102 protein-coding genes and 5 pseudogenes (2 of these 107 cut by a window edge) are annotated in these 112605 nt (G+C 66.2%); 54 read left to right on the top strand and 53 right to left on the bottom strand.

Annotation, left to right across the window (positions count from 1 at the left end; translation table 11 throughout):
* From ACWKWX_RS17145 to ACWKWX_RS17125, 5 genes are all read left to right on the top strand, one after another.
* Positions 1–264 carry the final stretch of a TonB-dependent receptor plug domain-containing protein gene (locus ACWKWX_RS17145; protein ID WP_483828402.1) on the top strand. 2172 nt of this gene lie to the left of the window's left edge, so only the last 264 of its 2436 coding nucleotides appear in the window; its start codon lies off the left edge, out of view; it ends in the stop codon at positions 262–264.
* Between the two features lie 65 nt (positions 265–329).
* Positions 330–1952 (top strand): ABC transporter substrate-binding protein, encoded by a 1623-nt coding sequence (locus ACWKWX_RS17140; protein ID WP_473006427.1) that lies wholly within the window; start codon positions 330–332, stop codon positions 1950–1952.
* Positions 1949–2905: an ABC transporter permease gene (locus tag ACWKWX_RS17135; protein ID WP_416423931.1), complete on the top strand. Its 957-nt coding sequence runs from the start codon at positions 1949–1951 to the stop codon at positions 2903–2905. The genes ACWKWX_RS17140 and ACWKWX_RS17135 overlap by 4 nt, the downstream gene beginning before the upstream one ends.
* 3 nt (positions 2906–2908) lie before the next feature.
* Positions 2909–3802, top strand: a complete 894-nt coding sequence (locus ACWKWX_RS17130; protein ID WP_483828401.1) for an ABC transporter permease — start codon at positions 2909–2911, stop codon at positions 3800–3802.
* Positions 3799–5421 (top strand): dipeptide ABC transporter ATP-binding protein, encoded by a 1623-nt coding sequence (locus ACWKWX_RS17125; protein WP_483828400.1) that lies wholly within the window; start codon positions 3799–3801, stop codon positions 5419–5421. Before ACWKWX_RS17130 ends, ACWKWX_RS17125 begins: the two co-directional genes overlap by 4 nt.
* 67 nt (positions 5422–5488) lie before the next feature.
* Here ACWKWX_RS17125 and xth read toward each other — a convergent pair whose 3' ends face one another.
* A complete protein-coding gene (gene xth / locus ACWKWX_RS17120; RefSeq protein WP_476299534.1) occupies positions 5489–6283 on the bottom strand; it encodes an exodeoxyribonuclease III in 795 nt (264 codons plus the stop codon).
* Positions 6284–6432: 149 nt separating this feature from the next.
* Here xth and ACWKWX_RS17115 point away from each other — a divergent pair, with 149 nt between their 5' ends.
* The 3 genes from ACWKWX_RS17115 (at position 6433) to ACWKWX_RS17105 (ending at position 10536) form a co-directional block, all read left to right on the top strand.
* Positions 6433–6996 carry a hypothetical protein gene (locus ACWKWX_RS17115; RefSeq protein WP_483828399.1) on the top strand — a complete coding sequence of 188 codons (564 nt, stop codon included), beginning with the start codon at positions 6433–6435 and terminating at the stop codon, positions 6994–6996.
* 133 nt (positions 6997–7129) lie between these two features.
* The gene (gene ligD / locus ACWKWX_RS17110) at positions 7130–9610 is read left to right on the top strand and encodes a DNA ligase D (protein WP_483828398.1); all 2481 of its coding nucleotides are present in this window, start codon (positions 7130–7132) and stop codon (positions 9608–9610) included.
* Positions 9610–10536, top strand: coding sequence for a DUF72 domain-containing protein (locus ACWKWX_RS17105; protein WP_483828397.1), 927 nt, complete (start codon positions 9610–9612; stop codon positions 10534–10536). Before ligD ends, ACWKWX_RS17105 begins: the two co-directional genes overlap by 1 nt.
* Positions 10537–10554: 18 nt before the next feature.
* Here ACWKWX_RS17105 and ku read toward each other — a convergent pair whose 3' ends face one another.
* The gene (gene ku, locus ACWKWX_RS17100; RefSeq protein ID WP_416423924.1) at positions 10555–11382 is read right to left on the bottom strand and encodes a non-homologous end joining protein Ku; all 828 of its coding nucleotides are present in this window, start codon (positions 11380–11382) and stop codon (positions 10555–10557) included.
* A 411-nt stretch (positions 11383–11793) separates the two neighbouring features.
* Here ku and ACWKWX_RS17095 point away from each other — a divergent pair, with 411 nt between their 5' ends.
* Together ACWKWX_RS17095 and ACWKWX_RS17090 are read left to right on the top strand one after the other, a co-directional pair.
* Positions 11794–13314 carry an NCS1 family nucleobase:cation symporter-1 gene (locus ACWKWX_RS17095; RefSeq protein WP_483828396.1) on the top strand — a complete coding sequence of 507 codons (1521 nt, stop codon included), beginning with the start codon at positions 11794–11796 and terminating at the stop codon, positions 13312–13314.
* 21 nt (positions 13315–13335) lie between these two features.
* Positions 13336–14061 carry an aspartate/glutamate racemase family protein gene (locus ACWKWX_RS17090; RefSeq protein WP_483828395.1) on the top strand — a complete coding sequence of 242 codons (726 nt, stop codon included), beginning with the start codon at positions 13336–13338 and terminating at the stop codon, positions 14059–14061.
* A gap of 100 nt (positions 14062–14161) precedes the next feature.
* Here the strand turns inward: ACWKWX_RS17090 and ACWKWX_RS17085 are convergent, their stop codons facing one another.
* Positions 14162–15073: a LysR substrate-binding domain-containing protein gene (locus tag ACWKWX_RS17085; RefSeq protein WP_483828394.1), complete on the bottom strand. Its 912-nt coding sequence runs from the start codon at positions 15071–15073 to the stop codon at positions 14162–14164.
* Positions 15074–15203: 130 nt separating this feature from the next.
* Here ACWKWX_RS17085 and ACWKWX_RS17080 point away from each other — a divergent pair, with 130 nt between their 5' ends.
* Entirely contained in the window at positions 15204–16742 is a 1539-nt protein-coding gene (locus ACWKWX_RS17080) for an HAL/PAL/TAL family ammonia-lyase (RefSeq protein WP_483828393.1), read from the top strand.
* Positions 16743–16787: 45 nt separating this feature from the next.
* Here ACWKWX_RS17080 and ACWKWX_RS17075 read toward each other — a convergent pair whose 3' ends face one another.
* The 6 genes from ACWKWX_RS17075 to ACWKWX_RS17050 form a co-directional block, all read right to left on the bottom strand.
* The gene (locus tag ACWKWX_RS17075; protein ID WP_416423919.1) at positions 16788–17561 is read right to left on the bottom strand and encodes a ParA family protein; all 774 of its coding nucleotides are present in this window, start codon (positions 17559–17561) and stop codon (positions 16788–16790) included.
* Between the two features lie 170 nt (positions 17562–17731).
* Positions 17732–18313 (bottom strand): Tli1a family immunity protein, encoded by a 582-nt coding sequence (tli1a, locus tag ACWKWX_RS17070; RefSeq protein ID WP_483828392.1) that lies wholly within the window; start codon positions 18311–18313, stop codon positions 17732–17734.
* Positions 18300–20324 (bottom strand): T6SS phospholipase effector Tle1-like catalytic domain-containing protein, encoded by a 2025-nt coding sequence (locus ACWKWX_RS17065; RefSeq protein ID WP_483828391.1) that lies wholly within the window; start codon positions 20322–20324, stop codon positions 18300–18302. The genes tli1a (ACWKWX_RS17070) and ACWKWX_RS17065 overlap by 14 nt, the downstream gene beginning before the upstream one ends.
* A 157-nt stretch (positions 20325–20481) precedes the next feature.
* Complete coding sequence (gene tli1a / locus ACWKWX_RS17060) at positions 20482–20997, bottom strand: Tli1a family immunity protein (protein WP_483828390.1); 516 nt, start codon at positions 20995–20997, stop codon at positions 20482–20484.
* 543 nt (positions 20998–21540) lie between these two features.
* Positions 21541–23583, bottom strand: a complete 2043-nt coding sequence (locus ACWKWX_RS17055; RefSeq protein WP_483828389.1) for an oxidoreductase — start codon at positions 23581–23583, stop codon at positions 21541–21543.
* Positions 23584–23610: 27 nt separating this feature from the next.
* Positions 23611–24513 (bottom strand): glycine betaine ABC transporter substrate-binding protein, encoded by a 903-nt coding sequence (locus ACWKWX_RS17050; protein WP_483828388.1) that lies wholly within the window; start codon positions 24511–24513, stop codon positions 23611–23613.
* A 132-nt stretch (positions 24514–24645) separates the two neighbouring features.
* Here ACWKWX_RS17050 and ACWKWX_RS17045 point away from each other — a divergent pair, with 132 nt between their 5' ends.
* Complete coding sequence (locus ACWKWX_RS17045; RefSeq protein ID WP_416423913.1) at positions 24646–25557, top strand: LysR substrate-binding domain-containing protein; 912 nt, start codon at positions 24646–24648, stop codon at positions 25555–25557.
* A gap of 396 nt (positions 25558–25953) precedes the next feature.
* Here the strand turns inward: ACWKWX_RS17045 and ACWKWX_RS17040 are convergent, their stop codons facing one another.
* Entirely contained in the window at positions 25954–26820 is an 867-nt protein-coding gene (locus ACWKWX_RS17040) for a LysR family transcriptional regulator (protein ID WP_483828387.1), read from the bottom strand.
* 95 nt (positions 26821–26915) lie between these two features.
* Between ACWKWX_RS17040 and ACWKWX_RS17035 the strand changes: the two genes are divergently transcribed.
* The 5 genes from ACWKWX_RS17035 (at position 26916) to ACWKWX_RS17015 (ending at position 31014) form a co-directional block, all read left to right on the top strand.
* Complete coding sequence (locus ACWKWX_RS17035) at positions 26916–28295, top strand: MFS transporter (protein ID WP_483828386.1); 1380 nt, start codon at positions 26916–26918, stop codon at positions 28293–28295.
* A gap of 357 nt (positions 28296–28652) precedes the next feature.
* On the top strand, positions 28653–28934 hold the full coding sequence (locus tag ACWKWX_RS17030; protein WP_483828385.1) for a DUF3077 domain-containing protein: 282 nt from the start codon (positions 28653–28655) through the stop codon (positions 28932–28934).
* 176 nt (positions 28935–29110) lie between these two features.
* Positions 29111–29644: an HD domain-containing protein gene (locus tag ACWKWX_RS17025; protein WP_483828384.1), complete on the top strand. Its 534-nt coding sequence runs from the start codon at positions 29111–29113 to the stop codon at positions 29642–29644.
* Between the two features lie 141 nt (positions 29645–29785).
* The gene (locus ACWKWX_RS17020) at positions 29786–30589 is read left to right on the top strand and encodes a PhzF family phenazine biosynthesis protein (RefSeq protein WP_416423910.1); all 804 of its coding nucleotides are present in this window, start codon (positions 29786–29788) and stop codon (positions 30587–30589) included.
* Entirely contained in the window at positions 30586–31014 is a 429-nt protein-coding gene (locus ACWKWX_RS17015; RefSeq protein WP_416423909.1) for a GNAT family N-acetyltransferase, read from the top strand. The genes ACWKWX_RS17020 and ACWKWX_RS17015 overlap by 4 nt, the downstream gene beginning before the upstream one ends.
* A 107-nt stretch (positions 31015–31121) precedes the next feature.
* Here the strand turns inward: ACWKWX_RS17015 and ACWKWX_RS17010 are convergent, their stop codons facing one another.
* From ACWKWX_RS17010 to ydiJ, 4 genes are all read right to left on the bottom strand, one after another.
* On the bottom strand, positions 31122–31481 hold the full coding sequence (locus tag ACWKWX_RS17010) for a YciI family protein (RefSeq protein ID WP_483828383.1): 360 nt from the start codon (positions 31479–31481) through the stop codon (positions 31122–31124).
* 64 nt (positions 31482–31545) lie between these two features.
* Positions 31546–32727, bottom strand: coding sequence for an MFS transporter (locus ACWKWX_RS17005; RefSeq protein ID WP_483828382.1), 1182 nt, complete (start codon positions 32725–32727; stop codon positions 31546–31548).
* A gap of 159 nt (positions 32728–32886) precedes the next feature.
* Positions 32887–34275 (bottom strand): amino acid permease, encoded by a 1389-nt coding sequence (locus tag ACWKWX_RS17000; RefSeq protein WP_483828381.1) that lies wholly within the window; start codon positions 34273–34275, stop codon positions 32887–32889.
* Positions 34276–34682: 407 nt separating this feature from the next.
* Complete coding sequence (gene ydiJ / locus ACWKWX_RS16995) at positions 34683–37700, bottom strand: D-2-hydroxyglutarate dehydrogenase YdiJ (protein ID WP_483828380.1); 3018 nt, start codon at positions 37698–37700, stop codon at positions 34683–34685.
* A gap of 33 nt (positions 37701–37733) precedes the next feature.
* Here ydiJ and ACWKWX_RS16990 point away from each other — a divergent pair, with 33 nt between their 5' ends.
* Complete coding sequence (locus ACWKWX_RS16990; RefSeq protein ID WP_483828379.1) at positions 37734–37856, top strand: hypothetical protein; 123 nt, start codon at positions 37734–37736, stop codon at positions 37854–37856.
* Positions 37853–38761 carry a LysR substrate-binding domain-containing protein gene (locus ACWKWX_RS16985; protein ID WP_483828378.1) on the top strand — a complete coding sequence of 303 codons (909 nt, stop codon included), beginning with the start codon at positions 37853–37855 and terminating at the stop codon, positions 38759–38761. The genes ACWKWX_RS16990 and ACWKWX_RS16985 overlap by 4 nt, the downstream gene beginning before the upstream one ends.
* A 4-nt stretch (positions 38762–38765) precedes the next feature.
* Here ACWKWX_RS16985 and ACWKWX_RS16980 read toward each other — a convergent pair whose 3' ends face one another.
* Positions 38766–39719, bottom strand: a complete 954-nt coding sequence (locus ACWKWX_RS16980; protein WP_483828377.1) for a LysR family transcriptional regulator — start codon at positions 39717–39719, stop codon at positions 38766–38768.
* Between the two features lie 107 nt (positions 39720–39826).
* Here ACWKWX_RS16980 and ACWKWX_RS16975 point away from each other — a divergent pair, with 107 nt between their 5' ends.
* Positions 39827–41047 carry an MFS transporter gene (locus ACWKWX_RS16975; RefSeq protein WP_483828376.1) on the top strand — a complete coding sequence of 407 codons (1221 nt, stop codon included), beginning with the start codon at positions 39827–39829 and terminating at the stop codon, positions 41045–41047.
* A gap of 10 nt (positions 41048–41057) precedes the next feature.
* Here the strand turns inward: ACWKWX_RS16975 and ACWKWX_RS16970 are convergent, their stop codons facing one another.
* From ACWKWX_RS16970 to ACWKWX_RS16955, 4 genes and pseudogenes are all read right to left on the bottom strand, one after another.
* Complete coding sequence (locus ACWKWX_RS16970; protein ID WP_476300042.1) at positions 41058–42266, bottom strand: DUF2252 domain-containing protein; 1209 nt, start codon at positions 42264–42266, stop codon at positions 41058–41060.
* Between the two features lie 114 nt (positions 42267–42380).
* Positions 42381–42758 (bottom strand): annotated as a pseudogene (locus tag ACWKWX_RS16965) (glyoxalase superfamily protein); the annotation flags it as partial.
* Positions 42759–42885: 127 nt separating this feature from the next.
* Entirely contained in the window at positions 42886–43317 is a 432-nt protein-coding gene (locus ACWKWX_RS16960) for a GFA family protein (protein WP_416423897.1), read from the bottom strand.
* Positions 43318–43368: 51 nt separating this feature from the next.
* The gene (locus ACWKWX_RS16955; protein WP_483828375.1) at positions 43369–44160 is read right to left on the bottom strand and encodes a helix-turn-helix domain-containing protein; all 792 of its coding nucleotides are present in this window, start codon (positions 44158–44160) and stop codon (positions 43369–43371) included.
* 269 nt (positions 44161–44429) lie between these two features.
* On the opposite strand from ACWKWX_RS16955, the gene ACWKWX_RS16950 reads away from it, so the two are divergent.
* From ACWKWX_RS16950 to ACWKWX_RS16925, 6 genes are all read left to right on the top strand, one after another.
* Positions 44430–46064: an APC family permease gene (locus ACWKWX_RS16950; protein ID WP_416423895.1), complete on the top strand. Its 1635-nt coding sequence runs from the start codon at positions 44430–44432 to the stop codon at positions 46062–46064.
* An 18-nt stretch (positions 46065–46082) separates the two neighbouring features.
* Positions 46083–47009, top strand: coding sequence for a 4-hydroxyproline epimerase (locus tag ACWKWX_RS16945; protein WP_483828374.1), 927 nt, complete (start codon positions 46083–46085; stop codon positions 47007–47009).
* 41 nt (positions 47010–47050) lie between these two features.
* Positions 47051–47998 (top strand): dihydrodipicolinate synthase family protein, encoded by a 948-nt coding sequence (locus ACWKWX_RS16940; protein WP_473006392.1) that lies wholly within the window; start codon positions 47051–47053, stop codon positions 47996–47998.
* A gap of 56 nt (positions 47999–48054) precedes the next feature.
* On the top strand, positions 48055–49632 hold the full coding sequence (locus tag ACWKWX_RS16935) for an aldehyde dehydrogenase (NADP(+)) (RefSeq protein ID WP_483828373.1): 1578 nt from the start codon (positions 48055–48057) through the stop codon (positions 49630–49632).
* Positions 49633–49635: 3 nt separating this feature from the next.
* Positions 49636–50892 carry an NAD(P)/FAD-dependent oxidoreductase gene (locus ACWKWX_RS16930; RefSeq protein WP_483828372.1) on the top strand — a complete coding sequence of 419 codons (1257 nt, stop codon included), beginning with the start codon at positions 49636–49638 and terminating at the stop codon, positions 50890–50892.
* A gap of 222 nt (positions 50893–51114) precedes the next feature.
* Positions 51115–51399, top strand: coding sequence for a DUF6555 family protein (locus tag ACWKWX_RS16925; protein ID WP_416423890.1), 285 nt, complete (start codon positions 51115–51117; stop codon positions 51397–51399).
* Positions 51400–51442: 43 nt separating this feature from the next.
* Here ACWKWX_RS16925 and ACWKWX_RS16920 read toward each other — a convergent pair whose 3' ends face one another.
* Positions 51443–52546, bottom strand: a complete 1104-nt coding sequence (locus ACWKWX_RS16920) for a catalase family protein (RefSeq protein WP_483828371.1) — start codon at positions 52544–52546, stop codon at positions 51443–51445.
* A 200-nt stretch (positions 52547–52746) separates the two neighbouring features.
* Between ACWKWX_RS16920 and ACWKWX_RS16915 the strand changes: the two are divergent.
* From ACWKWX_RS16915 to ACWKWX_RS16900, 4 genes and pseudogenes are all read left to right on the top strand, one after another.
* Positions 52747–52927 (top strand): annotated as a pseudogene (locus ACWKWX_RS16915) (Rieske 2Fe-2S domain-containing protein); the annotation flags it as partial.
* A gap of 148 nt (positions 52928–53075) precedes the next feature.
* Positions 53076–53633 carry a type 1 glutamine amidotransferase domain-containing protein gene (locus tag ACWKWX_RS16910; protein WP_483828370.1) on the top strand — a complete coding sequence of 186 codons (558 nt, stop codon included), beginning with the start codon at positions 53076–53078 and terminating at the stop codon, positions 53631–53633.
* An 85-nt stretch (positions 53634–53718) separates the two neighbouring features.
* On the top strand, positions 53719–54111 hold the full coding sequence (locus ACWKWX_RS16905) for a DUF4440 domain-containing protein (protein ID WP_483828369.1): 393 nt from the start codon (positions 53719–53721) through the stop codon (positions 54109–54111).
* Between the two features lie 84 nt (positions 54112–54195).
* On the top strand, positions 54196–54411 hold the full coding sequence (locus tag ACWKWX_RS16900; protein WP_416423886.1) for a hypothetical protein: 216 nt from the start codon (positions 54196–54198) through the stop codon (positions 54409–54411).
* 140 nt (positions 54412–54551) lie between these two features.
* Here ACWKWX_RS16900 and ACWKWX_RS16895 read toward each other — a convergent pair.
* Positions 54552–54749 (bottom strand): annotated as a pseudogene (locus ACWKWX_RS16895) (microcin ABC transporter ATP-binding protein); the annotation flags it as partial.
* Positions 54750–54768: 19 nt separating this feature from the next.
* Complete coding sequence (locus tag ACWKWX_RS16890; protein WP_483828368.1) at positions 54769–56097, bottom strand: LLM class flavin-dependent oxidoreductase; 1329 nt, start codon at positions 56095–56097, stop codon at positions 54769–54771.
* Positions 56098–56350: 253 nt separating this feature from the next.
* Between ACWKWX_RS16890 and ACWKWX_RS16885 the strand changes: the two genes are divergently transcribed.
* The gene (locus tag ACWKWX_RS16885) at positions 56351–57565 is read left to right on the top strand and encodes a DUF1835 domain-containing protein (protein WP_483828367.1); all 1215 of its coding nucleotides are present in this window, start codon (positions 56351–56353) and stop codon (positions 57563–57565) included.
* Between the two features lie 191 nt (positions 57566–57756).
* On the opposite strand, the gene ACWKWX_RS16880 is transcribed toward ACWKWX_RS16885, so the two are convergent.
* The 5 genes from ACWKWX_RS16880 to ACWKWX_RS16860 all read right to left on the bottom strand — a co-directional run bounded on the left by ACWKWX_RS16880 (position 57757) and on the right by ACWKWX_RS16860 (position 63625).
* Positions 57757–58059, bottom strand: a complete 303-nt coding sequence (locus tag ACWKWX_RS16880; protein ID WP_416423883.1) for a DUF3077 domain-containing protein — start codon at positions 58057–58059, stop codon at positions 57757–57759.
* A gap of 456 nt (positions 58060–58515) precedes the next feature.
* Positions 58516–58983 (bottom strand): RcnB family protein, encoded by a 468-nt coding sequence (locus ACWKWX_RS16875; RefSeq protein ID WP_416423882.1) that lies wholly within the window; start codon positions 58981–58983, stop codon positions 58516–58518.
* A gap of 96 nt (positions 58984–59079) precedes the next feature.
* A complete protein-coding gene (locus tag ACWKWX_RS16870) occupies positions 59080–60681 on the bottom strand; it encodes a PqiB family protein (protein WP_473006383.1) in 1602 nt (533 codons plus the stop codon).
* 135 nt (positions 60682–60816) lie between these two features.
* Entirely contained in the window at positions 60817–62514 is a 1698-nt protein-coding gene (locus ACWKWX_RS16865) for an NAD-dependent malic enzyme (RefSeq protein WP_473006382.1), read from the bottom strand.
* Positions 62515–62719: 205 nt separating this feature from the next.
* Positions 62720–63625, bottom strand: coding sequence for a LysR family transcriptional regulator (locus ACWKWX_RS16860; RefSeq protein WP_483828366.1), 906 nt, complete (start codon positions 63623–63625; stop codon positions 62720–62722).
* Positions 63626–63712: 87 nt separating this feature from the next.
* On the opposite strand from ACWKWX_RS16860, the gene ACWKWX_RS16855 reads away from it, so the two are divergent.
* The 3 genes from ACWKWX_RS16855 (at position 63713) to ACWKWX_RS16845 (ending at position 66594) form a co-directional block, all read left to right on the top strand.
* A complete protein-coding gene (locus ACWKWX_RS16855) occupies positions 63713–64501 on the top strand; it encodes an NAD(P)H-dependent oxidoreductase (RefSeq protein WP_483828365.1) in 789 nt (262 codons plus the stop codon).
* A 153-nt stretch (positions 64502–64654) separates the two neighbouring features.
* Positions 64655–65638, top strand: coding sequence for an aldo/keto reductase (locus ACWKWX_RS16850; protein ID WP_483828364.1), 984 nt, complete (start codon positions 64655–64657; stop codon positions 65636–65638).
* 53 nt (positions 65639–65691) lie between these two features.
* Entirely contained in the window at positions 65692–66594 is a 903-nt protein-coding gene (locus tag ACWKWX_RS16845; protein WP_483828363.1) for a LysR family transcriptional regulator, read from the top strand.
* 177 nt (positions 66595–66771) lie between these two features.
* On the opposite strand, the gene ACWKWX_RS16840 is transcribed toward ACWKWX_RS16845, so the two are convergent.
* Entirely contained in the window at positions 66772–67275 is a 504-nt protein-coding gene (locus ACWKWX_RS16840; protein WP_416423875.1) for a GNAT family N-acetyltransferase, read from the bottom strand.
* A gap of 162 nt (positions 67276–67437) precedes the next feature.
* The gene (locus ACWKWX_RS16835) at positions 67438–67848 is read right to left on the bottom strand and encodes a RidA family protein (protein ID WP_416423874.1); all 411 of its coding nucleotides are present in this window, start codon (positions 67846–67848) and stop codon (positions 67438–67440) included.
* Between the two features lie 142 nt (positions 67849–67990).
* Here ACWKWX_RS16835 and ACWKWX_RS16830 point away from each other — a divergent pair, with 142 nt between their 5' ends.
* From ACWKWX_RS16830 to ACWKWX_RS16820, 3 genes are all read left to right on the top strand, one after another.
* On the top strand, positions 67991–70543 hold the full coding sequence (locus tag ACWKWX_RS16830) for a sensor domain-containing protein (protein ID WP_483828362.1): 2553 nt from the start codon (positions 67991–67993) through the stop codon (positions 70541–70543).
* A gap of 242 nt (positions 70544–70785) precedes the next feature.
* Positions 70786–71481: a 3-oxoacid CoA-transferase subunit A gene (locus tag ACWKWX_RS16825; RefSeq protein WP_416423872.1), complete on the top strand. Its 696-nt coding sequence runs from the start codon at positions 70786–70788 to the stop codon at positions 71479–71481.
* 8 nt (positions 71482–71489) lie between these two features.
* Positions 71490–72128: a 3-oxoacid CoA-transferase subunit B gene (locus ACWKWX_RS16820; protein WP_416423871.1), complete on the top strand. Its 639-nt coding sequence runs from the start codon at positions 71490–71492 to the stop codon at positions 72126–72128.
* Positions 72129–72164: 36 nt separating this feature from the next.
* Here ACWKWX_RS16820 and ACWKWX_RS16815 read toward each other — a convergent pair whose 3' ends face one another.
* From ACWKWX_RS16815 to ACWKWX_RS16805, 3 genes are all read right to left on the bottom strand, one after another.
* Positions 72165–72566, bottom strand: a complete 402-nt coding sequence (locus ACWKWX_RS16815) for a DUF1801 domain-containing protein (protein ID WP_473006375.1) — start codon at positions 72564–72566, stop codon at positions 72165–72167.
* Between the two features lie 113 nt (positions 72567–72679).
* Positions 72680–72922, bottom strand: coding sequence for a type II toxin-antitoxin system MqsA family antitoxin (locus ACWKWX_RS16810; protein WP_416423869.1), 243 nt, complete (start codon positions 72920–72922; stop codon positions 72680–72682).
* Positions 72923–73039: 117 nt separating this feature from the next.
* Positions 73040–73684: a TetR/AcrR family transcriptional regulator gene (locus ACWKWX_RS16805; RefSeq protein ID WP_473006374.1), complete on the bottom strand. Its 645-nt coding sequence runs from the start codon at positions 73682–73684 to the stop codon at positions 73040–73042.
* A gap of 91 nt (positions 73685–73775) precedes the next feature.
* Between ACWKWX_RS16805 and ACWKWX_RS16800 the strand changes: the two genes are divergently transcribed.
* A complete protein-coding gene (locus ACWKWX_RS16800; protein ID WP_483828361.1) occupies positions 73776–74429 on the top strand; it encodes an O-methyltransferase in 654 nt (217 codons plus the stop codon).
* A gap of 400 nt (positions 74430–74829) precedes the next feature.
* Here the strand turns inward: ACWKWX_RS16800 and ACWKWX_RS16795 are convergent, their stop codons facing one another.
* The 3 genes from ACWKWX_RS16795 to ACWKWX_RS16785 form a co-directional block, all read right to left on the bottom strand.
* On the bottom strand, positions 74830–75708 hold the full coding sequence (locus ACWKWX_RS16795; protein ID WP_483828360.1) for a pirin family protein: 879 nt from the start codon (positions 75706–75708) through the stop codon (positions 74830–74832).
* Positions 75709–75808: 100 nt separating this feature from the next.
* Positions 75809–78232 (bottom strand): glucose/quinate/shikimate family membrane-bound PQQ-dependent dehydrogenase, encoded by a 2424-nt coding sequence (locus tag ACWKWX_RS16790; protein WP_483828359.1) that lies wholly within the window; start codon positions 78230–78232, stop codon positions 75809–75811.
* Between the two features lie 388 nt (positions 78233–78620).
* Positions 78621–79658, bottom strand: coding sequence for a LacI family DNA-binding transcriptional regulator (locus ACWKWX_RS16785; protein WP_483828358.1), 1038 nt, complete (start codon positions 79656–79658; stop codon positions 78621–78623).
* Between the two features lie 120 nt (positions 79659–79778).
* On the opposite strand from ACWKWX_RS16785, the gene ACWKWX_RS16780 reads away from it, so the two are divergent.
* On the top strand, positions 79779–80681 hold the full coding sequence (locus ACWKWX_RS16780; RefSeq protein WP_483828357.1) for a sugar phosphate isomerase/epimerase family protein: 903 nt from the start codon (positions 79779–79781) through the stop codon (positions 80679–80681).
* An 89-nt stretch (positions 80682–80770) separates the two neighbouring features.
* Here ACWKWX_RS16780 and ACWKWX_RS16775 read toward each other — a convergent pair.
* The 3 genes and pseudogenes from ACWKWX_RS16775 to ACWKWX_RS16765 form a co-directional block, all read right to left on the bottom strand.
* Positions 80771–81202: pseudogene (locus ACWKWX_RS16775) on the bottom strand (methyl-accepting chemotaxis protein); the annotation flags it as partial.
* Between the two features lie 105 nt (positions 81203–81307).
* Positions 81308–81994: pseudogene (locus ACWKWX_RS16770) on the bottom strand (PAS domain-containing protein); the annotation flags it as partial.
* Between the two features lie 182 nt (positions 81995–82176).
* A complete protein-coding gene (locus ACWKWX_RS16765; protein ID WP_483828356.1) occupies positions 82177–82686 on the bottom strand; it encodes a thioredoxin family protein in 510 nt (169 codons plus the stop codon).
* 94 nt (positions 82687–82780) lie between these two features.
* Here ACWKWX_RS16765 and ACWKWX_RS16760 point away from each other — a divergent pair, with 94 nt between their 5' ends.
* The 4 genes from ACWKWX_RS16760 (at position 82781) to ACWKWX_RS16745 (ending at position 86965) form a co-directional block, all read left to right on the top strand.
* A complete protein-coding gene (locus tag ACWKWX_RS16760) occupies positions 82781–83620 on the top strand; it encodes a LysR family transcriptional regulator (RefSeq protein WP_483828355.1) in 840 nt (279 codons plus the stop codon).
* 230 nt (positions 83621–83850) lie between these two features.
* Positions 83851–85050, top strand: a complete 1200-nt coding sequence (locus ACWKWX_RS16755) for an MFS transporter (protein ID WP_483828354.1) — start codon at positions 83851–83853, stop codon at positions 85048–85050.
* Positions 85051–85142: 92 nt separating this feature from the next.
* Positions 85143–85769 carry a hypothetical protein gene (locus ACWKWX_RS16750; RefSeq protein WP_483828353.1) on the top strand — a complete coding sequence of 209 codons (627 nt, stop codon included), beginning with the start codon at positions 85143–85145 and terminating at the stop codon, positions 85767–85769.
* Entirely contained in the window at positions 85769–86965 is a 1197-nt protein-coding gene (locus ACWKWX_RS16745) for a hypothetical protein (RefSeq protein ID WP_483828352.1), read from the top strand. The genes ACWKWX_RS16750 and ACWKWX_RS16745 overlap by 1 nt, the downstream gene beginning before the upstream one ends.
* Before the next feature lie 33 nt (positions 86966–86998).
* Here ACWKWX_RS16745 and ACWKWX_RS16740 read toward each other — a convergent pair whose 3' ends face one another.
* Positions 86999–87889, bottom strand: coding sequence for a LysR family transcriptional regulator (locus ACWKWX_RS16740; protein WP_416423857.1), 891 nt, complete (start codon positions 87887–87889; stop codon positions 86999–87001).
* A 104-nt stretch (positions 87890–87993) separates the two neighbouring features.
* Here ACWKWX_RS16740 and ACWKWX_RS16735 point away from each other — a divergent pair, with 104 nt between their 5' ends.
* Complete coding sequence (locus tag ACWKWX_RS16735; protein ID WP_483828351.1) at positions 87994–89316, top strand: MFS transporter; 1323 nt, start codon at positions 87994–87996, stop codon at positions 89314–89316.
* Between the two features lie 31 nt (positions 89317–89347).
* Positions 89348–90622, top strand: coding sequence for a glucarate dehydratase family protein (locus tag ACWKWX_RS16730; protein WP_483828350.1), 1275 nt, complete (start codon positions 89348–89350; stop codon positions 90620–90622).
* Here ACWKWX_RS16730 and ACWKWX_RS16725 read toward each other — a convergent pair.
* The 4 genes from ACWKWX_RS16725 to ACWKWX_RS16710 all read right to left on the bottom strand — a co-directional run bounded on the left by ACWKWX_RS16725 (position 90619) and on the right by ACWKWX_RS16710 (position 94910).
* Positions 90619–91302: a GNAT family N-acetyltransferase gene (locus ACWKWX_RS16725; RefSeq protein WP_483828349.1), complete on the bottom strand. Its 684-nt coding sequence runs from the start codon at positions 91300–91302 to the stop codon at positions 90619–90621. The two genes, ACWKWX_RS16730 and ACWKWX_RS16725, sit on opposite strands and share 4 nt — an antisense overlap.
* 120 nt (positions 91303–91422) lie before the next feature.
* The gene (gene tli1a / locus ACWKWX_RS16720; protein ID WP_483828443.1) at positions 91423–91899 is read right to left on the bottom strand and encodes a Tli1a family immunity protein; all 477 of its coding nucleotides are present in this window, start codon (positions 91897–91899) and stop codon (positions 91423–91425) included.
* Positions 91900–92173: 274 nt separating this feature from the next.
* The gene (gene tli1a / locus ACWKWX_RS16715; protein WP_483828442.1) at positions 92174–92662 is read right to left on the bottom strand and encodes a Tli1a family immunity protein; all 489 of its coding nucleotides are present in this window, start codon (positions 92660–92662) and stop codon (positions 92174–92176) included.
* A gap of 64 nt (positions 92663–92726) precedes the next feature.
* Complete coding sequence (locus tag ACWKWX_RS16710) at positions 92727–94910, bottom strand: T6SS phospholipase effector Tle1-like catalytic domain-containing protein (RefSeq protein ID WP_483828348.1); 2184 nt, start codon at positions 94908–94910, stop codon at positions 92727–92729.
* Positions 94911–95325: 415 nt separating this feature from the next.
* Here ACWKWX_RS16710 and glsB point away from each other — a divergent pair, with 415 nt between their 5' ends.
* On the top strand, positions 95326–96234 hold the full coding sequence (gene glsB / locus ACWKWX_RS16705) for a glutaminase B (RefSeq protein ID WP_483828347.1): 909 nt from the start codon (positions 95326–95328) through the stop codon (positions 96232–96234).
* Between the two features lie 67 nt (positions 96235–96301).
* Here glsB and gloA read toward each other — a convergent pair whose 3' ends face one another.
* A complete protein-coding gene (gloA, locus tag ACWKWX_RS16700; protein ID WP_473006358.1) occupies positions 96302–96829 on the bottom strand; it encodes a lactoylglutathione lyase in 528 nt (175 codons plus the stop codon).
* A 172-nt stretch (positions 96830–97001) separates the two neighbouring features.
* Between gloA and ACWKWX_RS16695 the strand changes: the two genes are divergently transcribed.
* Together ACWKWX_RS16695 and ACWKWX_RS16690 are read left to right on the top strand one after the other, a co-directional pair.
* Entirely contained in the window at positions 97002–97562 is a 561-nt protein-coding gene (locus ACWKWX_RS16695) for a twin-arginine translocation signal domain-containing protein (protein ID WP_416423851.1), read from the top strand.
* A gap of 12 nt (positions 97563–97574) precedes the next feature.
* Positions 97575–99143: a GMC family oxidoreductase gene (locus tag ACWKWX_RS16690; protein ID WP_483828346.1), complete on the top strand. Its 1569-nt coding sequence runs from the start codon at positions 97575–97577 to the stop codon at positions 99141–99143.
* A 7-nt stretch (positions 99144–99150) separates the two neighbouring features.
* On the opposite strand, the gene ACWKWX_RS16685 is transcribed toward ACWKWX_RS16690, so the two are convergent.
* Both ACWKWX_RS16685 and ACWKWX_RS16680 read right to left on the bottom strand, forming a co-directional pair.
* The gene (locus ACWKWX_RS16685) at positions 99151–99771 is read right to left on the bottom strand and encodes a UbiX family flavin prenyltransferase (RefSeq protein WP_483828345.1); all 621 of its coding nucleotides are present in this window, start codon (positions 99769–99771) and stop codon (positions 99151–99153) included.
* Positions 99768–101258, bottom strand: coding sequence for a UbiD family decarboxylase (locus tag ACWKWX_RS16680; protein ID WP_483828344.1), 1491 nt, complete (start codon positions 101256–101258; stop codon positions 99768–99770). Before ACWKWX_RS16680 ends, ACWKWX_RS16685 begins: the two co-directional genes overlap by 4 nt.
* A gap of 116 nt (positions 101259–101374) precedes the next feature.
* On the opposite strand from ACWKWX_RS16680, the gene ACWKWX_RS16675 reads away from it, so the two are divergent.
* Entirely contained in the window at positions 101375–102256 is an 882-nt protein-coding gene (locus ACWKWX_RS16675; RefSeq protein WP_416423847.1) for a LysR substrate-binding domain-containing protein, read from the top strand.
* 40 nt (positions 102257–102296) lie between these two features.
* Here ACWKWX_RS16675 and ACWKWX_RS16670 read toward each other — a convergent pair whose 3' ends face one another.
* On the bottom strand, positions 102297–102758 hold the full coding sequence (locus ACWKWX_RS16670; RefSeq protein ID WP_416423846.1) for an Lrp/AsnC family transcriptional regulator: 462 nt from the start codon (positions 102756–102758) through the stop codon (positions 102297–102299).
* Positions 102759–102922: 164 nt separating this feature from the next.
* Between ACWKWX_RS16670 and ACWKWX_RS16665 the strand changes: the two genes are divergently transcribed.
* From ACWKWX_RS16665 to ACWKWX_RS16655, 3 genes are all read left to right on the top strand, one after another.
* Entirely contained in the window at positions 102923–103168 is a 246-nt protein-coding gene (locus tag ACWKWX_RS16665) for a hypothetical protein (protein ID WP_416423845.1), read from the top strand.
* Between the two features lie 130 nt (positions 103169–103298).
* The gene (pcsA, locus tag ACWKWX_RS16660; protein ID WP_476301558.1) at positions 103299–104027 is read left to right on the top strand and encodes a phosphatidylcholine synthase; all 729 of its coding nucleotides are present in this window, start codon (positions 103299–103301) and stop codon (positions 104025–104027) included.
* A gap of 79 nt (positions 104028–104106) precedes the next feature.
* Complete coding sequence (locus ACWKWX_RS16655; protein ID WP_475503701.1) at positions 104107–104472, top strand: hypothetical protein; 366 nt, start codon at positions 104107–104109, stop codon at positions 104470–104472.
* Between the two features lie 262 nt (positions 104473–104734).
* Here ACWKWX_RS16655 and ACWKWX_RS16650 read toward each other — a convergent pair whose 3' ends face one another.
* From ACWKWX_RS16650 to salA, 3 genes are all read right to left on the bottom strand, one after another.
* A complete protein-coding gene (locus ACWKWX_RS16650; protein ID WP_483828343.1) occupies positions 104735–105514 on the bottom strand; it encodes a MetQ/NlpA family ABC transporter substrate-binding protein in 780 nt (259 codons plus the stop codon).
* Positions 105511–106686, bottom strand: coding sequence for an N-methyl-L-tryptophan oxidase (gene solA / locus ACWKWX_RS16645; protein ID WP_483828342.1), 1176 nt, complete (start codon positions 106684–106686; stop codon positions 105511–105513). Before solA ends, ACWKWX_RS16650 begins: the two co-directional genes overlap by 4 nt.
* A gap of 105 nt (positions 106687–106791) precedes the next feature.
* A complete protein-coding gene (salA, locus tag ACWKWX_RS16640; protein WP_483828341.1) occupies positions 106792–108045 on the bottom strand; it encodes a salicylate 1-monooxygenase in 1254 nt (417 codons plus the stop codon).
* 114 nt (positions 108046–108159) lie between these two features.
* Between salA and ACWKWX_RS16635 the strand changes: the two genes are divergently transcribed.
* Both ACWKWX_RS16635 and ACWKWX_RS16630 read left to right on the top strand, forming a co-directional pair.
* Positions 108160–109059: a LysR family transcriptional regulator gene (locus ACWKWX_RS16635; protein WP_483828340.1), complete on the top strand. Its 900-nt coding sequence runs from the start codon at positions 108160–108162 to the stop codon at positions 109057–109059.
* Positions 109060–109101: 42 nt separating this feature from the next.
* Positions 109102–109653: a cysteine hydrolase family protein gene (locus tag ACWKWX_RS16630; protein ID WP_416423838.1), complete on the top strand. Its 552-nt coding sequence runs from the start codon at positions 109102–109104 to the stop codon at positions 109651–109653.
* 117 nt (positions 109654–109770) lie between these two features.
* Here ACWKWX_RS16630 and ACWKWX_RS16625 read toward each other — a convergent pair whose 3' ends face one another.
* The 3 genes from ACWKWX_RS16625 to ACWKWX_RS16615 form a co-directional block, all read right to left on the bottom strand.
* Positions 109771–110862, bottom strand: coding sequence for an extracellular solute-binding protein (locus tag ACWKWX_RS16625; RefSeq protein WP_483828339.1), 1092 nt, complete (start codon positions 110860–110862; stop codon positions 109771–109773).
* On the bottom strand, positions 110859–111971 hold the full coding sequence (gene aguA, locus ACWKWX_RS16620) for an agmatine deiminase (RefSeq protein WP_483828338.1): 1113 nt from the start codon (positions 111969–111971) through the stop codon (positions 110859–110861). The genes ACWKWX_RS16625 and aguA overlap by 4 nt, the downstream gene beginning before the upstream one ends.
* Before the next feature lie 94 nt (positions 111972–112065).
* Positions 112066–112605 carry the 3' portion of a LysR substrate-binding domain-containing protein gene (locus tag ACWKWX_RS16615; RefSeq protein WP_416423835.1) on the bottom strand. 348 nt of this gene lie beyond the right edge of the window, so only the last 540 of its 888 coding nucleotides appear in the window; the start codon falls outside the window, past its right edge; its stop codon occupies positions 112066–112068.

Genomic DNA, 112605 nt, shown 5'->3' with positions numbered 1-112605 from the left:
AGCACCACCCGCTACGGCTCGGTGTCGACCCTGGCAGTCAACGAAAGCGGCGACCGCAGCTTCGGCGCCAAGTGGATCACCGACCTGGACGTGAGCTACACCTTCTTCGACCACCTGACCCTGAGCCTGGGTGGCAGCAATATCTTCGACGTGCGCCCCGACAAGAACGCCGTGTACAGCAGCCTGGGCCTGGCGCCCTACGGCAACCCACCGTTCTACCCCGGTGGCGGCTCCTGGTACACCAAGCTCGCCTACGACTTCTGACCCCACTGCGGCTGCATCGCCCTCCCCCGGCGCTGCGGCCCTTTCCTGCTGACGAGGCACCGCCCATGAAGCTGCAACGAACCCTGGCCAGCGCGGCCATCCTCCTGGCCCTGGGCCTGGCCGGCTGCGGCCCGTCGCACCCCGACGCCCAGGCCGCCAGCACCCTGAAAATCGCCTTCTTCGGCGACAACACGCAACTGGTCAGCCTCGACCCCTTCCAGGTCTACTGGCTGGAACACCGGGTGGTGCTGCGCAACGTGGTGGAGTCGCTGACTGACCAGGACCCCAGCACCGGCGCCATCATCCCCTGGCTGGCCGACAGCTGGGACATCAGCCCTGACGCCCGCGAATACACCTTCCACCTGCGCAAGGGCGTGACCTTCAGCAACGGCGAGGCCTTCGACGCCCGGGCGGTGAAAACTGCCTTCGACAGCGACAAGGCCTTCGCCGCCGAGCTGCCCAGCGTGTTCGGCGCCACCTACCTGACCGGCTACGACCACGCCGACATCATCGACCCGCAGACCATCAAGCTGGTGCTGAGCACGCCCAACGCAGGTTTCCTGCAGGCCACCTCCACCACCAACCTGGCCATCCTGGCGCCCGAGTCGTACCGCAAGAGCGCCAAGGAGCGCTCGCTGGGCGCGATCATCGGCACCGGGCCGTTCGTGCTGCAGCACTACACCCCCGAGACCGGCCTGCGCCTGGAGCGCCGCAAGGGTTATGCCTGGGCCTCGGCCAACGTGCAGAACAAGGGCGAGTCGCACCTGGCGGCCATCGACGTCAGCTACATTCCCGAGGAAAGCGTGCGCAACGGCCAGTTCGTGCAGGGCAAGGTCGACATCCTGTGGCCGCGCAACCCATTCTCCGACGTCGACCTGAAGCTGTTCGAGAGCAAGCAGGCCACCATCCAGAGCCGCTCGCTGCCGGGCCCGGCGTGGAACCTGTACCCCAACACCCGCGGCGGGCGCATCCTCGCCGACGCCGACGTGCGCCTGGCCGTGCAGAAGGCCATCGACCGCAAGAGCTACGCCAGCACCGTCTACAGCCCGCAGTTCCCGGTGGTGGACGGCGTGTACGACGTGACCACGCCCTACTTCCGCAGCCAGGGCGACAAGCTGGCCTACGACCCGCAAGGCGCCGCGCAACTGCTGGACAAAGCCGGCTGGACGCTGGGCGCCGACGGCTACCGCACCAAGGATGGCAAGCGCCTGAGCCTGGTTTACAACATCCCGGCCAAGGAAACCGCCGGCGACGTGCTGATCCAGGACCAGCTGCGCAAGGCCGGCATCGAGTTGAAACTGAAAGTGCAGACCACCGCCGAGTGGTTCAACACCAACGCCTCGGGCAACTACGACCTGACGTTCTCGTACATGACCCGCGCCGACCCGATCGTGCTGCAGACCATCCTCGACCCGCGCAGCGCCAACGCCTCCACCCTGGCCACCAACGTCTACCCGCCGGCGGTGCTGCCCCAGGCCCAGCGCCTGTTCGACCAGGGCCTGACCGCCACCGCCAGCGACCAGCGTGCCCAGGCCTACGGCCAGCTGCAGGACCTGCTGATTGACCAGGGCTCGGCCATTCCAGTGTTCGAACGGGTGTGGCAAGCCGCCACCGCGCCACGGGTGCACAACTTCCGCTGGAGCGCCGAAGGCTTCGCCTTCCTCAATGACATCGAGGTGACCCCATGAGCACGAACCGCTACCTCGCCGGGCGCATCGGCCAGGCGCTGCTGGTGCTGTGGGGCGCCTACACCATCACCTACTTCATCCTCTATTTGCTGCCCGGCGACCCGCTGTCGATCATGCTCAGCGCCTCGGGCATGGAAGTGGACTCGCTGTCGCCGGCACAACTGGCCAAGGCCCGTGCCTATTACGGCCTGGACCAGGGCCTGGTGGAGCGCTACCTGCACCTGCTATGGGGCGTGCTGCACGGCGACCTGGGCCAGTCGCTGACCCTGAACCGACCGGTGACCGCAGTGTTGGCCGAGCGCCTGCCGCAGACCCTGGCGCTGGCCGGCAGCGCTATCGCCCTGTCGCTGCTGGGCGGCATCGGCCTGGCCTACCTGACCGCCTACGTGCGCTGGCAACCGCTGAAGACCGCGCTGGCGCGGCTGCCGGCGCTGGGCTTCTCGGTGCCGGTGTTCTGGATGGGCCTGCTGCTGATCCAGGTGTTCGCCTTCAGCCTGGGCTGGTTCCCTTCCACCGGCAGCGACGGCGTGCAAAGCCTGGTGCTGCCAGCCGTGACCCTGGCCATCCCCAGCGCCGCGGTGTACGCCCAGGTGCTGCAGCGCGGCTTCCTCGAGGTGTGGCGCGAGCCGTACATCCTCACCGCCTGGGCCAAGGGCCTGAGCCGTGGCCAGGTGCAGGCGCGCCACGGCCTGCGCAACGCCGCGCTGCCGCTGCTGACGCTGATCGGCCTGCAGGTGGGCAACACCGTCAGCGGTGCGGTGCTGGTGGAAACCATCTTCGCCCGCAACGGCGTCGGCCGGCTGGTGCAGGACGCCGTGCTGCGCCAGGACATCCCCGTGGTGCTGGCGGTGGTGACCGTGTCCGCCGCCGCCTTCGTGGTGGTGAACCTGCTGGTGGACCTGCTGTACCCGATTCTCGACCCGCGTATCAGCCATTCGCCCAAGGTGACCTGACCCATGACCACCCTCGAACGTGCCCTCGCCCCCGCCCTCACCGCTGCCGACCACTGGCAGCCGCGCGGCCGCCTGCGCCGCAGCCTCGACGTGGTGCTGCCGCTGCTGCGCCGCCCCGGCTTCGTGCTGGCCGCGCTGCTGGTGCTTTTCACCCTGCTGGCCGCCGCCGCGCCCTGGCTGTTCAGCAACCTCGACCCGTACGCCACGGCGCCGGCGGCCAAGCTGCTGCCGCCGGGCGCCGGCCACTGGCTGGGCACCGACGAACTGGGCCGCGACCTGTATACCCGGCTTCTTTACGGCTCGCGCCTGTCGGTGCTGGCGGCGCTGCTGGCGGTGGGCCTGGCGCTGGTGTGCGGGCTGGGCCTGGGCATTGTCGCCGGCTTCATTGGCGGCCGCAGCGATGCAGTGATCATGCGCCTGATCGACGTGATGCTGGCCCTGCCCGGCCTGTTGCTGGCGCTGGCGATCGTCACCGCCATCGGCTTCGGCACCCTGCCGGTGGCCATCGCCGTGGGCGTGGGCATCATCCCCGGTTTCGCCCGCACCACCCGCGCCGAGGTGCTGCGGGTCAAAACCCTGCCCTACGTGGAAGCTGCGCGCCTGGGCGGCGCCAGCTGGACCCGCACCCTGCTGCGCCACGTGCTGCCCAACGCCTGGGGGCCCGTGGCGGTGCTCGCCACCCTGGACTTTGGCGCCGCCATCCTGGCCACCGCCGGCCTCAGTTTCCTCGGCTTCGGCGCCCAGCCACCTGCGGCGGAATGGGGCACGCTGATCGCCAACGGCCGCCAGTTCCTGATGACTGCACCCTGGGTGTCGCTGCTGCCAGGGCTGGTGGTGGTGCTGGTGGTGTTCAGCCTCAACCATATCGCCCGCACCTTCGAGGAAAGCCAACGATGAGCGCGCTGATCGATGTACACAACCTGAGCGTCAGCTACCACAACGGCGGGCGGGTGAAAGAGGCCGTGCGCGGCTTGTCCTTCAGCCTGCAACCGGGCGAGACCCTGGCCATCGTCGGCGAGTCCGGCTCAGGCAAGACCACCCTGGCCAGCGCCCTGCTGGGCCTGCTGCCCGCCGGCGCCCGGGTGGTGGGGGGCAGCCTGCATGTGGGTGGCAACGACATCAGCCATGCCAGCGAGCGGGTCCGCCGCCAGCTGCGCGGGCGCTTCATAGGCCTGGTGCCGCAAGACCCCATGGTCAGCCTCAACCCTACCCTGAGCATCGGCAAGCAGATCGGCGAAAGCCTGATCCTGGCCCACGGCGGCCGCCGCTACCCGGCGCTGGACGCCGACGTGCTGGAGCTGCTGGGCCAGGTGGGCCTGGACAACCCTCAATTGCGCGCCCGCCAGTACCCCCATGAGCTGTCAGGCGGCATGCGCCAGCGCGTGCTGATTGCCATCGCCCTGGCCGGCAACCCCAGGGTGATCATCGCCGACGAACCCACCAGCGCCCTGGACGTGACCGTGCAGCGGCGCATCCTCGACCACCTGGAGCAGCTGGTGCAGGCCCGCGGCATCTCGCTGATCATCATCACCCACGACCTGGGCGTGGCCGCCGACCGCGCCGACCGGGTGCTGGTGATGAAGGACGGCGCGCTGGTGGAGCAAGGCCCGGCGCGGCAGGTGCTGTCGGCGCCCAGCCAGCCCTACACCCGCGACCTGCTGGCCGCCGCCCCGGCGTTCGGCCAGGGCCAGCAGCCGCTGCCGCTGCCGGCGCCCACCGCCGCGCCGCTGCTGAGCCTGCACGGCGTGGGCAAGCAGTACCGGCCCGGCGGGCAGGGCCAGCCGTTCCAGGCATTGAAGGGCCTGAGCCTGGACCTGTACCCGGGGCAGACCCTGGCCATCGTCGGCGAATCGGGGTCGGGCAAAAGCACCAGCCTACGCATCGCCCTGGGCCTGGAGCCGCCCAGCGAGGGCCGGGTGCGCTTCGCCGGCCAGGACGTGACCGACCTGACCTGGCAGCAGTTCCGGCCGCTGCGCCAGCGCATCCAGCTGGTGCAGCAGAACCCCTTCGCCTCGCTGAACCCGCGGTTCACGATCTACGAAAGCGTGGTGGAGCCGCTGCTGTCCTTCGGCGTGCGCGACAAGGCGGCGCTGCACCAGGCGGCGCGGCAGCTGATGGAGCAGGTGCAATTGCCCGCAAGCTTCCTCGACCGCCTGCCGCGCGAGCTGTCCGGCGGCCAGCGCCAGCGCGTGGCGATTGCCCGGGCGCTGGCACTGAAACCCGACCTGTTGCTGCTGGACGAGCCGGTGTCGGCGCTGGACGTATCGGTGCAGGCGCAGATCCTCGACCTGCTGCGCAGCCTGCAGGCCGAGCTGGGCGTGGCCTACGTGCTGGTGTCCCACGACCTGGCGGTGGTGCAGAGCCTGGCCCATGAGGTGGTGGTGCTGCGCCAGGGGCTGGTAGTGGAACAAGGGCCGGCGAGCCAGGTGCTGCACCAGCCGGCGCATGCCTATACCCGGGAGTTGCTGGAGGCGATTCCGGGACGCCCCCGTAGGAGCCGCGCTTGCGCGCGATGAGGCCGACCCTGGAAAACCGCGTCGCCTGCATCGCGACCAAGGTCGGCTCCTACGGGGACGTCCCGCCTCACCGCCGCTTGCGGGTGCCCAACTCGATCCACGTCGGCGCATGGTCGCTGGCGTGCTCCTCATTGCGCACCCAGGCATCCACCCCCGCATTCTTCAGGTAAGGCGCCATCGCCGGGTTCAGCAGCAGGTGATCAATGCGCAACCCGCAGTTGCGTGGCCAGTGTTGGCGGAAGTAATCCCAGAACGTATACACCCGCTCCTCCGGGTACAGGTGCCGCAGCGCATCGGTCCAGCCCTGGGCCAGCAGCCGCTCGAAGCAGGCGCGGCTCTCGGGCTGCAGCAAGGCATCCTTGAGCCACGACTTGGGGTTGTAGATGTCGAAATCGGTGGGCACCACGTTGTAATCCCCGGCCAGCACCACCGGGTGCTCGCTGCCCTGCAACTGCGCGGCGTGGGCGATCAGGCGTTCGAACCACGCCAGCTTGTAGGCAAACTTCGGCCCCGGCTGCGGGTTGCCGTTGGGCAGGTACAGGCAACCCACCAGCACCCCGTGCACCGCCGCCTCCAGGTAGCGGCTCTGGCTGTCGCTGGCGTCCCCCGGCAGCCCACGGCGTGACTCCAGCGGCTCGGCGTCGCGGGCCAGGATGGCCACGCCGTTCCACGACGGCTGGCCATGGTGCAGGCAGCCGTAGCCGATGGCTTCGAAGTCGGCGGCGGGGAACTGTGCATCCGTGGCTTTCAGCTCCTGCAGGCAGGCAATGTCCGGGCGCTCGCGTTCCAGCCAGTGCAGCAGGTTGGGCAGCCGCGCGCGCAGGCCGTTGATGTTGAAGGTGGCGATTTTCAGGGCTTTCATGGGGGGCTCCCAGGATAGGCAGTGTGCCCGGACGCAGCCTTCGGCAGCTGCTACAGGTTTTTGTAGCAGCGGCCGCCAGGCCGCGTCACGGGCGACCCAGGCATTTCGAGCACCACGCAGGTCAAACGTTCCTTTGAACGGCATTTGCCATGCACTTGAAGTTGAAAAAAACCAACCACGGCAACTGTCATTTCTGTCAGTTGTGGGGAAATTGCCACGGCGTGACCATGAACCAACTGAGCCCAACAAAGCTCGGCTTACAGCCAACCCATCGGATCATCAGGTGCCCCATGACAACTAAAACTACCGTAGCTTTTCCTATTTACGGCAACATCACCATTGACTATTCCCTTGCTGGTACATCCCGGCACCTCGACTTCACTTCCGCAAGATCTGCCGATTTCGATGTATTCAACTGGGTCAATGGCGAGACCTACCTGGGAGGGCCCGGAATTGATCCGGAATGGTCGATTTCATTCACGTTCCCCAAGGCCACAGGCCACTACGAAATAGCCCACGATGGATATACAGGCGGTAGTTTGCGCAACATCAAAACCGGCCTTGTACTCCCTTTCACCACTGGCACCATCGAGGTAACCCAGTACGTCGCAGATACAACTGTACGCGGGCGCCTGACCAACATTGGAAGCTCAAGCGATAGCACGTTCCTTATTTCCTCCGGCGTGTTCTCCTTCCCCGTTGCCAGCAAGTAATTCCCCCAGCAGAACGCCGCTCCTCCAAAAGGCAGGCAGCGGCAATCTGCTGCCCCCCGTCCCCCCCGTTGAACTCTCCCGCTCCCGCCCCCCTCCCACCTTGTAGACACCCGCACGTTCCGGAGCCCCTGCCATGGCCGCCAGACCGCTCGAACACTACCAGCAAAAGCGCAATTTCGACGCCACCCCCGAGCCCAGCGGCAAGGCCACCCGGCGCAGCAAGGGCCATGCGCTGCAGTTCTGCATCCAGAAGCACGACGCCAGCCACCTGCACTACGACTTCCGCCTGGAACTGGACGGCACCCTGAAAAGCTGGGCCCTGCCCAAGGGCCCGTCGCTGGACCCGAAGGTGCGGCGCCTGGCGGTGCATGTGGAAGACCACCCGCTGGACTACGCCAGTTTCGAAGGGCATATCCCCGAAGGGCACTACGGCGCCGGCGACGTGATCGTGTGGGACCGTGGCGTGTGGATTCCCGAGGGCGACCCGCAGCAAAGCTATGACAAGGGCAAACTGCGCTTCCGCTTGCAAGGCGAAAAGCTGTCGGGCATCTGGAACCTGTTTCGCACCCACCTGGCCGGCAAGAAAGAGCAGTGGCTGCTGATCAAGTCCGCCGACGCCGAGGCCCGCCCGGAAGCCGAATTCGACATCGTCCAGGCCGCCCCCGACAGCGTGCTCAGCGACCGCACGCTGATTCCCAAGGCGGCCAGGAAGCCAGCCAAGCCGGCAAAAAAACCCAAGGCTGCGCGGAGCCACGCGCCCAAGGCCGCGCTGCCCGCCACCTTCACCCCGCAGCTGGCGACGCTGGTCGAGTCACCGCCCAGCGGCGACTGGCTGTACGAGATCAAGTTCGACGGCTACCGGGTGATGGCGCGCATCGACGGCGCCAAGGTCACCCTGTTCACCCGCAACGGCAAGGACTGGACCGCGAAGATGCCCAGTCAGGCCAAGGCCCTGGCCGCCCTGGGCCTTGAGTCCGCCTGGCTGGACGGCGAGATGGTGGTGGCCAACGCCGAAGGCGTGTCCGACTTCCAGGCCCTGCAGAACGCCTTCGACGACGGCAGCGACGAGGCCATCGTCTATTACCTGTTCGACCTGCCCTACCTCAACGGCCACGACCTGCGCCAGTGCCCGCTGCAGGAGCGCCGCGCCGCCCTGGCCGCCGTGCTGGAGCACAACGATGCGTCGCAACTGCGCTACTCCGAGGGTTTCGACCAACCGGTCGATTCCCTGCTGGCCAGCGCCTGCCAGATGGACATGGAAGGCCTGATCGGCAAGCGCGTGGACAGCCTCTACAGCGGCAAGCGCAGCAGCGACTGGATCAAGCTCAAGTGCAAGCAGCGCCAGGAATTCGTGATCGTCGGCTACACCGACCCCAAGGGCAGCCGCAGCGGTTTCGGCGCGCTGCTGCTGGGCCTGCATGACGCCGACAGCGGCGCGCTGCGCTACGCCGGCAAGGTCGGCACCGGCTTCAACGCCGCCACCCTGGCCAGCATCCTCCAGCGCCTGAAACCGCTGGCCACCGGCAAGCCGCAGGTCAGCAACGCCCCCACCGGTGTCCAGGCCCGCGACGTGCACTGGCTCAAGCCGCAGCTGCTGGCCGAGGTCGCCTACGCGCAGATGACCCGCGACGGCGTGGTGCGCCACTCGGTGTTCCATGGCCTGCGCGACGACAAGCCGGCCAAGGCCATTGCCCAGGAGAAACCCGTGACAGCCGCCAAGGTTAACACCCGCACCGCCGCCAGCCGCGACACCCTGCGCCTGACCCACCCCGACCGCGTCATCGACGCCAGCAGCGGCGCCACCAAGCGTGACCTCGCCGAGTACTACGCCCAGGTGGCGCCGTGGATCGAGCCGCACCTCAAGGACCGTCCCGTGGCCCTGGTACGCGCCCCGGAAGGCCTGGCCGGCGAGCTGTTCTTCCAGAAGAACGCCGGGCACCTGGACATCCCCGGCCTGGTCAGCGATGAGGCGGCCGGGCAGTCGGTGATCATCATCAACCGCGCCGACGCGCTGCTGGGTGCGGTGCAGATGAACACCCTGGAGCTGCACACCTGGAACACCACACGCGCCAACTACGACAAGCCCGACCGCTTCATCCTCGACCTTGACCCGGACCCGGCGCTGCCGTGGAAAAGCATGCTCGAAGCCACCCAGCTGACCCTGACCCTGCTGGACGAACTGGGCCTGGCCGCCTTCCTCAAGACCAGTGGCGGCAAGGGCATGCACATCGTCGTGCCGCTGACTCGCCGTGCCGGCTGGGACGAGGTCAAGGACTTCAGCCACGCCATCGTCAAGCACCTGGCCGACCTGCTGCCCGACCGCCTCACCGCCGTGTCGGGGCCGAAGAACCGCGTGGGGCGGATTTTCATCGACTACCTGCGCAACACCCGCGGTGCCACCACCGCCTGCGCCTACTCGGTGCGCGCCCGCGAAGGCCTGCCGGTGTCGGTGCCGATCCATCGCGACGAGCTCACCGAGCTCAAGGGTGCCAACCAGTGGACCCTGTTCAACCTGGCCGAGCGCCTGGCCGACCTTGATGACCCCTGGGCCGACTACGCCAGCACCAAACAGTCGATCACCGCGGCCTTGCGCAAGCGCCTGGGCGTGCACTGATGGCCAGGGCTACGGTGCACATCGGCATCTCCGGCTGGCGCTACACCCCGTGGCGCGGCGACTTCTACCCCGAAGGCCTGAAGCAGAAGGACGAACTGCACTTCGCCTCCCGCGCCGTCAGCAGCATCGAGATCAACGGCACCTTCTACGCCCTGCAACGGCCCGAGCGTTTCGCCCAATGGGCCGCCGAGACGCCCGAGGGTTTCCTGTTCAGCGTCAAGGGCCCGCGCTATATCACCCACACCAAACGCCTGCACGACATTGACGAGGCCCTGGCCAACTTCTTCGCGTCCGGGCCGCTGTCGCTGGGCGACCGGCTGGGGCCGATGCTGTGGCAGTTCCCGCCCAACCTGCGTTTCGACGCCGGGCTGTTCGATGCCTTCATGGCGCAGCTGCCGCGCACCGGCAAACAGTTGCTCGACCAGGCCCGCCACTGCGCCGAACGCCTGCAACGCCCGGGGTACCTGGACGGTAACCCGCAACAACGCCTGCGCCACGCCATCGAGATTCGCCACGAGAGCTTCGTCGACCCCGCCTTCGTCGCCCTGCTGCGTAAACACGACGTGGCCTTGGTGGTGGCCGACGCGGCGCGTAAATGGCCGCGGGTGCAGGACGTGACCAGCGACTTCATTTACCTGCGCCTGCACGGTGACAAGAAGCTCTACGCCAGCGGTTATTCGGACGCGGCGCTGGAGCAGTGGCGCAAGCGCATCATGGCCTGGAAGCGCGGCGCGCAGCCGGGGGATGCCGAGCTGATCGACGCGCGCGTTGCGCCGCCCAAGGCCACCGCGCGCGAGGTGTTCTGCTACTTCGACAACGACATCAAGGTGCGCGCGCCCTACGACGCGCGGCGCTTGCTGGCGTTGCTGAAACTGGACAAGAACCTGCAAACCACCCCGGGCGAACTCCCCCCAGATCCGACGTAACGCCCCCCCGTTGTGGGGTCAGGAGGCTTTTTTGCTGGCGCGTTTGGGCGCCGGTTTTTTTCCGGCCAGGCTGCGCTTGAGCAGGTCGGTCAGGTCGAGGATGTCCGCGCCTTTCTGCTCGCCCTGCTCGTCCACCGAGGTCACGGTGGCGATCTTGCCCTTGCTGGCCTTCTCTTCCACCAGGTCCATGATGGTCTGCTTGAAGTCGTCCTGGTACTCCTCGGGCGTCCAACTGCCACTCATGTCCTCCACCAGGCGCTTGGCCATCTGCAGTTCACGCTTGTCGATCTTCGCCTCGGTGACACTGCTGTCCAGCTCCAGCCCTTCCAGCCCACGCACCTGGCTCGGCCAGCGCAGGGTGATCATCACCAGCGCGTCCTCCAGCGGGCGGATCAGCGCCAGGTGCTGCTGGGTGTGCAGCACCACCCGCGCCAGGGCCACCTTGCCGGTGCTGTCCAGGGTCTGGCGCAGCAGTGCGTAGACCTTGCCGCCGCGCTTGTCCGGAGCCAGGTAGTACGGGGTCTCGAAGGCCTGCAGGGGGATTTCGCCGGCGGTCACGAACGAGAAGATATCGATGGTCTGGGTGGCTTCCGGGCGCGCCTTGCGGATCTCCTCCTCGCTGATCACCACGTAGCGGCCTTTCTCGTATTCCACGCCCTTGACGATGTTGTCCTTGTCGATGTCCTTGCCGGTGACCTTGTTGATGCGCTTGTAGCCCACCGGGTCCATGCTGCGCTTGTCCAGCCAGTCGAAATCGATGCGCTCGCTGGACACGGCCGTGGTCAGCGCCACGGGGATGTGCACCAGGCCGAAGCTGATGGCGCCTTTCCAGATGGCTCGAGCCATGGTTGACCTCCTGCAGGGCCCGCGGGTGGGCCTATAGAAAGACTGACTACACGGTGCACGGAAGGTTTAGTCGGGGGGGGGCCAGGACGCGGCCTGCGGCCGCTGCTACAGGCCGGTGCGGTTACCAATCGCCCCAAAATGGGGAAGCGCCGCCCTGATCAGGGGCGCAGCGGTTGTGGACAGCCACCCTGTCACCATGGGCAACACGATTGTATACAATATTTTCCTGACCGTTTGGGCATGATTTCCTTGCCTGTTGTTCCCACCAAACCTCCATGTTTCCTTGCAAATCAACCCTCTGTGGCGCTACGAACAAGACCATCGAAAAAACAGTTCACACAACTGGCACAAAAATGGCTTACCTAAACCACCAACTTGTATACATAAATACAATAACGTGGAGCCCTACCGATGCAGCTGAACAGCCCTGCCGAGTCCTCCCTAGCCGATCCAGCCCCCGCACACCTGCGTGACCATGAGGTGCCGGCCCTCAGCCCGCGCCTGCACAACCGTGACCTGGCCCCCACCCGCCAGGAAGGCCGGCGCTGGGGCGGCTACAGCATCTTCTCGCTGTGGGCCAACGACGTGCACAACATCGCCAACTACTCCTTCGCCATGGGCCTGTACGCCATGGGCCTGGGCGGCTGGCAGATTCTGCTGTCGCTGCTGATCGGTGCGGCGCTGGTGTATGGCTTCATGAACCTGTCCGGCTACATGGGCCAGAAGACCGGGGTGCCGTTCCCGGTCATCAGCCGCATCAGCTTCGGCATTCATGGCGCGCAGCTGCCGGCGCTGGTGCGCGCGGTCATCGCCATCGCCTGGTTCGGCATCCAGACCTACCTGGCCTCGGTGGTGCTCAAGGTGCTGGCCACGGCCCTGGCACCGAGCCTGGCCGCCTACGACCACAACCTGCTGCTGGGCCTGTCGAGCCTGGGCTGGGGCTGCTTCATCAGCATCTGGCTGGTGCAGTTGGTGATCCTCGCCTATGGCATGGAAACCGTGCGCCGCTACGAAGCGTTCGCCGGGCCGGTGATCCTGCTGACCATGACCGCGCTGGCGGCGTGGATGTACAGCCGCGTGGGCGGCCACATCAGCTGGGCCATCCGCGAGCCGCTGCAGGGCGCCGCCATGTGGCGCAGCATCTTCGCCGGGGGCGCGTTGTGGCTGGCGATCTACGGCACGCTGATCCTCAATTTCTGCGACTTCGCCCGCTCGGCGCCGTCGCGGCGCTGCATCCGCGTGGGCAACTTCTGGGGCCTGCCAGTGAACATCCTCGCCTTCGCCGTGGTGACGGTGCTGCTCTGCGGCGCGCAGTTCTCCATCGACGGCCAGACCATCGAGAACCCCACGCAGATCATCCAGGCCATCCCCCACACCGCGTTTCTGGTGCTGGGCTGCCTGGCGCTGCTGATCGTCACCGTGGCGGTGAACATCATGGCCAACTTCGTCGCCCCGGCCTTCGTGCTCAGCAACCTGGCGCCACGCCTGCTGACCTTCCGCCGCGCCGGCATGATCAGCGCCGCGGTGGCGGTGCTGATCCTGCCGTGGAACCTGTACAACAGCCCGGTGGTGATCCAGTACTTCCTGGCCGGCCTGGGTGCCCTGCTGGGCCCGCTGTACGGCATCATCAGCGCCGACTACTGGCTGCTGCGCCGCGGCAAGGTCAACGTGCCGCAGCTGTACACCGAAGCCAGCGACGGCGCCTATCACTACCGCCGCGGCATCAACCCACGCGCCGTGGCCGCAGTACTGCCGGCCGCGATCATCGCCATCGTGCTGGCGCTGGTGCCGGCGTTCGCCACCGTGTCGGCGTTCTCCTGGCTGTTCGGCGCTGCCATTGCCGCGGCCGTCTATCTGCTGATCAGCGACCGTCACCAGGCGTTCGCCGACGTCAGCGGCGAGTGCATCGCCGTCGACAACGCCAGCCACTGATTCCTGCCAATGAGGTCCTCCATGCGTATCCTTGTCGTCAACGTCAACACCACTGAATCCATCACCGCCACCATCGCCGAGCAGGCGCGCAGCGTGGCCGCACCGGGCACCGAAATCGTCGGCCTGACGCCGCGCTTCGGCGCCGAGTCGGTGGAAGGCAACTTCGAAAGCTACATGGCCGCCATCGGCGTGATGGACGCGGTGATGCGCTACGACCAGCCGTTCGACGCCGTCATCCAGGCCGGCTACGGCGAGCACGGCCGCGAGGGCCTGCAGGAGCTGCTGAAGGTGCCGGTGGTGGACATCACCGAAGCCGCCGCCAGCCTGGCCATGCTGCTGGGCCACGCCTACTCGGTGGTCACCACCCTGGACCGCACCGTGCCGCTGATCCAGGACCGCCTGCGCCTGGCCGGCCTGTACCAGCGCTGCGCCTCGGTGCGCGCCAGCGGCCTGGCGGTGCTGGAGCTGGAAGAAGACCCGGCCCGCGCGGTGGCCGCCATCGTCGCCCAGGCCGAACAAGCGGTGCGTGACGACAAGGCCGAGGTGATCTGCCTGGGCTGCGGTGGCATGGCCGGGCTGGATGAGTTGATTCGCGAAGCCACCGGTGTGCCGGTGGTGGACGGCGTGACCGCCGCCGTGACCCTGGCCGAATCCTTGGTGCGGCTGGGGCTGAGCACCTCCAAGGTGCGCACCTATGCCACGCCGCGCAGCAAGCGCGTCGACGGCTGGCCGCTGGCGCGCAGCTGACAACGAATCCCATTGAAACACCGTGGGAGCTGGCTTGCCAGCGAGCTGTTGAGGCCCGAAAAGCTCGCTGGCAAGCCAGCTCCCACAAAAGCGGCCGCTGCTACGGGATGTGGGGTGCCTGTTGAGCCTTGCCCTTGGCCACCAGCCAGCGGTGGAAGCTGCGGCACTGGGGCTTGTTGAAGGCATCGCTGCTCCAGCGCAGCTGATACGCCGCTGCCAAGGGCAGCGCATGGGCGTAGGGCATCAGCAATTGCCCGGATGCCAGCAGCCCGCTGACCATGGCATAAGGCGCCAGCACCACCCCCTGCCCCAGCAGCGCCGCGTCGATGGCCAGGCTGGTGGAGGAATAGGTGCGTGGTTGCCGCAACGGCTGCTCGACGACCACGCCGGCGCTGGCGAACCAGCTCTCCCAGGACGGCGGCGAGTCGAACTTGGGCCGTGAGTCGACCCGGATCAACGGCAGCTGCACCAGCGCCGCCGGCGTCGCGCAGGGGCCGCACAGGCTGGCCGCGCACACCGGCACCACGCAGTCGTGGAACAGCACCGCGGCATGCTCGCCGGGCTGCGGGCTGTCGCCATAACCAATGCGAAAATCCACGCCGTCGGCCAGCAGGTCCTCGTTCAGGGTGCTGTCCAGGTACACGCTTACCCCTGGGTGCTGCTGCTCCCATTCCGGCATCAACGGCGCCAGCCACTTCGCCAGCAGCGACGGCAGCCCACTGATCGACAGGCTGTGCGGGTCGCGCGCGCGGTGGGCTTCGTCGACGCCCAGGCGCAGGGTCTCGAACGCCGCGCTGCAACGCGCATGAAAGCGCTGGCCGTTGGGGCTCAGTTGCAGGCGCTGCCCCACCTTCACCGTCAGGCTGATGCCCAGCGCCTGCTCCAGCAGCTTCATCTGCTGGCTGACCGCGCCGGTGGAAATCCCCAGGCGCCGCGCGGCCTGGGTAATGCCGCCGCAGTGGCCCACCGCTTCGAATATTTCCATGGCCCGCAAGGGTGGCAATGGCGTCATCGGCGCCTCCTTCAATGGTTTAGGTATTCTAAACAACAGCGCAGTTTTAGCCATCTTATCTTCACTGGTTACGCCCCGTAGGCTACTCCCATCCCCCACGACGGGGGCCAATTGCCAGGTGGAGTGACTGATGAACCGCTATCCCGACTCAATCCAGCACGTGGTGCTGGGCGACACCGACCTCAGCCTCGACGCCTTCGTCGCCGTGGCCCGCCATGGCGCCACGGTGGCGTTCAGCGATGCCTACAAGGCGCGCGTCAACGCCTCGTGCCAGCTGGTGCACCGCTTCCTTGAAGAGAACCGCCTGGTCTACGGCGTGACCACCGGCTTCGGCGACAACGTGCGCCACGTCATCGCCCCCGAGGACGCCCGCACCCTGCAGACCAACATCGTCCGCTCCCACGCCGTGGCCGTGGGCGAGCCGTTGAACCGCGAGCAGGTGCGCGCCGTGGCGCTGATGATGCTGGTCAGCCTGGGCAAGGGCTTTTCCGGCGTGCGCCTGGAACTGCTGGAGCTGATTGCCGGCGTGCTCAACCACGACGTGATGCCGTTCGCCCCCGGCGAAGGGTCGGTGGGCTACCTGGCCGTGGAAGGCCACATCGCCCTGGTGCTGCTGGGCGAAGGCCGCGCGCGGGTGGCCGACGGTGAATGGCTGGATGGCGGCGAGGCCCTGCGCCAGGTGGGCCTGCGGCCCACGCAGTTGCACACCAAGGAAGGCCTGGCGATGCTCAACGGCACCACCTCGGTCACCGCCCTGGGCCTGCTGGCGCTGTACAACGCCACCCAGGCCGCGCGTGTCGCCGACCTGGCCGCAGCGCTGTCGGTGGAAGCCCTGCGCGGCACCGTGCGCGCGTACGACCCGCGCTACCACTCGGTCAAGGCCCACCCGTTGCAGGCGCAGACCGCGCGCACCCTCTGCGCGCTGCTGGCCGACAGCCAACTGGCTGCCGACAACATCGACCACCGCCTGCAGGACTTCTACAGCCTGCGCGCCATCCCCCAGGTGCACGGCGCCGTGAAGCAGTTCATCGAGTTCGCCCGCCAGGCCCTGGAGGCCGAGCTGTGCTCCAGCGGCGACAACCCGGTGATCTACCCCACCGGCAACGGCGACGGCGTGGCCATTTCCGGCGCCAACTTCGACGGTTCCTACGTGGGCATGGCCACCGACACCCTGTGCGTGGCCATGACCAACCTGGCCAAATTCTCCGAGCGGCGCACCGACCGCATGGTCAACTCGCACTTCAGCGAAATGCCCGCCTTCCTGGTGCGCCAGCCGGGGCTCAACAGCGGCTACATGATCATCCAGTACACCGCCGCCGGCCTGCTGGGGGAAATGAAAGTGCTGTCGCACCCCGCGTCGGTGGACAGCGTGTCGACCTGCGGCAACCAGGAAGACCCGGTCAGCTTCACCTACAACGCGGCGATGAAGGCGTACAAGGTGTCGCAGAAACTGGAGTCGGTGCTGGCCATCGAGGTGTTGGTCGGCTGCCAGGCCCTGGACTTCCATGCCGTGGACAAGGCCGCCAGCGCCACCCGCGCGCTGTACGACCTGGTGCGCAGCGTGGTGCCGGTGGCCGAGCAGGACCGGGCGTTCTACGCCGACATCGTCAGCGTGACCGAGCAGCTGCGCAGCGGCGCGCTGCTCAAATGCGCGCCCATCACCCCGTAGCAGCTGCCGCCAGGCGGCGTCACTGAAGCCGCGGCCAGGCCAATGTCAGGCCGCACGCTCCAGCGTCGCCAACAACTCCTGGAACTGCACCGCCAGCTTGTGCCGGGGTGCCAGGTGAATCATCGGCACGCCGGCCTCGTGGGACTCGCGCATCTTCACCGTGCTGCTCAGGTACACCGGCAGCATCGGCAGGCCTTCCTGAATCAGCTCGTCCACCAGCGTCTGGTGCAGGCTGGTGCGGCTCTCGAACTGGTTCACCACCACGCCCTCCACCACCAGCGTCTCGTTGTGGTCGGCGCGCAGCTCGGCCACCTGGGCCACCACGTTGTACAGCGCCTGGCGCGAGAACAGGTCGCAGTCGAACGGAATCAACACCCGCTGCGCGGCGATCAGCGCGCTGAAGGTGTAGAAGTTCAGCGCCGGCGGCGTGTCGATGTAGATGCGCTCGTAGTCCTCGGACAAGTCCACCAGCAGCTTGCGCAGCTTGTTGATCTTGAACTTGGCCTCCAGCTTGGCCTGCAGGTCGGCCAGCTCGGGCGAAGCCGTGATCACGTCGAGGTTGTCATAGCGCGTCGGCGTGATCGCCACCTTGTACTTCTTGCCCGACCCGCCCGGGTACAGGGTGTGCTTGAAGAAATCGGCGATCCCCATGGGAATCGCCTCGCCCACGCACCCGGTCAGGTAATGCGTGGAGTTGGCCTGGGGGTCCAGGTCCACCAGCAGCGTCTTGTAGCCCTCGGCGGCACTGACCGCGGCGAGATTGCAGGCGATGCTCGACTTGCCAACGCCACCTTTTTGATTGAACACCACACGACGCATCAGTCCATTGTTCCGCTGAAAAAAGGGGCTTGGATCCTATCAACTAATTGTTACAGTTTTGCTATCGCTGGCGTGCAAATTTGGCTTTTGTGCACGGGCGCCGTTTTCAGCAGGTTGTGCCTTGGCAAATCAACAGCGCCAGGGGCGTGACTCGCGAGGGTGAGCATGGGTTATCGCGGGCATGATTGTGGCTCCGGCAATTTCAGCGGTGTCTTGATGGGGTAGTTGGGGTTGCCGTAGGCGTAGCAGGAGGTGGTGACCTGGAGCTCGTCGCAGGGCAGGAAGTGGACGGTGATGCCGCAGGTTTTCTGGTTGGTGTAGTCGGGGATGGGGACGGTTTTGGTGTGTTTGCGCCGCTGTGCTTCTAACTTATCAAGCCATACATCGTACTTGGCCTCATCCGCGAATCCAGGAAACTCATCAGCAAGTGGGCTCGCGACGCTCGCGCCGGTCTCCCAAACAATTTTTACTGTCATACCGGCCACCCATGTTGCAGGCGCTATGTAGCAGCAGCCTCCTCCGCCCCCTTGGTAAGGGCCAATCACATCAAGACCTGAGCGGCCATTGACGCTAAATCCGTTGATAGACTTATCCGTGTGGTTAATGCCGTCGATGGTGCTAGCTGTAGCATTTTCGGCAAACAGCGCAGTGCAAACCAACCACCCTACGGTTGTTAAGAAGAATGCTGCGCCGGTGCTTGTTCCTATTTTTCGGTTGATCGCGCAATTGTCGCCGCCTTCAAGCCAAATCATCGGTAGCCTCCTGCAGTTGGGCGTAATACGCAGCCCATCGGGCGTTGATGGATTGCTGAACCTGCGCCAGGCGGTCTGCACTCATCTCCATACCCGCCGGGCCTGTACTTTCGGCTTCCCCATGAATAGCCACTTCGCGGCGACTGGCGTCCCCGAAGAACACCATTCGCTCTCGGAAGTAACTGCCTAGCGGTTCCCGCCCCTGGTCATACAGGAACCAGGCCCTGGAGTCGTGGACCTGTTCGTCAAACAACTCGCGTAGCAGCCCCTCCGGCGAGTGCCTGTTGCGAAACTCGTCGACTTGGCCACGGGTGCGTTCATCGACATGGTTGCGGTAGCCAGCGAACGGCGGGAACAGCTTGCCTACCCTGCCCTGCGCCATCGCCTTGAGTTCCCAGCCCTCGGCCCGCGCATCGGCGGTGATGATGTTGATGACGAACTTCGGGGCCCTGCTGCTGGGTACCAGCCGGCTCAGGGACGACAATAGTCGCTCGGGGTTGCGGTAGGCGTTGGCAAACTCTTCGGCCGCTTCGCGCAACTGGGTTTGCGCCATGTCGGCGTCGAAGTCCGGCAGGCCGGGTTTGAGTGGTACCTTGGGGACGCGGCCGTCTTTTTCCTTTGCGATTTGAGCGTTGCGCTCATCGTTGATCTTGGCCTGGTTTTTATTGTGAATTATTTTGGCTTCCTCGCGGAGGACCTTTGGTGCCTGCGTGTCGGTGGCTAATTTGTAGAAGTTGGTTTCCTTTAGGCTGGCAAAACCGTAGCGGTCGATGCGCCAGGCGTTTATCCAGCCGAGCTGGTTGCGAATAGAGGGTTCAAGACAAGTTTCTGCAAGTATCGGTTGGTAGAGCGTGGATTCGCTGTTTGTCGCCAGCTTTGCAGATGGCAGACTTAGAGTCACCTGGCGCCAGGAGTTAAATCGGTTCACGAGGTCGACCGAAACCTCAAATTCAACAGATAAAGCCAAGGGCATCATTATCCAGAATTCTCTGCGAAAATTTTCTGGAACGGCTCCCTTAGGAAACTTGAACGGCGCGCCATGACCAAAGGCATCGGCGTACAAATCATTTAGAGCAATTTGTGACAGCAACTGGCGGTCGTCGGTCCCGCTAGCTTTGCCTTGATCCCCTGGCGGATACCCTCCCCCGATATCCGAATGCACCCCCGGATAAATCACCTCCTGGCAATTGGCAGGATATTCACCACTCCGCCGCCGTATGGACTCCAACGGAAAACAGATCCGCTGTTCATGGCTGGCGACCAGGTGCAGGCAGCGCTTCACCAGCCCGCTCGCCGGCAATTCCTGGTTGCCGTCGGCCCAGCCCATATGGCCTCGCGCCCCCGGCACCAGATCGGCAATACCCACCGAGGCAACAGTGTCCAGCAGCCCCAGGTACTCCACCGTCATGGGCACCTCCAGCTCGTCACACTTGAGCACGGACCGGTGCTCGAGCAGCTGATCCAGCCAGCTGACAAACGCCCGCGCCGCGGCCGCACCGCGGGAAAAGCCGTACACATACAGCTTCAGCCCCAACAGCTTCGACACACCGGGCTGCGGTTGCGACAGGGCGATGCGCAATGGCTTGTCCAGCGCCTTGAGCTGCGCGGCAAACTGGCGCCTGCGGTTGCTGTTGCCCCGCACGTATTCCAACCCTGGCAAGGTGCCCATCGCCTCGACCGCGGCGCGCAAGGCTTCGTTGTCCAGGCGCGGCTGATCCAGGCAGCGGCGCAAGGCGTCGATGATCATCATCAACCCCCAGTTGATGCGCTCCTCGCCAAACCAGCCGGTCGCAAGACCAATGGCGCTGTAGTCCAGGTCGCCGATCTCCGGAAACGGCGTGCCCACGCCCGGCATGTAGTACTTGAAGTACTGCCCATAGCCCGCGCCGCTGGTGTCGGTGAGCGCCGCGGCGTCTTCACCACGGTGCCCGGTGCCGCCCGCATGCCCCTCGCCGATGGTGGCACGGAACAGCCGCGCGATATTGGTCGGGTGCGCAGGGTCCTGCAGCACGGGGGCGTCACCCGATACCCCGCCGCCAGGCATAGCGCATCCTGGTAGTCCCGCTCCAGATGGCACTGGCGCAGGAAGTTTTGGTGAACCTGCCCGGAGTTTTGTGGCAACCGCCCCTGCAAAGGAAACTCAGGCGGGTAGCAGACAGGCGAGCGGCTTACTTCGGACATGATTGTGGCTCCGGCTGTTCCAGCGGGGTCTTGATGGGATAGTTGGGGTTGCCGTAGGCGTAGCAGGAGGTGGTGACCTGTAGCTCGTCGCAGGGCAGGAAGTGGATGGTGATGCCGCACACCTTTTCGCCGGTGTAATCGGGAACTGGGATGACTTGGGAGTGCTTACGATTCTGAGCCATTACCTTCGCCCTCCAAATCAGGTACTTAGGCTCATCAGCAAAACCCGGAAACTCATCAGCAAGCGGGCTTGCGGCGCTCGCCCCCGTCTCCCAATCAACCCGCACCGTCATCCCCGGCCGCCACTCATCAGGCGCGACATAACAACACCCGCCCCCGCCCCCCTGATAAGGCCCGATGATGTCGAGCCCGGAACGGCCATCCACACTGAAGCGGTTGATGGCGTTGCTCGTATGATTGATGCCTGCAATCGTGCCAGCCACGGCGCTCGTACTCATCAATGCCATGGCTAACAGGCATGCGTTATGTAATACGCAGGGCATTACTGAACCTCCGGCAATTTCAGCGGTGTGTTGTTGGGAAACTCGGAATTAATGTTACGCATGCGCCTGAGCGTTTAGCGCCAGACGCCGCCAGTACTTATATTGGAGAACCTGCCGACACAGACACTGCTTCTTCGTAACATAGATTATCGAAGCCGATGATAAGCGCCGCCTCTCTCTGCCACACGCCAGCCATACGGGCCAGACCAGTGCTCTCAGGGGAAACAGCGAACAAAACAGTAGACCAATGCGCAGACAGTTACTAGCCATGGCGGGGGATTTACGAGGTACCCTACAGCACGCGGTGACATTTCCTACAATGCCTGACTGGATAGCTTACTTAGTGCGGCTATCAAACATCCACACAAGTGCCACTTACCAATTGACATTCAGCAACAATATCAAATCCAAATTGCACTATAATAAGCAAAATAAAACCAACACAGATGAAATCAAACAGACTTCTACGCGCAGCACGGCTTATGGCATGTGTTCCGCAAATGCGCTTAGTGTGGCCGCTGCCGCAGGCAGCGGCCACAGGTACTACAGCGCCAGCGACAGCCGCAGGCCATCGTAGATGGCAGCGTGGATGTCGCGGCTGGCCACGGCATCGCCTATGCGGAACAGCTGGAAACGGCCATCAGCGTTGGCCACCAACGCCTGCTCGCGCACGTCGATGAACGCCTGTTGGTCCAGCTCGCCACGGTTGCGTGACTGCGCTTTCAGGGCGAAGTACAGCTCATCCAGCGGCAGGGTGCCGTGCTCCACCACCACGTGGTCCACCACCCGTTCGTAGTGCTGGCGCGTGGCCTCGCACCACAACCGCGCCACGCGGCGGCCGCCTTCGGCGCGCACGGCCACCAGGCGTTGGCTGAAGGTCTGCTGCACGTTGTGCTCGACGAACACCTTCAGGTAGGCCGGCATGTTCAGGCCGCCCACGTCCGGGCCGAGCATGGCTTCGCCAGTGACGAACTGCACGTGCACGCCGGGCTGCTGCGCCAGTACTTCGGTGCAGCTCAGGGCCTGGTGCGCGCCGTTGCCGTCGAACACCAGCACCTCGCCCTGGGGCTTGAAGTCGCCGGTCAGCACGTCCCAGCTGCTGCGCACCAGCTCGTTGCCGTGCTCGAGGAACTCACAGTCGGGCACGCCGCCGGTAGCGACGATGACCACGTCCGGGGCCAGGGCCAGCACGTCACTGGCCTCGGCGTAGCAGTTATAGCGAACGCTCACGCCCAGCCGCTCGCACTCGGCCAGGCGCCAGTCGACCACGCCGATCAGCTCGCGGCGGCGCAGCGGCATGGCGGCCACGCGCACCTGGCCGCCGGCCTGGTCGCCGGCTTCCAGCACGCTGACGCGGTGGCCACGCTCGGCACACACCCGCGCGGCTTCAAGCCCCGCGGGGCCGGCGCCAACCACCACCACGTGGCGGCCGGGCGTGGTGCTGGGGGGCGTGACCTGGGGAATGCGTGCCTCGCGGCCGGTGGCCGGGTTGTGGATGCAGTGGGCTTCGCCGGAAATGTAGATGCGGTCGATGCAGTAGCTGGCGCCCACGCAAGGGCGGATGCGCTCTTCCTGGCCGGCGGCCACCTTGGCCAGCAGGTGCGGGTCGGCCATGTGCGGGCGGGTCAGGCCTACCAGGTCCACCAGGCCTTCGCGCAGGGCGTGGCGGGCGGTGGCGACGTCGCTGATGCGCGCGGCGTGCATCACCGGCACGGGCACGGCACGGCGTACGGCGCCGGCCAGTTCCAGGTGCGGGCCGGCCGGGGTGCCCATGCCGGGGATGACCCGCGCCAGGGCCTCGCCGCTGTCGATGCGGCCCTTGATCACGCTGATGAAATCCATGCCGTGGTCGGCCAGGGTACGGGCGATGGTCAGGCCCTCTTCCTGGCCCAGGCCGCCGGGCATGTCCTCTTCCACCGCCATGCGCACGCCGATGATGAACTGCGGCCCGACCGCCTTGCGCATGGCCGCCAGCACCTCCAGGGGAAAGCGCAGGCGCCCTTCCAGGCCGCCGCCGTAGCCGTCGTCGCGGCAGTTGCCGGGGCTCCAGAAGGCGTCGAACAGGTGGCCGTAGGCTTCGATCTCGACGCCATCCAGGCCGGCGGCCTTGCAGCGCTCGGCGGCGTCGGCGTACTGGCGCACGATGCGGGCGATGTCGAAGTCCTCCATCTGCTTGGCGAAGCTGCGGTGCGAGTGCTCGCGGCCACGCTGGGGCCACATCAGCGGCAGCCAGTCATCGGTGAAGTTGCTGGCGCGCCAGCCCAGGTGCGACAGCTGGCACATTACTGCGGTGCCGTGCTGGTGCACGCCGTCGGCCAGTTCCGCCAGCCATGGCACCACTTCGTCCTTGTACAGGTGCAGGTTGCCAAAGGCCGGTGGGCTGTCGGCGGCGACGATCGACGAGCCGCCGATCATGGTCAGGGCCACGCCGCCCTTGGCCTTTTCCTCGTGGTAGAGGCGGTAGCGCTGGCGCGGCATGCCGTCTTCCGAATAGGCCGGCTCGTGGGAGGTGCTGACCACGCGGTTGCGCAGGTGCAGGTGTTTGAGGGCAAAGGGTTGCAACAGCGGATCGTTGGCGCTGGCCATGGGGCATCCTCATCGATGGCGGCGGGATCAGGGCTGGGTGCTGCTGGCGGTCTGCGCCGCCTGGTCGAACATGGCGTCGAAACGGGGTTTGTTGGCGGCGTAATAATCGGCCACCACGCGGTCGGTGCCGCTGTCACGGGCCTTCAACATCAGACCCTGCAGTTCGGCCAGGGGCATCGTGTAATGGGCGAAGAAGTACGCTACCTGCGGGTGCTGCTGGCTGAAGCCCTTGCGCGCCACGGCGTGGATCTGCTCGGCGCCACCGAAAATGCCCTTGGGCTCGGCCAGGTAGCGCAGCTTCCATTTGGAGAACATCCAGTGCGGGTTCCAGGCGTTGATCACCGCCCACTGGCCGCGGCGCAGGCCCCGGTCCATCTCGGTGAGCATGCCGGTCTCGGACGAGGCCACCAGCTTGTAGCCGGCCAGGTGGTAGGCGTCGATGGCCTTGAGCGACAGCTTGTACTGGCCGTTGCCGGCCTCGGAGGTGAGGATGCGGCCGTCGAGCTTGGCCCGCACTTCGGGCTTGTTCAGGTCCTCGACGCTGGCCACCTCGCTTGCCGGCACGGTCTCGGGCACCGCCCAGCCGATGCGGCCTTCGTACAGCACGCCGAGGTCTTCGAGGCGGTCCTTGTACTTGTCCCAGTAGTCCTTGTGGGTGTTGGGCAGCCATACCATGGGAATCAGGTCGATGTTGCCGTTGGCCAGGGCCTGGAACTGGATGCCGATGTCGGCCTGCACCATCTTCACCGGCTGCTTGAGGTGGTCTTCCAGGGCGGTCTGGGCCAGCTTGGCGGTGATTTCGGTGTCGGACCAGTTCACCCAGCCGATGCGTATGGGGGCGGGCGCGTCGGCGGCGTGGGCCATGAGGGTGGTGGCGGCCAGCAACAGGGCGGCGAGCCTGGCATAAGCTTTTGGGCTATACAGATGCATTGGCTTGTTCCTCAACGTTAGGTCACGGTTTCCTGGGCAGTCGAAGTCAGCGCTATGTTTTTTGTTGATCAAAGCAAATCCCGGGCCGCGCCTGCAATCGATTAAAACTGCCGGTTGCCATGAGAAAAGATTATGGAAAGACTGCGTCGACGCCTGCCGCCCCTCACCGCCCTGGTGGTCTTCGAAGCCGCCGCGCGGCTACAGAGCTTTACCCTGGCGGCGCAGGAGATGTGCATCACCCAGGCCGCCGTGAGCCGGCAGATTCGCCAGCTGGAGGAGCACCTGGCCAACCCGCTGTTCATCCGCAACCACCGCAACGTCACCCTCACCAACGCCGGCCAGCGCCTGTTCGAGGCGGTGGACGAGAGCCTGGAGCGCATCGCCCAGGCCAGCACCGAGATCCGCGGCGACGCCAGCGACGCCATCACCATCGCCGCCACCGTGTGCATGGCCACCTACTGGCTGATGCCGCGCCTGGACGCCTTCCAGCGTGAATTCCCGCAGGTGGCGCTGCGCCTGTTTGCCTTCGACCGCGAGATTGACCTGCGCGCGGAAAACGTCGACATGGCCATTACCTGCGGCAACGGCGGCCAGCGCCACGGCGTGCGCCTGAGCCATTTGATGGATGAGGAACTGGTGCCGCTGTGCAGCCCCGCCTACCTGCAGGGCCGCACCCTGCACGAGCCTCATGAACTGCTGGGCGAGCGCCTGCTGAACCTTGACCGCGAGCACTGGCGCGGCTTCAACTGGGCGGTGGCCGACTGGGCCGCCTGGTTCGACCAGATGCAGGTGCGTGGCCCGCTGCCGCCTGCGCGCCTGGCCTTCAACAACCACGCCCAGCAGATCCTCGCCACCCTGGAAGGCCGCGGCATAGCCCTGGGCAGCCCGCACATGCTCACCGACCTGCTGGCCGACGGCCGCCTGGTGCAGGCCCTGCCCCACCGCTACGCCACCCGGCGCGGCTATTACCTGGCGGTGAACGAGCACAGCACCCGGCCGCAGGCAGTGGCGCGGTTGCAGGCGTGGCTGGAAGGCGCAGCGTGAGCCCAGCGCAGCCTGGCGGCAGCGGCACACCGCATCCGTAGCAGCGGCCATAGGCCGCGTCCGAAGCGCCGCGCTGTTCCCGGCATACCGCAGCGCACCCGGACGCCGCCTGCGGCAGCTGCTACGGGGACGCGCGCAACCCGCTGATCGCGATGCAGGCAACGCGGTTTCAAGACAGTTGCTCCTACGCGGATTTGGTGTAGCCGCTGCCGCAGGCTGCGCTGGCCCTTCTCCACGCTGAAAATCTTCCGTGCACGCCGGGCCCAGCGCAGCCTGGCGGCAGCGGCTAAAGCAATCGCGCACACCGCTCCCGTAGCAGCGGCCGTAGGCCGCGTCCAAGGCACCGCACTGTTCCCGGCACACCGCGGCGCACCCGGACGCGGCCTGCGGCAGCTGCTACGGGGCGGTGTCGAACGTCTCGCTTATCACGTCCACCAGGAACGCCATCACCGCGCGCAGCAACGGCGAATGCCGCAGGTCTGCATGCAGCACCAGCCAGATCTCCCGGGCGAACCCTTCGCCCTCGAACGGCAGGCGTTGCAACAACGGGTCGGCATCGCCCATGAACCGTGGCAGCCCGGCCACGCCCACGCCGCTGCGGGCGGCAGCGTGCTGGGTGGTGAGGTCGGTGACTTCGCAGGCAGCCGGCCGCCCCTGGGCCACGGCCATCATCCATTGCTGGTGAGGCATGTCGGCAAGCTCAGGCCCGTAGGTGATGAACTGCCATTGCGCAGGTGCATGCAGGTGTTCGTAGTTGACGCTGGCATACAGGCCGAACGGCATGCTGCCGACTTTGCGCGTGACACTGTCCGGCTCGGTGGGCCGGTACAGGCGCACGGCAATGTCGGCTTCGCGGCGGCCCAGGGACACGCTGTGGACCTGGCTGACGATGGACAGCTGCACCTGCGGATACTCCTGTTGGAAGCGGCGCAGGGTGGCAGCGAGGAAGTTGCTGGCCAGCACCGGCGGTGCGCTGAGCACTACCCGGCCGGCCGCCGGCGACTGTTCGGCGCGCACCACGCGCTGCACGGCAAACGCACTGGCCTCCATCTCGCTGGCCAGCGCAAACACCTGCAAGCCCACGGGGGTGAGCTGGCAGGCACGGGGCAGGCGGTCGACCAGCCGCACCTGCAACTCGGCCTCCAGCGCGCCAAGGCGCCGGCTGACCGTGGCATGGTCAACCTTCAAGGCCCGCGCCGCACCGGCCAGGCTGCCAGCGTGGCCAATGGCAAGGAACACACGAAGACTCTCCCAATCGAACATCGGTGCGTTTTCTCCAGTCAGCAGTGCGCATATACGGAATTTTCGCACAGAAGCAGGCACGTTAGCGTGGAGACCTCAATCTGGAGGTCAACCCTATGTTCAGTTCCACTGCCAGGAAGGTCCAATTCGCCACCTGCTTGGGGTTTTTCATCGTGCTGATGGACGTCAGCGTGGTCAACGTGGCGCTGCAGGCCTTGCGTCAGGACTTGTCGGCCAGCGTCACCGACCTGCAGTGGGTAGTGAACGCCTACGCCATGGTGTTCGCCGCGTTGCTGTTGATGGCCGGCACCCTCGCCGACCGCTTTGGCGCCAAGCGGGTGTTCATGCTGGGCTACGCGCTGTTTGCGCTGGCGTCCATGGGCTGCGGCCTGGCACAGGGCCTGGGCGCATTGATCATCTGGCGCCTGGCCCAGGGGGTGGGCGCGGCACTGTTGGTGCCCACTTCGTTGTCGTTGTTGCAACACGCCTTCCCGGAAGAAGCCGCGCGCAACCGTGCGGTGGGCTGGTGGGGTGCAGGCGGTGGCATCGCCCTGGCAGCCGGCCCGGTGATAGGCGGCGTGTTGATTGCCACATTGGGCTGGCGCAGCCTGTTTTTCATCAACGTGCCGATCGGCCTGCTTGGCCTGTGGCTGACCGCCCGCCACGCGCCCCGCTCCCCTGTACAGCCGCAACGCAGCCTGGACGTGCCCGGGCAGCTGGCAGGCGTGCTGACCCTGGCCAGTTTCACGTTTGCCCTGACCCAGGCCAGCGCCTTGGGCTGGGCCAGCCCGGTGATCATCGTCGCCGCGCTGGCCTGTGTAATGAGTGGGGTGTTGTTCGTGTGGCTGGAGGCTCGGGCGGCGCGGCCAATGCTGCCCTTGGCGCTGTTGCGCGACCCACTGCTGGCCAGCGCCAACGCCATCGGCGTGCTGGTCAACCTGGTGTTCTACGGCATGGTCTTCGCGTTGAGCCTGTATTTCCAGACCATTGAACGCCTCACGCCCGAGCAGACGGGCCTGGCGTTCCTGCCGATGATGGCGATCCTCATGGCAGTGAACATCCTCGCGGGCCGGTTGCTGCAACGAACCAGCCGGCGGCGCCTGGCGACAGGGGGCCTGCTGATTTCGGCGCTCGGTTACCTGCTGATGCTGCCAGCCTTGGCCGCCCACGGCTTCGCCTGGCTGGTAGTGCCGATGCTGCTGGCAGGGGGCGGCATTGCCCTGACCATCCCCACCATCACCGGCGCAGCGCTGGCGGCTGCGGCCCGGCACCAGGCCGGGGTAGCGTCCGGGTTGCTGAACGCAGCGCGGCAGGTGGGGGGTATCACCGGCGTGGCGCTGTTCGGCTTTCTGGTGCGCGGTGCTGCGCCGCAGGCGTTCATGCAAGGCATGCATGACGCGCTGGCGATCTGCGTGGTAGCACTGCTCGCCGCAGCCGCACTGGCGTCCACCGGCCTGCGCCCCACCCTCCAGCCATTGCCCCACACCACCCCGTAGCAGCGGCCGCCAGGCCGCGTCCGGCCCCGCCGCGGTGGCGCCTGGAGGACGCCGCCTGGCGGCAGCTGCTACGGGCACATTTTCTGTAGGACCCAAAGTAGGACATTTCTGATTTGCTCAGGTAGGGTACCCAGTGTCTTGTTATGCCTGGGGTGCACGCATACCCTCCTGCGGTCGCTGAATCACAGCGACCGGGTTTGGTAGCCCTGGGTAGACACGATGCGTCGCCACCTCTGGTGGCTGTGCGCAGGGCACCTCGTGTGCGCCGGTTCGCTCTACCCGGTCTACCAACCTGTGTACAGCCGCCTCCATCGTTTGGTAGCGATTTGGGGGCTCCCATGTTTTACGGAGCGCACTATGACAATCGAAATTCCCGCTAAACCTACCCCATCCCGCGAAACCGCTGCCACGCCCTTCGGCAGCTGCGACTCACATCACCTGCCTTTCTACACCGTGCGTGCCGGTATTCCCATGGACGATGCCCTTGTGCAAATTTCCCTGTTGCTGAAGTGCGCGGCAGAGTCGGCCTATGAACTCAGTGATTACGGCGTCAAGCAAAGTGGCCTGCTGTGGGCGACGCTGCATGCGCTGGAAACTGCCAAGGGCTTGGCGGATGCGTTGATCGAAGGGGCCGCGTAACCTTTACCCCCTGTAGCAGCGGCCGCACGGCCGCGTCCGGCCCCGCTGCGGTGGCGCCTGGAGGACGCAGCCTGACGGCAGCTGCTACGAGGTCGCGACGACATCAGAGGCAAGGGGTATCACCGTTTCGCACCGGGTGTATAAAATCGCCGCACCACAACAAGGAGCGGCAATACGTGATCAAGGATATTGATCTGCTGGAACAGATCATCGATCGTTTCGCCACCTGCCTGGGCAATGACCGGTCGGGTTATCGCAACCACGTGTACCGGTTGATCAATCTGTGCGACCTGCAGGCCGCCCTGACGCCAACAGACCTGGAAAAAGTCGTCATTGCCGGCGCATTTCACGACCTGGGTATCTGGACCGCCAACACCTTCGACTACCTGCTACCCTCGCGCCAGCTGGCGGTTGCCTTTCTGACCGAACATGGCCAACAGGCGTGGATCGACGACGTCACGCACATGATCGATGATCACCATAAGGTCAGCGCTGCCTCCAGGAACCCGCAGCACCTGGCCGAGATTTTTCGCCGCGCAGATTGGGTCGATGTCTCCCTGGGGCTGCTGACCTTCGGTCTTGACCGGCGCAAGCTGCGCGCGATTCGCCAGGCCTTTCCCAACGCGGGATTTCACAGGCGCCTGATGACGTTGTCTACCAGAAGGTTGCTGAGCCACCCCTGCGACCCGCTGCCGATGGTCAAGCGCTAGGCCGGGCACCGCAGCGTTGCCGGACGCCGCCTGGCGGCAGCTGCTACGGGCACTGTATCGTGGAAATAATCGCGATCTGTCACTTCTGGGCGGTGCGTGGGGTTGTTAACGTGCGTGCACGAATCGGCAAGGACTTAGCCCATGCAACTCCCCCTCTACCAGATCGACGCCTTTACCTCCCGCCTCTTCGCCGGCAACCCTGCCGCCGTGGTGCCCCTGGACGCCTGGCTGCCCGACGAGGTCATGCAAGCCATCGCCATTGAAAACGCCCTGGCGGAAACCGCATTTTTCGTGCGTAACGCGCGTGGCCATTATGAGATTCGCTGGTTCTCGCCGTTCACCGAAATCGACTTCTGCGGCCACGCCACCCTGGCCAGCGCCTTCGTGCTGTTCAACCAGCTTGGCGCCCCGGAAACCCTGACCTTCTGGGCCAAGGCCGTCGGCGATATTCCGGTGCGTCGCCTGCCGGATGGCAAGCTCGAACTGAGCTTCCCCGAACTTGCGCCCACGCCGCTTTCCGAGGTGCCTGCGGCCCTGGTCGAAGGGCTGTCGATTGCCCCCAGTGAATACTGGATCAGCCGCCAGGCATACTTTGCGGTGTACGACAACGCGGCGCAGGTGGAGGCCGTGGTCACGCGTTCCGACCTGCTGAAAACCCTGGCCCCACGCGATGTGGTGGTCACCGCGCCGGGCGTTGCCCACGACTTCCACTCGCGCTATTTCTGGCCGGCCAACGGCGGCGAGGAAGACTCGGTCACCGGTTCCATCCACGCGGGGCTGGCACCGTTCTGGGCCAAGCGCCTGGGCAAGTCGCACCTGCAAGCGCTGCAAGGCTTGCAACGCCAGGGCGAGCTGGACTGCCGCGTGGCGGACGGCCGCGTGTTCGTGGCCGGCCATGCCGTGCAATACCTGCAAGGAATGATCACCGTGAGGGCCGGCCAATGAACGTGCGCATCGAACTGGACACCAACCCCGGCGAAGCCGAGCGCAACGCCATCCTCCAGCCGCTGCGCGCATTCAACATCGCCAACGCCGGCAGCACGGTGCCGGAGACCTTCGCGCTGCTGGTGCGCGACGAGCAGACCGACGCGATCATCGGCGGCCTGTACGGCAAGCTGTTCTACCGTTGGATGTTCATCGAGCTGCTGGTGGTGCCCGAACAGACCCGTGGCCAGGGCACCGGCTCACGCCTGATGGAAATGGCCGAGGCGCACGCGCGGGCCAAGGACTGCGTGGGCATCTGGCTGGACACCTTCAGCTTCCAGGCCCCGGCGTTCTACCAGCGTCACGGCTACACCGAGTTCGGCCACATCGACGACTACCCGCCCACCCACACCCGCCACTTCTTCCAGAAACGCCTGCACCCGTAGCAGCTGCCGGTTTTGTGGGAGTGGGCTCTGCCCACGAAAAGGACGCAGCGGAACGTCTGGCTATACGCGTTGTTCTTCTTCGCGGGTAGAACCCGCTCCCACAGGCGTCATTCGAAATCCGACATCTCATAGAACGGCCGGATTTCGATTTCGCTCGGCCCGGGCATGGGGTTGGGGCAGCGTTTCACCCACGCCACCGCCTCGTCCATATCCTTGACGTCCCAGATCCAGAACCCCGCGACCAGCTCGCGGGTGTGGGCAAACGGGCCATCGCTGACGGTGCGCTTGGTGCCATCGAACGCCACGCGCTTGCCCTGGGACGACGGCTTCAGGCCATCGGCAGCCTGCAGCAACCCCGCCTTCACCAGTTCGTCGTTGAATTTGCCCATCGCCTCCATCAGCTCGGTGCTGGGCAGCGTGCCTGTTTCGCTCTCATCAGTAGCCTTGACCAATACCATGACGCGCATAACCTGCCTCCTTTTTCAAAGGTTGGACAGTTATCAGCGTAGCGCAAACCCATAGGTGCGACTCTCACGCTGCCGCTGCAGTGGTAATGCGCCCGCCGATCACCCGCGCCACGGCCAGGGCCCAGATCAGCACGGCCATGACCGCGACACTCACCAGCATCCCATGCACCCCCGCCGCGCTGATGACCTTGCCCATCACGAAGGGAAAGCCGAACACGCCGATGAAATACGCCAGGCTGAACAACAGCAGCGCCTGGGCCGTGAGCCGGGGTGGCGCCTGGTTGGCGGCCAGGCCGTTGATCACCGAGTAGTTCAGGCCATAGCCGACCCCCAGCAGCGCGGCGGTGAGCAGGTAGCTGAGGCTGCCGTGCACCCAGCTGGAGAAACCGAACACCGCCACCAGCATCAGCGTGGTGAGCACGGCGGATGCCGCCAGCGGGTTGCGCTTCACCACCCAGCCGGCAATCAGCAAGCGGCAGCCGATGGCCGCACCCATGAAGCCGATGAAGAACAGTGAATAATCCAGGCCCAGGCTGGCGGCGTAGCTGGTCTGGAAACTGCCCATGCCGCCAAAGATCGCCCCGCCCAGGCCCACCATCAGAATCGCCAGCGCGGCGCGCGAGCGCAGCACCTGGGCGGCGCTCGCCAGGCTGATCTGCACCGGCTCGCCCGAGCCCTGCGCGCCGCTGCCAAGCCGCCAGAAATACGCCCCGCCCACCACCGCGCACGCGGCGGCCAGCAGGAACGCACTCTGCACCGGCAAGCCATACAGGCTGGCCAGCTTGCCGGCCAGGGGGCCGCTGCCGATGCCGGTGAGCATGCTGCCCGACAGCAGCGCGAAGCAGTGGGTGCGCCGGGCCGGCTCGACCATGGCCGCGACCATGATCGGCCCCAGGGTGTAGAACAGCCCCCAGCCAACCCCCAGCAGCAGCCCGCAACCCAGCAGCGCCAGGCCCAGCCCCGGCACCAGGGCAAAGCCCAGCGAGGCCAGCACCAGGCAGCCGGCGCCCAACGCCACCGAGCGCCCGGCGCCCAGGCGCTGCATCACATGCCCGGACACCAGCACCGCCAGCAGGGTGCTGACCATGGCCACGGCAAACACTTGGCCGGCATCGCGCTCGCTGCCGCCGTGGCTGGCCACCAGCAACGACAGCAGGAACGTGCTGCCATAGGCGATGGACAGCAGGAAACTGGCGAGGCAGAACAGGCCAAAGCGCGGGCCGGGGCGTTGGGCAGGTGCAGGCATCAAGGGCATTCCGTGCGGAGTAGTCGCGCTGTTGTAACACGGCCGTGCGCACGGTTTGTCATGCAAATAGCGGAGTCAGGGTCAGCATCGGCGCACCTGTCACAACGGTGTCGAGCCATTCACGCTCGCGGTATGATCCAACCGACGCACACAGCTACGTTAGCGAACGGCCGCAGGCACCAACGGCCGCCCCCTGTGCCGCATCACGCCGATCACCAGCATGGCCCCTGCCACCCCTGCAGTCATCAGGGTTTCATAGCGGTACGCCGGGCTGATCAGCATGTAGCCCAGCACCAGGCTGATCAGCCCGATGACGAACCAGGTCAGCCAGGGGTACAGCCACATCTTGAACGCCAGCACCTGCCCCTCGCGCTCGCTGATCCTGCGCATGCGCAGTTGCGAGACGGCGATCACCAGGTACACCAGCAAGGCGATGGCGCCGGTGGTGGACAGCAGGAAGCTGAACACGGTGCCGGGGAACACGTAGTTGACGAAGCAGCCGGCGAAGCCCGCCAGGGTCGAGCACAGCACTGCCACAGTGGGCACGCCGTTGCCCGAAACATGGCGCGCCAACGGATGGGCCTCGCCGCGCGTGCCTAGGGAATAGAGCATACGCGAGGCGGTGTAGAGGCCCGAGTTCATGCAGCTGGTGACGGCCACCAGTACCACGATGTCCACCATCAGCTTGGCGCCCGGCACGTTGAGCACTTCCAACACGCGCTGGAATGAGCCTACCTGCAGCAGGCGCGGGTCATTCCAGGCCACCAGCGAGACGATGAAGAAGATCGAGCACAGATAGAAGATGGCGATGCGGTACACCACAAGGTTAGTGGCCTTGCGGATCTTGTCCTTGGGGTTGGCGGTTTCGTCGGCGGCGATGGTGACGATCTCGGCGCCGAAGAACGAGAAGATGGTCACCAGCACGCCTCCCAGCACGGCGCCGAAGCCATGGGGCATGAAGCCGCCATCTGCCAGCAGGTGGCCAACCCCCGAGACCTCGGCCAGCGGCCAGTAGCCGCTGACACCCAGCACGCAGACGACGATGAAGGCGAAGATGGCGATGACCTTGACCAGCGCGAACCAGTACTCGAACGCCCCGTAGTTTTTCACGCTGATCAGGTTGGTGGCCGACAGGGTCAGCATGATCAGGAAGGCGAACGCCCAAGACGGCACGGCGGGCACCCAGGCGTGCAGGATGTCGGCACCGGCGATGGCCTCCACGGGAATGATCAGCACCCAGAACCACCAGTACAGCCAGCCGATGGTGAAGCCGGCCCAGGGCGCGATGGCCTTGCTGGCATAGGTGGAGAACGAGCCGCTGTCAGGGTTGGCGATGGCCATCTCCCCCAGCATGCGCATCACCAGCAGCACCAGCAGGCCAGCGATGCCATAGGAAACCAGAATCGCTGGCCCTGCAGTGGCGATGGCGTTGGAGGAGCCGATGAACAGCCCGGCGCCGATGATGCCGGCGATGGAGATCATCGACACCTGGCGTGAGGTCAGGCCGTGCTTGAGTGCGCGTGGCGCGTGCTTGTGAAGTGAACTCATGAGGTACCCCTGGGTCGCGTTTCACCCGGCCACGGCCCAGCCATCGGCCAGGTGCGCAGGGCAGAAAAAGTGAAGAAAACCGGTTACCGGGTTAGCGGCGAGAGTGGGTCACGGTGGGGAATGGGTGAAGGGCCATGCGTCTTCCTTTTCATTGAGGTTGGGCGGCAGCGCAAACGTAATGAGGGTTTTATTGTTGTGTGACGACACGCGGGTGGTGCGGCGTTGACGTGGGTCAATCTTGTGACAGTTGTGCGCGGGCGACAAACGACGATTTAGAAGGTCATGATTCCATTGCGGAATGAAACGCCCTCCGTAGCAGCTGCCGCCAGGCGGCGTCCGGCGACGCCGCGGTATTCCTGGAAATACGCAGGGCGTGGGACGCAGCCTTCGGCAGCTGCTACGGGGGGTTACAGCAGGGTTTGCAGGACCACTTCCAGCGGGTGGCGCAGTTCGCGGTCGGCCATGCGCTTGACCTGGCTGCGGCACGAGTAGCCGGTGGCCAGGGCTTCGCCCTGCTTGTCCAGCTTGCCGGCCCAGGACTGCTCGAAGATGGTCCGCGAGGTGTCCTGGTTGCGCGCCTCGTGGCCGTAGGTGCCGGACATGCCGCAGCAGCCGGTGGCCTCGGTGGCCAGTTTCAGGCCCAGGCGCGCGAACACCTGCTCCCACTGGCGGGTGCTGGCCGGCACGTTGGTCTTCTCGGTGCAGTGGGCCATCAGGCGGTAATTGCCGGTGGCGCTGGCGGCCTGCTCGGGCAGCACGTCCATCAGCCATTCCTGGGGCAAGGCCACGGTCGGGCACTCGCCCAGGCCCGGCACCTTGAGGTATTCCTGGCGATACACCAGGGTCATGGCCGGGTCCAGGCCCACCAGGCGCACGCCGCAGTCGGCCACGGCCTTGAGTTGGCGGGCGTTACGGATGGCGGCCTTGGCGAACGCACCGAGGAAGCCCTGCACGTGCAGCGGCTTGCCGTTGGCGCTGTAGGGCGCCAGGAACACCCGGTAGCCCAGGCGGTGCGCCAGCTCGATGAACGCGGCCAGCAGCGGCGTCTCGAAGTAGCGGGTGAAGGCGTCCTGCACCAGCACCACGCTGCCCTCGCGCTGGGCCGGGGTCAGCTCGGCCAGGGCCGGCAGCGTGGCCACGCGCACCTTGCAACGGGTCAGGGTGGCCTGCAGGTTGTAGCGGCTGATCAGCGGGCTGTCGACCATGCCGGCCTGGCCCTTGAGCAGCCGGCCGATCAGCGCCGAGCCCATCACCGCGTTGTACAGCCCCGGCGCATGGGCCAGGTACGGCAGGGTGAATTCCAGCGAACCGATCAGGTAGTCACGCAGCGGGCGCTGGTAGCGGCCGTGGTACAGCTCGAGGAAGCGCGAGCGGAACTCGGGCACGTTGACCTTCACCGGGCACTGCCCCGCGCAGGACTTGCACGCCAGGCAGCCGGCCATGGCGTCGTACACCTCGTGGGAGAAATCGGCCTGGCCACGACGGCGCGCCAGGTTGTTGCGCAGCCGCGTCGGCAGGCCCTTGAGCCACGACACCTGGTTGCGCGCCGCCGCCAGCACGTCGATGTCCGCCGCGCCCTGCAGGCGCAGCCATTCGCGAATCAGCGAGGCACGGCCCTTGGGCGAATGCTGGCGTTCGCGGGTGGCTTTCCACGACGGGCACATGGCGTCGTCGGGGTCGAAGTTGTAGCAGGCGCCGTTGCCGTTGCAGTGCATCGCCGTGCCATAGTCCTGCCACACACGCTCGTCGATCTGGCGGTCGTAGTCGCCACGCAGCGGCGCTTCGTCGACCTTGATCAGGCCTTCGGCGCTGTCCGGCGGGGTGCAGATCTTGCCGGGGTTGAGCTGGTTGTGCGGGTCGAACGCGCCCTTGAGCTGTTGCAGCGACGGGTACAGTTCGCCGAAGTAGGCCGGCACGTATTCCGAGCGCAGGCCCTTGCCGTGCTCGCCCCACAGCAGGCCACCGTAGCTCTGGGTCAGCGCCGCCACCGCGTCGGAGATCGGCTTGACCAGCGCGGCCTGGGCCGGGTCCTTCATGTCGAGGATAGGCCGCACGTGCAGCACGCCGGCGTCGACGTGGCCGAACATGCCATAGGCCAGGCCATGGCTGTCCAGCAGCGCGCGGAAGTCGGCGATGTAGTCGGCCAGTTTTTCCGGCGGCACCGCGGTGTCTTCCACGAACGGCTGCGGCCGTGCCTCGCCGTCGACGTTGCCCAGCAGGCCCACCGAGCGCTTGCGCATGGTGTACACGCGGTTCACCGCCGCCGCGCCTTCGGCCAGGGTGTGGCCCAGGCGCTCGATGCTCTTGTCCGCCTGCAGGTGCTCGACGAAGGCCGCCACGCGGGCGTTGACCTCGGCCGGGTCGTCGCCGGCGAATTCCACCAGGTTGATACCCAGGGTCGGGCGGGCCGGGTCGGCCGGGAAGTACTCGGCCACGGCGTGCCAGATGATGTCCTTCATGGCCAGCAACAGCACCTTGGAGTCCACCGTCTCGATGGAGATCGGCGTGTGCTCGAGCAGCGCATTGGCGTCGCGCAGGGCGTCCATGAAGCTTGCGTAGCGCACGTTGACCACCACCTGGTAGGTGGGAATCGGCAGCACGTTGAGCTTGGCCTCCACCAGGTAGCCCAGCGAGCCCTCGGCGCCGCACAGCACGCTGCTGAGGTTGAAGCGCCCCTGCTCGTCGCGCAGGTGCGCCAGGTCGTAGCCGGTCAGGCAGCGGTTGAGCGGCGGGAAGGTGCGCTCGATCAGCTCGCCCTGGGTTTCCTGGATGGTGCGCGCGGCGCGGTACACCTCGCCGGCACGGCCGGGCACGGCGCAGGCCTGCTCCAGTTCATCGTCGCTCAGCGGGTAGGTGTGCAGGCGCTGGCCGCCCAGCAGCACGCTGTGCAGTTCCAGCACGTGGTCGCGGGTCTTGCCGTAGGTGCAGCTGCCCTGGCCGCTGGCGTCGGTGTTGATCATGCCGCCCACGGTGGCGCGGTTGGAGGTGGACAGCTCCGGGGCAAAGAACAGCCCGTGGGGCTTGAGCGCGGCGTTGAGCTGGTCCTTGACCACCCCCGCCTGCACGCGCACCCAGCGCTCCTCAACGTTGATCTCGAGGATGTTGTTCATGTGCCGCGACAGGTCGACGACGATGCCATCGGTCAGCGACTGGCCGTTGGTGCCGGTGCCGCCGCCACGCGGGGTCAACTTGACACCCTGGAAGCGCGGCTGGGCCATCAGCGTGGCGACGCGCGCCACGTCCTCGGCATCGGCCGGGAACACCGCCGCCTGGGGCAGGCGCTGGTAGATGGAGTTGTCGGTGGCCAGCACCGTGCGGGTGGCGTAGTCGGTGCTCAGCTGGCCCTTGAAGCCGGCGCTGCGCAGGGCACCGAGGAACTCGGGGTACAGTGTGGCCGGTGCGGTGCCGGTCAGTTGGGCGATCATCGGGGATGGCCTCGTCTTTATGTCAGGATAATCATGGATACTGCCCTGGGCGTGCTGGTTATCAGCGGCCAGGTAGTGGATGATGCCAATGATCCCGGAGCCCGGCGTTCGGCACAAACCGATATTCGCACCTGCATTGATGACTTTTACGAATGAATTACCGCAACCTCACCCCGTCCATGTCGGTGTTGCTGGCCTTCGAGGCGGCGGCGCGCCATGAAAGCTACACCCGCGCCGCCGAGGAACTGTCCCTGACCCAGAGCGCGGTGACCCGCCAGGTGCAGGCCCTGGAGCAGCAACTGGGGGTGGCGCTGTTCCGCCGCGAGGGCCGTGCGGTACGGCTCACCGAGGTGGGCCGGCTGTACCAGCGCGAGATCAGCGAAGCCCTGGGCCGGGTGCGCAGCGCCACCCTGCACGCCATGGCGCACCAGACCGGCAGCGGCAGCCTGCGCCTGGCCACCCTGCCCACCTTCGGCTCGAAATGGCTGCTGCCGCGCCTGCATGACTTTTACCGCCAGCACCCGGACATCATGGTGCACATCAACTCGCGCATCGAGACCGTGGACTTCGAGACCAGCGGTATCGACGCCGCCATCGTCGTCGCCACCGGCGACCAGCCCGGGCTGGTCTGCCACCGCCTGTACGCCGAGGAATTGATGGTGGTGCTGTCGCCAACCCTGGCGGCCACCCGCGCCGAGTGGACCCCGGCGGCCCTCGGCCAGCAGGTGCTGCTCAGCGTGGTCAACAACCCCAGCGCCTGGGGCGAGTGGTTCGCCCACCATGGCCTGGCGCACCAGGGCATGCGCCTGGGGGCCAGCTTCGAGCTGACCTCGCACCTGGTGCAGGCGGTGCGCGCCGACATCGGCATCGGCCTGGTGCCACGGGTGCTGATCACCGAGGAACTGGCCAGCGGCGAGTTGCTCAGCCCTGCCCTGCCCTACGCCAGCGCGCGCAGCTATTACCTGGTGTACCCGCCGCGCAACCGCGCGCTGCCGGCGTTGGTGGCGTTTCGCGAGTGGTTGATCGGCAACGTGGGAGCTGGCTTGCCAGCGAGCTGTTGAGGCCCTAGAAGCTCGCTGGCAAGCCAGCTCCCACAGGCCGGTTAACCCCCACCGACGTCAACCGCTCACCCAGGTAATCCACCAACACACTCACCTTGGGCAGGCTCTCGCGGCTGCGCAACCACACCAGGTTCATCGGCTGGCCATCGGTGGCCAGGTCCGGCAGCACCTCCACCAGCGCCCCGCTCGCCACGTGCGTCGCCACCAGCCAGGTCGGCAACTGGGCGATGCCCAGCCCCGCCAGCGCTGCCATCACCTCGCCTTCGCCATCCCCCACGGCAATGTGCGGGTGCATGATGCGCCGCTCCATCTCCCCCGGCTGGCGCCCCTTGAAGTACCACGGCCCCACCAGCCCATCGTTCTGGCCATAGCCCACGCAGTGGTGGTGGTCCAGGTCATCGGCCGACTGCGGCACGCCATGGCGCGCCAGGTACGCGGGCGCGGCGCAGAAGATCATGCGCTGGGCGCCGATGTAGCGGTGCGCCAGCGCCGCGGGCCAGGCGTCGGCGCCACCGATGCGCACGACGATGTCGATGCCATCCTGCACCGGATCGACGAAGCGGTCGGAGAACGACACATGGGGCAGCAACCGCGGGTGCTGCTTGACGAAGTCGAGGATCAGCGGCAGCACATGCAGGCGCCCATAGGACGCCGGCAGGTCTATGCGCAGGTGGCCATGGGGCTCGCCCTGCTCGGCGCCCAGCGCCAACTCCACCTGCTCAAGGTCGCAGAGCACCGCCGTGCAGGTGCGGTAGAAGGTCTGCCCGGCCTCGGTCAGCGCCATGCGCCGGGTGGTGCGGTTGAACAGCCGTGCGCCCAACCTTGCTTCGAGGCGGGCGATGCTCTTGCTCACCGCCGAAATGCTCAGGTGCAGGCGCTCGGCGGCCGCCGTGAAGCTGCCCAAGTCCGCCACGCTGACGAACACGTCGATACCCTTGAGCCGTTCCGAGGAAAACATCGCCGCTCCATTGTTGAACTGGGTTCAAGACAGTTGGTAAAAAACGGCGCAAATAGGCCGTCAATTCTCCAATAGGCTACGGCAAAACCTTTCTGGAGTTAAGTGTCATGCCGTCCTCAACCGTGGCCCAGGCCACGCCGTCCGCCCATTCAGCCCTGCAGATCCTGATCATGACCGTGGCGGCGTTCATCATTGTCACCACCGAGTTCCTCATCGTCGGCCTGCTGCCGGCGCTGGCCCGCGACCTCGACGTGTCCATTGCCGTGGCCGGCCAACTGGTGACGCTATTCGCCTTCACCGTGATGCTGTTCGGCCCGCTGCTCACCGCGCGCCTGGCGCAGGTGGAGCGCAAGCGCCTGTTCACCGCGATTTTGCTGGTGTTCGCCGCCTCCAATGTGCTGGCCGCGTTGGCCAGCAATATCTGGATCATGGCCCTGGCGCGCTTCATCCCCGCCTTGGCCTTGCCGGTGTTCTGGGGCACCGCCAGCGAAACCGCCGGGCAACTGGCGGGGCCGGGCAACGCCGGCAAGGCGGTGTCTAAAGTGTACATGGGCATCTCCGCGGCCCTGGTGTTTGGCGTGCCGCTGGGCACCGTGGCCGCCGACACCCTGGGCTGGCGCGGCACGTTCTGGGCCCTGGCGGCGGTGTCGCTGGTGATCGCCGCGCTGATGCACCTGGCCATGCCCACCCTGCCCACCTCACCCAAGCCCGCCGACGGCGAGAAACAGAGTGCCATCCTGCGCCAGCCGCACTTCCTGGCTCACGTGCTGCTGTCGGTGCTGGCCTTCACGGCCATGTTCACCGCCTACACCTACCTGGCCGACATCCTTGAACGCGTGGCCAGCGTACCGGCCAGCCAGGTCGGCTGGTGGCTGATGGGCTTCGGCGCCGTGGGCATGCTGGGCAACCATTGGGGCGGCCAGCTGGTAGACCGCAAGCCGCTGGGGGCCATGGTGCTGTTCCTGCTGGTCATGGGCGCCGGCATGCTCGCCGTGGTCCCGGCCGCCGGGCACCACGCCTGGCTGATCGTCGCGCTGGTCGCCTGGGGCATCGGCTACACCGCGCTGTTCCCGGTGTGCCAGGTGCGGGTGATGCAGGCTGGCGCCCGCGCCCAGGCACTGGCGGCTTCGCTGAACATTTCGGCGGCCAACGCGGGCATTGGCCTGGGGGCTATTCTGGGCGGGCTGGGGATTCGGCACCTGGGGTTGGAAGCCTTGGGCTTGATCGCCACGGCCATCGCCGCCTTGGCCCTGCTGGTGGCACTGCTGATGATGGGCCAGCGTCCCGCGGTCATGGCCCAACCCGAGGGGGCATGCCCAAGCCGCTGAACCCGGCTCGCTACTTGCCGGCCTTCGCCCGCTTGGCCTCCTCCAGCGCATAACGCCGGCAATGCTCCAGGTAGCCCATTTCATGGCTGGCCACCAGCTGCACCACGCTCTTCCACAGCCACGACGGCGCATCCAGGGTGCGCGAGCGGTTCAGTTGCAGGTCCTTGATCCAGCCGGCGCGGGTGGCCAGGTCCATCTGCCGGGCGTGGGCCAGGCCCACCACCCGCGCCAGGTAGGCCGCTACGCGCATGGCCTCGACCTGGGTGAGTTGGTCCAGCTCCAGTTTCATGTCCTGGGGCAGCAGTTCGCGGATGAAGAAGCCGTTGTCGAGCATGCGCGTGGCCAGCATGCGGTTGCCCAGGCCCGGTGACAGGTGGCGGGCGCCCTCCACCACGCGCTGGCCGTTGTCCCGTGGCATGGACGCGCGGGCGGCGCGCGGCGCGGCAGCGCCCACGGCCTGCTTGATGTCGATCAGGCAGTAGTCGGGGTCGTCGTCATCGCCCACGCTCAGCAACGCCGCGTAGCGCTGCAGGCCCAGGGAGCTGCAGCCCTTGACCCAATAGGCGGAGTCCAGCAGCTCGACGCGGTCATCTTTGGAGCGGCCTTTGAGCGAGGTCACCAGCGCGTGGATGTCGTCACTGGCGCAGAGCTTCTTCAACGCGGTGCGCTCGTCCTTGGCCAGTGGCCAGAAGTGCTTGCCTTGGGGGATGGTTGGGCGGGTGTCCTCGATGCGCTCCTGGGCCAGGTGCTTCCAGGTACGCTGCACGGCGCTGCGCATGCCGGCCTTGACCTGGGCCGGGCGTGGCGGGTCTTCGTCGACGTTGGTTTCGAACGCCAGCTCGTAGCCGCGCATCATCTCCTCGAGCATTTTCGCGGTGGCCACGCCGGGCAGGTCGGAGCCGCGCGCGGCGGTGGCCAACGACAGCGCCAGGCGCACCAGGTCGTGGGCCGGGTTGCCGATCACGGTCTGGTCGAGGTCGCGGATGTGGATGTCGATCTTGCCCTTGAGGTCGCCCGTGGGGCCCAGGTTGCCGGCGTGGCAGTCGCCGCAGATCCACACCGCCGGCCCGCTGGGCAGGCGCTTGCCCGGCTGGCTGTGCAGCCACTGGTAGAACTGCACCGTGCTGCCGCGCACGTAGGCGTGGGCAGAACGGGCCATTTTCAGGTTGCGAAGTTCGGTGAGCGGGGCGAGGCGCGCGGAGGGTCTGGGTGTTTTCATAGGGGCGTCTTTGGCAGATGTATGCAGTGGACTTACAGCTGTCATAAATGTTTCAAAATATTTCCCAGATACCCCATAACAACGGCCGCCAGGCCGCGTCCCGCCCCACCACCCTCACATCTGGCAGAACCGCAGACGGTTGCCGAACGGGTCGTACACTTCCAGCACCTGCCCCCAGTCCTGCTGCACGATACCGGGCCGCGCATTGCCGTAGCGCCTGGCCACCAGCTCATCGCGCAGCTGTTCTATGTTGTGCATCGGAATAAACACCGTCGCCCCCGGGCAGGCATCGCCGTGGTGTTCTGACAGGTGCAGTTGCAACGCGCCGCGGCGAATGCCCAGGTACAGCGGCAGGCCAGGCTCGAAACGGTGCTCGAACTCGACACTGAAGCCGAGGAAATCGAGGTAGAACTCGCGGGCCTTGGCTTCGTCGAAGCTGCGCAGGATGGGGATGGGGCTATCGAACGTGGGTGCGGTCATGGTTCCCTCCTGGAACGGATGTGTGGGGGGGGGGGGCATGCCCCCTGACGCGGCCGTTGTTGTGGGAGCTGGCTTGCCAGCGAGCTGTTGAGGCCCTAAAAACTCGCTGGCAAGCCAGCTCCCACAAAGACAGTTGCTGCTACGGGGATATTGCCAGGGCTTGGATCAGGGCGTCGAGGGTTTCGGGGGCGGCGGCGTGGTGGCTGGCGCAGCGTTGCTGGTCCCAGGGCATGGCGTCGTCGGTGCAGTAGTCGCCCACGCACTCGGCGTCCAGCGGGCCGTCCAGCAGGCCCAGCGGTACCCACACATACGGCTCGCCGCGCAGGGGGTTGGGCACGGTGGCGCCGCACTGGCCGCAGAAGTCGTTGCGGTAGCCGGTTGCCTTCTGCCAGGTGCTGATGGCGCTTGCGCCGGCGTGCCAATGGAAGTCGGCGGCCTTCACCACGGTAGCGAGGTTATGCCCCACGCCCGTCTGCCGGCGGCACAAGCTGCAGTGGCAGCGGTAGAAGGTTCGCGGCGCCGCTTCCAGGCTGAAGCGCACGGTGCCGCACAGGCATTGTCCTGACGTCATGACCATTCCCTTGAAATAAACCACCCTTGTAGCAGCGGCCGCCAGGCCGCGTCAAAACCCGCTGCCACCCCGCGCAACCGTTGCCTGCCGATACTGCCGCGGGGTAAACCCGGTCAGCGTCTTGAACTGGCGGCTGAACGCACTGTGGTCGGTGTAGCCGCACTGCATCGCCACCTCGGTGATCGGCAGTTCGCTGTGCAGCAGCCGATGGGCGTGCTCCAGGCGCACCTTGTGGATCATCTGCCGCGGCGTGAGGTGGAACACGCGCTTGCAGTAGCGCTCCAGCTGCGCCACCGAGATCCCGGCAATGCGGGTCAGCTCGGCCATGCTGATGGGGCCCTGGAAGTGCCCGCGAATGTACTCGTCCACTGCCGCCAGGCGCTGGTACGCCGGGTGGCTGGCGCTGGCGGTCTGCAGGTCCACGGAGATGCCGGCCAGGCCGATGATTGCACCGTCGCGGTTGTAGATGGGCTGCTTGTGGGTCAGGCACCAACCCGGCTCGCGACTGCCATACAGGTGCAGCTCCAGCTGGTCCTCCTGCACCAGGCCTTCCTCCAGCACGCGGCGGTCCTGCTCGGTGTAGCCGGGGCCCAATTGTGCGGGGAACACCTGGGCGCTGGTCTTGCCCAGCAGCGGCTGCAGGCGCTTGAAACCACAGCGCTGCAGCAGGGTGCGGTTGGCCAGGCGGTAGCGCGCCTGGGGGTCCTTGATGAAGACCACCGCGTTGGGAATCACGTCGAGCATGGGCAGCAGGGGCGCCATGCCGGCGAGCATTTCATCCAGTGTTTGCGGGCGTTCCAGGGCGTGCCCCTGGCCCAGCAGCGTCAGTGCATCCAGGGTCATGGACCAGGCTCCTCACGGCGGCACGCACCGCCATGGCAGCGCTGCGGCCGGCCAGCTTGCCGCACTGGGCGAGCGCTGTCCAGCGGCTGAAACCATTCTGCCAATTGTGCCGATTTCGTCATCGTCGCTGGCGAAAAGCATCAAGTAAAGCGGCGCCGCAAGGTTCACTGTAGAGCCCACGGGAAGCGCCCAAGCGGCGCCGCCCAACAATAACAACTGCAAGGCGACATCCACTCCTGCCGACCAATAACACACAAGAAGGCGACGCCATGTCCGGCACAGGCAAGTTCAAGAAACAACTCTCATTGATGGACCTGACCTTCATCGGGCTGGGTGCCATTTTCGGTTCCGGCTGGCTGTTCGCAGCCAGTCACGTCTCCACCATCGCCGGCCCCGCGGGTATTTTCTCGTGGATGCTGGGCGGCTTCGCGGTGCTGCTGCTGGGCATCGTCTACTGCGAGCTGGGCGCCGCCCTGCCCCGCGCCGGCGGCGTGGTGCGTTACCCGGTGTTCTCCCACGGCCCGCTGCTGGGCTACCTGATGGGCTTTATCACGCTGATCGCGTTTTCCAGCCTGGTGGCCATTGAGGTGGTCGCCGCCCGCCAGTACGCCGCGGCGTGGCTGCCGGCGCTGAGCCAACCGGGCACCGGCAACCCGACGTTGCTGGGCTGGCTGCTGCAGTTCGCCCTGCTGTGCCTGTTCTTCGCGCTGAACTACTACAGCGTCAAGACCTTCGCCAAGGCCAACAACTTCATCAGTCTGTTCAAATTCATCGTGCCGCTGCTGGTGATCGGCGTGCTGTTCACCTTCTTCAAACCGGCCAACTTCACCGTGCACGGCTTCGCCCCGTTCGGCCTGTCCGGCGTGGAAATGGCGGTGTCGGCCGGCGGCATCATCTTCGCCTACCTGGGCCTGACGCCGATCATTTCGGTGGCCAGCGAGGTGCGCAACCCGCAACGCACCATTCCCATTGCGCTGATCCTCTCGGTGCTGCTGTCCACCGGCATCTACGTGCTGTTGCAGGTGGCATTCCTGGGCGGCATTCCCACCGAGATGCTCAGCCAGGGCTGGGCCGGCATCAGCAAGGCCTTCTCGCTGCCCTACCGTGACATCGCCCTGGCCCTGGGCGTGGGCTGGCTGGCGTACCTGGTGGTGGCCGACGCGGTGATCTCGCCCAGCGGCTGCGGCAACATCTACATGAACGCCACGCCGCGGGTGATCTACGGCTGGGCGCGCACCGGCACCTTCTTCAAGGTCTTCACTCGCATCGACGAGAAATCCGGCATCCCGCGCCCGGCGCTGTGGCTGACCTTCGGCCTGTCGCTGTTCTGGACCCTGCCGTTCCCCTCCTGGGAAGCGCTGATCAACGTGGTGTCCGCCGCCCTGGTGCTGAGCTACGCCATCGCGCCGATCTCGGTGGCCGCCCTGCGCCGCAACGCCCCCGACATGCCCCGGCCGTTCCGGGTGAGAGGCTTCGCGCTGCTGGGCCCGGTGTCGTTCATTGTCGCTGCGCTGATCGTCTACTGGTCGGGCTGGGGCACCGTGTCCTGGCTGCTGGGCCTGCAAATCGTGATGTTCGTGGTGTACCTGCTGTGCCAGCGCCTGGTGCCTACCGACCACTTGAGCATCGGCCAGCAAGTGCGTTCCTCGGCCTGGCTGATCGGCTTCTACGCCGTGACCATCCTGCTCTCCTGGCTGGGCAGCTTCGGCGGCCTGGGCGTGCTCGGCCACCCTTACGACACACTGGCCGTGGCCGCCAGCGCGCTGGTCATTTACTACTGGGGCGCCGCCACCGGGGTGCCGGCCCACCTGGTACGCCTGGACGCGGACGACGCCGAAAGCGAGGCGGTGGAGCACGCCGGCCGCGCGCAACCGGCGCACCTGCCCCACGCCACCACCCGTTAATTCAACCTGGACGCACCCATGAAACAGGTACACGTGATCGATTCCCACACCGGCGGCGAACCCACGCGGCTGGTGATGCAAGGCTTCCCGGCGCTGACCGCCAGCACCCTCGCCGGCCAGCGCGACGAACTGCGCGAACTGCACGATGACTGGCGCCGCGCCTGCCTGCTGGAGCCACGCGGCAACGACGTGCTGGTGGGCGCCCTGTACTGCCCGCCGGTGTCGGCCGACGTCACCTGCGGGGTGATCTTCTTCAACAACAGCGGCTACCTGAACATGTGCGGCCACGGCACCATCGGCCTGGTGGCGTCCCTGCAGCACCTGGGGCTGATCGGCCCCGGCGAGCACCGCATCGACACGCCGGTGGGCCAGGTCAGCGCCACGCTGCACGCCGACGGCGCCGTCACCGTCGGCAACGTGCCGTCGTACCGCTACCGCCAGCGCGTGCCGGTGCAGGTGCCTGGCCATGGCCTGGTGCACGGCGACATCGCCTGGGGCGGCAACTGGTTCTTCCTGGTGGCTGAGCATGACCAGGTGCTGGAACTGGCCAACGTCGAGGCCCTCACCGCCTTCACCTGGGCGCTGCTCAAGGCCCTGGAAGCCCAGGGCATCCACGGCGAAGGCGGCGCGCTGATCGACCACGTGGAGCTGTTCGCCGCCGACCCGCACGCCAACAGCCGCAACTTCGTGATGTGCCCCGGCAAGGCCTACGACCGCTCCCCATGCGGCACCGGCACCAGCGCCAAGCTGGCGTGCCTGGCCGCCGACGGCAAGCTGGCCGAGGGCGAGCGCTGGGTGCAGGCGAGCATCACCGGCAGCCAGTTCGAAGGCCGCTTCGAATGGGACGGCGAGCGCATTCGCCCGTTCATCACCGGCCGCGCCTACATGACCGCCGACAGCACCCTGCTGATCGACGAGCAAGACCCGTTTGCCTGGGGCATCTGAGCCCACTTTTTTCGCACTCACTGACTACTGGAGAACACACCATGACCGACAACATCTTCACCGGCTGCATGCCCGCCCTGATGACCCCGTGCACCGCCGCGCGCACCCCGGACTTCGACGCCCTGGTGGCCAAGGGTCGCCAACTGATCGAAGCCGGCATGAGCGCCGTGGTCTACTGCGGCTCCATGGGTGACTGGCCACTGCTCACCGAGGCCCAGCGCCAGGAAGGCGTGGCGCGCCTGGTGGCCGCCGGCATCCCGACCATCGTCGGTACCGGCGCGGTCAACAGCCGCGAAGCCGTGGCCCACGCCGCCCATGCCGCCAAGGTCGGCGCCCAGGGCCTGATGGTGATTCCGCGGGTGCTGTCGCGTGGCGCCTCGCCGGCCGCACAGAAGGCGCACTTCAGCGCCATCCTGAAAGCCGCCCCGCAACTCCCGGCGGTGATCTACAACAGCCCCTACTACGGCTTCGCCACCCGCGCCGAGCTGTTCTTCGACCTGCGCCGCGAGCACCCGAACCTGATCGGCTTCAAGGAATTCGGCGGCGCCGCCGACCTGCGCTACGCCGCGGAAAACATCACCTCCCAGGATGACGACGTGACCCTGATGGTGGGCGTCGACACCCAGGTGGTGCACGGCTTCGTCAACTGCAACGCCACCGGCGCCATCACCGGCATCGGCAACGCCCTGCCGCGCGAGGTGCTGCACCTGGTGGCGCTGAGCAAGCAGGCGGCCAAGGGCGACGCCCGCGCCCGCCGCCTGGCCCGCGAGCTGGAGGCGGCGCTGGCAGTGCTGTCGTCGTTCGATGAAGGCTGCGACCTGGTGCTGTACTACAAGCACCTGATGGTGCTCAACGGCGACCTGGAGTACAGCCTGCACTTCAACGACACCGACGTGCTCAGCGACGCCCAGCGCCGCTACGCCGAACAGCAGTACGCGCTGTTCCGCCAGTGGTACGCCGCCTGGTCGGCCGAGCAGAACCAGGCCTGACACCTTTGCCGCGCCGGGCCCTGGGGCCCGGCCTCGTGACCTTTTAAGGATGCACCATGACACTGACAGGCAAGCTGCTGATCGGCCGCCACGCCGTCGCCGGCACCGGCGCCCCGGTTTACGCCATCAACCCCGCCACCGACCAGCCGCTGCAGCCCGGCTACCCGGGCGGCAACCGCGAGCACGTGGCCCAGGCCTGCGCCCTGGCGTGGGACGCCTTTGACGCCTACCGCGAGACGACACCCGCCGCCCGCGCAGCCTTCCTGCAAGCCATCGCCGAGGAAATCGAAGCCCTGGGCGACACCCTGATTGACCGCGCGGTGGCCGAAACCGGCCTGCCGCGCACACGTATGCTTGGCGAACGCGGGCGCACCTGCCAGCAACTGCGCACCTTCGCCCGCGTGGTGCTGGCCGGCGAATGGCTGGACGCGCGCATCGACCCCGCCCTGCCCCAGCGCCAGCCCCTGCCGCGCGCCGACCTGCGCCAGCGGCACATCGCCCTGGGCCCGGTGGCGGTGTTCGGCGCCAGCAATTTCCCCCTGGCCTTCTCGGTGGCCGGTGGCGACACCGCCTCGGCCCTGGCCGCCGGCTGCCCGGTGGTGGTCAAGGCCCACGGCGCCCACCCCGGCACCAGCGAACTGGTGGGCCAGGCCGTGGCCCGCGCGGTGCAGCGCTGCCAGCTGCCGGAGGGGGTGTTCTCGCTGCTGTACGGTTCGGGCCGCGAAGTGGGCATCGCACTGGTAAGCGACCCGCGCATCAAGGCCGTCGGCTTCACCGGTTCGCGCAGCGGCGGCCTGGCCCTGTGCGCTGCCGCCCAGGCGCGGCCGGAGCCGATTCCGGTGTACGCGGAAATGAGTTCGATCAACCCGGTGCTGTTGTTCCCAGCCGCCCTGCAGGCCCGCGGGGAAGCGCTGGCGCAGGCGTTCGTCGGTTCACTGACCCAGGGCGCCGGGCAGTTCTGCACCAACCCCGGGCTGGTCATCGGCCAGCGCGGCGCAGCGCTGGAACGCTTTGCCACGGCCGCCGTGGCGGCGCTCACGGACGCCCCGGCGCAGACCATGCTGACCCCCGGCATTTGCCAGGCCTACCAGCAGGGCGTCGCGGCGCTGGCCAGCCACCCGCTGGCGCACACCCTGGGCCAGGGCCTGTCTGCCACCGGGCCAAACCAGGGCCAGGCCCAACTGTTCATTGCCGACGCCAGCGACTTCCTCGCCGCCCCGGCGCTGCAAGCCGAAGTGTTCGGCGCCGCCTCGCTGATCGTCCAGTGCGACGATGACCAGCAAGTGCGCCAGGTGCTCGAACACCTGGAAGGCCAACTGACGGCCACCCTGCACCTGGACGACGCCGACCTGCCCCAGGCCCGCGCCTTACTGCCGGTGCTGGAGCGCAAGGCCGGGCGCCTGCTGGTCAACGGCTGGCCTACCGGCGTCGAAGTCTGCGACGCCATGGTGCACGGCGGGCCGTTCCCGGCCACCTCCGATGCCCGGGGCACCTCGGTGGGCACCGCGGCCATCCTGCGTTTCCTGCGCCCGGTGTGCTACCAGGACTTCCCCGACAGCCTGCTGCCCGTGGCCCTTGGCGCTGCCAACGACCTGCAGCTGCGGCGGCTGGTCGACGGCCAGCGGGAGGCTTGAGCCATGAGCCAGCCTTTCGCTGAGCCGACCACGGCGGACGTCGCCGTGGTGGGTGCCGGCATCATCGGCGTCACCTGCGCCCTGGCCCTGGCGCGCCAGGGCCGCCGGGTGCTGGTGATCGACCGCCAGGCCCCGGGCCATGGCGCTTCCTACGGCAACGCCGGGCACCTGGCCACCGAGCAGGTGTTCCCCATCGCCGACGTGTCGATTCTCAAGCGCCTGCCGGCCATGCTCATGGACCCCATGGGCCCGCTGCGCCTGGATTGGAAGTACCTGCCGCGGGCGCTGCCGTGGTTCACCCGGCTGCTGCTGAACCTGCGCCCGGCGCCGTTCCAGCGCACGGTGGCCGGCATCCGCGCGCTCAACGAAGGCAGCCTGGGCGCCTGGCAGCGCTTGTTGGCCAGCGTGCAGCGCCCCGGACTGCTGAAGGAGGACGGCTCGCTACTGGTGTTCGAACGCGCCGCGTCCCGCCCCGCCCTGGATGCCCTGCAAGCGCGCCTGCGCCAGCAGCAGGTGCCGGTGGACTTCTGGGCCGCCGACGCCGTGCGCCAGGCCGCGCCGCAATTAAGCGAACGCCTGCAGGGCGGATTGTTCTTCCCCGCCACCGGGCACTTCATCGACCCCTACAAAGTGCTCACCGAACTGGTGGCAGCGGCCAAGAGCTGCGGCGTGCAGTTCCTGCAGCACGGCGTGCTCGACGGCCGCCTGCACGACGGCGGCGTGGTGCTGAACACTGAGCAGGGCACGATCGGCGCACGCCAGGTGCTGCTGGCCTGTGGTGCTCATTCGGCGCCGCTGGTCAAGCGGCTCACCGGCAAGCAGGTGCCGCTGGACACCGAGCGCGGCTACCACCTGATGCTGCCGGCGGAGCAACACCGCCTGCCGTTCGCCGTCACCTCGCTGGAACGCAAATTCATCATGACCCCCATGGAGGGCGGCCTGCGCCTGGCCGGCACGGTGGAATTCGCAGGTCTCGACGCACCGCCGTCGATGGCCCGCGCGCGGCAACTGCACCACCTGAGCCAGGGCCTGTTCAGCCACGACCTGGACGCCCGCGGCGCTACCGAGTGGATGGGGTTCCGGCCGTCGTTGCCCGACTCCCTGCCGGTCATCGACCGGGTGGCGGGCGGCAAGGTGCTGCTGGCGTTCGGGCACCAGCATCTGGGGTTGACCCAGGCAGCGTTGACGGCAGAGATGGTTGCGGCGCTGGCCAGCGGCGAGGCACCTGTTTCGAGCGCCTACCGCCTGGCTCGGTTCTGATCCGCGCCGTGGGGCTTTTGTGGGAGCTGGCTTGCCAGCGAGCTTTTAAGGCCTCAACAGCTCGCTGGCAAGCCAGCTCCCACAGGTCAGGCCCGTAGGCGCCTCGGCGCCAGGAATCCGGCGAACCCGCGCAGGCACGCCATTTATCGCATTTGCCTGCATTTTTTTTGAATCAACCACGCCCCGCCGTGTTCCCAACCACATGGCACGATGGAGGCGCCCATGAACCCACAGCTCTACGTCATCGAATACCTGCTACACGGCAAACCGGCCTCGTTCATCATCCGCCTGGAAAAAATGGACAACGCCCTGGCCTGGCACTGGGCCAGTTGCGACGCAGGGGTCGGCATCATCCCCAAGTTCGGCCGCCAGCAGACCCGCCAGGTCAGCCGGCCCATGGCCGAGCGCTACGGCATTACCGAGGTGAAATGGCGCCTGGCCGGCCAGCGCGGGGCACCCCGGCAGGGCAATGATGAAACCGCTTCATCGGAACCCGCCGAAAGCTGACTGTCGCGCTTTCACAGCAAGGAGTACATTTGTACTCCCACCATTACTCCTCATCCAGCGAACGCGGCTCCTGCATCGGGCAACCCTGATGCTGCCCGCGGAACCCGGCGGAATGTTCATAGGCCGGCTTGCGCACGCGCATCACCCCACCCAACGGCCGATGCGCCGCCAACCCGTGCCAGGGGCTGAACGCCATGCGCTCGTCAATGCGGCTGACGTTCTCCGCTGACCACGACACTTGCCGGGGCACATGGATGCGCGCCACGGTGACGTAGGGGCTAGCTTCCTCGGGCCAGGCTTTGGACGCATCCTCGATGGGCATTTTGTCCAGGTCGGTAGCCAACTGCACGCGCACCTCCCAGGTGCCGTCATGGCTGGCAAAAAACTGCGTCACTGACTCGCGCAGGCCGTCGGGTTTATCGTCCAGGTCCACTGGCTGGTCGGTCAGCGCCTGCAGTTCAGGCGACACCGGAGCCACGCTCAACTTCGCGTAGTAGGGGCCGTAGAGCAGCGGCACCACCGTGTTGTAGGTTTCGCCGAGCAGGTTGGTGCGCGGGTGGCCGCCCAGGCTTTTCAAGGTGCCGCTCTCGCCACCCAAGGCCTCCACGGTGCTTTCGATGCCTCGCAGCGCCGCTGACATGGCCTTTTTGAAACCAGGCATCTTGTCAGTGGTCTTGGCCAGCAGCTTCAAGGTACGCAGAAACGCCTTGGGGGTGGCCGCCGTGAACGCCTTGGCGTTCTGCATGACGAAGTCCTGGGTGGTATCGCCCTCGCTGCCGGGCAGCCGCGCACCGTCCAACCCAATTACCTTGATGGCCATGCCGCGCGGCGTGGACACGTTGTCATCGAGAATGTCCCCCGGGTTGGTGGACAGGCGCATTACCAGCCGGTACGTGCCAGGTTGCGCGAAGGCGCCCTGGGCCAATTCCACAGGCAGGCCCGGCAGCACTTCCAGGCTGCCCAGCAACAGCCCGTGGGCCTTGGCGTGCACGCTGCGCACCGGATGACCGTAGTCCGCCTGGGTCTTCTCCAAAATGCTGTGCATGGCCTCGACCAGCTCGGCGCTGGTCTGCGCCTCATCATCCGGTATCTGCTCGAAGGACGCTTGGAACAACAAGGGCGTGACACTTAGTGGAATGGCACTCATGGCGATACCTCATCAGGTCGACAACGCAGCGCAGGGGTTCTTGATGACCCTCGACGCCTTGCGGAAAAGTGTCCGCTCACCTGGCATCAGTCAGGGGCAGGTGCCGTTGCGTTCAAATAATTGAGCGGCGCCGGGGACGGATGGCAGCCAGACGCCCACCCGTCGGCTGGCTGCAGCCGTCAGCAGCGGGACGTCAGGACGTGCTCCTGCTGCGCCTGGCCGACCAGGTACGCGCCTATCAGCCCGACTGCCCGCACGCCGCTGGAGGACGGCACGGTGTGCGAGCACAGGCTGATCTGCCCCAGGCACAAGGCGGCATTTGCCGTGGAAGACGGCGATGTCTGCGAGCCCCCTGCCCTCACCCGCCTGCTCCGCTACCCGGCAAGCTGCCAGCCGCTTTGTGGTGGCGCGCGCCCAGGCATTGGCGCTGATCAACGCCTTCGGCGAAGGGTCCGGAGCATAAAAATGGAACTGCACCATGGGGCCCGAACCCAAATGAACACATCACGTTGCAATCTGAGGACTCACCATGAGCACGCAACTCGAAGGCAAGAAAATCCTGGTCATCACCAGCAACACCGGCATTGAGCGCGATGAGCTGCTCAAGCCGCTGGACACCCTGCGCGGCCTGGGCGCCACCCTGGTGCACGGCTCAATCAAGGGCGGCACCACGCAGACCTTCCAGCAGGACACCGAGAAGGACCGCACGGTGGAGTCCGATACCCGACTGGCGGAAGTAACAGGCGCCGACTTCGATGCCCTGGTGATTCCCGGCGGCACCGTCAACGCCGACACCCTGCGCCAGGACAAGGACGCGCAGCGGCTGGTCAACGAGTTCGTCAAGGCCGGCAAGACCGTGGCCGCCATCTGCCATGGCCCCTGGGTGTTGATCGACGCCGGCGTCATCGAAGGCAAGACGCTGACCTCCTACGCCAGCGTGCGCACCGACCTGGTCAACGCCAAGGCCGCCGCCTGGGTGGACGAAGCAGTGAAGCAATGCGGCGCCAACGGCTGGACCTTGATTACCTCGCGCACGCCCAAGGACCTGGCGGCGTTCAACGACGCCATCGCCAATTCGCTCCCGTAGCAGCGGCCACCAGGCCGCGTCACTGGCACTGCGGTGTGGCAGACTGACGTCACATCCTGCTCATCCATCTGCCGAAGGGACTCCAGTGCCGACCACTACTCTTGAGCGCGCCTGCCACAGCGTGCACCACGTACATGAACTGATTCACACGGTCTTCACCGCCGCCCAGGGCCAGGCGGCAATCGCCGAGCTGATGCCCGCCTTCGCCGACGACTTCCGCATGGTCACCACCCAGGGCGTCGAGGTGGACCGCCAGCAGGTCGAACGCATGTTCCAGGGCGCAGCCGGTGCCCGGCCGGGGTTGCAGATCGAGGTCAGCGACGTGCAGGCCGTGTGGCAGGACGGCAACGCCGTGACCCTGCGCTACCGCGAGGTGCATCGCCTGCAGGGCGTGGAAAGCGCGCGCTGGTCCGTGGTGGTGATGAGTGTCGGCCAGGCGGGCGTGCAGTGGCATTTTTTACAGGAAACGGCAGTTTGAATACTTACTGATCCCGACCAATGGCCGGCATTTCCCTGCCAGATAGGCGCATGCTCTGGGTTTACGTCGACGGGGCATGATGCCGTGCCAGACAGACCCCTCAAGCTGCAGAACTGGGACCGCGCCTGGCGGTTGCTGGGCGACCACCTGCAGTGCCCGCTGTGCGGGCAATCGCAGCTGGCGAGCAAGGCGTACACGCCATTCACCCACGCCAAGGCCTGCGCGGCGCGTACCGAGCAGGACCAATACCCGTGGCTGGACCTGGACGCGATATTGCGTTCGGTGCTCAAAGACGCCTGATACCCGTCCCCTCCGCCCCCAACGCGGTTCCACCGCAACACCGCGTTGCCCGTGGACGCGGCCTGGCGGCCGCTGCTACGGGGAGGTGCGTACCCCCGTAGCAGCTGCCGAAGGCTGCGTCCGGCCCCGACGCGGTTCGGTCAAGGCACAGCGGCGCCCAGCAGTTCGCGGGTGTAGGCCTGGCGCGGCTGGGTGAACAGCCGCTCGGTGCTGCTGTACTCCACCACCCTGCCCGCCTGCAGCACCATCACCTGGTGCGCCAACGCGCGCACCACCGCCAGGTCGTGGCTGATGAAAATGTAGGCCAGGCCATGGTCGGCCTGCAGCCGCCGCAATAAGGGCCGGCGCAGACGCTCACTAACCAGGGAAGAAGCGGTTCGCCGGGCGCGGCAAGCCGAGGTTTTCCCGCAAGGTAGTGCCTTCGTATTCGCGCCGGAAAATCCCCCTCCCCTGCAACTCCGGCACCACTTTGTCGACAAAATCATCGAGCCCGCCGGGCAACCACGGGAACATCACGTTGAAACCGTCGCTGCCTTCGCGCTCCAGCCATTCCTGCATCTGGTCGGCGATGGTCTGCGCGGTGCCGACGAATGCCAGGCCCGCGTAACCACCCAGGCGCTGGGCCAGCTGGCGCACGGTGAGCTGCTCGCGGTCGGCCAGGGCCAGCACCCGTTCGCGGCTGCTCTGGCTGTCGTTGGTCTGCGGCACGGGCGGCAGGTAGCCGTCGGGGTCGAAGCGCGAGGCATCGGTGCCCAGGGCGATGGACAGCGAGGCGATGGCGCTTTCGTAGTGCACCAGGCTGTCGAGCCGGGCGCGAATGGCTTTTGCCTGCTGCAGGCTGTCGCCCACCACCACGAAGGCCGCCGGGAGAATTTTCAAGTGGTCGCGTTCGCGTCCCAACGGCGCCAGCCGCGCCTTGACGTCGGCGTAGAAGGCGCGGCCGTCGTCCAGGTTGCTGGGCGCGGCAAAGATCACCTCGGCGGTTTCCGCCGCCAGCTGCCGGCCTGGCTCCGATGAGCCCGCTTGCACGATCACCGGCCAACCCTGCACGGGCCGGGCGATGTGCAGCGGCCCACGCACGTGCAAATGCTCGCCATGATGATTGAGGGTGTGCAGCTTGGCCGGGTCGAAAAACTCGCCGCTGTCGGCATCGCGAATGAAGGCATCGTCGGCCCAACTGTCCCACAGGCCGGTGACCACGTCGTAGAACTCGCGGGCGCGGGCGTAGCGCTGGTCGTGGTCTAAGTGCTGCTCCAGGCCGAAGTTTTTCGCCGCGTCGGGGTTGGAGGTGGTAACGATGTTCCAGCCGGCGCGGCCGTTGCTCAGGTGGTCCAGGGAGGCGAAGCGCCGGGCGATGTGAAACGGCTCGTCGAAGCTGGTGGACGCCGTGGCCACCAGGCCCAGGTGCTCGGTGGCCTGGCTCAGGGCCGAAAGCAGCGTGAACGGCTCGAACGAGGTGGCCGTGTGGCTGCGCTTGAGGGCGTCCAGCGGCATGTTCAGCAGCGCCAGGTGGTCGGCCATGAAGAAGGCGTCGAACTTGCCGCGCTCCAGGGTCTGGGCCAGGCGCTTGAGGTGCTGGAAGTTGAAGTTGGCGTCACGCCAGGCGCCTGGGTAGCGCCAGGCGCCGGTGTGGATGCTGACGGGGCGCATGAACGCGCCCAGCTTGAGTTGTCGCGTGGTGCTCATGGGCGGGGTTCCCTGTGCCGTGCAAAAGCCAGCAGCATTCCCCGGCGGCACGCTGGCCGTCCAATAATCGATGGTGCCCGGTTATGCCGGGGAAGCATAAGCGTTGCCAGCCGCGGCCTGGCTGCCTATAGTGGCCACCACGGCGTCATCCACGCCGCCATCCGCGGGAAGGGCTGCGCCCAGGACACGAATCGCCTGCCTGTCATTACGACTCCCAACCATGAAGCGGACCTTGGTTGCACAAGGAGATCGTATGCCCGCCCCAGCCCCGTCATCCCCTACCGATGGCCGTATCAACCTTGAGCAGCAGCGCAAGCGCGCCAAGGAACGCCTCAAGCAGCTCAGGCAACACCCGCCCTTCGACCAGACCCTGGCCGACGCCCAATGGCAGATCGCCAAGGAGCTGGGTTTCAGCAGCTGGCCCAAGCTGGTGGCCCACGTCGAGGCCATCGACTTCGCCGCCCGCCACCCCGATTTTGCCGCCAGCGACGAGCCGCGCACCACCCATTGGCGCTGCGGCAACGACATCGCCCACAGCCTGCAACTGGCCGGGTTCAAGGGGCGCTTTCGCATGCTCGCCGACCCGCTGTGCATGGGGCCGGTGCAGCAGTTGCCGGCGGCGGCCTACAAGCGCCAGCGCAGCCGCTTCGTCAGCCAGGCGTTCGGCCTGGACCTGGGCGAAGTCAGCCGCCGCTTCGACGATGAATACCGCGACCTGGCCGAGCTGGGCAACGGCCAGCCGGGCGTGTTGTGGTGCGAGGCGGACGCCTATGACCAACTGTTCCTGATTCGTGTGCTGGCCGAGTTGGCGCAAGTGCCTGATGGGCTCGAGCTGATCGAGGTCAGCCAGGTGCCCGGGGTCGAGCGCTTCATCGGCATCGGCCAACTGGCACCGGACGTGCTGGCGTGGCTGTGGCCACAACGGCGGCCGGTGGACGCCGCCATGCTGCAGCTGGCGCGGCAGGCGTGGCAGGCCTATTGCGAGCCCTCGCCCATGACGCTGGCGGCGTTGGCCCAAACCGACCACCCCGCCCTGCCCTTACTGGGCCGTGCGTTGCGGCGCCAGTTGCAGGAGTTGCCCGGCGTGCGCGACGGGCTGTCGCTGACCGAGCGCCTGGCGCTGCAGGTCATCGCCGAGGCAGGCTCGTTGCCGCTGGGCAAGGTATTCGGTGTGCTGATGCTGCGGCACGAGCCGCTACCGTACCTGGGGGACCTGATGTTCTACGCCATGATGCGGCCGTTGATCGAGGGCGCCAACCCGCTGTTGATCGGGCAGGAACCACAGTTGCCGTGGACGCAGCGGCCGGTACGGTTGACGGCATTGGGCGAACGAGTGTTGGCGGGACTGGCGTATTGGCCGGACCTGGCCAGCCATGAACGTTGGGTGGGTGGTGTGTGCACAGCGCCTGGTGCGGCGCATTGGGCCATTGATGAGCAGGGTGTGCCTGTGTGGCAGGTTCGCCAGTAAGACGCCGCCTGCGGCAGTTGCTACGCGAATGCGCACACCGCTTAAATCGCGTTGCCTGCATCGCGGCCAAGGCCGGCTCCTACCACGAACGGGGTAGGAGCCGACTTTAGTCGCGATGCAGGCAACGCGGTTTCAGGACAGTTGCTGCTACGCGAAATTACCGTAGCCGCAGCCTCGCGGCAGCGGCTACATCAGTTATGCGGAGCGCCTGCGACAACCGCGTCAACCAACGCCTTGGCTGCCTCGACCAGATGCAGAGCAGACCAGATCAGCCCGGAATGCCCCAGGTCATTTTCCGCAAGCTCATAGGTCGTTTCGTACGCCCCCTTGAGCAACAGCGACGCCTGGTTCAGGGCATCCTCGATGCGAACGCCAGGGGCGATGGTGAACAACCGTTGCTCGTAAGGACCGCAAGCACCGAACGGCAGCTCTGCCGTGACGTGGTCTGGAGGGCGAGCGCCCACGGTTTGGGAATCAGGTACCGGTGTATCCATGACAGTCAATCTCCTTAGCTGGTTGAACCACCTCCTTACCGCTGTCAAACAGTAAGGGTGGCGGCAGTACGAGGGTTGACAGACCAGGAGCTAAAGAACCCGGCGCACCCGAAGGTGCCCCGCGTACAGCCGCCATGAAGGCGAATGACAGGCGTAACGATGCCTGATGATCCACCATGAGAGCTAGCACATATTCAGCTTTTTTCGGCCTGTCAAAACCGAGCCGTTGTTTGTGCAACGGCCGGCAGAGGGTAGGTTTGCCCAGGCACCATAACAAGCGTTTTCAGGCGATGGCCTGACATTTCGGAAACGTCCTACAAGCCGACCCAGCGGGTGCCCAAGGAATTACCGTAGCCGCTGCCGAAGGCTGCGCTGGCCCTGTACCACGCTGAAGATCACCAGTGAACACAAGGGCCAGCGCAGCCTGGCGGCAGCGGCTACGCGAATCTTACGGGCTCAATAACCGCTGAGGATTTGCACGATGGCGCCCGTGGCGATGGCCACCAGCACGTAGTCGCCGTTCACGTACAGCCAGCGGTGGTCACGCGGCGGTTGGCGCAGGTGGCGCGCATGCCAGTCGGTGACCCAGTAGCGGTCTCCACGGTATTGCTGCGGCGCGAAGCCGCCGCGGTGCCATTCGCTGTGCGGCCGCGGCATGCCCGGTTGCGGGCGGTAGGCCTGGCCGCCACCGCCCTGCCAGCCCGGACGATGCTGTTGTTGTGGACCACCGTGTTGTGGTGGCCGCTGCTGCTGGCCGCCGCCGTGTTGCGGGCCGCCACCGCCACCCTGTGGTGGGCGCCCCTGCTGCTGCCCACCGCCGTGGCCGCGATCAGGGCCGCCGTTGTCCGGGCCCGGCTGGGCGAAGCTCGCCAGCGGCGTCAGCAGCATCAGGCAGGCACAACCTGCCGCAATGATCTTTTTCATGTGTATCTCCATGGCTAGTCGAGCAGCGCTCGCTCTCACGCCTTTGAGTATCGGTTAAAAACACGCAGGTAACGTCTGCAAAGGGTAAATTTTCGGTCAGTTTCGCGGCAGCGCCGTGGCTGCTGCCGGGTCGTCGGCAGCGCGCCCGCGCAGGAACAGTTCGGGGTAGCGGTTCCACAGGTCCAGCAGCGCCTGCACCGAGCGCGAAGCCTGCTTGATCTGCAGCGCCGTCTCGTCGAACTGCTCGCGTTGGGTCGCGCCCTCGGCGACGCTATCGACCACGCCCTTGAAGGTTTGGTTCGCTTCCAGCAAGGTATCGCGCAATTGCGGCACCACCTGCTGGTTCACCTGCTGCACCACCAGCGGCAGCTGCTGCAGGCTGCGGGTGAAGTTTTCCGACAGCTGCCGGGTGGGCAGGCGCCCGGCCATGGCCATGATCTGCTTGAGCTGGTCTTCCATCACCGACAGGCTGCCCGACACCGTCGGCACCTCCAGCGGCCGCGCCGCATAGTCGAACTTCACCGGCGCAGCGCCCGCCACGAAACCCAGCAGGATGTATTTCTGCCCGGTCAGCAAATTGCCGGTGCGCGCCTGCCCCCGCATGCCGTGCTCGATAAAGCGCCCCACCAGCATGGCCGTGGTGCTTTCGTCGTCGCGGCCCAGGTCCTTGTGCAGTTTTTCATGCACCGCGCCCAGGCGGTTGGGGTAGATCACCGCGCCCACGTGGGTCACCGGCCGTTGCCGCGCCTCGTCGTAGTCCAGGCGTACCGAAGTGACCTGGCCAATGCTGACGCCGAAGAACTCCACCGGCGCGCCCACCGCCAGGCCGCGCACCGAGTCGTCGAAGTGCATCACCATGTAGCGGGCATAGCCCAGGGGCCGGGCCAGGGCGTCGTCGCGTTCGTCGAACAGGGTGAAGCGGCTGTTGGCCAGGGCCACGGGCGGGTTATCCGGGTACGGCGGGTTCTGGAACGCCACGGCGCCGTTGAGCACCGCGGCCAGGGACTCGATGTTGACCTCGCGGCCGCCCACGCCGACGTTGATGTCGACGCCGCTGGCGTTCCAGAACCGGCTGTTCTGGGTGACGAAGCGGTCGTTGGGCGCGCTGATGAACACCGTCACGTCGACGCCCTTGCCTTCGCTGCTCAAGCCACGGCCAATCACCCGGCCCACCTGCACGCGACGGTAGTACACCGGCGAGCCGACGTTCAGCGAACCCAGGTCGTCGGCGTGCAGCACAAAGCGCGTGCCGGCCTCGCCGAAGCTGGTGGCGGGCGGGTGTTCCAGGCCACGAAAATGATCGGCCTGCTCACCGTCGCGGCCGGCGTCGGCGCCGATGAAGCTGCCGCTGAGCAGGGTCTTGAGGCCGGAAATCTCGTTGAAGCCGATGCGCGGGCGCACCACCCAGAAACGCGTGCCCTTGTCGGCGAAGGCCTTGGCCGAGGCCTGCAACTCAATGCTGACGTCCACGCGGTCACGGTTCTTGTCGATATCGATGGCCACCACTTTGCCGATGGGCACGTGCTTGAACATCACCAGCGTGTGGTTGGCTTCCAGGCCCTCGGCGGTGCGAAAGCTGACGGTGATGCGCGGGCCCTGGCCGATGAAGTGCCCGGTCAGCACCAGCACGGCGGTAATGGCCGCGGCCAGGGGCAGCAGCCAGAACAGCGAGAATCGGGAGTGCGGGCGCTCGCTCACGCAGCGGGTCCTGTGCGTTGGGTGTCACTGAGTAATAGGCGATGACCGGGCTTTCGGCCTGGCCATCGGACGAAAGACAGGCGAAAAAAAACGGGCCTGACCAGGCCCGTTTTCACTCAGCTGGATAGCTGCAACTTATACCGCCGAGCGCCGGTAAAAGCGATAGCGCGGGAACCAGAAGTTGCGCTCGATGGCCGCCAGCAGTAGCTCCTCGGGCGTTTCCAGGGCCACGCCATCGGCCTGGGCCTGCTTGGCCACGGCCACGGCGATTTTCTTGCTCACCGCCTGGATGTCTTTCAGCGGCGGCAGCACCGCGTCGCCGCTGCCGGTAACCACCGGCGAGCACTCGGCCAGGGCGTTGGAGGCGGCCATCAGCATGGCGTCGGTGATGCGCGTGGCCTTGGCAGCCACCACGCCCAGGCCGATGCCGGGGAAGATGTAGGCGTTGTTGCACTGCGCGATCGGCAGGCTGCGGCCGTTGATTTCCACCGGTGCAAACGGGCTGCCGGTGGCGACCAGGGCGTTGCCTTCGGTCCATTCCAGCACTTCGGCCGGGGTGGCCTCGACGCGCGAGGTGGGGTTGGACAGCGGCATGATCAGCGGCTGCTTGCAGTGGGCGTAGACCTCGCGCACCACGGCCTCGGTGAACAGCCCGCGCTGGCCCGACACACCGATGAGAATGGTCGGCTTGGCCTGTTTCACCACCTCCAGCAACGGCAGGCCGCTGTCGTCGCGCTGCCAGCCTTGCAGGGCGCTGGCCTTGTGCGCCAGGCGCATCTGGAAGTCGTGCAGGCCGGTCATGTCGTCGGTCAGCAGGCCGAAGCGGTCGACCATGAAGATGCGCTGGCGCGCCTCGCTTTCCGACAGGCCTTCGATCTGCATGGCCGCGACGATGTGCTCGGCAATACCACAACCCGCGGAACCGGCGCCGACGAAGGCCACCACCTGCTCGCCCAGCTTCTGGCCCTTGACCTTGCAGGCCGCCAGCAGCGTGCCCACGGCCACCGAGGCGGTGCCCTGGATGTCATCGTTGAAGCAGCACAGCTCGTCGCGGTACTTCTCCAGCAGCGGCATGGCGTTGGTTTGCGCGAAGTCCTCGAACTGCAGCAGCACGCCCGGCCAGCGGCGCTTCACTGCCTGGATAAACAGGTCGACGAACTCGGCGTAGTCCTGACCGGTGATGCGCGGGTGGCGCCAGCCCATGTACATGGGGTCGTCCAGCAGCTCCTGGTTGTTGGTGCCCACGTCCAGCACGATCGGCAGGGTATAGGCCGGGCTGATGCCGCCACAGGCGGTGTACAGCGACAGCTTGCCGATGGGAATGCCCATGCCGCCGATGCCCTGGTCGCCCAGGCCGAGGATGCGCTCGCTGTCGGTGACCACGATGATCTTCACCGAGTCCTTGGTGGCGCTGCGCAGGATGTCGTCGATGCGGTCACGGTCGGGGTAGGAGATGAACAGGCCGCGGTGGGTGCGGTAGATCTTGGAGAACTCCTGGCAGGCCTGGCCGACGGTGGGGGTGTAGATAATCGGCAGCATCTTGTCCAGATGCGACTCCAGCAGGCGGAAGAACAGCGTCTCGTTGTTGTCCTGGATGGAGCGCAGGTAGATATGCTTGTCCAGGTCGCTGGCGCACTGTTCGTACTGGCGGTAGACGCGGTCCACCTGCTCTTCGATGGTTTCGACGTTCTGCGGCAGCAGGCCGATCAGGTTGAAGTCGATGCGCTCTTGCGGGGTGAAGGCGCTGCCCTTGTTCAGCAGCGGCATTTCCAGCAGCGAAGGGCCGGCGTAGGCGATGTACAGGGGGCGAGACTGGTTCGGCACATTTTTCATGGGTGATTTCCGTCATCAGGCAAAAGCACTCCGGCCAGGGTATCGCCGGCAGGCTGCACGCCCGTGACACCGCTGGAGAAGGCTTTTTGTATACACGTCAAAGCACCGATTAGCGCAATTTTGACACCCCTGCGTCAAGTTGCCACACCATGAAATTCTCGACAGGCCTGTTGTGGTGGCCCCGGACGCCGCCTGGCGGCAGCTGCTACAGGGGGTTGGTGCAGGCCTGGGCGATATGCTCGCGCAGCCAGCGGTGCGCCGGGTCGCGGTGGCAGCGCTCGGGCCAGAGCATGGTCATCTGGAAGCTTGCCACCGCCAATGGCGGTTCCAGCACGCGCAGCTCGGGATCGCCACGCACCAGGCGCTCGGGCAGCAGCGCCACCAGGTCGCTGCTGGCCAGGGCATGGGGCACCAGGAGGAAATGCGGCACCGACAGCACCACCCTGCGGCTCAGGCCCAGCGCCGCCAGGGCGTTGTCGGTGGCGCCGCTGAAGCCGCCGCCATCGGGCGAGACGATCACCTGCTCAAGCTTGCAGAACTGCGCCAGGGTGGGCTTGCGCTTGAGCCGCGGGTGGTCCTTGCGGCCCACCAGCACGTAGCGCTCCTCGAACAGCACGCGGCTGCGCAGGCTTTCCGGCGAATCGTCACGGGTGTGGAACGCCAGGTCCACCTCGCCCTCCTCGGCCTGCCGCGCCACCCGCGCCGGCACCAGTTGCAGCACCGCCACCCGCGTATGCGGGGCGGCGGCGCGCAGGCTGCTCAGGGCCGGCAGCAGGATAGTCGCGGTGCTTTTGTCCGAGGCTGCCAGGCGCCAGGTGTCCCGCGCCTGGGCCGGGTCAAACGGCGCCACGGGCGCCACTGCCTGCTCCAGCCCCGCCAGCGCCTGGCGCAGCGGCTCGCGCAGGGCCTGGGCCCGCGCCGTGGGGCGCATGCCACGCGGGCCTGGCAGCAACAGCGGGTCATCGAACACCTCGCGCAGCTTGGCCAGGTGCACGCTGATGGAGGGCTGCGAGTAGTTCAGGCGCTGCGCCGCGCGGGTCACGTTCTGCTCGCTGAGCAGCACGTCCAGGGTCACCAGCAGGTTCAGGTCCAACTGCCGCAAATTAACCATGCCAATACCTACAATATCAGTTATTCATTTCCACTATACCCCAGCCGGCGCGAGGATAGCCCCAACCCCACCCGCCCGGACTTCACCATGAACATTCTGATTGTCTACGCCCACCCCGAAGCCAAATCCCTCAACGGCGCGCTGAAGGATCTCAGCGTCGCCCACCTGCAGCAGGCCGGCCACCAGGTGCAGGTCTCGGACCTGTACGCCATGCACTGGAAGACCACGCTGGACGCCGACGACACCCAGCAGCGCCTGGACCCGCTGCACTTCGACGCCTCGAAAGAGTCCCGCCACGCCTTCGCCAACGGCCAGCAAAGTGCAGACATCGCCGCCGAACAGGCGAAGCTGTTGTGGGCCGATGCGGTGATCTTCCAGTTCCCACTGTGGTGGTTCTCGATGCCGGCGATCATGAAAGGCTGGTTCGACCGGGTGTACGCCTACGGTTTCGCCTACGGCGTGGGCGAACATTCCGACACCCGCTGGGGCAACCGCTACGGCGAGGGCTCGATGCAGGGCAAGCGCGCCATGCTGGTGGTGACCAGCGGTGGCTGGGAGTCCCATTACAGCGAACGCGGTATCAACGGGCCCATGGCCGACCTGCTGTTCCCCATCCACCACGGCATGCTGCACTACCCCGGCTTCGACGTGTTGCCGCCGTTCCTGGTGCACCGCACTAGCCGGGTAGACGAGGACCGCTATGCCACGCTGGCCCATGCCCTGGAGCAGCGTCTGGATAGGTTGTTCAGCGAGACGCCGATCGCGTTCCGGGCGCAGAACGGCGGGGATTACCAGATTCCGCAGTTGACGCTGCGTGATGACGTGGCGCCCGGCCAGACCGGCTTCCACGCCCACGTGATCCCCCACCGCCCGTAGCAGTGGCCGCCAGGCCGCGTCCGGCCCTGACGCGGCCTGGCGGCCGCTGCTACATTCATGAGCCAGGCTCATAAGTTAATCCTGCAGGGGCGCCTTAATCCGCGCCGCCGCGGCTTGTAGCATGGGCTGCTCACCCACAAGGAGGCACCCACCATGCAAACCCGCCAACTCGGCAGCACCGGCCTGCAGGTCTCGGCCCTGGGCATGGGCTGCATGGGCCTGAGCTTCGGCTACGGCCCCGCCGTCGACCGCGCCACCGGCGTGCAATTGCTGCGCGCCGCCTTTGAACGCGGCGTGACCTTTTTCGACACCGCCGAATGCTACGGCCCGTTCACCAACGAGGAACTGCTGGGCGAAGCCCTCGCACCGTTCCGCGACCAGGTCATCATCGCCACCAAGTTCGGCTTTGAGAACGGCGACTCCAAACAGCCGCTCAACAGCCGCCCCGAGCGCATTCGTGCAGTGGCCGAAGCCTCGCTCAAGCGCCTGAAGACCGACCGCATCGACCTGTTCTACCAGCACCGGGTCGACCCCAACGTGCCCATGGAAGACGTGGCCGGCGCGGTCAAGGACCTGATCGCCGAGGGCAAGGTCAAGCACTTCGGCCTCTCGGAGGCCGGGGTCGGCTCGATCCGGCGTGCCCACGCGGTGCAGCCGGTGGCGGCGCTGCAAAGCGAGTATTCGATGTGGTGGCGCGAGCCCGAGCGCGAGGTGCTGCCGACGTTGGCCGAACTGGGCATCGGCCTGGTGCCGTTCAGCCCGCTGGGCAAGGGCTTCCTGACGGGCGCCATTACCGAGACCACCACCTTCGACGCCAGCGACTTCCGCAACCAGGTGCCCCGCTTCAGCGAAGACAACCGCAAGGCCAACGCCGCGCTGGTCGAGGTGCTGGGGCAGATCGCCGAGCGCAAGCAGGCCACACGCGCGCAGATCGCCCTGGCCTGGCTGCTGGCCCAGGCGCCGTGGATCGTGCCGATTCCGGGCACCACCAAGCTGCATCGCCTGGAGGAAAACACCGGTGCCGCCAGCGTGGTGCTGGGCGCCGACGACCTGGCGGCCATCCAGGTGGCGCTAGACGGTATCACCGTGGCAGGTGACCGCTACCCGGCCCATTTGCAGAAGCGCGTAGGCGGTTGATGCAACGCGGCCCCTGCTAGAATGGGGGGCCGCCCCCTGAAGGAATCGCCTCAATGCTGCGCGAGAACGCCAACGACCTGCTCGCCTTTCTCGCGGTGGCCCGCGAGCGAAGCTTCACCAAGGCGGCAGCCAAGATCGGCGTGTCGCAATCGGCGCTGAGCCACACCATCCGCGGCCTGGAAGCGCGCCTGGGCCTGCGCCTGCTGATTCGCACCACTCGCAGCGTGTCGCCGACCGAGGCCGGGCAACGGCTGTTGCAGACCGTAGGCCCGCATTTCGAGGAAATCGAGATCCAGCTGGCCGCCCTCAGCGACCTGCGCGACCGGCCCGCCGGCAACCTGCGCATCAACGCCTCGGATTACTCCTTGGATACGGTGCTGCGGCCCAGGCTCAGGACTTTCCTGCAGCAGTACCCGGACATCAAGGTCGAGGTGTGCTGCGACAACGGCCTGGTGGACATCGCCGCCCAGGGTTTCGACGCCGGCGTGCGCCTGGGCGAGCAGGTGGCCGAAGGCATGATCGCCACGCGCATCAGCGCCGACATGCGCATGGCGGTGGTGGGCACGCCCGAGCATTTCGCCCGCTACCCCAAGCCGCTGACGCCCCGCGACCTCACCGCCCACCCGTGCAACAACCTGCGCCTGGCCACCCACGGCGGGTTATACGCCTGGGAGTTCGCCAAGGGCGGCGAAAGCCTGAACGTGAAAGTGACCGGGCAGATCATCCACAACGGCGTCTACCAGTTGCTGGCGGCGGCAGTGGACGGGCTGGGGCTCAGCTACGTGCCGGAAGACCTGTGCGCGCCTTATTTCCAGCGCGGTGAACTGGTGCGCGTGCTGGAGGACTGGAGCCCGGCGTTTGCCGGCTTTCACCTGTATTACCCCAGCCGGCGCCAGGCTTCGCCGGCGTTCGCGTTGTTGGTCGACGCCTTGCGGCACCCCATGCCGTCTTTGTAGTCGTGGGGGCCAGGACGCAGCCTCCGCTTAAATCGCGTCGCCTGCATCGCGGCCAAGGCCGGCTCCTACCACGAACGGGGTAGGAGCCGACTTTAGTCGCGATGCAGACGACGCCGTTTCAAGACAGTTGCTGCTACAGATCGCGCGCTGCATCTGTAGCAGCGGCCAACGGCCGCGTCAGTGCATCACCCGCGTGACCAGGAAATTCGCCAGATCCGGCTCGTCATCCAGCTCGATGGCGCGCGCCGGGCGCGGCAGTTCTTCCAGTACCGAGTCCCAGAACGCCATGGCCGCATCATCCTGGCGGTAGTAGCGCACCAGCCAGTTCTCGTGGCCGCCCATCAGCACCTGGGTGACCAACGCCTTGCCAATGCCCTTGCGGCGGTAGCGCTTGAGGATGAACAGGTCGGCCAGCTCCAGGGCGTCGATGCCCGGCAGCTCGCTGCGTTCCACCAGCAGGAAACCGGCCACGCAGCCGTTGACCAGCAGCAGGTTGGCGCTCCAGTCCTGCTCGTGCCAGTAGCGCATCAAGTGTTCGTCGTGGATGTAGTAGCGGCCGTCGTCGTCGACGTCCTCCTGCTCCCAGTCGGAAGACTCGTAGGCGTAGAACTGGTACAGGTTGCGGATCAGCTGCGCCTGGTCCACCTGGGTGGGCAACAGCTCGACGGTGAAATCGTTCATGGCTGAAGCTCCCGGGCAGGAGAGCATGGCGCGTGGCAGGCGAAAATCGAAGGCATGGAGTTCCCGGTAAAAATGACCATGGCGCGGGCCCGAACGGGCCGCGCGGTTTTGCAGGGCGCTATTGTTTACAAAAGCGCCGCGCATTGCCATGGGCAAATGTCATCAGGCCAACGCGGCCATGGCCTCCACCTCGATCAGCATGCCTTCCAGCGCCAGGCGCGGCACCGGGATCAGCGTGCAGGCAGGCTTCATGGCCGTGCCCCAGGCCTCGTCCGCCGCGGCCACCCAGGCGCGCAGCCGGGCATCGTCGTGGTCGACGATCAGCAGGGTCAGCTTGAACACGTCGGCCAGCGTCGCGCCCTGGGACTGCAGCGCCACCTGCACGTTGGCCAGGGCCTGGCGCGCCTGCGCGGCGAAGTCGGCCGGCAGCACCCCGTCGCGGTCCTCGCCGCCCTGCCCGGCCAGGAAGATCATGCGCGCCTGGGTGGGCACGCTGGCCACGTGGGAATAGGCGTTCGGGGCGGGGTCGTAGAGGCCCGGTGGGTTGGACAGTTCGAAGGCGCTGCGGCTCATGGCGTGTATTCCCTGACAAAATGAAACGGCAGTATTGCACGCCGCCGTCCTGCAGCCACGGCATAAACCCGGCGCTATACTCAGCACTCATGAGCGGCACGGATGCCGGCAGCCTTCCGTTTGCCGCAAGCAGGCCGTGCACATGACACCCGATACCGCAAGCGTCACCGCCAACGCCGTCCAACTGGCCGCCCTGCACCGGGTCATGGCCATGGCCTGGTTCAGCCCCGAGGGCACCTTGCTCGACGCCAACGCCAACTACCAGGCCCTGCTGGGCTATGGCGGGGTGGACCTGCGCGGCCGCCATCACAGCGCGTTCTGCCCGCCAACGTTGGTGAACAGCGCCGAATATGCAGCGTTCTGGCAGAGCCTGCGCGACGGCGGCTCGCGCTCGGGCGTCGCCGAGCGCCTGCGCCGTGATGGCAGCAGCTGCTGGCTGGAGGCAACCTACCTGCCGGTGCTGGATGAAAACGGACAGGTGGCGCAGATCCTCAAGATCGCCACCGACATCACCGCGCGGCTGGAGCAGGAACACGCCCAGCAGGAGCGCCTGAAGCTGCTGTCGATCGCCGCCGAGGTCAGCGACACCGCCGCGGTGATCACCGACCGCCAGGGGCTGATCACCTACACCAACAGCGGCTTCCGGCAGATGTTCGGCTGGAGCGACCACGAGGTCTGGGGCTGCGACCCCGCCCAGCTGCTGGCGCCGCGCGAGGACTCCAGCGCCGAGGACGGCGGCCACCGCGAGGCCATCGTCACCGGCAAGCAGGGCCAACGCTACTGGGCGCGCATGACCAGCAGCCCGATCGTGGATGACAACGGCCGGCTGCAGCACACCGTCACCCTGTTCACCGACATCACCGAGAGCAAGATCCACCGCGCCCTGCAGCACCAGGTGCTGGAAGCAGTGGCCCGCGAGCAGCCGCTGACCGAGGTGCTGGAGCTGATCTGCCTTGAAGTGGAACGCATCGCCCCCGAGGTCACCGCCTCGATCCTGGCGGTGGACGACCAGGGCCAGCTGCACTCCCTGGCCGCGCCCAGCCTGGACCCCGAATACTGCCGCCAGCTCAACGGCCTGAGCATCGGCCCCAAGGTGGGCTCGTGCGGCACCGCGGCCTGGCGCAACGAAGCGGTGCGCATCGACAACATCGCCGAAGACCCGCTGTGGGCCGACTTCCTCTACCTGGCCCTGCCGCTGGGCATCATCGGCAGTTGGTCTACGCCCATTCGCAACAGCGAAGGCCAGCCCATCGGCACCTTCGCCTTCTATTTCCATGCGCCGCGCAACGCCCACGCCGAGGCCTTCCACCAGCGCCTGGTGGACGCCTGCGCCAACCTCTGCGCCCTGGCGCTGGAGCGTGACGCGTCGCGCCATCGCATCCGCCAGCTGGCGTTCTACGACGGCCTGACCGGCCTGCCCAACCGCACCTTCCTGCAGACCCGCGCCGATGCCATCATCGCCAGCGGTGCCGGCAAGGCGCACCCGGTGGCGGTGCTGTTCATCAACCTCGACCGTTTCACCCAGGTCAACGACTCCCTGGGCCACCCGGCCGGCGACGAGCTGCTGCGCCAGGTGGCCGCGCGCCTGCGCCACGAGCTGACCGAGGCCGACATTGCCGCGCGGCTGTCGGCCGATGAATTCGTGGTGCTGCTCACCGACGGCGATGCCGAGCACGCCGCCCTGACGGTGGAGCGCCTACAGGCGCTGCTCAGCCAGCCCATGATCATCGCCCAGACCAGCCTGAGCATCACCGCCAGCGTCGGCATCGCCCTGTACCCGCTGGACGGCGCCACCATGGAAAGCCTGCTGCACCGCGCCGACATCGCCATGCACCAGGCCAAGAACAGCGGCCGCGGCGCCTTCCGTTTCTTCAGCCACGAGATGAACAGCGTCGCCCGCGAGCACCTGGCGCTGGAGTCGGCGCTGCGCCAGGCCATCGCCCACCGCCAGCTGCACCTGCACTATCAACCCCAGGTCGAATTGGCCAGCGGCCGCCTGTACGGCGTCGAGGCCCTGGCGCGCTGGCGCCACCCGCAGCTGGGCGACATCCCGCCAGGCCGCTTTATCCCGCTGGCCGAGGAAAGCGGGCTGATCGACGAGCTGGGCCGCTGGGCCCTGGACGAGGCCTGCCGGCAACTGGCGGCCTGGCGCGCCCAGGGTGTGGACGTGCCGTCGGTGGCGGTCAACCTGTCCTCGGTGAGCTTCCACCGCCTGGACCTGGCAACGCTGGTGGACGCCCTGCTGCACCGCCACCACCTGATGCCCAAGGACCTGATCATCGAACTGACCGAGAGCATCCTGCTGGACAGCAACCCCAGCACCCTGGACACCATCCAGCGCATCCAGGCGCGCGGCATCCGCCTGTCCATGGATGACTTCGGCACCGGCTATTCCAGCCTCAGCTACCTGCGGCGCCTGCCCTTCCACGAGCTGAAACTGGACCGCAGCTTCGTCGCCGACCTTGACCACAGCGAGGCCGCCCGCGCGCTCAGCCAGGCCATTTTGGGGGTCGGACAAAGCCTGCACCTGACCCTGGTGGCCGAGGGCATCGAAACCCACTCGCAGCGCGCGCGGCTGCAGGAACAAGGCTACCCGGTGGGCCAGGGTTACCTGTTCTCGCCGCCCCTGGCGCCCGCGGCGCTGGAGGCGTGGCTCAAGCAATGGGCGCGACGCCAGGCGCCGTCGATGAGCTGAAGGCGGTAAAAAGCGGCCTTATATCGCACAACAGTCCGATAATCGCACCAATTCAGCTTCAGGCACTCTCCCCCCACCCCCGTTTTGCGGCACGCTATAGCCATGACGCCAAGCGCCGCCCATTGGGCGCCTGGCGTCGCTGCCGACAGCGCTTCGGCTAAATTGATAACAAGAAGACGTGGCCATTGCCCGTGGCCCGTGCCTTGACTCATTCACACTCCAGGAAAAACCAGGAGCTCGCTTTGATCAATAAAACGTTTGAGTCCGTCGCTGCCGCGGTGGAAGGGATTGCCGACGGTTCGGTCATCATGGTGGGTGGCTTCGGCACCGCCGGCATGCCTTCGGAGCTGGTCGATGGCGTGATCGCCACCGGTGCCCGCGACCTGACCATCATCAGCAACAACGCCGGCAACGGCGAGGTTGGCCTGGCCGCGCTGCTGAAAGCCGGCTGCGTGCGCAAGGTGATCTGTTCGTTCCCGCGCCAGTCCGACTCTTATGTGTTCGACGAGCTGTACCGCGCCGGCAAGGTCGAGCTGGAAGTGGTACCCCAGGGTAACCTGGCCGAGCGCATCCGCGCCGCAGGCTCGGGCATTGGTGCGTTCTTCTCGCCAACCGGCTACGGCACCCTGCTGGCCGAAGGCAAGGAAACCCGCGTCATCGACGGCCGCAACTACGTGCTGGAAATGCCGCTGCACGCCGACATCGCGCTGATCAAAGCCTACAAGGGCGACCGCTGGGGCAACCTGGTGTACCGCAAGGCCGCGCGCAACTTCGGCCCGATCATGGCCATGGCCGCCAAGACCGCCATCGCGCAGGTCAATGAAATCGTCGAACTGGGTGAACTGGACCCTGAGCACATCATCACGCCGGGCATCTTCGTCCAGCGCGTGGTCGCCGTGCCGACCTACCCTGTTTCTTCGACCGCCAAAGCCGTTTGAGGCCCGCCATGACCCTGAAAAAACTCTCGCGTAACGAAATGGCCCAACGCGTGGCCGAAGACATCAAAGAAGGCGCCTACGTCAACCTGGGCATCGGCGTGCCGACCCTGGTGGCCAACTACCTGGGCGACAAGGAAGTGTTCCTGCACAGCGAGAACGGCGTGCTGGGCATGGGCCCAAGCCCGGCCGAAGGCGAAGAGGACGACGACCTGATCAACGCCGGCAAGCAGCACGTGACCCTGCTGACTGGCGGCGCCTTCTTCCACCACGCCGACTCGTTCTCGATGATGCGCGGCGGCCACATCGACATCGCCGTGCTGGGCGCCTTCCAGGTGTCGGTCAAGGGCGACCTGGCCAACTGGCACACTGGCGCCGAGGGTTCGATCCCGGCCGTGGGCGGCGCCATGGACCTGGCCACCGGCGCACGCGAAGTGTTCGTGATGATGGACCACCTGACCAAGACCGGCGAAAGCAAGCTGGTGCCCGAGTGCACCTACCCGCTGACCGGCATTGGTTGCGTGAGCCGCATCTACACCGACCTGGCCATTCTGGACGTCACCAGCGACGGCCTGAAAGTGCGCGAGATCGTCGCGGACATCAGCTTTGAAGAGCTGGAGAAGCTGAGCGGCGTGCCGCTGATCAAGTAAGCGAAAACCCTCGTAGCCGCTGCCGCCAGGCTGCGGCTACGAGCGTTTGGAGCGCCTACTCTGCTGATTCAAGGCCACCGCCGCGCGAATCAACGCCCTGAACGCCTCCTCATTCACAGCCTCCCCCTCGCGCAGGTCAATCGCCCGCCGCACATTGCCGTCCAGGCTGGCATTGAACAACCCCGCCGGATCCTCCAGCGCCGCGCCCTTGGCGAACGTCAGCTTCACCGCCTGCTTGTACGTCTCCCCGGTGCACAGAATGCCGTCGTGCTCCCACACCGGCACGCCTCGCCATTTCCAGGTTTCTTCCACCTGCGGATCCGCCGCCTTGATCAACGCCCGCACTTGGGCCAGGGTTGCGCCGCGCCAGTCGGCGAGGTCGTGGATACGGGCGTCGATGAGGCTTGAGGGGCTGGGGGTGTCGGCAGCGTCGGTCATGCGGGGGCTCCGATACGAACATGCCTATGAGCATAGTTTGTAGACGCGGCCAAGCTGGATTGGCCACGTTGAGGCAATGCAGGAAAATTCGGGGGCAGGAGCTGGCTTGCCAGCTAGCTTATGGGCCCCGAAAAGCTCGCTGGCAAGCCAGCTCCCACAAGGGTATCGAATTTTCGGAACGCCAGCATCGACTCGCTGACTCTTTGTGATTCCTGCGCCCCCAGTATTATTTCTTCACACCGCGCGCAGCGCTCAGCATGGACAGCGACGATATAGGTCGTCTTGCCCTTATAGGTATAGGGTAGGTCGAAGATGCCGGAGACCAGCTCTGTATGGCTACAGATAGGGCACTTCATGGTCAACGCTCCTTGAACGAGGCGCCCGACAGTAACCTGATAGTCCGCTTGGGCAATAGTCCGGTATTGTCAGTTTTCGTTGCAACAGACACTACGACTACGGGTCGGCGCCTGCATTCACCCCGTAGGGTCCGAGCCTCCCAACCCCATCAAATACGCACAAAACATATCCCCCATCGCCTTTGCATACGCCTCGATCTGCGCCGGGGTACGCGGGGTTTCGGAAAATCGTTTGCCCACCCCGCTCAAGGTCGCGAGCAGCAACTCCCCGGCCAGCCCACGCGTAGCGTCGTCAGCCTGCGGCAGCACCTCCAGCAGGAAGCGCTGGAACGCGCCCTCGCCCGCCGCCCTCGCCGCCTGGGCTTCGGGGGCGTCGCGGTACAGCGGGGCGGCGTCGTCCAGAGCCACGCGCATGGCGGCTTCTTCGCATTCGGACTGGATGAACGCGTGCACCAACTGCCGCAGGCGCTGCAAGGGCGGTGTGGCGGCGTCGGCGAGTATGGCGCTGAGCAGGTCGCTGGTCTGGCGCCATTCCTCGCTCTGCAGGCGGAACAGGATCGCGGCCTTGTTGGGGAAGTACTGGTACAGCGAGCCGATGCTCACGCCGGCCTTCTCCGCCACCCGCGCGGTGGTGAAACGCTGGGCACCTTCCTGGGCCAAAACCTGAGTGGCGGCCTGGAGAATGACCGCCACCAGCTCGGTGGAACGGGCCTGGCGCGGCTGTTTGCGCTGTGAAATCGGGGGTGCGGGGCGTTCGCTCATGGGGGCTCGGGAATGCGAATAGAAAATGTGATGGATTGATCGCATTCTAGACCCACACCCACACCGCTGCACACTCACCCTGGAGAATGCGATGAATACCCTGACCTGCGCGCCCCTCGCCGCCCTGCTGGAGCGCCTGTTCGACGAAGCCGAAGCCTACCACCCGGACATGTCGCAGCTGCCAGCCGAGCAGCTGGCGCAGCTGATGCAAAGCAAGACCGGTTACCGCGAGCTGTACAGCCGCCTCAAGGACTTCGCCCTGCCCGTGTCACGCGCCACCGGCAAGCTGCTGTACCTGCTGGCGCGCAGCAGCCAGGCGACGACCATCGTCGAGTTCGGCACCTCGTTCGGGCTGTCTACCCTGCACCTGGCCGCAGCCCTGCGGGACAACGGCGGCGGCCGGCTGATCACCAGCGAGTTCGAAGCGTCCAAGGTCGCCATCGCCCGGCAGAATCTGAGCGCCGGCGGGCTGCTGGACCTGGTGGAAATCCGCGAAGGCGATGCCCTGCAGACCTTGAGCCGCGACCTGCCTGCGCAGATCGACCTGGTGCTGCTGGACGGCGCCAAGGCGCTGTACCCGGAGATCCTGGCACTGCTGGAAAGCCGCTTGAAGCCCGGCGCGCTGATCGTCGCCGACAACGCCGACCACAGCCCCGAGTACCTGGCAAAGGTGCGCTCCACGGCCAGCGGCTACCTGTCGCTGCCGTTCGCCGAGGACGTGGAGCTGTCGATGCGCGCCCTGTAGCAGCGGCGGGGCGGCCATCCGCCGCAGGCCGCGTCCGAACACACCGCGCATCCCCAGGCACACCGCGCCGTTGCCGGACGCAGCCTTCGGCAGCTGCTACGCCAACTCCCTTGTAGCAGCGGCCGCAGGCCGCGTCCCAGACGCTGCGCAGGGGCTGGCGCACCGTGCGTGCAAGACGCCGCCTGCGGCAGCTGCTACATCCTGTGGGAGCTGGCTTGCCAGCGAGCTGTTGGGGCCATAAAAGCTCGCTGGCAAGCCAGCTCCCACAAGACAGTTGCTGCTACGCGAATGCGTAACCGCTTGGATCGCGTGGCCTGCCTCGCGGCCAAGGCCGGCTCCAACCACGAACGCTGTAGGAGCCGACTTTAGTCGCGATGCAGACGGCGCCATTTCAAGACAGTTACTGCCCCACCTCCAGCAGCTTGCCATCGCCATTGAACTTGCCCGCCTGGTAATCACGGATGGCCTGCTCGATCTCGCCACGGGTGTTCATCACGAACGGCCCGTGGGCCACCACCGGTTCGTCGATCGGGTCGGCGTGGCCGAACACCAGCACGGCGTCGCTGCTGGCGTCGATGGCCAGGGTGTCGCCGTCGGCGTTCAGGCTGACCAGGTGCCACGGCTTCACCGGCGTGCCGCCGATGCTCACCTGGCCGCTGACCACGTACAGGAACACGCTGCGCGTGGCCGGGGCCGGCAGTTGCACCTGGGCGCCCGCCTGCAGGCGCAGGGTGCTCATGAACACGCCGGTCAGCGACGGGATCGGCCCCTGGGTGCCCTGGAACTGGCCGGCAATCAGGTTGAGCACGCCCTTGCCGTCGGCCACCAGCAGCGCCGGAATGCCATCGGCCTGCACGCCGGTGTAGCGCGGCGCGGTCATTTTCAACTTCGACGGCAGGTTCACCCACAGCTGCAGGATCTCCAGCGGGCCGCCGCTCTGCTTGAAGCTGGGTGGCGACACTTCGGCGTGGATCAGGCCGCTGCCAGCGGTCATCCACTGCACGCCGCCAGCCTCGATCACGCTCTCGTGGCCGCCGGTGTCGTAGTGCGCCAGGTTGCCGGTGAGGATAAAGGTCACGGTCTCGAAACCGCGGTGCGGATGCGGGCCGAACGGCAGGCCGTTGTTGTTCGGCGCGTACACCTGCGGACCGTGGTGGTTGAGGAACAGGAACGGGTCGACCTGTTCCAGGCCCGGGCCGGGCAATGGCCGGCGGGTAATCAGGTCGGCGATGTCATCCCGGTAGGCCGGGTGGCTCGCAGCGACGGTGCGGCTGGTCATGGGTGCGCCTCGCGGTAAAAATCAAATGGTACGCCAGTGGCCACGCATAAAAAAACCCGCTGCCACCCTGGGGGCGACAGCGGGCTTTCACGCGAGGGTCTTACTTGCTGTCAGGCAGCGCGTAAGCGATCACGTAGTCGCCACGGTCGGTCGACTGGCGAGCGCCGCCGGCGGTGATGACGATGTACTGCTTGCCGGTTTTCGGCGAAACGTAGGTCATCGGGCCGCCCTGGCTGCCGACTGGCAGGCGGGCTTTCCAGGCTTCTTCACCGTTGGCGGTGTTGAACGCACGCAGGTAGAAGTCCTGGGTACCGGCGATGAACACCAGGCCACCTTGGGTGGACAGGGTGCCGCCCAGGGTTGGCATGCCGATTGGCAGTTGCAGGTGCATGCGGATGCCCATCGGGCCAGTGTCCTGCACGGTGCCGACCGGCACTTGCCATGCAATCTTCTGGGTCTTCATGTCAACGGCGGTCAGGGTACCGAACGGCGGTGCCTGGCAAGGGATGCCGGCTACCGACAGGAAGCGGTTCTTGTTCACGGCGTATGGGGTGCCTTTCAGCGGTACAGCGCCCATGCCGGTGTTCAGTGCTTCACCACCCGAGGAGGCCTTGGCGTCTTTCTGTTGCGGCACCATCTGGCTCCACAGGCCCAGACGCATGTCGTTCAGGAAGATGAAACCGTGTACCGGGTCAGTGGAGATGCTGCCCCAGTTCATGCCACCCAGCGAACCTGGGAAGCTCAGCGACACGTCGCTGCCCGGTGCGGTGTACAGGCCGTCGTAGCGCATTTTCTTGAAGGCGATACGGCACAGCATCTGGTCGAACGGCGTGGCACCCCACATGTCCGATTCGGTCAGGGTCTGCGCGCCAATCTGCGGCATGCCAACCGATTTCGGCTGGGTAGGCGAGTACGGCTCGTTCGGGATGTTCGACGGCTTGACCGGTACTTCTTTCACTTCGGTCAGCGGCTGACCGGTGTGGCGGTCCAGCACGTAGATCTGGCCGGCCTTGGTACCAATCACCACGGCAGGGACCTTGGTGCCGTCAGGCTTGGCAAAGTCGATCAGGCTAGGCTGCATCGGCAGGTCGAAGTCCCACAGGTCGTTGTGGACGGTCTGGTAGACCCACTTCTCTTCGCCGGTGGTGGCGTTCAAGGCCAGTACCGAGGCACCGTACTTGTGGTCCAGCTTGGTACGTTCAACACCGTAGATGTCGGTGGACGAGCTGCCCATCGGCAGGAACACGGTGTTCATGGCCGGGTCGTAGGACATCGGCGCCCAGCTGTTCGGGGTGCTGCGCACGTAGGTCTTGCCAGCTTCCGGCGCTTGCTTGTCTTGCGGGTTGCCCGGGTCGAACGCCCAGCGCATCTTGCCGGTGACCACGTCGAAACCACGGATCACGCCGCCAGGCATGTCGGTCTGGACGTTGTCGGCTACACGGCCGCCCACCACTACGGTGGTACCGGCCATCAGCGGTGCCGAGGACAGTTGGTAGTAGGAGTCAGGCACGTCGCCCAGGCCGGCTTTCAGGTCGACTTGACCGTTGTTGCCGAAGTCCTTGCAGTACTCGCCGGTGTCGGCGTCAACTGCGATCAGGCGGGCGTCGATGGTGTTGGTCAGCAGGCGACGCTGGCACATGGCACCTGGGGCAACCGAAACGGCGGCGGCTGGCGTGCTGCCATCGGTAGGCGCGGCGACAGCGGCGGTGGCGTCGAAGTACGCCAGGCCACGGCAGCGCTGCCAGACCTTGCTCTGGGCGTGGTTGTCACGCTTCCACAGCTCTTTGCCGGTGTCGGCGTCCAGGGCGATGATGTTGTTGTGCGGGGTGCAGATGAACACCTTGTCGCCAACCTGCAGCGGGGTGTCCTGGTCTTCGGCACCGTTGCCGTCGCTGACGGCCACGTCACCGGTGTGGTAGGTCCACACGGGTACCAGCTTGGAAACGTTGCTGCGGTTGATCTGGTCCAGCGCGGCGAAGCGGCCACCACCTTCATCGTTACCGTAGTGTTTCCAGTCTTTCTGGGCGTGAGCCGGGTCAACCTTGGTCAGGCCTGGGCCGTCGCCGGTCGGGGACACCGAGTCATGCGGGATGAACATGCCATAGGCACCGGCCACCACGCCGACGGCCAGCAGGCCGCCCAGCGCGTAGCCACCCTTGCCACCGGCCAGGCCATTGGCCTTGCGCAGGGTCGGGTAGACCAGTGCTACCACCAGGCTGAGGACAGCCAGGGCGAACAGGCGCGACACCTGAGGCCAGAACACAAAGCCGGCATCGGCGATGGCCCAGATGACGCTGGCCACCATTACAACGGCGAACAGCCAGGCACCGGCCAGGCGCTGCTTGAACAACAGGACGGAGGAAACCAGCATGCCGACGCCGGCCAGTACGAAGTACCAGCTACCGCCAACGGACGCGAGGTAACCACCCAGCCCGATGTAGAGAAGTGCAAAAACCAGCACGCCCAGACCGGCGACCCATGCGGGCCAGCGGCTGACGTTTGCCGAAGTTCGAGTGTTAGTCATGTACATGATCCTACTGACGCATGAACGTTGCGGGGAAGTTTTAAGAGTAGTGGAGGCCTCGGCTTTTGGAAGCCAAAGCCTTGACAATGTTCACCGTGGGGCTTGCAAGGTCTGCGCACCGCCCTGGGCGATGCGACTCGCCAGCTTGGGTCGGTGACCACTTAAACGCAATTAACTAATCAGTTAGTTACTGAATGTAAGCATACCAAAAAATCACGTCCCTGCGACAAGTTGTCATTTGATCGGGGGAGAAACACTGTTGTTTGGATGGTAACAATGGGGCGCCACGCCCCGTAGCAGCGGCCCCAGGCCGCGTCCGCGAACGCCACGGTTTTCCAGGTGCACCGCGTAATGGCGGGACGCGGCCTGGGGCCGCTGCTACGGGTTGTCATAGGCTTTCGCGGACGTCTACTTGCAGGGGCACGATGACTGTCTGGCCGGCTACCGGCTGCGCCAGCGCCGCCACGGCGCGTTCGGCCAGCGCTGCCACCGGCTGCGACAGCACCGCGTGCAGCAGGCCCTCGGCTGCCGCGTCGCGGGTCAAGGCCGTGACCTCGTGGCACACCACGATGGGCAAGCGCGCGCCCCGCGCCTTGAGCTCGCGCAACGCCCGCACCACCCCGGCAATGCCGCCGCCGGCCACGTACAGCCCGGCCAGGTCCGGCGTGCCCATCAACAGGTCCAGGGTGTTGCCGTAGGCGAAGCCGTCGTCTTCCAGGGTCAGCCGCGCGGCCAGCAGCTCCCACTCCGGGGAGTGCTCGGCCAGGTAGCTGCGAAAACTCAGTTCGCACAGCTCCTGGCACTGGAAGCTCTGGCTGCTCAGCACCACCGCCACCGGCCCCGGCTGCCTGGCCAGCTGCGAGACGAACCAGCCAGCGGTGCGGCCCATGCGCCGGTTGTCGACGCCGACGTAACCGGCGCCCGCCGCCGCCGACAGCGCCGACACCAGCGCCACCACCGCCACGCCGCTGTCGCCCAGCCGCGCCACGGCCGCGCGGATCAGCGGGTGATCCACGGCCACCACGCCCAAACCGTCCACCTGCCCGCGCAGGGCCAGGATGCGCTCGGCGACCTTGGCCGGGTCCAGCTCATCAAGGTAAGCAATCACCACGCGAACGCGGGCATGGGCGTAGTTGACGGCGGCTGCAGACAGCGCCTGGGCCAGCCCCTGGTAGAACGCGACGCCGCTCTTGTGCAGCAGAAAACCCAGGCGCACCGTGGGCCGGTGGGTCAGCAGGCGCTGCTCGATCACCGCCTTGGCATGGAAGCCAACCTTGTTCGCCGCCTCGGCAATGCGCTGGGCGGTGTCGGCGCGCACATCAGCGCGCAGGTTCAGCACGCGGTCGACGGTGGACAGGCTGACCCCGGCTTCACGGGCCACGTCGGCCATGGTCGGACGGCGGGAGTGCTGGGTTCGCTCTGACATGTCTTGACACCTCCTGCCCGCATCATGAGAGGTTCTGACACATTAAGCCAGCGGCTCATGGCGCCCCGCGCCTGGCCCGCCTAGCATCAGCCCGGAGAATAAAAACAATGGAGCGCCGCCATGAAAATCGCCCTGGACCCGTATATGCACCGCCACCTGAGCCTGCCAGCGCTGTGCCGCAAGAGCGCCGAGCTGGGCTTCGAGTACCTGGAGCTGTCGCCCCGCGACGACTTCCTGCCCTGGTGGGTGCACCCGCGGGCGCACAAGGAACGCATCGCCGAGTTCAAGCAGGCCCTGCGTGACCACAACGTGCAACTGGCCTCCCTGCTGCCCATGTACCGCTGGGCCAGCCCCCACGAAGACGAGCGCCGCACGGCGGTTGAACACTGGAAGCGCGCCATCGAGGTGGCGGTGGAGATGGGCTGCCAGACCATGAACTCCGAGTTCGGCCGCGGCCCCTCGCCCGACCGCGGCCACAGCGTCAGCTGCTGCGGTGGCGTGCACAGCCACGAGTCCAGCGAGGCGGCGTGGTGGCGGTCGATGGAGGAACTGGTGCCGATCCTCGAGCGCGAGGGCATCACCCTCAACGTCGAGCCGCACCCCGAGGACTGGTGCGAGACCCTCAACCCGGCGCTGGACATCATCAAGACCGTGGGCTCGGCCAACGTCAGGTTCCTGTACTGCGCGCCGCACACCTTTCACTTCGGCGACGACATGGCCGGCATGATTGGCCAGGCCGGCACGCTGATCAACCACGTGCACATCGCCGACACCTACAATCACAAGGCATCGTCCGGGCTGCGCTACATCATCAACCCGCCGGGGGCGAAGGTGACGGTGCACCAGCACATGGACATGCACCAGGGCGAGATCGACTGGGACATGTTTTTCGGCGAGCTGGCGCGCACCGGGTTCGACGGCATCGTCACCGCCTGCGTGTTTGGCTGGGAGGAGCGCGCGGACGACTCCGGGCGCTTCATGCGCCAGGAGATCCAGCGGTACGTGGATAAGTACTTCCGTTAAGTCATGAGCAGTGTGGGAGCTGGCTTGCCAGCGAGCTTTTCAGGCCTTGACAGCTCGCTGGCAAGCCAGCTCCCACAACAACGCGTGCATCAACTCAACTGGTGCGCGAACCGCCCTACTGCGTCCACCACCTTGCGCGCGCCTTCCTGGATTTCGACGATCACCTCACCAGCCTGGCTGGCCAGTTGCACGCCCTGCTCGGCCTGCTGCTTGCTGTGGGCCATCTCGCGCACGGTGCCTTCCACCAGGGTCTGGTTCTGCTGCACCACGGCGGCGATTTCCTCGGTGGCGGTGCTGGTGCGCCCGGCCAGCTGCCGCACCTCATCGGCCACCACCGCGAAGCCCCGGCCCTGCTCCCCGGCCCGCGCCGCCTCGATGGCGGCGTTGAGGGCCAGCAGGTTGGTCTGCTGGGCGATGCTGCTGATGGTCTGGATGATCGAGCTGATCAACAGCGACTGCTTGCCCAGGGCTTCGACGCCGGTGGACGCCGACTGCATGTCATCGGCCAGCTTGCGCATGGTCTGCACGGTGTCGTTGACCACCACGGCGCCGCGCTGGGCGGTGACGTCGGTCTGCTGGGAGATGCCGTAGGCGGTGTGGGCGGCGGCGTTCACTTCCTCCTCGCGCGCCACCTGGTCGCTGACCACGGTGGCAAATTTCACCACCTTGCACAGCTTGCCCTCGGGGTCGTACACCGGGTTGTAGGTAGCCTCCAGCCACACCGGGTGGCCGTGGGCGTCGACACGCTTGAAGCGCCCGGCGACGAACTCGCCACGGTTGAGAGTGGCCCAGAATTCGGCGTACCGGGGCGAGTTGGTCTCTTCGCTGGTGCAGAACTGCCGGTGGTGCTGGCCCTTGACCTGGGCCAGGGTGTAGCCCATGGCGCGCAGGAACTGGTCGTTGGCCGACAGCACGTTGCCTTTGAGGTCGAACTCGATCACCGCCGTGGAACGCAGCAACGCGTCGATAAAGGACGTGCTTTCAGCGGCCTTCTCGATGTTGGCGGTGATGTTGTTGGCGAAGCAGCGGATGTGGGTCAGGGTGCCGCTGGCGTCCTTGATCGGCTGCCAGTGCGCGCGTATCCACACCAGCACGCCGTCGGCGCGCAGGAAGCGGTAGTCATCGGTGATGGAGCGGGCCGAGCCGATGGCGGCCATCAGGCTGTGGTAGCACGGCAGCTTGGACACGTAGCTGGGTACGATCTCGGCCATGGGCCGCCCCACCAGTTGCGCCACCGAATAGCCCAGCGCCTTGGCGAACCCCTCGTTGCAGCCGTCGATGCGCATCTGCGGGTCGAGGCTCAGCGTCAGCATTTCCCGTTGCAAGCCGTCGACGAGCTGGCGCAGCTCATCGAGTTCGGCCGATTGTTCAGCGAGCTGCTTTTTTATTTGGGTGTTGAACATGAGCCGATGACCTCCTTGTGGTAAGGAGAGTATCGGCGAGGTTTTTCGGGGGATAAGCACCGTTCGGCGGCTTTTATCCCCCGCCCGCCGGGCTATGCGGCGAGTTCGGCGCTTTCCAGCAGCGCCAGCACGTCGGTGAGGGTGGCTTCCAGGCACTGGCCGGCCTTGTAGGCGGCCAGCACCGCTTCGCCGCCGTCGATCACCGCCTGGGGTCGCTCGATGAATAGACCGATCTGTTCAAAATCAGCGCTCAGCACCACCACCAGCGGAATGGAGACCTTCTCCAGGCCCAGGCGCTCGCGCAACGCCTGTTCGGCGCGGGCCTTGGTGATGATGCCCAGGCGCACGCGCGGCTGCACGCGGCACAGGTAGTTCAGCGCCGCCAGGTTCAGCTGGCAGTCCGGGCACCACATCTCGCCGGCGGCCAGCAGGTGGTAGGTGCCTTTCAAGGAAGCCAGGCGCTGCAGGGTCGCCTCGCTGATGCCGGCGGTGTCCAGCGCTTGGCGGGCCTGGGCGACGGTGGCACGTTCGGCGGGCAGGCCGGCGGCGGCGAAGGCGTCGAAGCCCTGGCCGATGGGGAAGAGTTCCGAGTACGGGGTCATGGGACCGGTTTTCCTGATGCTGCAAAGTGCCCCAGTGTACGGCAGCGGCGCCGTTTTGGCCTATCATCTGCCCTCGTTCATTGTGGAACCTGTCATGTTCGACTGGGAAGACCTGCGTTATTTCACCCTCTTCGCCAAGCTTGGCTCGCTGTCCGCCGCCGCGCGCCAGCTGCGCGTCGACCACGCCACCGTGGCCCGGCGCATCGCCGCGCTGGAGGCCGCGCTCAAGCTGAAACTGGTGGACCGCCGCCAGCGCGCCTACGTGCTGACCGAGGACGGCCAGCGCGTGAGCCAGTTCGGCGAGCAGATGACCCTGTCCTCGTTCGCCCTGGAACGTTTCGCCGGCGGCGAACAGGCCCAGGTGCAGGGCGAGGTGGTGGTGTCGTCGCCACCGGCCTTCGTCGGCAGCCTGATCGCCCCGCGCGTGGGCGAACTCACTCGCCGCCACCCGCTGCTGCAGCTGCGCCTGATCGGGGCCAAGGCCCGCGCCTCGCTGACCCGCCGCGAGGCCGACATCACCATCAGCCTGATGCGCCCCAGCGAGCCCACCCTGGTGGCCCGGCGCCTGGGCCAGATGGAGTTTCGCCTGTACGCCAGCCCCGACTACCTGGCGTGCACCCGCGACTACAGTTTCATCGGCTACGACGACAGCATGGACGGCTCGGCGCAGCAGAACTGGCTGCTGGAACAGGCCAACGGCCGGCCCATCACCCTGACCAGCAACGACCTGCGCCTGCAGGCCATCGCCGCGGCCGGCGGCGCCGGTGTGGTGTCGTTGCCGGCGTTCATGGCGGCGGAGCACCGCCTGGTGCTGGTGGACCCCGACGGACCGTGCCTGGTGCGGGAGATCTGGCTGGCGGTGCATGAAGACGTGCGCAACGCGGCGCCGATACGGGCGGTGATGGATTTCATCGTGGAGTGCGTGGGGGCCTGAACCTATACGCGCACCACCGTAGCCGCTGCCGAAGGCTGCGCTGGCCCTGGAGGCCACCGGAGATCTCCAGTGTGAATGAGGGCCAGCGCAGCCTATCGGCAGCGGCTACGGGGCTGGTCTTTCGCAGGCTGTGCATTTTTGCATACCCCAGATGCGCCCTTGGGGAGTTCTACCCGTGCGACCACGCGACTAGCATCGCCCCCCTCGATTCACAGCACGGTACTCCCCCCATGTCCGCATGCCCCTCGGCCCTCACCGCCGCCCCGCCCACCACCAACGCCCCGCTGCTGCGCGCCGCCTGGGTGGTGACGGCGGTGTTTATGCTGTCCAACGCCGCCACCCCGCTGTACGGCCACTGGCAGCAACAGCTGGGCTTCGGCGCCGGCACCCTGGCGACGATCTTCACCTGCTACATCCTCGGCCTGCTGGCCACCCTGCTGGTGGCCGGGCAGCTGTCCGATCACTTTGGCCGCAAGGCCCTGCTGCTGCCGGGCCTGGGCCTGGCGATGGGCGCAGCCGTGCTGTTCCAGCTCGCCGACAGCGTCGCGGCGCTGATGCTGGCGCGGCTGCTGACCGGCGTGGCGGTGGGCATCATCGTCTCCGCCGGCATGGCCAACGTGGTCGACCAGGCCGCCGACAGCCACAAGCGCCAGGCCTCGCTGCTGGCCTCGGTGGCCATGGTGCTGGGCGCCGGCACCGGGCCGTTGCTGGCCGGCGTGCTCGCGCAATACAGCGCGCACCCGGTGGCCATCGTCTTCAACCTGGAACTGGCCTTGCTGGCCCTGGCGCTGTGGGTGGTGCTGGCGCAGCCACGCCAGCCCCGTGCCACGTCCGCCTTGAAACTGCGGCTGCCCCGGGTGCCACGGGACAGCGTCGGCCATGTGCTGCGCGGCATCGCCTTCTTCGGCCCGGGCATCACCTGCACCTCTTTCGTGCTCAGCCTGGGGCCGGGGCTGTTCTCGGCGTTCGCCCACGTCAGCAGCCCGCTGATCGCCGGCGGCACCGCGTTCGCCATGTTCATGGTCGGTGTTGGCGTGCAGTTCGCGGTGCAGCGGCTGGCGGTGAAGCGCATCTTCCTGCTCAGCGGGCTGGCCACGGTGCTGTCCATGGCCACCCTGTGGTTGGCGGTGCAGCAGGCGTCCATTCCCTGCCTGATCGTCGCCGCCCTGCTGGCCGGCGCCGGCCAGGGCCTGGGGCAGTTGGGCGGCCTGAGCCTGATCGCCCTGCACGTGCCGGCCAACCGCCGCGCCGAGGCCAACGGCGTGTTCAACATGGGCGGCTACGTGCCCGCCGGGGCCTTGCCGGTGGTGGCCGGGCACCTGATCGACCTGCACGGCATGGCCGTGGGGGTCAGCGTGCTGGCCGGGTTGATTGCGGCGCTGGCGCTGGCCGCCCTGCTGAGCCTGGGACGGACTGATCGGCCAAGATGAAACATGGCGCGGTGCTATCGCTGCCGCCAGGGCGCTCGGGTATTCTGCGGAACCGCTGCCCCAGCGGCAGGCTCGATCAGGATGGGTGTTGAATGGATGCACCGCGCAAAGCGAACCCCGCCACCCCGGCGCAACTGGCCGCCGGGCGTGTCATTGCATGCTCGATCGCGGCCAGCGTGGCGGTCTCCGCTGCCTTGGCGGCTTTCAGCCTGTTGGCCCCCTACTCCCTTTCGCCCACTGGCAGCGCACCACCCACCACCCTGGGCACTGCCGAGCGGCAAGCCCGTGAATCCGCATTCAACGCCAGCCTGCCCCTGCCGTTGCAACAGGTAGACAAGGCCGATATACCCAAGGCGGCCGCCACCCTGCACCTGCCCAAGGGCACGCACTTGTCGGTGTGGACCAGCGCCACGCCTGCCCCGCCCGCCGACACCCACGCCGCGCCGCGCCTGGCCTGGGTCAGCCTGTGGGACTCGGACCGCGACAACGGCGACGTGGTACGGCTGTTCAGCGCCGGCTATGGGCGCACCCTGTCACTGACGCGCCAGCCGCAGACCTTCGCCATTCCCGTGGCCAGCGACGGCCAGGTTGTCCTGTACGGCGTGCGCGAAGGCCCCGGCGGCGGCATCACCCTGGGGTTCGGCTCGGGGCCCCACCACGTGCTGCTGCCCGTGATGGCGGTCAATCAACGGCTGTCCTTTACCGTCAAGGTGCAATGATGCGCGCATTCCGTGAGTGGGCTCTCTCCCTGGCCCCTGTCGCCGCGTTGGCGACGGCACTGATGTTTGCCCTGCCGCTGTGGCTGAAGCTGCCTGGCGTCGATCCCACGCTGCAACGCCTCGGCGTGGCCATGGCCGGCGTGGTGCATCGCGGCGCCTGGTTGCTGCTGGGGCTGGTACGGGCGGGCTGGTTGCTGACCTTCGTCGGCATCTTCCATGAGCGCCAGCGCCGCCGGCAGGCGTGGCCCGCCGATGGCCACTGGCTGGTCAGCCTGTTGAACCGTTTTACCGGCACCCCGACGGCGCCCCCGGTGGCCTCGCTGTGGGCCCGCGCGCCATGGTGGCGGGCCAGCGTGCTGGGCACGCTGGCGCTGACCGCGCTGTTCATCACCTTCGGGCCACTGTACCGGCCGCAAGCGGTAATGAACCTGCCACCCATGGCGGAGGTAGTGACTTATACCCCGCCGGGTGGCAGCACCGCCGCCCCCGGCAACATGGCTATTTTCACCACGGCCGAGCCGCCGGTCGTCGCCATGCCCTCGACGCGGCCGTTCACCAACAGCTTCGCCATGGACGGCTTTGAGCTGCCCCTGCCACCCGGCCAGTGGCTCACGCTGGCTGGCGGCGACGCCCGTGAGGGCAACGCCGTGGGCAAGCACTACCTGCTGGGGCAAATCGAACACGGTAGGCTGATGGCCGCCGTGCAGGTGACCAGCCTGCGCAACCGCACGCAACTACTGAGCTTTCACGGCAAGGGCTGCGACGCCTTGCACGGCCCCTCCGTCTATTCCCAGGAACGGGAGCCAGCCTCCTCGGCAGACCACCAGAGCTGCTGGCGCCTGAGCCACGTGTTCACCCCACCGCTGCAGCACTGGCACGACGCTGCCGTGCCCATGAGCATGCTGATGCGCACCGGCGCCGCCACCCTTGCCGCCAGCCACGTGGGGTACGCCCAGGACTACGTGCAAGTGGAGTTCATCAGGGCCGAGCCCTGGGGGCTGCTGGAGGCCAGCTACTGGTTCAACCCGGAGCGCGAGGGCATTGCGTCCGACCCGGCCGAACTGCCAGGCAATTCGAACTGGCGCGCAAGCAACGTCTCGCGTTATCCCGAGAAACTGGCTTTTATCGACGGGCTGAAACAATGGGGCGGGATCTTCCGCGAGCGCTTCGACCGGGCCTTCGACGCAGGCAAATGACAGGTGCGGGGCCAGCGGCTACGGGGGGCGTGACTACGTGATGGTGGCGTTGCGAATACCCTCCAGCAGCATCGCGAACGCCGGGTTGTCGTTGTCCTCGCGCCAGATCAGGTGCAGCTCGCTCTGTACCCCCTCCCCCAGGTCGATGTCGCGGAACACCACGTTCTTGAACACCACGCTGGTGGCGCAGCGCGGCACCAGCGCCAGGCCCAGGCCGGCGTTCACCAGCGCCAGGATGGTCAGCGACGAGCCCAGCCACTGCACGTAGTCGGGCGCCACCCGCGCCGAACGCAACATGCCGGTAAGCAGTTCGTTGAACGGCGGGTAGGCGGCATGGGAGTACATCAGGAACGGCTGGCCATCCAGGTCGCTGACCTTGACCTCTTCGCTCGACGCCAGCGCATGGCCGCGCGGCACCGCCAGCACGAAGGGTTCGCGCACCAGGCATTCGGTGGCGTAGCCCGGTTCCAGCAACGGCGCGCGGGCGATGCCCAGGTCGATGCGCCGGGCGCGCAACGCCTCGTGCTGGGTGTAGGTGTTCATCTCTGCCAGGTCGATTTTGACGTGGGGCTGCTTCAGCCGCGCCTCGGCGATCACCTTGGGCAAAAACTCGTACACGGCGCTGCCGACGAAGCTGATGGCCACCGCGCCAATGTCGCCCTCGGCAAACCGTCGCGCCGCCACCGCCGCCTGCTGGGCGCGCTCCAGCAGGTTCTGCGCCTCGACGAAGAACGCCCGCCCCGCCGCCGTCAGCGCCACGCTGCGGGTGCTGCGGGTGAACAGCTCGACGCCCAGGTGGTGCTCCAGCAGCTGGATCTGCCGGCTCAACGGCGGCTGGGTCATGTTCAGGCGCTCGGCGGCGCGGCGGAAATTCAGCTCGGTGGCGACGGTGGTGAAGCAGCGCAGTTGGGTCAGTTCGAACATTGATTCAATCCAGGTATCAATCAACAGCCAGGTTAGATTAGACGGGAACAATGTACCCGTCCATCATCGGCCTGTCCCCACAAAAACAATACCGGGAGTCGCCCTTGAAAACCCTCAACCCCAGCGTGCTGGAACAGGCCGCGGCCAAGGTCAAGCGCCATGTGCTGCCGCTGTTCGTGGTGATGTTCATCGTCAACTACATCGACCGCGTCAACATCGGCTTCGTGCGCAGCCACATGGAAGCCGACCTGGGCATCGGCGCGGCCGCCTACGGCCTGGGTGCCGGGTTGTTCTTCATCGGCTACGCCCTGTTCGAGGTGCCGTCGAACATCCTGCTGCAGCGCTTCGGCGCCCGCGCCTGGCTCACCCGCATCATGTTCACCTGGGGCGCCGCCGCCATGGCCATGGCCTTTGTGCGCGGCGAGACCAGCTTCTACGTGCTGCGCTTCGTGCTGGGCGCCGCCGAAGCCGGGTTCTTCCCGGGCATCATCTACTACTTCACCCAATGGCTGCCGGCCGCCGAGCGCGGCAAGGCCATGGCGGTGTTCCTCAGCGGTTCGGCCATCGCCTCGGTGATCTCCGGGCCGGTGTCCGGCGCGCTGCTGAGCATCAACGCCCTGAGCTTGCATGCCTGGCAGTGGATGTTCCTGATCGAGGGCGGCGCCTCGCTGGTGCTGTGCGGGTTCGTGTGGTGTTGGCTGCAGTCGCACCCACGTGAGGCGCGCTGGCTCAACGAGGCTGAAAAGCAGGCGCTGGAAAGCTGCCTGGCCGAGGAACAGCGTGCCCGCGAGGCCCAGCACGTGGTGAAGCCGTCGATGTTCAAGCTGCTGGCCGACCGACAGATCGCGCTGTTCTGCTTCATCTACTTCTCCATCGCCCTGACCATCTACGGCGCCACCTTCTGGCTGCCGAGCATGATCAAGCAAATGGGCAACCTGGCGGACTTCGAGGTGGGCCTGTTCAACTCGGTGCCCTGGCTGATCTCCATCGTCGCCATGTACGGCTTCGCCGCCGTGGCCGCGAAGTGGAAGCACCAGCAGGCCTGGGTGGCCGTGACGTTAGTGGTAGCGGCGCTGGGCATGTTCATGTCCACGGTTGGCGGGCCGGTGTTCGCCTTCGTCTCCATCTGCTTCGCCGCCATCGGCTTCAAGGCTGCCTCGGCGCTGTTCTGGCCCATTCCCCAGGGCTACCTGGACGCGCGCATCGCCGCCGCGGTGATTGCCCTGATCAATTCCATCGGCAACCTGGGCGGCTTCGTCGCGCCGGCCACCTTCGGCTTTCTTGAACAGACCACCGGCAGCATCGAGGGCGGCCTGTATGGCCTGGCCGCCACCTCGCTGGTGGCTGCGGTGGTGATCTTCTTCGCCCGCAGCACCCCGGCCCCGCGCGCGCCCAAGCCACGCAAGGCCGCGGTTGCCATCGCCTAATTCGTCGAGCCTGCCTTCAGGAGCATTACTTTTGAAAATCAAGCGCGTCACCGTCACCCCCATCGCCTTCCGCGACCCGCCGCTGCTCAACGCCAGCGGCATCCACGAACCCTTCGCCCTGCGCTCGATCATCGAGATCGAGAGCGACAACGGCTACATCGGCCTGGGGGAAAGCTACGGCGACGCCCCGGCGCTGGCCATCCAGCAGCAGCTGCAGAGCCAACTGATCGGCCTGGACCCGTTCAACCTCAACCGCCTGCGGCAGATCGTCGAGGCCACGGTGGCGGCCAACCGCACCAGCTCCCTGGCCGGCGCCGAACTGGCGCCCGGCTCCCATGCCAGCAAGGCAGTGAGCAACGCCTACTCCGCGTTCGAGGTGGCCTGCCTCGACCTGCAGGCGCACGCCCTCAACGTGCCGTTGGTGGACCTGCTGGGCGGCGCCCTGCGCGACAAGGTGCCGTTCAGCGCCTACCTGTTCTTCAAATACGCCCAGCACATTGACTCACCCTACAAGCCCGACAACTGGGGCGAGGCGCTGAACGAGGAACAGATCGTCGCCCAGGCCGCGCGCATGATCGAGGCCTATGGCTTCAAGAGCATCAAGCTCAAGGCCGGCACCCTGCCGCCCGAGCACGAGGTGGCCTGCATCAAGGCACTGAAAAAGGCCTTCCCCGGCTACCCGCTGCGCATCGACCCCAACGGCAACTGGTCGCTGGAGACCGCCATCCGCATGGCCGAACTGCTGGGCGACGACCTGCAGTACTACGAAGACCCCTGCCCCGGCCTGGACGGCATGAGCACGCTGCACAAGCGCACCGGCCTGCCGCTGGCGACCAACATGGTGGTCACCGACTTCGACGAGTTCCGCCGCAGCGTGGCGCTGGACAGCGTGCAGATCGTGCTCGCCGACCACCACTATTGGGGCGGCCTGCGTGACACCCAGACGCTGGCGAAGATGTGCCAGGTGTTCGGCCTGGGCGTGTCCATGCACTCCAACTCGCACCTGGGCATCAGCCTGATGGCCATGGCCCACGTGGCCGCGGCCGTGCCCAACCTGGACTACGCCTGCGACACCCACTACCCCTGGCAGGAGCCGGACGAGGAAGTGATCAAGGGCGGCAAGCTGCCGATCGTTGACGGCTGCGTGAGCATCAGCCGCGCGCCCGGCCTGGGCCTGGAGCTGGACCACGACCAGCTGGGCAAGCTGCACGACCAGTACCTGAGCTGCGGCATCCGCCAGCGTGACGACGTGCGCCAGATGCAGCGCTACAAACCGGATTGGAAGACCGTGAAGCCGCGTTTCTAAAGGCCCAGGTGCACCTTGACGAACGCCTGCGCCTCGCGCGCCAGGGCGTCAAGGTGCCGGTCGCGCTGCTTCTCGGCGTTGACCATGGCGGGCTCGCCATGTTGCTTCAACAGGTAGGCATGAATCTGCCGCACCTCTACCGAACGGTAGATGGGCGCGGTGTCCAGCACCGGCGTCAGCCCCTGGGAGGCGTGGTCGCGGGTGTTCATCAACACCTGCGAGCCGCGCGTGCCGATCACCTGGAACCCCAGGGCCTGCCCGCACGCCACCTGACTCACCGCGCAGCCCAGCTCCGCATGGGGGTAGCGCGCCAGCACCTTCTGCACCATGGCCCTGGCAATGCCCTGGCGCCGATGCCCGTCCTTCACCGCCAGGAACAACAGCGAACACGCCTCGGCGTCGCCGCTCAGTGGCAGGTACAGGGCAAAGCCCAGCAGCTGCGACGGGTCCTCGTCATCCAGCGCCGCCACCACCTCCACCGCAAAACCGCGCGAACCGTCCATGGCCTGCAGGTACTGATACACCTCATAACCCACGCCGTACTGGTACAGCGGGTACAGCGCATTACCGGCCGGCAGCGCCACCTGGCTGATGGCGGTGAGGTTGTCGATCACCAGCTGCTGGATCTGCGCCTGGAACGACTCGGGGGGTGGGGTTTGGAACAGGGTGATACTGGGCATTGAAGGCAGCTGCTCTGGTTGAACGTTCAGCATTGTACCGTAGCAGCTGCCGCCAGGCTGCGTCCCAACCCCCACGATTTGCGGCGCCTGGGACGCGGCCTGGTGGCCGCTGCTACAGGTTTAGTGCTCTTTTTGGGGACATGACGGGGGGTTCGGTGAGCGAAGTGGCGCTTTTATGGGGTAGCCGGGGCTGCCGTATGCATGGCATGAGGTGGTGACTTGCACGTCATCGCAGGGGAGAAAGTGAACAGTGATTCCGCAGGTTTGCTGGTTGGTGTAGTCCGCCACTGACACCCACTTGTCAAGGCTACGCGTCTGAGCCTCGACCTTCTCCTTCCATGCAAAAAACTTGGGACGGTCGGCGAACCCCGGAAAATCCTCGGAGTAGGCACTACCTGTCTGCCACTCTATGCGTACACCCATATCCGGATGCCAAATTGCTGGTACTGCGTAGCAGCAACCACCGCCTCCGCTGCGGTAAGGTCCAATAATATCCACTGCCGACCGACCATCGACGCTGAAGTGGTTGATGGCCTGCCCTGTGTGATTGATACCTACGATTACGTTGGCCGAAACCGGGCCAGCAGCAACCCCCATCAGCAAAGCGACGAAAAGCCTTCTGGCATCGATGCTGTAATCAGGGCCGCGATAGGTCATCAATTCCCCCTTGTCGTGTTCCAAGCGCCAGGCATGCGGCGCGGTTGATCCCGGACTCTAAGGACTTCAAAACAGAAAAGATGTAGGACATATCCGACCCTAACCACGCTTTTTCCGAAAACCCGAAAGCCCCGTAGCAGCTGCCGAGAGGCTGCGTCCAAGGCCACAGGATTTGCGGCGCCTGGGACGCGGCCTGGTGGCCGCTGCTACAGGTTTAGTGCTCCTTATGGGGACATGACGGGGGGGTCGGTGAGCGAAGTGGCGCTTTTATGGGGTAGCCGGGGCTGCCGTATACATGGCATGAGGTAGTGACTTGCACGTCATCGCAAGGGAGAAAGTGAACAGTGATTCCGCAGGTTTGCTGGTTGGTATAGTCAGGTACCGAGACAATCTTGCTATGTCGGCGTTTTTGCGCCTGGACCTTGTCGAGCCATGCGTCGTATTTGGCTTCATCCGCAAAACCGGGAAACTCGTCAGCCAGCTTGCTGACCCCGCTGGCACCGGTTTCCCAGTCTATCCGTACAGTCATTCCGGGTTGCCAGCGAGCAGCGGTCCTAAAACAACAAGCCCCGCCCCCGCCTTGATAGGGGCCAATGCTATCGATGGCCGAACGCCCGTCCACACTAAATTGCTCTATGCCCCGATGAGTGTGATTTATGCCAACGATTACATTGGCGGAAACCGGGCCAGCGACGATCCCCATCAGCAAAGTGGTGCACCACGTTTTGATGGAAGCTGCCCATTTGTGAAGAGATTGGCAGCTGCTCTCACGCCAAATCATCGGCTGCCTCGTCCTCCAGTTGGGCGTGAAAGGCAGCCCATCTGGCATTAATCGCCTGCTGGGCCCTCGCGATATGTTCTGGGTCCCGGGGAAAATATGCCATGCCGGAGGTGTCGATTTCGCCGTGAATCGCCACTTCCCTGCGGCTGGCTGTACCAAAGAACACCATGCGTTCGCGGAAATAGCTGCCCATTGGCTCGCGGCCGAACGAATGGAGAAACCAGGCACGAGAGTCATGTACCTGATCGTCGAACAAGTCTCGCAACAGCCCTTCGGGCATGCTCGCGTTGCGATACTCATCGACCTCGCCACGAATGTTCTCGTCGACATGGTTGCGATAGCCTGCAAAGGGCGGAAACAAGCGACTGACCTTTTCCCTGCCAGATGCCTTCATGTGCAGCGCCTCGGCATACACATTGGCAGTGATGATGCGGGCGACGAACGCGGGAGGGCCGTAGGCCGGTACCAAACGGTTGAGTGCTGCCGCCATCAAGCGGTCATTGCGGTAAGCCTTGGCGAACTCCTCGGCAGCTTCGCGCAGCTGTGTGCGCGCCAGGTCAGGATCGAAGGCCGGGATGCCGGGATGCATTGGGGCCTTGTCACTTCCATAACGTTGGAGCGACACCTGTACCTTGCGCTGTTCTTCGATCGCTGCCTGACGGTTGTTTCGCTGTGTTTCCGCCAAGCTGCGGCTGAGGCCATCACTGTGGCTATCAGTCGCTTGCTTATAGAATGGGGTGTTTTTCAAGCTGGCGAAGGCGTAACGGTCTATGCGCCAGGCGGTGATCCAGCCTAACTGAATGCGCAATGCTCGCTCCAATGAGGTATCCGCGACCACTGGCTGGAAGCTTGAACAAACTTCATTTGAGTTAGGGGCCGAGATGAGTGCGAGCCCCAGGGTCACTTGACGCCAGGCATTGAAGCGACGAACAAGATCAGATGAGATTGCGAACTGCGTCGAGGTGGTCAGGTCCATTACCCTGGACTGTCGATCATATAAATTGATCGGTGAAGCAGCACTCGGAACTTTTAAGGGCGCGCCATGAGCAAATGCATCCGCATACAGTTCATGCAGCGCGAGCTGTGAAAGTAGAAGACGGTCATCCCTCCCGACGCCTCGGCCCTGATCGCCCGGCAAATACCCACCCCCTAAATCCGAATGCACCCCGGGATAAATCACCTCAATGCAATTAGGCGGATAATCCCCAGTCTGCCGACGAATCGACTCAAGTGGAAAACTCACCCGTTGTTCATGAGCCGCCACCAAATGCAGACAGCGCTTGACCAAGCCACTGGCTGGCAACTGCTGATTGCCGTCAGCCCACCCCATGTGGCCGCGCGCGCCAGGCACTATGTCGGCTATACCCACTGAGGCTACCGTGTCGAGAATCCCCAGATACTCTACGGTGATGGGTATTTCCAGATCGCCAAATGACAGGGTCGGACGCGAGCGCATTAATTCGTCCAACCAACTGACAAATGCGCGCGCTGCGGCCGCCCCTCGAGAAAAGCCATACACGTAAAGCTTGATACCCAACAACTTGCAAACCCCTGGCGTGGGTTGCAGCACTGCATAACGCAGTGGGGCCTCTATGGCGCTAAGTTGTTTGGTGAACTCGGCCAAGCGGTGGCGTTGGCCGCTCACTCCCTCGAATCCCGGCCAGGTCCCCATGGACTTGACGGCTGCCGACAACACTTCGGTGGCTAGCGGCGGCTGGTCTAGGGTTCGACGGATGGCGTCGATGATCATCAACAACCCCCAGTTGATGCGTTCTTCGCCGAACCAGGCACTGGCCAACCCGGCGGTGCTGTAATCAAGATCACCCATTTCCGGAAACGGCGTGCCTACCCCCGGCATGTAATATTTGAAGTACGAACCCAGCCCGACCCCCGCATTGTCAATAAGCCCGCGAGCCTTATCACCTTGATGTGTTGTTCCACCCGCAATGCCATCCCCAATGCAAGCGCGAAAAAGCCGAGCGATGTTGGTCGGGTGGGGGACTTCCGACTGCAGCAAGTCGTTATTCAGGTTATTGCCAGTGCCGTCGAAGAACAGGCTGATATGCAGGGTTTTGCAGCAGGGTGGCGTCACGCGATAGTTTGCGGCAATGGACAGGGCATCCTGGTAGTCTCTTTCCATGCTCTCTTGACGATGAATGTTTCGGGCCACTTGCCCCGCCTGCCGTGGCAGCCGCCCCGCCTCTGGAAACTGTGGCGGATACCAGACAGGGGAATGCCCTGTTCCGGATATTTCCGTGGCGCTGGTCGTTGGACGTGGAGCATCGGTACTGTAATCAGGGCCGTGAGATGTCATCAATTCCCCCTTGTCATGTTCCAGGCGCCGGGCATGCGGCGCGGTTGAACCCGAACTCTAGGGATTGCAAAACAAGAAAGATGTAGGACACATCCGATCATCCCCGCGCATTTTCCGAAAACCCGAAAGCCCCGTAGCAGCTGCCGCCAGGCTGCGTCCAAGGCCCCACGATCTAAAGCGCCAGTGACGCGGCCTCGCGGCCGCTGCTACGGTGTGATGCCGCGCCGGGCTACGGCGTCTAGTCACCGGCATTCCAACAACAAGGCCCCCCATGCAAACGCTCCTCAACCAGATCCTCGACGAAGTCCGCCCCCTGATCGGCCAGGGCAAGGTCGCCGATTACATTCCCGCACTGGCCTTGGTGCCGGCGAATCAATTGGGCATTGCCGTGTATGGCAACGACGGCAGCCTGCACAGCGCCGGCGATGCGTACACGCCGTTTTCGGTGCAGAGTATTTCCAAGGTGTTCAGCCTGGTGCAGGCCATCGGGCATTCCGGGGAGGCGATCTGGGAGCGGCTGGGGCATGAGCCGTCGGGGCAGCCGTTCAATTCGCTGGTGCAGTTGGAGTTCGAGCGTGGGCGGCCGCGCAATCCGTTCATCAATGCCGGGGCGTTGGTGATCTGCGACATCAACCAGTCGCGCTTTGCCGCACCGGCGCTGTCGATGCGTGATTTCGTCCGGCGGTTGTCCGGCAACCCCCATGTGCTGGTGGGCGGCAAGGTGGCGGAGTCGGAGTACCAGCATCGCTCGCGCAACGCGGCCATGGCGTACCTGATGCAGTCGTTCGGCAATTTCCACAACGAGGTGGAGGCGGTGCTGCGCAGCTACTTCAGCCACTGCGCGCTGCAGATGAACTGCGTGGACCTGGCCAAGGCCTTCTGTTTCCTCGCCAACGAGGGCTTCTGCAAGCACAGCGGCGAGCAGATCCTGACGCCGCGGCAAAGCAAACAGGTGAACTCGATCATGGCCACCAGCGGCCTGTACGACGAGGCCGGCAACTTCGCCTACCGCGTGGGGCTGCCGGGCAAGAGCGGCGTGGGTGGCGGGATCATCGCCGTGGTGCCGGGGCAGTTCACCGTGTGCGTGTGGTCGCCGGAGCTGAACGCGGCGGGCAACTCGCTGGCGGGGATGAAGGCGCTGGAGCTGTTGAGCGAACGGATCAACTGGTCGGTGTTTTAGCCCGACGCAGCCTTTGGCCGCTGCTACAAACCCCTGTAGCAGCGGCCAAAGGCCGCGTCCAGCCCCGTCACTGCCCCAAGTCAGCCAACAAATCCGCCTGCACAATCTCGATCCAGTACTCGTCCGGGTCGCTGATGAACGCCACGTGCTTCATGCCTTTGTCCAGGCGTTTGACGAACGGCACCTGCAGCCGCTCGAAGCGCGCGCAGGCTGCCTCGATATCCGGCACGCTGAAGCAGATGTGGCCAAACCCGCGCGGGTCCTTGTTGCCGTTGTGGTACTGCGAGTCGTCGCTCTCGGTGCCCCAGTTGTGGGTCAGCTCCAGCACCGACTGGCGGCCGAAGGTATACACCTGGCGGGCGCCGCGCTCGTCCGGCACGTCCTCGCCCGCCGTCATGGCCAGGAACAGCAGCGAAAACCTCGCCTCGGGGAAGTCCACCTGGCGCAGCAGGCGCATGCCCAGCACGCGGGTGTAGAAGTCCAGCGAGCGGCACGGGTCCTTGACCCGGATCATGCTGTGGTTGAACACGTAGGCTTGGGTTTCGGCATCGGGTTCCAGGCACACGCCTGGCTGGTTTTCGCTGATGAAGGACATGGCAGGGGCACTCAAGTGAGGTGGCCCAGTCTAGGACTGCCGCGCCACCGCCGGGTAATAGGCGCCTACTACGGGTCTAAGCTTATTCCAACGTAGTAGGCGCCTATTACCCGCCCCCCGCTGGCGTTACTACTATGGGTTGCGTGACAACAACAATAAGAAGGACTTCGCCATGAGTAACCTGACACTCGATCGTCGCCGGTTTCTTCAGGGCAGCGGCGGCGTGCTATTGGGCACGCTGCTGTTCGCCAGCGGTCCCATTGCCCTGATGGCCCCCAGCCAGAGCTGGGCCCTGCCCATGACCACCCTGGACAGCGACAGCGGCGACAAGCTGCTGCTGATGATCCGCCGCATCTACCCCCACGACACCATGGAAGACGCGGTCTACGCCTTCCCGGTGCAGGCCCTGGACCAGAAGGCCAGCACCGACCCCGGCGTCGCCGACACCCTCAGGCAAGGCATCGCCACCCTCGACCAGAAGGCCGGCGGCGACTGGCGCAAGCTCGACGCGGCGCGCCAGTTCGCCATCCTCCAGGACATCCAGGACACGCCGTTCTTCGCCCTGGTGCGCGGCAACGCGGTCAACAGCCTGTACAGCAACGAACTGGCGTACCTGCACTTCGGCTACGAAGGCGCGTCCTTTCCCAAGGGCGGCTACCTGATGCGCGGGTTCAATGACCTGTCCTGGCTACCCGCCCCACCCGCCTCGGCCAGCCCCGATCCGTTCTCCTGAGGAAGCACGCCCATGACCAACTTCAACCATGACGACGACTCGGTCGTGGTCGTCATCGGCTCGGGTGCCGGCGGCGGCACCCTGGCCAACGAACTGTGCCAGAAAGGCATCAAGGTGGTGCTGCTCGAAGCCGGCGCGCGGCAGAGCCCGGGCACCTTCATCAACGACGAATGGCCATCGTTCTCGCAGCTGGCGTGGGGCGACACGCGCACCACCTCCGGCACCTGGCGGGTGGCCAAGGACTTTCCCAACCTGCCCGCCTGGATCTGCAAGACCGTGGGCGGCACCACCACCCACTGGGCCGGCGCCAGCCTGCGCCTGCAGGAACACGAATTCCACGCGCTGCAGACCTACGGCGCGATCCAGGACGCCAACCTGCTGGACTGGCCGGTGACCCTGGCCGAACTTGAGCCCTACTACGCCCGCGCCGAGGACAAGATGGGCGTGACCCGCACCAACGACATCCCCGGCCTGCCCGGCAACAACAACTTCAAGGTGCTGTACAACGGCGCGCAGAAGATGGGCTACACCGAGTGCTCCACCGGCCACATGGCCATCAACAGCCGCCCACGCGCCAACCGCGCCTCGTGCCAGCAACTGGGCTTCTGCTTCCAGGGCTGCAAGATGGGCGCGAAGTGGTCGACGCTGTACACCGAAATCCCCGCCGCCGAGGCCACCGGCAAGCTCGACCTGCGCCCTTCATCACAAGTGGTACACATCGAACACAACGACCTGGGCCTGGTGAACGCCGTGGTCTACGCCGACGCCACCGGCCAGCTGCAACGGCAGAAGGCGCGACTGGTGGCGGTGGCCGGCAACGCCATCGAGACCCCGCGGCTGCTGCTCAACTCCCACAGCGGCCGGTTTGCCAATGGCCTGGGCAACGGCGCCGGCATGGTCGGCAAGCACTACATGCGCCATACCACCGGCTCGGTGTTCGCCGAATTCAGCGAACCGGTGCACTTCTACCGCGGCACCATCATGGCCGGCATCATCAGCGATGAGGTGAAGTTCAAGCCCGACCGCGGCTTCGTCGGCGGCTACGAGATGGAGACGATCTCCCTGGGCCCGTCGTTCCTCGGCGCCTTCTTCAACCCCGGCGCCTGGGGCCCGGATTTCACCCGGGTCATGGAGCAGTACACGCACCTGGCCGGCCTGTGGATCGTGGGCGAGGACATGCCGCGCGAGAGCAACCGCGTCACCGTCAACGACCAGGTCAAGGACCAGTTCGGCATGCCGGTGGCCAACGTCCACTACGACGACCACCCCAACGACCTGGCCATGCGCGAGCACGCCTACACCCAGGGCCAGGCGCTGTATACGGCGGTGGGCGCGCTGAAGACCCACCGCGTGCCGCCCTACCCCTCCACCCACAACCTGGGCACCTGCCGCATGAGCGCCAAGCCCGAGGACGGCGTGTGCAACGGCTTCGGCCAGAGCCATGAAATCGCCAACCTGTTCATCAGCGACGGCAGCCAGTTCACCACCAGCGCGGCCGAGAACCCGACGCTGACCATCGTCACCCTGGCGATCCGCCAGGCGGACTACATTGCCCAGGCCATGAAGGACCAGCGCGTCTGACCGTCAGTCAGTGGCCCACGGCCGCCGCATACTTGCGCGCGGCCGGTGCCACGTCGATGTTCTCGCCCCAGCGCGGCATGTCCTCCACCTCCAGGCCGAAGCTGTCCAGCGCCCGTGCCACGGTGTGGTCGACGATGTCGGCCAGGCTTGTGGGGTGGGTGTAGAACGCCGGCACCGGCGGGTGGATCACCCCGCCCAGGTCGCTCACGGCCAGCATGTTGCGCAGGTGCCCGGAATGCAGCGGCGCCTCGCGCACCATCAGCACCAGGCGCCGGCGCTCCTTGAGCACCACGTCGGCGGCGCGGGTCAGCAGCGTGGTGGTCACGCCGCTGGCGATTTCGGCCAGGGTGCGCACCGAGCACGGCGCCACCAGCATGCCCAGGGTGCGGAACGAACCGCTGGCGATGCTGGCGCCGACGTCGGCGATGGGGTGCACGTGGTCGGCCAGGGCATACAGCTGCTCGCGGCTGAGGTCGGTCTCGTAGGAGCGGGTCATCTCGGCGGCCTTGGACACCACCAGGTGGCTCTCCACGTCCAGGGCCTTGAGCATCTGCAGGGCACGGATGCCATAGATGATGCCGGTGGCGCCGCTGATACCCACCACGAGGCGTTGGCGTTTAGTGCTCATGCTGGCCTCCGGGGAAACAGTTCTGGGGCGTAGGGGTGCGGGTCGACGTCGACGAACTCGGCGCGGGTGAAATGCTCGCGCAGGTGGAACGGCGCGGTGCAGTCGAAGATGGTCTTGCAGGTGTTGCCGCGCACCAGCAGCGCCGGGTTGTATTCCGGGCCTTGGGAGGGGTCCAGCACGTGGCCGGGCACGCCGGGCAGGAACAGCGTGTCCATGTCGCCCTGGTAGCGGGTCTGCATGGCCCACAGCACATCGTTGGAGTCGAAGGGGTCGACGTCCTCGTCCACCAGGATCACGTTTTTCAACTCGCGGTACACGCCCAGGGCAATGATCGCCGCCTGGCGCTGGCGGCCTTCGTCGCCGGCCTTGCGCTTGGCCACCTGCAAAATCGCCAGGAACTTGCCGCCGCCAGCGGTGTGCGCGTACACATTGACCAGGAAGCCGGGCATGGCCAGGTCCACGGCGTTGCGAATGCTGGCCTCGGTGGGAATGCCGGCCAGGTTGGTGTGTTCTTCGCCCGGGCCCACCAGGGTCTGCAGGATGGCCTCGCGGCGCATGGTCACGGCAGTCACGCGGATGATCGGCAGCGCCGGGTTGGCCGGGCCGTTGTAGCCGGGAAACTCGGGCATGGCGTGGCCGGTGTTGGTGTTGATGTCTTCGCGCATGCGCTCATGGGGCAGGATCTCGCCCTCGATGACAATCTCGGCGCGGGCGATGGACTTCTGGTTCACGGTCACCGCGTCCACCAGTTCCACGCCGGTGCCGCGCAGGCCACCGGCAATCTTCAGCTCGTCGTAGCCCAGTGGCGTGGTCGGTGCCTCGAAGCAGGCGCCGATGGGGATGGCCGGGTCCAGGCCCATGTTGATGGTGATGGGCAGCGGCTTGCCGGCGGCCTCGGCCTTCTGGCGGAAATGGTCGATGTGGCGGTCGGGGGCGAAGAAAATCGTCAGTTTGTCACGGTCCTGCACGCACAGGCGGTGGATGGTGACGTCGGTGTGGCCGTGCTCGGGGTCGCTGCCCAGCACCAGGCCCAGGCAGAAGAACGGCCCGGCGTCCTCCTCGGTGTTGGTGGGGGCCGGCAGCAAGGTGCGGATATCGAAGTCGGGGTCGTCGGCGTGGAAGACCATCTCCTGGCACGGCGCGTCGGCGTGGTCGACCATCACCGGGTCGACGGGGTTGCGCACCGCCTCGCCCATGCGTTCGGCGAGCTTGTCCGGGGCGCTGTCCAGCAGCAGGCCGACGCGTTCGCGGCTGGCCATCAGGCCCACCAGCACGCGGGAATGGGGGTAACCTTCAATGGTGTTGAAGATCATCGCCGGGCCCAGTTGGGTCGGGCGCTTCACCGTGCCGCCCGCGCCGATGCGGCGGTAGACGCCGGCCAGTTGCGCGTGAGGGTTTACCGGGTGGTCGGTTTCCAGCAGCTGGCCGGGGTGGTCTTGCAGGCGGGCGAGCGCGCTGCGCAGGTCGTTGATCGGTGGCTTGGGCATGGGTTCTTCGCCTCTTTGGCTGTACACGTAAGGTGCAACCACAATGAACCCGAATGAATGGATGATCCATCCACTGGAAGGTGTGTTATTGATAAGAAAAAACTTATAATCCAACCATGACGACTTCCCTGCGCCGCCTCGCCTACTTCCTCGACGTGTGTGAAACCCTGCACATCGGCAAATCCGCCGAGCGCCTGGGCATCGCCCAGCCGGCCCTGAGCCAGCAGATCAAGAAGCTCGAAACCGAGCTGGCGGTGCAGCTGTTCCTGCGCCGCAAGCGCGGCATCGAGCTGACCGTGGCCGGTGCCGCCTACCGCCTGGAGGTGCAGCGCCTGCTGGCCATGCACGAGCAGGCCAGCGAGGTGGCGCAGCGCACCGCCCGTGGCGAGCTGGGCTCGATTCACCTGGGGTATGTGGGCTCGGCGATGTTCGAGCCCGAGTTCCCGTCACTGCTCAAGCGCCTGCGCAGCCAGTACCCCGGCGTGCGCCTGGCCCTGCATGAGCAGCGCATCGAGGACCAGCTGGCCGCCCTGCAGCGTGGCGAATTGGACATCGCCGTGGTTCGTGCGCCGGGCGTTGAGCTGGGGCCGCGCCAGCACAAGCGCGTGGGCTCTCGGCGGCCGCTGATCGTCGCCCTGCCCAACGACAACCCGCTGCTGGCGCAGGCCGCGGTGAGCATCACTGACCTGGCGCCCGAGCCGATGATCAGCTTCGACGACCCCTCCAGCCTGGCTATCCTGCAGATCGCCCACACCCTGGCCCAGCGCGCCGGCGTGCAGTTGAACGTGGCCTGGCGGGTGCCGGAAGTGGCGAGCATTCTCGGGCTGGTGGCGGCGGGCATGGGCTATGGCATCGTGCCGGCGTCGATTGCCAGCCTGGCGATGCCCACGGTGAGCTTCCGGCCGCTGACCGATGAAGGCGCCTACGCGGAGCTGTGGTACGTATGGAACGAAGACCGCATCACCCCCGCCATCCAGCGCTTCCTGGACCTCCTGTAGCAGCTGCCGCAGGCAGCGTCCCGGCACCGCCGAAGCGAAATCAAGGCGCATAGCGCAGCGGCAACCGCGTGGAATACTTGATCTGCTCCATGGAAAAACTCGAGCTGATGTCCGACAGCCCCGGTATGCGAATCAACTGCTTGTACACCGCGTCATACCCCGCCACGTCCGGCACCGCCACGCGCAGCAGGTAGTCGGTGTCGCCGGCCATGCGGTACACCTCCACCACCTCTTCGATATCGGCCACGGCGCGGTGGAAGCCTTCGATCCACTCGGCGTTGTGCTGGGTGGTGCGGATCGAGACGAACACCACCACGCCCACGTTCAGCTGCTTGCCATCGAGCAGCGCCACGCGGGCGCGGATGATGCCGGTTTCTTCCATTTTCTGGATGCGCCGCCAGCAGGCGGTGCTACCCAGGCCGATCTGGTCGGCGATGTCGCTGACCGAACGGGTGCAGTCCACCTGGAGGATGTCGAGGATGGCGCGGTCGAGTTTGTCCATCAGAAGGCCTTGAAAGCGGGTTTTGGCGAATTTTATTCGCACGCGGCAGGGAATGACAGGTGAATATTTCACGGCGACCAGCGGTCCCGGGTGTTCAGCTGCCCTTCAGGTTGGCTTGGTATAACGGAACCAAGGCCCTGATACGTCCCCCCGGAGGCACCGCCATGTTTCGAGCCGTCCACCTGCACGTCAGCTTCCCCCGTTTCGGCAAAAACATGTTCCGCCAGCACGTGGTGCTGCGCAGCACGCCCACGCTGATCCACAACCCGCGCTACGCCGCGGTGCTGATGCCCCAGACCAGCCGCCACTTCAGCAGCGAGGTGGTGGGCCTGAATGACCCGTTCCGCTTCCTCAACGCTATTTTGCAGGCCAACCTGCTGGACACGCCGGTACACCACCCGGCGGCCTGAACGCAAAAACCTCGGCGGCACATGCCGCCCATTGCCTATTCTGAGATCACCGCGCTGAACCCTGCCGGCCGCACCCGGTCTGTAGGTGCAGCCAGCATGTCGCTGCCCTTCCCTTTTTCGGAGACGCATTGTGATCTCGACCCTGCACCTGGCCAGGCTCAAAGCCTGGGGCGCCCATGGTTTCACCGCGACTGGCGTGGTCACCGCCTTCCTGGCCACCCTGGCGCTGTTCGAAAACCAGCCCAAGGCCTGCCTGATGTGGCTGGGCGTGGCGCTGATCGTCGACGGCGTCGACGGCTCGCTGGCGCGCCGGGTGAACGTGCAGACGGTGTTGCCGCATTTCGACGGCTCGGTGCTGGACCTGGTGATCGACTACCTCACCTACGTGTTCATCCCGGCGCTGTTCATCTACCGCTACATCCCGCTGCCCGACTACACCGCGCTGGTGGCTACCTCGATCATGCTGGTGTCGTCGCTGTTCTGCTTCTGCAACGTCAACATGAAGAGCAAGGACAACTACTTCCAGGGCTTCCCCGCCGCCTGGAACGTGGTCGCCCTGTGCCTGTACACCCTCAGCCCGTCGCCGTGGTGGACCCTGGCAACCATCGTGCTGCTGGCCCTGCTGACCGTGACCCGGATGAAATTCCTCCACCCGTTCCGGGTGCGCCGCTTCATGCCGGTGAACATCGCCGTCACCGCCATCTGGCTGCTGTGCAGCCTGTCGCTGGTGCACGACCACCCGGCCATCAACCCGCTGGTGCTGACGCTGTGGCTGCTGATGTCGGCGTACTTCCTTGGCGTGTGCCTATGGCGCACGGCGGCGGACTGGTTCGAGCGCAACGAGACGCCTGCACCATGACATTCAAGATTGGATCACAACCATGGCAGCGTAGTATCATCGTGACATCGCCAGCTTGAATCCGGATGTGATTTTCCCAATGCGTTTGCCTCTTCTCCTCGCGCTGTCGGCCAGCGTATTCAGCATTTCCCACGCCAACGCGGCCGACGACCCACGCCTTGTCTGCTCGGCCTACTACGAATTGCTCTCGGTTGATGGCGACCAGCTGGACATCAGCGCCAAGCAGGCTTCCAAGGCGTTCTACGCGCTGTTGAAGCAGGCAGGCGATACCCCCCAGGCGCAGGAAGTGGTGGCACAGCAACTGGTAACACTGCGCAAGGAAATCCCGGGGCAGATGAGCGTCGAAAGCGTCGCAGCGTTCCGGGCCAAGCATGACTCAGGCTGCAGGACACTGCTGAAAGCGGCCTGGTGCGAGGTCTACAAAGACCCAGGCGCCTGCACGTAGCAGCAATTGTCTTGAAACGGTGTCGTCTGCATCGCGACTAAAGTCGGCTCCTACGCCGTACGTGGTAGGAGCCGGCCTTGGCCGCGATGCAGGCGACGCGATCAACGAGGTACACGGGACCCTGTAGCAGCGGCCGAAGGCCGCGTCGCAAGGCGCCGGCCCCTGTAGCAGCGGCCGAAGGCCGCGTCATAAGGCGCCGCGGTGCGCCGGGTACACCACGGTTGCAAGACGCCGCCTGCGGCAGCTGCTACGGGGGGCGGGGTTAGAACGCCGGGACTACGTCGCCGTGGTAGCGCTGCTGGATGAACTGCTTCACCTGCGGCGAGGTCAGCAGCGCGCCCAGTTTCTGCACCGCCGGGTCGCTGGCCTTGTAGCGGCGCACGTACAGGTAGTTGGCGTAGGGCGAATCCGAGCTTTCGATGAACAGCGCATCCTTGTGCGGCTCAAGCCTGGCTTCCAGCGCGTAGTTGGCGTTGATCAGCGCCAGGTCCACCTGGTTCAGCACGCGCGGCAGCATGGCCGCTTCCAGTTCCTGGAACTTCAGGTGCTTGGGGTTGCTGACGATGTCCTGGCGGGTGGCCATGATGTTGCTCGGGTCTTTCAGGGTGATCAGGCCTTGCTTGGCGATCAGCAGCAGGGCACGGCCCGAGTTGGCGGGGTCGTTGGGAATGGCGATGGTGGCGCCGTCCTTCAGCTCGGCAATATTCTTTATTTTCTTCGAGTAAGCCCCGAACGGCTCGATGTGCACCGCCACGATCGGCACCTGGTCGCTGCTGGGACGGTCTTTCTTGTAAGCCTCGTAATACGGCTTGCTCTGGAAATAGTTGGCGTCCAGCAGGCCTTCGTCGGTCTGGCGGTCGGGCTGCACGTAGTCGGCGAACACCTTGACGTCCAGGGTAATGCCTTCCTTGGCCAGCTCCGGTTTGAGGAATTCGAGAATCTGCGCGTGGGGCACCGGCACCACGGCGATTTTCAGGGTTTCGGCATAGGCGGAACCGACGGCGGCTACCAGCAACGCCAGGGACAGGGCGACACGTTTCAAGATGGTTTACCTTCGAAGCGTTTCAGGGAAAAGGACGACAGGTCCAGGTCGGTGGTGCCGCGGGTGCACCACTGGGCGAAGGCTTCGCCCAGCGCGGCGGAGTGTTTGAAGCCATGGCCCGAGCAGGCCGACACCACCAGGGTGTGCTGCAAGGACGGGTGTTCATCGATGATGAAATGGCGGTCGGGCGTGACGGTGTAGGCACACACCGCCGATTTCACCACCCGCGGGCCGACGCCGGCGATGCGGCCCTGCACCTGCTGGGCGTACATGGCCTGCTCCTCGGCAGGCGCCACGCGGCGGTCCAGGGTGTCGGGGTGCGAGGCGGTGTGGTACTGGGCGGTGGCGATCTTCACGGTGCCCTCGCCCGGCAAGGCGGGGAAGCCGTAGTTGACCTTGTCGTCGCCGCGGCCGTGGGTCAGGATGAAGGTCGGCGAGGCGCCCAGCAGCGCCTCATCCGCAAGTTCGAACCAGAACAGCTGCTGGCGGTACACCTCCAGCAGGCCGTCGAATGGCGCCCCCAGCAGGCCACCAGCCCAGTTGCCGGCGCTGATCACCAGCTTGTCGGCCTGCAGGGTGCGCTGGTCGGTGGTCACCGTCACGCCTTGGGCGTCCGAGGTGATCGCAGTCACGGTCTCGCCCTTGTACAGGGTAGCGCCGTGCTGCTCGGCCAGTTTCAGCTGTACATCGATGCAACGTTCGGGGCGCACGAAACCGCCGCCCGGCTCGAAATAACCGATGGCGTCGTCACGCACCTGGGCGAACTGCGGGAAGCGCTGGCGAATTTGCGCGGCGTCGAGCACTTCGTGTTCGATGCCGTAGGTCTGCGCCAGGCCAATGGTGCGCAGGGTGAAGTCGGTCTTGTCGGCCGGGTCGAAATCGGGGCTGGAGGTCAGCACCAGCAGGCCCGACTGTTCAAACAGCGCCTCGCCCGACAGCGCTTCCAGCTCGCGCCAGATGCGATGCGAGTTGCGCACGATGGGCACGTACTGCGCGCCCTCGCCCACCGACAGGCGAGTAATACGCGTGTCGCCATGGCTGGAGCCGAAGGTATGGGGCGGGTGATGGCGGTCGATGCCCGCCACCTTCACGCCCATTTTGGCCAACTGGTAAACGGTGGCAGCGCCCATGGCGCCCAGGCCCAGGACCAATGATTCGAATCGTTCCGTCATCAACTGTCGTCCCTGCAAAAGGCGTGTAGTTGATTGAAAAACGTCAGCAAAAACAAAGATTAAAAAATTATAACCTTATGCCTGTAGCAGCGGCCGCAGGCCGCGTCAGCGCCAGTCGAGAATCCGCTGCGCCGCGCCCAAATCGGCTTCAAGGTCATGCTGCCACAACCAATCGAAACGGCTGGCCAGGGTGGCTGACAGCGCCTGCTCTTGGCGGGCGAACGACAGCGCGCGTCCTTCGTAGAGGTCCCCCGCTTCGCGCGAGGTCTGCTGCACGCGGCTGGCTCGTGGCCGGCGCAGGGCGTCGTAGGCCTGCAGCAGGGTGTCGGGCGCGGTGCCCAGGGCGCGGCGGTCGCCCAGCAGGCGCGCCAGCAGCCAGGCGTCTTCCAGGCCTTGGCCGGCGCCGGCGCCCTGGTGGGGCAGCATGGCGTGGGCGGCGTCGCCGATCAGCGCCACCCGGCCGTGGGCATAGCCGGCCAGCGGCTCGATGTCGTGCAGCGCCCACAGCGACGGCGGCGGCATGCAGCCCAGCAGCACCTGCACCGCCGGGCACCAGCCGGCGAACGCCTGCAGCAGTTCGGCGTGGCTGGCGGCGCGCACCCAGGGCTGGTCCGCCGGCCAGGGCGTGGCGTCGGTGACGAACGCCACCACGTTGATCAAGCGCCCCTGCTTTACCGGGAAGGTGAGGATGTGCGCATCTGCACCCAGGTACATCTGCGGCACGTCGATCAGGTGGGTGTCGACGCCCTGCTCGGCGTAGGCGGCGCGCAGGTGCGCGCTGTCGATCAGCCCGCGGTAGGCACGGGTGCCGCTGAAGCACGGCGCCACCGGCGGCTGGCCCAGGCCTTCAAGCACGTGCTGGCGCAGGCTGGACTTGATGCCGTCCGCCGCGATCAGCAGGTCGCAGCGGTGCTCACTGCCATCGGCGAAGGCAACCGTGGCCTGCCCCGCCGCCTGTTGCACCGCCACCGCACGTTTGCCGAAGCAGGCCACGCCGGGCGGCAGCTGCCGGGCCAGGGCGTCGAGAAAGTCGGCGCGGTGCACCGAGGACTGGCCCACGCCCGGCGCCACGCTGGCCCCCAGGTAGCCGGCGTCGGCGCTACGCCGCCACTCGAACCACACGTCCTGCCAGGGCGCCGGGGTGGCGTCGGCGATCTGCCGGTACGGCCCGCCCAGGCCCAGGCCTTCGATGGCGCGCACGGCGTTGGCGCCGAACGACACGCCAGCGCCGACTTCACCGAAGGCCGCAGCCGCCTCGAACAGCTGCACCTGCAGGTGTTGATGGCGCGCCAGGTCCAGGGCCAGCGCCACCCCGGCGATACCACCGCCGACGATGCCGATACGCAGAGCAGTTTGCATGGGGAATTTCCTGTTGTTGTTGGAGTGCCCCGAGCATGCCCGCCTCACCTCTATTGATAAATGGCGCAAACTGCATAGACACTATCACCACCCTGAATACGCACCGGGACGACCATGGAACTGCGTGACCTGGACCTGAATCTGCTGGTGGTGTTTCACCAATTGCTGCTGGACCGCAGCGTCAGCGCCGCCGCCGACAGCCTGGGGCTGACCCAGCCGGCGCTGAGCAACGCGCTCAAGCGCCTGCGCAGCCGCCTCAACGACGAGCTGTTCGTGCGCACCCGCGAAGGCATGGCGCCGACGCCCTATGCGCTGCACCTGGCCGAGCCGGTGGCTCAGGCCCTGGCCACCCTGCGCGGCGCGCTGAACCACCCGGCCGGCTTCGACCCGGCCAGCAGCCAGCGGCGCTTCGTGGTGGCGATGACCGACATCGGCGAAATCCATTTCCTGCCGCGCCTGCTCGAGACCTTGCTGCAGCGCGCGCCGGGCGTGGGCGTCACCACCCTGCGCGCCCACCCCGGCCTCAACGAACAACTGGCCAATGGCGAGGTGGACCTGGCCGTGGGCCTGCTGCCAGGCCTGCAAGCCGGGTTCTACCAGCGTTGCCTGTTCCACCACCGCTACGTGGGGTTGTGCCGCCAGGGCCACCCGCTGACCCGGGGCCCGGTGACCGCCGAACGCTACTGCGCCCACGGCCACGTGCGCGTGGTGGCCGCCAGCACCGGCCATGAGGCCGTGGAAACGCACCTGAACCGCGCCGGCCTGCGCCGCGACATTCGCCTGCAGATCCCGGACTTCGGCGCCCTGGGCCACATCCTCCAGCACAGCGACCTGGTCGCCACCGTGCCGCAACGCCTGGCCAGCAGCTGCCTGCAACCGTTCGGCCTGGCCACCGTGGCGGTGCCGGTGGCGCTGCCGGACATTGCCATCAACCTGTTCTGGCACGCCAAATATCATCGCGACCCGGCAAACCAGTGGTTGCGCGGGTTGATGGCCGAAGTGTTCACTGATTGAATCGCTGCCGCGCCACTCCATTATCGACGCCAAGGACCTGCCATGCCCGCACCGGACGCCAACACCGCCCTGCTGATCATCGACATGCAACAGGGCATGAACACCCCTGCCCTGGGCCGCCGCAACAACCCCGGGGCCGAGGCGCACATCGCGCAACTGCTGCACGCCTGGCGTACGGCACAGCGGCCAGTGGTGCACGTGCGGCACATCTCGCGCACGCCTGGCTCGGTGTTCTGGCCGGGCCAGGCGGGCTGCGCGTTCCAGCCAGCGCTGGCGCCGCTGGACCACGAGCACGTGGTGGAAAAAAACGTCCCGGACGCGTTCATTGCCACCGGGCTTGAGCGTTGGCTGCATGTGCGCGGCATTCGCCACGTGGTGATCGCTGGCGTGGTAACCAACAACTCGGTGGAAGCCACGGCGCGCACCGGCGGCAACCTGGGCTTCGCGGTGCAGGTGGTGGGCGACGCCTGCTACACCTTCGACCAGGTCGACCTCAACGGCCGCACCTGGCCGGCCGAAGACGTGCATGCCCTGTCGCTGAGCAACCTGGCGATGGACTACGCCACCATCGTCGACACCCACGAGCTGGTATGACACTACGCCCGGACGCAGCCTGCGGCAGCTGCTGCATCCTGTGGGAGCTGGCTTGCCAGCGAGCTGTTGGGGCCATAAAAGCTCGCTGGCAAGCCAGCTCCCACAAGACAGTTGCTGCTACGGGGTTGGTTCGCCGGCCTTGAGGGTGGTGAATGCCCGGGTCAGCGCGCGGTTGAAGGCCTTGCCGTTGTCGTTCTTGCTGAACAGCGTGGCGCGCACGGCCGCCGGTGGGTAGGTGCCGGGGTCGTTGCGGATCTCGGGGCTGACCAGCGCGTCGGCAGCGGTGATGGCGTTGGCGTAGTGGATGGTGTCGGTGATGGGCGCGATCACGTCCGGGCGCATCAGGAAGTCCATCAACGCCAGGCCCGCCGCCGGGTGCGGGGCGTCCTTGGGGATGACCATGGCGTCGAACCAGATCAACGTGCCCTCCCGGGGAATGCTGTAGTGCAGGCTGAACGGCTTGCCGGCCTGTTTCGCCTGGGCTGCGGCGATGCCAACGTTGCCGTTCCAGGACATGGCCACGCAGGTGTCGCCGTTGGCCAGGTCGCTGATGTTGCGGTCGTTGTCGAAGTAGCGCACGTAGGGGCGGATCTTCATCAGCTGCGCCTGGGCGGTCTTCAGGTCCGCCAGGCTCTGGTTGTTGATGTCCAGCCCCAGGTAGCGCATTACTGCGGCGTACAGCTCGTTGGGGTCGTTGAGCAGGCTGACCCCGCAGTCGGCGAATTTCGCTACCACGGCCGGGTCGAACAGCATCGCCCAGCTGTCGGTCGGGGCGTTGGCCAGGCGCTTGTTCACCGCTTCCTGCTGGTAACCAAAGCCGGTGGTGCCCCAGCCGTAGATACCGGCGTAGCGGTTGCCCGGGTCGAACACCGCCATGTGCTGGCGGAACTCGTCGCCGATGCCGTTGAAATGCGGCAGTTGCGCCTTGTCCAGGGGCTGGATGGCCTTGGCCTCGATGGCGCGGCTCAGGTGCTGGCCGGCGCTGAGCACCAGGTCGTAGCCGCTGCCGCCGGTCAGCAGCTTGGTCTCCATGGTTTCCAGCGAGTCGAAATGGTCTTCCACCACGCGAATGCCGGTCTCGGCCTCGAAACGCTTGAGGGTGTCCGGCGCCAGGTACTCGCCCCAGATGTATAGGTTCACCGTGGGCGGCTCGGCGGCGGCCGCGCCCACGGCCGCCGTCAGCAGCGCGGCTGCGAGCAGGCCTTTCATGCCGGTACCCCGCCGGCGTATTGCGGCATGGTGATGCACGCCACGTTGCCGCCGCCCAGCAGGATTTCCCGCGAATTTTCGATGCCGATGATGCGGTGGCCGGGGAACAGTTCGGCCAGGGTGGCCTGGGCCGCCTGGTCGTGCCGGCCACCGAACAGCGGCACCACGATGACCGAGTTGCCGGCGTAGTAGTTGATGTACGAGGCACAGATTTTCGTGCCGGCCTGGCGCACGTGGGTGCCGTCGATGTGGTCGAGGCCGGCGGCTTCCTCGGCGGTCCATTCCAGCACGTCGGGTTGCTGCAGCTTGTGCACCACCAGCTCGCGGCCGCGGCTGTCGCGGGTGCTGCGCAGGATATCGTAGGCCTCCTGGTAGATCTCCCACTGCGGATCGTCGCGGTTGTCGGTCCATTGCAACACCACCTCGCCGGGCCGCACGAAGCAGGCCAGGTCGTCGACGTGGCCGTCGGTCTCGTCGAACTTGCAGCCACGTGGCAGCCAGATGACCTGCTCGGCGCCCAGGTAATCGGTGAGGCGCCGGGTGACTTCGTCCTTGCCCAAGTGTGCGTTGCGGTTGCGGTTGAGCAGGCATTGTTCGGTGGTGAGGATGCTGCCCTGGCCGTCACTCTGGATGCCGCCCAGCTCGGCGATCAGTGGCGCGCGGTAGCGGTCGAAGTGCTCGATTTCGAGGATTTTCTGCGCGATCTGGTCGTCCTTGTCCCAGGGGTAGTAGAGCCCTCCGTCCAGGCCGCCGTAGGCGTTGAACTGGAAGTCGACGCCACGCACCTCGCCGCTGGCGTCATTGACCACGAAGCAGGGGCCGCTGTCGCGGAACCAGGTGTCGTTGCAGGTCAGCTCCACCACGCGCACCTGCTCGGGCAGCAGGCGCCGGGCGTTGGCGTACTGGGCGGCCGAGGCGCACACCGTCACCGGTTCGCTCAGGGCGATGGCGCTGACAATCTGCACCCACACCTGCTGCGCCGGCTTGGCGCCGTTGCGCCACACGTCCGGGCGCTCGGGCCAGCCGAGCCAGCAACGGCCTTTGCGCTCGAATTCGCCGGGCAGGCGGAAACCATCGGCCTTGGGGGTGGTGTGCAGGGAGCGGGACATGGGCAACGCCTCGTTGTGTGGAATTGACCGGCACGCTAACACCCGCCATGCAGGGCCTTCCAACGAGCATTTCTAAGCAATAGGTGAGTTAAATTCAGGCAAGGTGCAGCTGCCCTTCCAGCCACTGCAGGAACGCCGCCACGGCGGGGCGTTCCAGGCGCAGGCGCTCGCAGACAATGGCGTACTGGCCCAGCGCCGTGATGCTGGCGCTGAAGGGCCGCACCAGGCGGCCGCTGGCCAGGTCCTCGGTGGCCGTGAGATTGTCGCCCATGGCCACGCCCTGCCCTTGCGCGGCGGCTTCCAGGGCCAGGCCGGCATGGGCGAAATAGGCGTGGCGCAAGCCCTGCACGTCGCCGGCGTGGGCGGCCAGCCAGGTGGCCCAGGTGCTGCCGTCCTGGTCGTCGTGCAGCAGGCCGTGGCGTGCCAGGTCGCGCGGCTCGCCGAGGGTGCCCTGGTTGAACAGCACCGGGCTGCACACCGGGAAGAACACCAGCACCGGCAACGGCTTCACCCAATAGGCGCCTCCATCGTCGGGGCCGGCGCCGTAGGTGATGGCAATGTCAATATCCTCGCCCGGCGCGCTGGCGTCGATGGCCTGCTCGTGCACGTGCAAGGTGATGTGCGGGCACTGCGC

The sequence above is a fragment of the Pseudomonas imperatae genome, assembly GCF_057128625.1.
This window is presented reverse-complemented; position numbering and strand designations above follow the sequence as displayed.

Bases quoted from the DNA above. Each gene is read 5' to 3' on its own strand.
- ACWKWX_RS16725 (WP_483828349.1), bottom strand. From the start codon at position 91,302: ATGCCCAGTATCACCCTGTTCCAAACCCCACCCCCCGAGTCGTTCCAG.
- aguA (WP_483828338.1), bottom strand. From the start codon at position 111,971: ATGTCCCGCTCCCTGCACACCACCCCCAAGGCCGATGGTTTCCGCCTG.
- ACWKWX_RS16765 (WP_483828356.1), bottom strand. From the start codon at position 82,686: ATGACCCCGTACTCGGAACTCTTCCCCATCGGCCAGGGCTTCGACGCC.
- tli1a (WP_483828443.1), bottom strand. From the start codon at position 91,899: ATGGGGGTTGCTGCTGGCCCGGTTTCGGCCAACGTAATCGTAGGTATC.
- tli1a (WP_483828390.1), bottom strand. From the start codon at position 20,997: ATGCCCTGCGTATTACATAACGCATGCCTGTTAGCCATGGCATTGATG.
- glsB (WP_483828347.1), top strand. From the start codon at position 95,326: ATGCAAACGCTCCTCAACCAGATCCTCGACGAAGTCCGCCCCCTGATC.
- ACWKWX_RS16785 (WP_483828358.1), bottom strand. From the start codon at position 79,658: ATGTCAGAGCGAACCCAGCACTCCCGCCGTCCGACCATGGCCGACGTG.
- ACWKWX_RS16960 (WP_416423897.1), bottom strand. From the start codon at position 43,317: ATGACGTCAGGACAATGCCTGTGCGGCACCGTGCGCTTCAGCCTGGAA.
- ACWKWX_RS16795 (WP_483828360.1), bottom strand. From the start codon at position 75,708: ATGACCAGCCGCACCGTCGCTGCGAGCCACCCGGCCTACCGGGATGAC.
- ACWKWX_RS17115 (WP_483828399.1), top strand. From the start codon at position 6,433: ATGCACTTGAAGTTGAAAAAAACCAACCACGGCAACTGTCATTTCTGT.
- ACWKWX_RS16780 (WP_483828357.1), top strand. From the start codon at position 79,779: ATGAAAATCGCCCTGGACCCGTATATGCACCGCCACCTGAGCCTGCCA.
- ACWKWX_RS16760 (WP_483828355.1), top strand. From the start codon at position 82,781: ATGTTCGACTGGGAAGACCTGCGTTATTTCACCCTCTTCGCCAAGCTT.
- ACWKWX_RS16745 (WP_483828352.1), top strand. From the start codon at position 85,769: ATGCGCGCATTCCGTGAGTGGGCTCTCTCCCTGGCCCCTGTCGCCGCG.
- ACWKWX_RS17130 (WP_483828401.1), top strand. From the start codon at position 2,909: ATGACCACCCTCGAACGTGCCCTCGCCCCCGCCCTCACCGCTGCCGAC.
- ACWKWX_RS16840 (WP_416423875.1), bottom strand. From the start codon at position 67,275: ATGAACGATTTCACCGTCGAGCTGTTGCCCACCCAGGTGGACCAGGCG.
- ACWKWX_RS17085 (WP_483828394.1), bottom strand. From the start codon at position 15,073: ATGACGCCATTGCCACCCTTGCGGGCCATGGAAATATTCGAAGCGGTG.
- ACWKWX_RS16820 (WP_416423871.1), top strand. From the start codon at position 71,490: ATGACCCTGAAAAAACTCTCGCGTAACGAAATGGCCCAACGCGTGGCC.
- ACWKWX_RS16690 (WP_483828346.1), top strand. From the start codon at position 97,575: ATGACCAACTTCAACCATGACGACGACTCGGTCGTGGTCGTCATCGGC.
- ACWKWX_RS16935 (WP_483828373.1), top strand. From the start codon at position 48,055: ATGACACTGACAGGCAAGCTGCTGATCGGCCGCCACGCCGTCGCCGGC.
- ACWKWX_RS17080 (WP_483828393.1), top strand. From the start codon at position 15,204: ATGAACCGCTATCCCGACTCAATCCAGCACGTGGTGCTGGGCGACACC.
- ACWKWX_RS17050 (WP_483828388.1), bottom strand. From the start codon at position 24,513: ATGCATCTGTATAGCCCAAAAGCTTATGCCAGGCTCGCCGCCCTGTTG.
- gloA (WP_473006358.1), bottom strand. From the start codon at position 96,829: ATGTCCTTCATCAGCGAAAACCAGCCAGGCGTGTGCCTGGAACCCGAT.
- tli1a (WP_483828442.1), bottom strand. From the start codon at position 92,662: ATGGGGATCGTCGCTGGCCCGGTTTCCGCCAATGTAATCGTTGGCATA.
- ACWKWX_RS17125 (WP_483828400.1), top strand. From the start codon at position 3,799: ATGAGCGCGCTGATCGATGTACACAACCTGAGCGTCAGCTACCACAAC.
- ACWKWX_RS16850 (WP_483828364.1), top strand. From the start codon at position 64,655: ATGCAAACCCGCCAACTCGGCAGCACCGGCCTGCAGGTCTCGGCCCTG.
- ACWKWX_RS16945 (WP_483828374.1), top strand. From the start codon at position 46,083: ATGAAACAGGTACACGTGATCGATTCCCACACCGGCGGCGAACCCACG.
- ACWKWX_RS16740 (WP_416423857.1), bottom strand. From the start codon at position 87,889: ATGTTCGAACTGACCCAACTGCGCTGCTTCACCACCGTCGCCACCGAG.
- ligD (WP_483828398.1), top strand. From the start codon at position 7,130: ATGGCCGCCAGACCGCTCGAACACTACCAGCAAAAGCGCAATTTCGAC.
- ACWKWX_RS16630 (WP_416423838.1), top strand. From the start codon at position 109,102: ATGCCCGCACCGGACGCCAACACCGCCCTGCTGATCATCGACATGCAA.
- ACWKWX_RS16980 (WP_483828377.1), bottom strand. From the start codon at position 39,719: ATGTTTTCCTCGGAACGGCTCAAGGGTATCGACGTGTTCGTCAGCGTG.
- ACWKWX_RS16635 (WP_483828340.1), top strand. From the start codon at position 108,160: ATGGAACTGCGTGACCTGGACCTGAATCTGCTGGTGGTGTTTCACCAA.
- ACWKWX_RS16955 (WP_483828375.1), bottom strand. From the start codon at position 44,160: ATGACCCTGGATGCACTGACGCTGCTGGGCCAGGGGCACGCCCTGGAA.
- solA (WP_483828342.1), bottom strand. From the start codon at position 106,686: ATGACGGAACGATTCGAATCATTGGTCCTGGGCCTGGGCGCCATGGGC.
- ACWKWX_RS16975 (WP_483828376.1), top strand. From the start codon at position 39,827: ATGCCGTCCTCAACCGTGGCCCAGGCCACGCCGTCCGCCCATTCAGCC.
- ACWKWX_RS16790 (WP_483828359.1), bottom strand. From the start codon at position 78,232: ATGACTAACACTCGAACTTCGGCAAACGTCAGCCGCTGGCCCGCATGG.
- ACWKWX_RS17055 (WP_483828389.1), bottom strand. From the start codon at position 23,583: ATGGCCAGCGCCAACGATCCGCTGTTGCAACCCTTTGCCCTCAAACAC.
- ACWKWX_RS17090 (WP_483828395.1), top strand. From the start codon at position 13,336: ATGCGTATCCTTGTCGTCAACGTCAACACCACTGAATCCATCACCGCC.
- ACWKWX_RS16845 (WP_483828363.1), top strand. From the start codon at position 65,692: ATGCTGCGCGAGAACGCCAACGACCTGCTCGCCTTTCTCGCGGTGGCC.
- salA (WP_483828341.1), bottom strand. From the start codon at position 108,045: ATGCAAACTGCTCTGCGTATCGGCATCGTCGGCGGTGGTATCGCCGGG.
- ACWKWX_RS16890 (WP_483828368.1), bottom strand. From the start codon at position 56,097: ATGAGCACCACGCGACAACTCAAGCTGGGCGCGTTCATGCGCCCCGTC.
- ACWKWX_RS16880 (WP_416423883.1), bottom strand. From the start codon at position 58,059: ATGGATACACCGGTACCTGATTCCCAAACCGTGGGCGCTCGCCCTCCA.
- ACWKWX_RS16655 (WP_475503701.1), top strand. From the start codon at position 104,107: ATGCGTTTGCCTCTTCTCCTCGCGCTGTCGGCCAGCGTATTCAGCATT.
- ACWKWX_RS16810 (WP_416423869.1), bottom strand. From the start codon at position 72,922: ATGAAGTGCCCTATCTGTAGCCATACAGAGCTGGTCTCCGGCATCTTC.
- ACWKWX_RS17035 (WP_483828386.1), top strand. From the start codon at position 26,916: ATGTTCAGTTCCACTGCCAGGAAGGTCCAATTCGCCACCTGCTTGGGG.
- ACWKWX_RS16990 (WP_483828379.1), top strand. From the start codon at position 37,734: ATGGATACTGCCCTGGGCGTGCTGGTTATCAGCGGCCAGGTAGTGGAT.
- ACWKWX_RS16940 (WP_473006392.1), top strand. From the start codon at position 47,051: ATGACCGACAACATCTTCACCGGCTGCATGCCCGCCCTGATGACCCCG.
- ACWKWX_RS16835 (WP_416423874.1), bottom strand. From the start codon at position 67,848: ATGAGCCGCAGCGCCTTCGAACTGTCCAACCCACCGGGCCTCTACGAC.
- ACWKWX_RS16910 (WP_483828370.1), top strand. From the start codon at position 53,076: ATGAGCACGCAACTCGAAGGCAAGAAAATCCTGGTCATCACCAGCAAC.
- ACWKWX_RS16930 (WP_483828372.1), top strand. From the start codon at position 49,636: ATGAGCCAGCCTTTCGCTGAGCCGACCACGGCGGACGTCGCCGTGGTG.
- ACWKWX_RS16685 (WP_483828345.1), bottom strand. From the start codon at position 99,771: ATGAGCACTAAACGCCAACGCCTCGTGGTGGGTATCAGCGGCGCCACC.
- ACWKWX_RS16985 (WP_483828378.1), top strand. From the start codon at position 37,853: ATGAATTACCGCAACCTCACCCCGTCCATGTCGGTGTTGCTGGCCTTC.
- tli1a (WP_483828392.1), bottom strand. From the start codon at position 18,313: ATGATTTGGCTTGAAGGCGGCGACAATTGCGCGATCAACCGAAAAATA.
- ACWKWX_RS17075 (WP_416423919.1), bottom strand. From the start codon at position 17,561: ATGCGTCGTGTGGTGTTCAATCAAAAAGGTGGCGTTGGCAAGTCGAGC.
- ACWKWX_RS16670 (WP_416423846.1), bottom strand. From the start codon at position 102,758: ATGGACAAACTCGACCGCGCCATCCTCGACATCCTCCAGGTGGACTGC.
- ACWKWX_RS17015 (WP_416423909.1), top strand. From the start codon at position 30,586: ATGAACGTGCGCATCGAACTGGACACCAACCCCGGCGAAGCCGAGCGC.
- ACWKWX_RS16695 (WP_416423851.1), top strand. From the start codon at position 97,002: ATGAGTAACCTGACACTCGATCGTCGCCGGTTTCTTCAGGGCAGCGGC.
- ACWKWX_RS17020 (WP_416423910.1), top strand. From the start codon at position 29,786: ATGCAACTCCCCCTCTACCAGATCGACGCCTTTACCTCCCGCCTCTTC.
- ACWKWX_RS16885 (WP_483828367.1), top strand. From the start codon at position 56,351: ATGCCCGCCCCAGCCCCGTCATCCCCTACCGATGGCCGTATCAACCTT.
- ACWKWX_RS17030 (WP_483828385.1), top strand. From the start codon at position 28,653: ATGACAATCGAAATTCCCGCTAAACCTACCCCATCCCGCGAAACCGCT.
- ACWKWX_RS16855 (WP_483828365.1), top strand. From the start codon at position 63,713: ATGAACATTCTGATTGTCTACGCCCACCCCGAAGCCAAATCCCTCAAC.
- ACWKWX_RS17045 (WP_416423913.1), top strand. From the start codon at position 24,646: ATGGAAAGACTGCGTCGACGCCTGCCGCCCCTCACCGCCCTGGTGGTC.
- ACWKWX_RS16680 (WP_483828344.1), bottom strand. From the start codon at position 101,258: ATGCCCAAGCCACCGATCAACGACCTGCGCAGCGCGCTCGCCCGCCTG.
- ACWKWX_RS16970 (WP_476300042.1), bottom strand. From the start codon at position 42,266: ATGAAAACACCCAGACCCTCCGCGCGCCTCGCCCCGCTCACCGAACTT.
- ACWKWX_RS16625 (WP_483828339.1), bottom strand. From the start codon at position 110,862: ATGAAAGGCCTGCTCGCAGCCGCGCTGCTGACGGCGGCCGTGGGCGCG.
- ACWKWX_RS16860 (WP_483828366.1), bottom strand. From the start codon at position 63,625: ATGGTTAATTTGCGGCAGTTGGACCTGAACCTGCTGGTGACCCTGGAC.
- ACWKWX_RS16805 (WP_473006374.1), bottom strand. From the start codon at position 73,684: ATGAGCGAACGCCCCGCACCCCCGATTTCACAGCGCAAACAGCCGCGC.
- ACWKWX_RS17140 (WP_473006427.1), top strand. From the start codon at position 330: ATGAAGCTGCAACGAACCCTGGCCAGCGCGGCCATCCTCCTGGCCCTG.
- ACWKWX_RS17040 (WP_483828387.1), bottom strand. From the start codon at position 26,820: ATGTTCGATTGGGAGAGTCTTCGTGTGTTCCTTGCCATTGGCCACGCT.
- ACWKWX_RS16925 (WP_416423890.1), top strand. From the start codon at position 51,115: ATGAACCCACAGCTCTACGTCATCGAATACCTGCTACACGGCAAACCG.
- ydiJ (WP_483828380.1), bottom strand. From the start codon at position 37,700: ATGATCGCCCAACTGACCGGCACCGCACCGGCCACACTGTACCCCGAG.
- ACWKWX_RS16750 (WP_483828353.1), top strand. From the start codon at position 85,143: ATGGATGCACCGCGCAAAGCGAACCCCGCCACCCCGGCGCAACTGGCC.
- ACWKWX_RS16675 (WP_416423847.1), top strand. From the start codon at position 101,375: ATGACGACTTCCCTGCGCCGCCTCGCCTACTTCCTCGACGTGTGTGAA.
- ku (WP_416423924.1), bottom strand. From the start codon at position 11,382: ATGGCTCGAGCCATCTGGAAAGGCGCCATCAGCTTCGGCCTGGTGCAC.
- ACWKWX_RS16875 (WP_416423882.1), bottom strand. From the start codon at position 58,983: ATGAAAAAGATCATTGCGGCAGGTTGTGCCTGCCTGATGCTGCTGACG.
- ACWKWX_RS17000 (WP_483828381.1), bottom strand. From the start codon at position 34,275: ATGAGTTCACTTCACAAGCACGCGCCACGCGCACTCAAGCACGGCCTG.
- xth (WP_476299534.1), bottom strand. From the start codon at position 6,283: ATGAAAGCCCTGAAAATCGCCACCTTCAACATCAACGGCCTGCGCGCG.
- ACWKWX_RS17095 (WP_483828396.1), top strand. From the start codon at position 11,794: ATGCAGCTGAACAGCCCTGCCGAGTCCTCCCTAGCCGATCCAGCCCCC.
- ACWKWX_RS16830 (WP_483828362.1), top strand. From the start codon at position 67,991: ATGACACCCGATACCGCAAGCGTCACCGCCAACGCCGTCCAACTGGCC.
- ACWKWX_RS16920 (WP_483828371.1), bottom strand. From the start codon at position 52,546: ATGAGTGCCATTCCACTAAGTGTCACGCCCTTGTTGTTCCAAGCGTCC.
- ACWKWX_RS17005 (WP_483828382.1), bottom strand. From the start codon at position 32,727: ATGCCTGCACCTGCCCAACGCCCCGGCCCGCGCTTTGGCCTGTTCTGC.
- ACWKWX_RS16950 (WP_416423895.1), top strand. From the start codon at position 44,430: ATGTCCGGCACAGGCAAGTTCAAGAAACAACTCTCATTGATGGACCTG.
- ACWKWX_RS16665 (WP_416423845.1), top strand. From the start codon at position 102,923: ATGTTTCGAGCCGTCCACCTGCACGTCAGCTTCCCCCGTTTCGGCAAA.
- ACWKWX_RS17105 (WP_483828397.1), top strand. From the start codon at position 9,610: ATGGCCAGGGCTACGGTGCACATCGGCATCTCCGGCTGGCGCTACACC.
- ACWKWX_RS17010 (WP_483828383.1), bottom strand. From the start codon at position 31,481: ATGCGCGTCATGGTATTGGTCAAGGCTACTGATGAGAGCGAAACAGGC.
- ACWKWX_RS16865 (WP_473006382.1), bottom strand. From the start codon at position 62,514: ATGAAAAATGTGCCGAACCAGTCTCGCCCCCTGTACATCGCCTACGCC.
- ACWKWX_RS16755 (WP_483828354.1), top strand. From the start codon at position 83,851: ATGTCCGCATGCCCCTCGGCCCTCACCGCCGCCCCGCCCACCACCAAC.
- ACWKWX_RS17135 (WP_416423931.1), top strand. From the start codon at position 1,949: ATGAGCACGAACCGCTACCTCGCCGGGCGCATCGGCCAGGCGCTGCTG.
- ACWKWX_RS16815 (WP_473006375.1), bottom strand. From the start codon at position 72,566: ATGACCGACGCTGCCGACACCCCCAGCCCCTCAAGCCTCATCGACGCC.
- ACWKWX_RS16800 (WP_483828361.1), top strand. From the start codon at position 73,776: ATGAATACCCTGACCTGCGCGCCCCTCGCCGCCCTGCTGGAGCGCCTG.